This window comes from Falsiroseomonas algicola, from assembly GCF_011040385.1.
In the GTDB taxonomy this organism is placed as follows: Bacteria; Pseudomonadota; Alphaproteobacteria; order Acetobacterales; family Acetobacteraceae; genus Falsiroseomonas; species Falsiroseomonas algicola.
The window spans coordinates 1-109,283 of record NZ_JAAIKB010000008.1 but is presented as its reverse complement, the minus strand read 5'-3'; the positions used below and the strand labels follow the sequence as shown (position 1 = coordinate 109,283).

Below are 109,283 nucleotides of genomic sequence, written 5' to 3'. Positions count from 1 at the left end.
ATCGATCCCGCGACCATGCCGACCCAGGGATCATCCGGATCGGTGCGGGAGGCGCCGAACATGTCGCGCTCCATCACCTGGATGATCTCGACCTCCGGAAAGCCCTTGGCGTCGAGATGCCGGCGCAGCGCGGGCACGATGCTGTCGCCCGGCACATCGGCGCAATGCCGCACCTGAAGCCGCGCGCGGGCCTCCCCCTGCACGGCATTGGTCGGCGCATCGGGATGGCCCGTGATCTGCGCCAGCACGATGACGCTGGTCCAGCCGAAGATCTTCTCGGCCTTGGTCAGCCCGGGCTCGCCCCAGTTCGGGTCGCCCTCGGGCAGGCCAGGGATGTCCTCGAACACCAATTCGCCGATGGCGCGCTTCACCGCGGGCGGGATGGCGGCGGGGGTCCAACCCTCCACCAGGATGCGGCCGTGCCGGTCCGTGATGCTGGCCAGCGCATGCGCCAGCACGAAGCCGGGGTCGGTCAGCACGCCGCCCCAATGGCCGGAATGATGCGCATGGTCACGCAGCCGCACCACCAGGTCGAACGCCACGCCGCCGCGGGCGCCGAGCTTCATCTCCGGCATGAAGGTCGTCTGCCGGGGCCCGTCGAGGCCGATGAAGACATCCGCCGCCAGCCTGTCGCGCTCCGCCTGCAACAACCCGCGCAGGCCGGGCGATCCCTGTTCCTCGCCGGTCTCGACCAGCACCTTGGCGTTGAAGCCGAGACGACCGCCGCGCTCCGCCATCACGGCGCGCAGCGCCTCGATCGCGATCAGGTGCTGGCCCTTGTTGTCGACCGTGCCGCGGCCATACCACTTGTCGCCGCGCACCGTGACGTCCCAGGGGTCCATGCCGTCGGACCACTTGCCCTTCAAACCGCGCACGACGTCGCCATGGCCATAGACCAGCACGGTCGGCAGCGACGGATCCTCGATCCGCGTGGCGACGAAGACGGGGCCACGGCCCTTCTTGGGATTGTCCAGGACCGTTTGCTCGAAGGCCATGTCGCGCATCAGCGCGGGCATGGTCTCCTCGCAGTAGCGGCGCAGCGCCGGCTCGCTGTCCGGCAGCTGGCTCTCGGTCGGCACGGCGACGAGCGCGCGCAGGCGCTCCAGATATGTCCCCTCGTCAAAGCAGCGTTCCGCCCGCGCGATCGCACCCGCCCGCGTCCCTGCCATGGAGACATTCCCCTTCCTTGCCGTGGGGATGCTGGCACGCATCGCCCCGTGACGGGAAGCCACGACCCCCTTGCCGTCTTCGCAAAGCAGGCGCCACCCTGGCGCATCGCGGAGGCTTCCCATGGACGAGACCGGCACCACGCAGCGCATCGCCGAGTGGATCGCGACCGTGCCGCGCCCCCGCATCGCCCGCGCCGCGCCGCTGGCGATCGAGGGCATCCGCGATGCCATCGGCGTGATCCTGGCCGGAGCCGCGGAGCCCGTACCGCGCAAGGTCCTCGCCGCTGTCACGCGCTGGGGCAGCGGCCCCGCCCGCGTCATCGGCCATGGGCAGGGATTGCCTGCCCCCTGGGCGGCGCTGGTGAACGGCGCGGCGGCGCATGTGCTGGACTACGACGACACCTTCGCGCCGCTGAACGGCCATGCGACGGCCGTGCTGGTGCCGGCCATCCTGGCCCTGGGCGAGGAGCGCGCCAGCACCGGACCGGACCTGCTGGACGCGCTGGTGGTGGGGCTGGAGGTGATGGCCTGCGTCGGCCGCGGCGTGAACCCGAAGCACTATGCGCTGGGCTGGCACGCCACCTCCACCATCGGCGCCATCGGCGCAGCGGGTGCCTGTGCGCGGCTGCTGAAGCTGAGTGCCAGCGAAGCGCGCGATTCACTCAGCCTCGGCGTCAGCATGGCCGCCGGCACGCGGATGCAACTGGGTGCGGAGGCGAAGTCGATGCATGCCGGCTTCGCGGCCAAGGCCGGCATCCTCGCCGCCACGCTGGCGGAGGCCGGTGCCGGTGGCGCGGTGGAAGCGCTGGATGGACGCTGGCGCTTCGCCGAGCTCTATGCCGGCCGTCCGGCGCCGGAGGGTGCGATGCTGCCGCCAAGCGAGAACGAGGCGCTGGCGATCGAGAGCATCGGCATCAGCTACAAGGCCTATCCCACCTGCGCTGCCACGCATCTCTCGCTGGATGCGCTGCTCGCGCTGCGGGATCGGGAAGGCATCGACCCGAGCCGCATCACAGCGATCGAGACCGATCTGCCATTGGTGCTTTCCCGCAACCTCATGCATCCGCGCCCGACCACGGGGATGGAGGCGCGGTTCAGCATGGAATACTGCCTGGCCGCCGCTGCCGCGCAGGGGAGGCTGACGCTCGCCGATTTCGAGGGTGATGCGATCCATCGCGACACGATCCGCGCGCTGATGCCCCGCATCACCATGCGCGGCGTGCCGGAGCGCGAGGATGCGCCGTCGCCGCCGACGCGCGTGGCCGTGCGGCTCGATGACGGCACGGTCCTGACGGAGACACGCACCGACCGACTGGGATCGCGCGGCAACCCGATGAGCGAGGCTGACCACGACGCGAAGTTCCGCGACTGCGCCGGCCGGGTGATGGATGCCGCCGGCGTGGCGCGGGCGCTGGCGGCGATCAACGGCCTCGCCACCGGCGGTGACGCCGCATCGCTGGTGGATGCGCTGATCCCGTAGCGCTATTCCGCCGCCAGCCGCGCGGGGTCGATCTCCACCTGCTTCACGTCATAGGCGCGGAGCGCGGCGTAGAAGGCGGGCAGGTCGGTCTCGAACAGCCCGCGCGTGACGCCGGCGGCCAGCCGCGGCACCGCCATCCCCATGGCGTTGATGGAGGCGCCGGCGGGGCCGAAGGACATGGTCGTGCTGATGCCGAAGAGGTGGATGTCCCGGATCCAGGGCGCCTGGCCGGGCACGCGTTCCACGAAGCTGTAGTCGGGCGCGAGGTAGGGGAACTCGCTAAGCCGCGCATTCGCCTCCTCCGCCGGCGGCGTGTACCGGTCCTGCCAGCGCGCGATGGCATCGGCGAAGCCGGCGAGGGTGGGCACGCGGGCCGGATCCATCTTCACGCCCGTGCCGCAGATGAGGAAATCCGCGGCCATCTCGCCGCGCGTTGTCGCGACCACGGCACGCCCATCCTCGCCGACCCGCGCATCCGTCCAGGGGCGGCCGACATGCATGGTGAAATGTGGGAAGCGTGTGACGCGGGCATAGGTATCGGGCGGGAAGCCTTCTCGCAGCCCGAGCACATGGCTCATGAAGCGCCAGCGCCATTCGTCGGGCATCTCGTGCAGATGGCGCATGAAGCCCGCGAAGGTCAGCCAGCGATAGGGCTGCACCACCATCGGCTCCGCGCGCCGGCAGAAGAGATGCACGGCGGAGGCGCCGGCCTCCAGCGCCATCGCCGCATTGTCGAAGGCAGAGGCACCGGCGCCGAGCACCGCGACGGTCTTGCCGCGCAGCGCGTCGAAATCGATCGGGTCCGCGGCATGCGCGCGCAGATGCGGCGGCAGCGCCGCGACGAAATCCGGCATCCACCAGAAGCCCGCATCCTCCTGCCCCGTCGCCAGCACGACCTTGCGTGCCAGCATCGGCCCGGCGCTGGTCTCGATGCGCAGGCAGGGCAGGCCGTCATCCGTCCGCGCCGGCGTGATGCGCCTGGCCTCCACGCCGTTGCGGACCGGCACGCCGGTAACGCGGCGCAGCCAGAGCAGGTAGTCGTTCCAGTATTCCTTGGGGATGTAGCGAAGCGTGTCCCAGGAGGCGCGGCCGTAGCGCGCCTCGTGCCAGGCCTGGTAGGTGAGGGAGGGCACGCCGAGATCGGGGCCGCTCTGATCCTTCCAGGACCGCAGATTGTGCATACGCGCATAGGTCAGCCACGGGCCCTCGCGCCCTTCCTCCGCGCGATCGATGACCAGCAGGTTGCGCACCTTGTCGCGCATCAGGGCGAAGGCCGTCACCACGCCGCACTGCCCGCCACCCACGATCAGCACGTCCAGCACCGGGGCGCCACTGCAGGTCTTCGGCTGCAGCCACGGCATGCGGGGATGCGCGATCAGGTCCAGGTCGCGCTGCACATCGGCTTCAAGCTCGGCCAGCGTGCGGGGTGCGGGCAAGGCGGTGTCTCCGTCGGACGTCGTGATGAGGTGGGAGGATTCCACGCCGATGCCAGTCCGCGCCAGCCATCAGGTCACGGGGGAAATCGTATATGCCCGCGCCGGATCGCGAGTGCGGCGTATACGCGCAGCGCCTGCCGCGCTCGCTTGCAAACCTCGACCGATGGGCTGCGTGGCGCCCTCTTCCGCGCTTGCCAGACGCCCGACGTTCTTGCCACGCTCGCGCCTGGAAGCATGGCGGGGAGCTGGCAGATGAAGCGTCGTGATCTGATGGGGGCGGGTCTCGCGCTCGGCTTGGCCGCACCGGCGACCCTGCGGGCGCAGGCCGCGCAATTCACCTTCCGCCTGCACTCCTTCTCCTCGCCGACGGCGCTGGACCACACCATGCATCTCGACCCCTGGGCCGAGAAGGTGGCGCGCGAATCCAATGGCCGCATCAAGATCGACGTCTTCCCCGCCATGCAGCTGGGCGGCCAGCCGCGCGATCTGGTGCAGCAGCTGGAAGACGGCGTGGTGGACATCATCTGGACGGTGCCGGGCTTCACGCCGGGCCGCTTCATGGGGACGGAAGGGCTGGAGCTGCCCTTCCTCAACACGGGCCTCAGTGCCACCGAAAGCCCCGCGGCGATGGAGTTCATCGCCAAGCATCTCGCGGACACGGAATACCGCGGCATCAAGATCATTGCCGTGCACTCCACGGATCGCGCCCTGATCCACACCTCCCGCAAGCCGATCCGGACGCTCGAGGATTTCCGCGGCCTGAAGCTGCGCGTCGCCGGCCGCTTCATCGGGGAAGCCGTGACGGCGCTCGGCGCCACGCCCGTCGGCATCCCGCTCGGCGGCGTCTATGAGGCGACGGCGCGCAACCAGGTGGATGGCTTCCTGATCAACTGGGCGATCACGCACCCCTTCCGCTTGTATGAAGTGGCGAAGTTCCACAGCGAACCGCCGGGTGTCGGCCTGTTCCAGGGCATGATCCTGACGCTGATGAACGGTCGCAGCTACAACCGCCTGCCGGCAGACCTGAAGGCCGTGATCGACGCGAATTCCGGGCCGGCGCTGGCCGCCAATCGCGGCGCGATCTGGGACAGCCAGACCAAGCCCGCCGTCGATGCCACCATCGCCGCGGGGAACGAGATCATCGCCATCGGGCCGCAGGAGAAGGCGCGCTGGCAGGCCGCGGTCGCACCGGCCTATGACGCCTGGATCGCGGAGATGAACCGGCGCGGCCGCAACGGGCGCGCCATGTTCGACGACATCCTGGCCATCACCGCCCGCCACGGCCGCGCGTGAGCCTGGCGGCCATGCGGGGGGCGCTGACGCGCCTCTCGACCTTCTTCGCCCTCGTAGCCGGTGCGCTGCTCATGCTGGCCGTCGGCGTCACCACCGCTTCCGTCCTGCGCGGCGCCGTGCTCGGCCGCCCGATCCTGGGTGACAGCGAGATCGTGGAGCTGGCGCTCGGCGTCGCCGTCGTCTTCTGCATGCCGATCTGCGAGATGAAGGGCGCCCATGTGCTGGTGGACTTCTTCACGCAGAAGCTGCCGAAGCGGGGCATTGCGGGGCTCGATGCCATGATGCGCGCCGTGGCCGCGCTCGTCGTGGCCGTGCTGGCCTGGCGGCTGGCCATCGGCGGCTACAACCAGTGGGACCGCGAACGCGAATCCATGTTCCTCCAGCTTCCCTTCTGGTGGGGCTATGCCGCGGCCGCCATCGGCATGGCGGTGTGGAGCCTCTGCGCGGCCTTCATTGCCCTGGAGAGCTTCGCCAGGATGCGCCGGCCCGCATGAGCAATGTCACCATTGGGCTGCTGATGTTCGGCGGTGCCCTTGTCCTGATCGGGCTCCGCATGCCCGTCGGCGTCGCGATGCTGCTGGTCGGCGGCCTCGGCTATGCCGAGATCTCCGGCTGGGACCGGCTCTTCGCGACGCTGAACACCATGACCTTCAGCCGCTTCTCCTCATACACCCTGTCGGTCATTCCGCTCTTCCTGCTGATGGGCGATTTCGCGACCAAGGGCGGCATGAACCGGGCGCTGTTCCGTTGCGCGCGCGCCTGGATGGGGCATTGGCGCGGCGGGTTGGCGGTGGCCAGCATCGGCGGCTGCGCGGCCTTCGGCGCCATCTGCGGATCGTCGCTCGCCACCGCCGCGACCATGTCCCAGGTGGCGCTGCCGGAGATGCGCCGGCACGGCTATTCGCCGGCGCTGGCCACCGGCACGCTGGCCGCGGGCGGCACGCTCGGCATCCTGATCCCGCCGAGTGTCATTCTCGTGATCTATGCGATCTACACGGAGATGAGCATCGGGCTTCTCTTCGTGGCCGCGGTCATCCCGGGCCTGATCGCGACGGCGGGCTACATGCTGGTCGTCAACCTGTACACGCGCCGCCACCCGGAAGCGGCACCGCCGGCGCCACGCCTGCCGTATCGCGAAAGGCTGCGCGCCACCGCCGATGTCTGGCCGGTGATGACCGTCTTCGTCATCGTCGTCACGGGCATCTATGGCGGCTGGTTCAGCGCGACGGAGGGAGCCGCGATCGGCGCGGCCGCCACCGGCATCCTGGCCGTCGCGCTCGGTGGGATGCGCTGGCAGGGGCTGAAGGAAAGCCTGCTCTCCACCGCGGAGACGACGGGCCTCATCTTCATCGTGCTGCTGGGCGCGGAACTCTTCAGCGCGGCGCTCGCACTCTCCCACCTGCCATCGCAACTCTCCGCCTTCGTCGCGGGCCTGCCCGTGCCGCCGACCGTCATCCTCCTCGCCATCCTGATCGTCTACTTCATCCTCGGCTGCTTCATGGAAAGCATGGCCATGGTGCTGCTGACGCTGCCGATCTTCGTGCCGCTGATGCTCGGCCTGGATTTCGGGCTGGACAGGACGCAGACGCTGGTCTGGTTCGGCATCCTGGTGCTGATGAGCGTCGAGGTCGGCATGATCTCCCCGCCCTTCGGCCTCAACCTCTTTGTCATCAACGCCATGGCGAAGGACGTGCCGATGGGGGAGACCTATCGCGGCGTCATGGGCTTCGTGATCTCGGACGGCATCCGCATCGCCATCCTGGCGCTGCTGCCGGCCCTGTCGCTCTGGCTGCCCGGGCTGTGGTAGCCTTTCACGAATAATCCGGAAGGAAATCGTCGATGCGTCGTGCCTTCGTCAGTGGCCTGCTGGCCGCCGCGCTGCTGCTGCCCGTGGCGGCGATGGCGCAGCCCTATCCGAACCGGCCCGTCCGCATCGTCGTGCCCTTCCCGCCGGGCGGCGGGACGGATAGCCAGAGCCGTGCCTTCGCGGAGGCGCTGGCCACGCAGCTGGGCCAGCGCGTGATCGTGGACAACCGCCCCGGCGCGGGCGGCAATCTCGGCACCGATGTCGTCGCCAAGGCGCCGGCGGATGGCTACACGCTGCTGACGGGCGGCCCGAACATCATCAATACGCGCTACCTAATCCGCGACACGCCCTATCAGTGGGAGCGGGATCTGGAACCGCTCGGCATGATGTTCTCCAGCGTCAATGTGCTGGTGGTCCACCCTTCGCTGCCCGTTCGCACGGTGCCGGAATTCATCGCCCATGCGCGCGCCAATCCGGGGCGGCTGAACTTCGCCTCCGCCGGCGCGGGCGGCTCCATCCACCTCTCCGGTGAGATGTTCATGAAGATGACGGGGACCGAGATGGTGCACGTCCCCTATCGCGGCGATGCGCTGGCGCGGGCGGACCTCACGAATGGCGCGGTGCAGGTGATGTTCAACACCATCGCGACCTCCATCGAGCCGATCCGCGCCGGCCATTGGCGCGGCATCGCCACCACGGGCAGCACGCGCGCCGCCGCGCTGCCGGAACTGCCGACCATCGCGGAAGCGGGATTGCCGGACTATCTGGTGCTGAGCTGGATGGGCCTTTTCGCGCCGAAGGGCGTGCCGGATCCCGTCGTCGCGCGGCTGCGCCAGGCCTTCGACGCCGTCTTCGCCGATGCGTCGAATCGCGCCAGCTTCGAACGGCTCGGCGTCGATGTCACGCCGTCCTCGGCCGCCGACCACCTCGCCTTCATGCGCGCGCAGGAAGCGACCTGGGCGCCGATCCTGCGCACCATCGAACCGCAATGACGCTGCTCCGCATCGCGGCGGAGAAGTGCCGCTTCACGCCGCCGCGGCAGGTGACGGATGACACGAGCGTTCTCACGCTGAAGAACCTGGTGCTGGAGCCGCTGATCCGCTGGGATGATGGCGCGCTGCGCCCGGCGCTGTTCGGCGCCTGGTCGCATGACGGCACCGCACGCCGCTGGCGCTTCACCATCCGGCCCGGCGCCCGCTTCCATGACGGCAAGCCCTGCGTCGCGGAGGATATGGTCCATTTCATCGAGCAGATCTGCAACTCGCTCGACATGTTCGGCATGAAATGGGCGTATTCCCGCTACCTCGCCCATGCCCGCATCACGGCGGAGGCGAGCGACGTGGTGGCGGTGGAGAACCCGACCCCCTTCGCCGACATCCTCGACGTCTTCACGGAGTTCTACATCTGCCGGCTGACGCCGGATGGCCGCCCGCTGCTCGGCACCGGGCCCTGGCGCGTGCTGGACCACACGCCGGAACGGGATGCGGTCCTGGAACGCGTCGCCGATCCGCGCGATCGCATCGCCTTCACCGCCATCGCGGATGCCGATGACCGGCTTCGCGCGCTGCGCGAGGGCCACGCCGATGCGGCGATGAACCTGGAGCGGATGCACGTGGCGCCCGATTTCGGGCAGGACCTGGCCTGGGGCCGCGCGCTCAACACGCTCTCCGTCATGTACTACCTGAACTGTGCGCAGGGCTTCTTCACCAGCGAAGCCGCGCGGCGCGCCGTCAACATGGCGGTCGATTCGCAGGCGATCATCGATGGGTTGTTCCACGGCCTCGGCCAGCGCTCCGCTACCATCGTGAGCCCGCTGCACCGTGGCATGCAGGCCGCGGCGCTGTCGCCGATCCCGTTCGATCCAGACGGCGCGCGCCGCCTGCTGGATGGCGCCGCCCCCGAGGCGCCACTGCTGATCCGCACGCCGGAGCACATGCCGGAGCGCGCGCGGGAGATCAGCGAGCGCGTGGCCGCGGACCTCACCGCCATCGGTCTGGGAACGCGGATCGAGGTGCAGAAGGACCGCCCGGAATTCGCGCGGGAGGTCGGGCGGAAGGAGATGGGCGACATGGCCATCTTCGATTCGACGCCCCACAGCACCTACCGCGTGCTGAACGACAAGGTTTCCTCGGTCGTGAAGGGCATCTGGTGGCAGGGCCATGACGACGCGGCGCTGGAGGCGATGATCACGGAGGCCAACCATGCCGTGGCCGATGAGGCTCGAGAGATGGCCTATGGACGCTGCCTCACGCGCCTCCAGGCGAACCCTCCCTGGCTCTACCTCTTCCACCCCATCGAGGTCTTCGCCCATCGCCCCGGCCTCACCGGCATCACGCTGGATGGCAAGGGCGTGCTGGGTATCGCCTAGACGGTCAGCAGTTTCCGCACCGCGGCCTCGTCCAGCGTGCCGGCGGGGCCGGACAGCGCCACCTCGCCGCGGACCATGACGGCGATGTTGTCAGCGAGTTCGCGCGCGAAGTCGTAGTACTGCTCCACGAGGATCACGGCCATGCCGCGATCCCGCGCGAGGTGGTGGATGACGCGCGCGATGTCCTTGATGACGGAGGGCTGGATGCCCTCCGTCGGCTCATCGAGGATCAGCAGGCGCGGGCGCGCGCAGAGCGCGCGGCCGATCGCCAATTGCTGCTGCTGCCCACCGGAAAGGTCGCCGCCGCGCCGGCGGAGGAACTGCCGCAGGATCGGAAAGAGGTCGAAGATCTCCGAACTCACGCCCGATCCGCGGGGCGCCGCGGCCAGCGCCGTCTCCAGATTCTCCTGCACCGTCAGGAAGGGGAAGATCTCCCGCCCCTGGGGCACGTAGCCGATGCCGGCGCGCGCACGCTCCGCGGGGCCGAGGCGCGTGACGTCGCGCCCCTCCCAGGTGATGGTGCCGGCGCGCACCTTCTCCAGCCCCATGATGGCGCGAAGCAGGGAGGATTTGCCGACGCCGTTGCGGCCCAGCACCGCCGTCACCTTGCCCGGTTCGGCGACGAGCGAGACGCCGCGCAGGCAGAGGCTGGCGCCGTAGGACAGGTCGATGGAGGCGACGTTCAGCATCCCTCAGCGCCCCAGATAGACTTCGATGACGCGCTGGTCGTTCTGCACATGGTCGATGGAGCCTTCCGACAGCACGCTGCCCTCATGCAGCACCGTCACGCGGCGGCCGAGGGCGCGGACGAATTCCAGGTCATGCTCCACGACCACCACGCTCCGCTTGCCGGCGATGCGGACCAGCAGCGCGGCGGTGTGCTCCGTCTCCGCATCCGTCATGCCGGCCACGGGTTCGTCCACCAGAAGCAGTTCCGGGTCCTGCATGAGCAGCATCCCGATCTCCAGCCATTGCCGCTGTCCATGGCTCAGGATGCCGGCGAGGTCCTCCGCCCGCTCCTGCAGCCCCGTCTCCTCCAGCGCCTGCTCGATCCGCGATTTCGCCTCACCGGTCAAAGCCCAGCGCAGGCAGGCCAGCGGGCCGCGTGGGGCCTTCAGCGCGAGTTCCATGTTCTCGAACACCGTCAGCGCATCGAAGACGGTGGGCTTCTGGAACTTGCGGCCGATGCCGAGATTGGCGATGGCGGCCTCGTCCATCCTCGTCAGGTCGATGTCGCCGAAATTGACGGTGCCGGCGGTGGGTCGCGTCTTGCCGGTGATGACATCCATCATCGTCGTCTTGCCCGCGCCATTGGGGCCGATGACGGAGCGTAGCTCGCCGGGCTCGACGATCAGGGACAGGTTGTTCAGCGCCCGGAAGCCGTCGAAGACGACGGAGACGCCATCGAGGTAGAGCCTGCGTCCGCTGCTCATGCGCCGCGTCCCTTCAGCAGGCCGATCAGCCCCTTGGGCAGGAAGAGCGTCACCAGCACGAAGAGCCCGCCCAGCACGAACAGCCAGAGGTCCGGCGCCGCGCTGGTCAGCCAGGTCTTCAGGCCGTTCACCGTGAAGGCGCCGAGGATGGCGCCGACCAGCGTGCCGCGCCCGCCGACCGCGACCCAGATCACGGCCTCGATCGAATTGGCCGGGCTGAACTCGCCCGGATTGATGATGCCGACCTGCGGCACGTAGAGCGCGCCCGCGACGCCGGCCAGCATGGCGGACAGCACGAAGGCGAAGAGCTTGTGGTGCGTGGTGTTGTAGCCGAGGAAGCGCACCCGGTTCTCGCCATCCCTGATCGCCGTCAGCACGCGGCCATACTTGCTGGCCGTGATGCGGGAGCAGAGCAGGAAGGCGCCGGCCAGCGCGATGAGGGAGGCGTAGAACAGCCCCGACCGTGCCGCGCTGGTGTTGAGCGGCTGGCCCAGCAGTTCCTTGAAGTCGGTGAAGCCGTTATTGCCGCCGAAGCCCATGTCATTGCGGAAGAAGGCCAGCATCAGCGCGTAGGTCATGGCCTGGGTGATGATGGAGAGGTAGACGCCCGTGATGCGGCTGCGGAAGGCGAGCCAGCCCAGCACCAGCGCCAGGACGCCTGGCACCAGCACCACCATCAGCATGGCGAAGGCGAAATGGTCGAAGCCGAGCCAGTACCAGGGCAGTTCGCGATAGCCGAGGAACACCATGAAGTCCGGCAGCACCGGATGCCCATAGACGCCGCGCGGCCCGATCAGGCGCATCAGGTGCATGCCCATCGCATAGCCGCCGAGCGCGAAGAAGGCGCCATGGCCGAGCGAGAGGATGCCCGCATAGCCCCAGGCCAGGTCGAGCGACAGCGCGAGGATGGCGTAGCAGATCCACTTGCCGGTGACGCTGACGAGGAAGTCCGAGACATGCAGCGGATGCGTCGTCGGCAGCTGGTTCAGCACCGGCATGGCGGCCAGCAGCAGCAGCGCGACCAGCAGCCCGGTGCGCAGGCCAAGCCGCGCGCGGCTGGCGGGGAGGGGAGAGACCGTCGCGCTCATGCTTCCGCGGCCCGTCCCTTCTGCGCGAACAGACCGCGCGGCCGCCGCTGGATGAAGATCATGGCGGCGATCAGCACGAAGACCTTCGCCAGAACCGCGCCAGCCCAGGGTTCCAGGATCTTGTTGACCAGGCCGAGACCGAAGGCGCCGACCAGCGTGCCCGCCAGCGACCCCACGCCACCGAAGACCACGACCAGGAAGCTGTCGATGATGTAGCCCGTACCGAGGTTGGGAGAGACGTTGTCGATCTGGCTGAGCGCCACGCCGGCGATGCCGGCGATCCCGGAGCCGAAGGCGAAGGTCAGCGCATCCACGCGGCCTGTGCGGATACCCATGGAGGAAGCGATGGCGCGCTTCTGCGTCACGGCCCGCATCTCCAGCCCGAAGCGGGTGAAGCGGATGGCGGCGACGGTCAGGCCCAGCACCACCAGCGAGAAGGCGAGGATCCAGAGGCGGTTCTGCGTGACCGGGATGTCGAAGGGCAGCAGCAGCGTGCCCTGCATCCAGGGCGGGCTCAGCACCTCCCGGTTCTGGGCGCCGAAGACGAGCCGCACGGATTGCTGGATCATCATGCCGACGCCGAAGGTCATCAGCAGCGTCTCCAGCGGACGCCCATAGAGGTGCCGGATCAGGCCGCGCTCCATCGCCGCGCCGCATAGCGCCGCGACCAGGAAGGCGGCGGGGACGGAGAGCGGCAGCGACCAGGGCAGCAGCCAGGGAATGCCGCGGCAGGCCTCCTGCACGATGAAGGTCGTGTAGGCGCCGAGCATGACGAATTCGCCATGCGCCATGTTGATCACGCCCATGACGCCGAAGGTCACGGCAAGACCGAGGGCCGCCAGCAGCAGCACGGAGCCGAGGGAGAGGCCCTGGAAGAAGGTCTCCGCCGCGCGTCGCACGGCCAGGCGACGATCGATCGCGGCGACGGCCGCCTCGATCTGCGGCAGGATGTCGGGGTTTGCGGCACGCGCTTCCAGCAGCACGGCGCGTGCCTCCGGTGAGGCGGAGGCGCCCAGCGCCTCCACGCCCAGCAGCTTGGCCGCCGGGTCGCTGGCCATCAGGCGCGAGGCGGCGAGGGCGATCGCCATGCGGTCGCGGATGCGGGGCACCGTTTCCCGCGCCAGCGCCGCGTCCAGCAGCGGCACGTTGTCGGCGCTGCGGGTGCGGAACACAGCCTCGGCCGCGGCCAGGCGCTCGGCGGGATCAGGCGAGACCAGTTGCAGGCGGCCGAGCGCACCACGCAGCGCCACGCGCACGCGGTTGTTGATGCGCAGCGCCTCGGTGCCCGCCGCATCGGTCGCGGCGCCGGTCAGGACATCGGTGGTCGTGGTGCCCTCCCGGATCACGAGGGTATTGTCGGGGCGCTTCAGCAGCCGCCCATCGGTCAGCGCGCGCAGCACGGGGATGGCGCGGGGATCGGCCAGCGCACCCAGGCGCTCCACCGCCTCCGCCTGCGCATTGAAATTGCCGGCGAGCCCAGGCAGGGCCGCCACGAAGGCATCCTGCGCCCGTGCCGGCAGCGCGGCGGCGAGCAGCAGCAGGAAGGCGAGGAGCGTGTTCTTCATGTCAATGGAGTGGGGGCGGCCCGAAGGCCACCCCCTGTTCCTGCTCAGCCGCGGCGGCGGTTCGCGTTCTCGGGGATGAAGGGGCTCCAGTTCTCGGCCACGATCGGGCCGGGCGTCTTCCAGACGATGTTGAACTGGCCGTCCGCCTGCACCTCGCCGATCATGACGGGCTTGGAGAGGTGGTGGTTGCGGTGCATCTCCAGCGTGTAGCCGCAGGGGGCATCCACCTTCTGGCCGTACATCGCGGTGCGGACGGCATCGACATTCGTCGTGCCCGCCTGCGCCACGGCCTGCGCCCACATCTGGAAGCCGACCAGCGTGGCCTCCATCGGGTCGTTGGTCACGCGGCGCGGGTTCTTGATGTAGGCCTGCCACATCGTCTTGAACGCCGTGTTGGCCGGGCTGTCCACGGACATGAAGTAGTTCCACGCCGCCAGGTGGCCGACCAGCGGGCGCGTGTCGATGCCGGCCAGTTCCTCCTCACCGACGCTGAAGGCGACGGAGGGAATGTCTTCCGCCTTGATGCCCTGGTTGCCGAGCTCGCGGTAGAAGGGGACGTTCGCGTCGCCATTGATGGTGGAGACGATGGCAGTCTTCTTGCCCTCGCCGGCGAAGCGCTTCACGCGGCTGACGATGCCCTGCCAGTCGCTGTGCCCGAAGGGCGTGTATTCCTCCATGATGTCGCTCTCGGGAATGCCCTTCGAGATCAGGAAGGCGCGCAGGATGCGGTTGGTCGTGCGCGGATAGACGTAGTCCGTGCCGAGCAGCGCGATTCGCTTGGCGGAGCCGCCATCGGCGGACATCAGGTATTCGACGGCCGGGATCGCCTGCTGGTTCGGCGCGGCGCCGGTGTAGAAGATGTTCCTGCTCTCTTCCTCGCCCTCATACTGCACGGGGTAGAAGAGCAGGCCATTCAGTTCCTCGAAGACCGGCAGCACCGACTTGCGGGACACCGAGGTCCAGCAGCCGAAGGTGACGTCGACGCGAGAGACGGCGAGCAGTTCGCGCGCCTTCTCCGCGAAGAGCGGCCAGTTGGAGGCGGGGTCCACCACCACCGCCTCGAGCCGCCGGCCGAGGATGCCGCCCTTGGCGTTCTGCGCCTCCACCATCATCAGCACGGTGTCGCGCAGCGCGGTCTCGCTGATCGCCATGGTGCCGGACAGGGAGTGCAGCACGCCCACCTTGATCGGTGCACCCTGCGCGAAGGACGGGCGGATGGCGGGCGCGGCCAGGGCGACGCCGAAGGTGGCGAGCGCGGCGCGCCGGGTGATCGGCATGCGATGGTTCATTGTGGTGGAGCCTCCTGGGCTTTTGGGTCGCGGCGGACCCTGATGACCGTCCCTTGGCCATCCGCTTCCGCCCGGCCTGCGCAGTTGCGAGATGCGTGCCACGGCGCCTGCATACGATCGGGCGGCGGCAATCCTCGTTTTCCCGTTTTCGGCGGCCCTCCTCCCGCCCAAGAAACGGGCGATCATTGCCCCGCGGCCGGTTTGCGCGCTGTCGATCTGTGCAAGCTGTCAGTTCGGTCACGTTCCGACCCCTCGGCGCGTCTAGGGGCGGTTTTCAGCCCTGCCGCCGCATGCCACGTTGCCCGCGATGCCCAGAGACGCGCCGCCGGCGCCTTCCCACCAGCGCTCCCGCGGGCGCGCCGAACTCGGCCTGGTCGCCGCGCCGGGCGGCGCGCGCATCGCGCATCTCTTCCAGTCCTCGCCGTTGCGGATCCTGTTCCCGGACAGCGACCCGGCGGAGCCGAAGCAGGCGGCGCTGGTCAATGTCGCGGGCGGGCTCGCCGGCGGCGATTCGCTGGAGGTCACGATCGACCTCGGCGCGCGGGCGCGCTTCACGGCGACCACGCCGGCGGCGGAGAAGATCTACCGGACGCTCGGCCCGGAGACGGAGATTGCTTCCAGCCTGCGTCTTGGTGCCAACAGCGTCTGCGAATGGCTGCCGCAGGAGACGATCCTCTTCGACGGCGCGCGCCTCACGCGGCGCATGGCGGTTGACATGGCCCCCGACGCCACGCTGCTGGCGGCCGAGATGCTGGTGCTGGGTCGCGCCGCGCGGGGGGAGCGCTTCACCCATGGCGCGCTGCATGACCGCTGGCGAATCCGGCGGGGCGGGCGGCTGCTTTGGGCCGATGCCTTCCGCCTGGCCGATCCGGGTGCCGCCGCCTCCCGCTTCGTGCTGGATGGCGCGGGCGCCGTCGCCACGCTGCTGCTGGCCGCGCCTGACGCCGCGGCGCACCGCGAGAGGCTGCGCGAGCTGACCGATGGCCGCGCCGGAATCGTCGCCCCCGGCCTGCTGCTGGCTCGCTGGATGGGCGAGGCGGGCGCCGTCCGCGCCGGCGTGGCGCGGGCGCTGGTGGCGCTGCGCGAGGCCGCGCTGGGCCTGCCCCCCCGCCTGCCAAGACTCTGGCGCACATGAACCGGCATGCGCCATGCTTGGGCCTGATGAGAGGTGACGCATGAACCTGACGCCGCGTGAGAAGGACAAGCTGCTGGTGGCCATGGCGGCCCAGGTGGCACGGCGGCGCCTGGAGCGCGGCGTGAAGCTCAACCACCCGGAGGCGGTGGCGCTGATCACCGACTACGTCGTCGAAGGCGCGCGGGACGGTCGCAGCGTGGCGGACCTCATGCGCGACGGCGCCACGGTGATCACGCGCGACCAGGTGATGGAGGGCATTGCCGAGATGATCCACGAGATCCAGGTGGAGGCGACCTTCCCGGACGGGACGAAACTCGTCACCGTTCATGAGCCCATCCGATGATCCCCGGAGAACTCTTCCCCGCCGAGGGCGAGATCGAGCTGAATGTCGGCCGGCCCACCACGGAGATCGAGGTCGCCAATACCGGCGACCGGCCGATCCAGGTCGGAAGCCACTACCATTTCGCGGAAACCAACCCCGCCTTGCGCTTCGACCGTGCGGCCGCGCGCGGCCAGCGGCTCGACATTCCCGCCGGCACGGCGGTGCGGTTCGAGCCGGGGCAGTCGCGCCGCGTGACGCTGGTGCCCTATGACGGCGCCCGGATCGTGCACGGCTTCCGCGGCGAGACGGAGGGGAAGCTCTGATGGCCGCACGCCTGTCCCGCCGCGCCTATGCCGGCATGTATGGCCCGACCACGGGCGACCGCCTGCGCCTGGCGGATACGGACCTGATCATCGAGGTCGAGCGAGACCTCACCACCTATGGTGAGGAGGTGAAGTTCGGCGGCGGCAAGGTGATCCGCGACGGCATGGGGCAGTCCCAGGTCACGCGCGCATCCGGCGCCGTCGATACCGTCATCACCAATGCGCTGATCGTGGACCACACCGGCATCTACAAGGCCGATGTGGGGCTCAAGGACGGGCTGATCCACAGCATCGGCAAGGCGGGCAACCCGGATACGCAGCCCGGCGTCACCATCATCATCGGCCCGGGCACGGAGGTGTTGGCCGGCGAGGGGCGCATCCTGACGGCGGGCGGCATCGACCCCCACATCCACTTCATCTGCCCGCAGCAGATCGAGGAGGCGCTGACCTCCGGCGTCACGACCATGTTCGGCGGCGGCACCGGCCCCGCCCATGGCACGCTTGCCACCACCGTCACGCCCGGCCCCTGGCACATGCAGCGCATGCTGCAGGCGGCCGAGGCCTTCCCGATGAATCTCGGCTTTCTCGGCAAGGGCAACGTCTCACTCCCCGCGGGGCTGGAGGAGCAGGCGCTGGCGGGTGCTGCGGGCTTCAAGCTGCATGAGGATTGGGGCACGACGCCGAAGGCGATCGATACCTGCCTCTCCATCGCGGACAAGTACGATATCCAGGTCGCGATCCACACGGATACGCTGAACGAAAGCGGCTTCGTGGAGGACACGATCGCCGCCATCGCGGGGCGCACCATCCAGGCCTTCCACACCGAGGGCGCGGGCGGCGGGCATGCGCCGGATATCCTGAAGGTGGTGGGGCATCCCAACTTCCTGCCCTCCTCCACCAACCCGACGATGCCCTACACGCGGAACACGGTGGATGAGCATCTCGACATGCTCATGGTCTGCCATCACCTCGACCCGCGGATCCCGGAGGACGTGGCCTTCGCGGAGTCCCGCATCCGCAAGGAGACGATCGCGGCCGAGGACATCCTGCACGACCTCGGCGCCATCTCCATGATGTCCTCCGACAGCCAGGCGATGGGCCGCGTCGGCGAGGTGATCATCCGCACCTGGCAGACCGCGCACAAGATGAAGGCGCAGCGCGGCCGCCTGGCTGGCGAGAGCGGGGACAACGACAACCTCCGCGTCCGCCGCTACATCGCCAAGTACACGATCAACCCGGCCATCGCGCAGGGCATCGCCACGCATGTAGGCAGCATCGAGGTCGGCAAGCTCGCGGACCTCGTGCTGTGGTCGCCGGCCTTTTTCGGCGTGAAACCTGACTACGTGCTGAAATGCGGCACCATCGCCATGGCGCCGATGGGCGATCCCAATGCCTCCATCCCCACGCCGCAGCCCATCCACTACCGGCCGATGTTCGGCGCCTATGGCCGCGCCAACACGCTGTCCTCCGTCACCTTCGTCTCCGGCGCCTCGATCGAGGCGGGGATCGCGGAGCGCTACGGTCTGTCCCGCAAGCTGCTGCCCGTCGCGAATACCCGTGGCGGCATCAGCAAGAAGGACATGGTGCTGAACGGCCACCTGCCGCGGATCGAGGTGGATGCCGAGACCTACGAGGTCCGAGCCGATGGCGAATTGCTGGTCTGCGAGCCTGCCACCGTGCTGCCCATGGCGCAGCGCTACTTCCTGTTCTGAGAGAGACTGATGCCCAATACCACGCCACCCCGCGCGCTGGCCGTCCATGCCGCCGGCACCTGGCCGGAAGCCGAGCAGCGCGATGCCGTGCATGTCGACTTCGACGACCGCTATCGCCGCCGCAAGATGTACCTGACGGAAGGCGGCGGCTCCTTCCTGCTCGACCTGGCCGAGGCCACCGTCATGCGCGATGGCGACGGGCTCGAGCTGGAGCATGGCGGCTTCATCCGCGTGAAGGCGGCGGCGGAGGACCTCGTCGAGGTGACGGCGCCGAATCCGGCGCTTCTGCTGCGCCTGGCCTGGCATCTCGGCAACCGGCATCTGCCGACGCAGCTGGCGGGCGACACCATCCTGATCCGGCACGACCACGTCATCATCCGCATGCTGGAGGGCCTGGGCGCCACGCTGCGCAAGGTGCGCGCACCCTTCAATCCGGAGGGCGGCGCCTATGGCGAGCACAACCGCCTGCCGGCGCATCCGCATGGGCATAGTCACGCGCATGACCACGACCATGATCATCACCACGACCATGAACACGGGCCCGACTGCCATCACCACGGGCACTGATCCCGCCGCCCTCGCGCGGCTCCTCGCCTGGCTGTCGCCGGCCTATCCGATCGGCGCCTTCTCCTACAGCCATGGGCTGGAGATGGCGGTGGAGGATGGCGCGGTGACGAAGCGCGATCACCTCGTCGCCTATGTCGAGGCCGCGCTGCTGCACGGCGCGGGCGCCGTGGATGGCGGGCTGCTCGCGTTGGCCTGGCGGGCCGCCGAGGCCGGTGACGACGCGGCGCTGGACGAGCTGACCGAGCTTGCCGCCTGCTGGCGCGGGACGGCGGAGCTGGCGCTGGAGGCGACGCAGCCCGGCCAGGCCTTCGCGCTGGCCACCAATGCCGCCTGGCCGGAGCCGCGCTTCGCGGCCTATGCCGCGCGCAATCCGGGGCGCCTGACCCATGCCGTGGCCTTCGGCGCGGCGGCCGCCTTCCACGGCATCACGCTGCGCGATGCCGTCTTCGGCTGGCTCACGGGGTTCTCCACCAACATCGTCTCGGCCGGCGTGCGCGTCGTGCCGCTCGGCCAGACGGATGGGCAGGTGGCGACGGCGGCGCTGCTGCCGATCGTGCTGCGCGCGACGGAGGCCGCGCTTTCCGTCACCGATCCTGATGACCTCGGCGCCGCGGCCATCGCGATCGACCTCTTCTCGTTCCGACACGAAACTCAGTACACGAGGCTATTCCGCTCATGAGCAACGGACCCTTCCGCGTCGGCATCGGCGGCCCCGTCGGTTCCGGCAAGACGGCGCTGGTCGATCGCCTGTGCAAATACATGCGCGACCACAACGACATCGCCGCCATCACCAACGACATCTACACCAAGGAGGATAGCGAGTTCCTGACGCGGAGCGGTGCGCTCGACCCCGACCGCATCATGGGCGTCGAGACCGGCGGCTGCCCCCACACTGCGATCCGGGAGGATGCCTCCATCAACCTGGCCGCGGTGGCGGAGATGTCGGCGCGGCATCCGACGCTGGAAGTGCTCTTCATCGAAAGCGGCGGTGACAATCTGGCCGCGACCTTCAGCCCGGAACTGGCGGATTTGACGATTTACGTCATCGATGTCTCCGCCGGCGACAAGATCCCCCGCAAGGGCGGGCCCGGCATCACCCGCAGCGACCTGCTGGTGATCAACAAGATCGACCTGGCGCCGCTGGTCGGCGCCGACCTCGGCGTGATGGACCGCGACGCGAAGAAGATGCGCGGCGCGCGGCCTTTCATGTTCACCAACCTCAAGGAGAACAAGGGCGTGGCAGAGATCGCAGCCTTCATCCTGGCCGCTGGCGGCCTGACCCGGCGCGGGGAGGCCGCGTGATGCGCCGCTTCCTGATGCTCGCGGCGCTGCTGGCGCCGGGCCCGGCCTTCGCCCATGGCGCCGGCGATCATGTCCATGGCGTCGTGGCGGGGCTGATGCACCCGATCGGCGGGCTGGACCATGTGCTGGCCATGGTGGCGGTCGGCCTCTGGGCCGGGCTGATGGGGGGCCGCGCGCTGCTGGCGCTGCCGGCGGCCTTCCTGGGCGGCATGGCGATCGGCGGCGCGCTCGGCATGGCCGGCACGGGGCTGCCGATGGTGGAGGGCGGGATCCTCGCCTCCGTCATCATCCTGGGCGCGCTGGTCGCCGCCTCCGCGCGCCTGTCGCTCGGCCTGGCCCTGCCGGTCGTCGCCGCCTTCGGGCTGCTGCATGGCAATGCGCATGGGCTGGAACTGGCCGAGGGCAGCGGCGCCCTGGGCTATGCGGTGGGCTTCCTGGTGGCGACGGCCGCGCTGCATGGCCTGGGCGCGCTGGGCGCGCTGCGGCTTTCCGCCCTGCCGGTCCGCATCGCGGGTGGCGCGATGGCGGCGGCGATGGTGCTGGCCATCCTGGTGTGACCTTCACCTACGCTAAGCTCGTCCCGGAACTGCTGGTCTCCGATCTCGAGGCCAGCCTCCGCTTCTGGGGCGGGCTTTGCGGCTTCGAGACCGCCTATGACCGGCCTGAGGATGGCTTCGCCTACCTCCACCGGGACGGCGTGCAGGTGATGCTGGAGGAAGCCTTCCGGCCTGGCCGCCGCTGGATCACCGGGCCGCTGGAACGCCCCTTCGGCCGGGGCATCAACCTGCAGATCGAACTGCCCGCCATCGCGCCCGTGCTGGCGGCGCTGGAGGCGGCGTCCTGGCCGCTCTACCTGGCGCCGGAGGAGAAGTGGTACCGCGCCGGGGACCGGGAGGCAGGCGTGCGCCAGTTCATCGTGCAGGACCCCGATGGCTACCTGCTGCGCTTCCAGCAATCGCTCGGGATGCGGCCCGCTTAGGCCACTACTATGGTTTTAGCCGATTATGCCGATTAGGTGCATTTAGCACCGATTTTCGCGCCCCTCTCCGTGCCGGCCCCGGCGGGGCACAAGACGCAGTAAGGGCGCTTGATGGCGGGAACGTAACAGAAACATCCGCCCGATGCCAGTGTTTCCTGCCGCCGCTCAGTAGCGGCAGACCACGTTGACCAGCGCCTGGCGCTTCTCCTGCGTCACCACGGCGATGGCGCGTCGCAGCGCCGCAGGCAGCGCCGCCGGGTCCGTCACCCGCTCCCCATGCCCGCCGCTGGCCTCGGCCAGCTTCTCGAAGGCCGGGGAGGGGGAGAGGTCCGCCAGCAGTTCGCCCCCCGTCTTCGCCGCGGCGCCGTCCCGGTACATGGCCAGCGTCGAATTCCGGACCGCGCCATACATCGCGTTGTTGAAGACGATGACGAGCACGGGCAACTGATGCGCCTCCGCCACCCAGTGGCAGGCGGTCGGGTTGTTGAAGACATAGGCACCATCGCCGAGCGTCGCGACGATGAGCTTCTCCGGCGCCGCCAGCTTGGCGCCGAGCGCCGCGCCGAAGCCCCAGCCGAGGCCGCCCGCCGTGCTCTGGCCGTAGAAGGTGCCGTGCCGGGTGCGGGGGCAATGCGTCTGGCGCAGCGGGTATTCGTTCACCACCACCGCCTCGGCCGGCAGGGCCTCCGCCAGGCAGTGGCTGATCCATTCCGGCGTGATGGGGCCCTCGGGCGGGGTGGCCACCGCCTGCGCCCAGGCGGCGCGCTGGCGGGCGCTGCGCTCGGCCAGGGCGGCGGCGCGGGGCGCCACGGCGGCTTCCGGCAGTAGCGGATCGAGCGCCGCCGCGAGGCCGCGCAGCGCCGTCGCGACATCGCCGGTGATGGCCAGGTCCGTCGGGAAGCTGCGCATGGGGTAGCGGGCGAAAAGCGGATCCTCGCCGAGATGGATGACGCGGCTGCCCTCCGGCGGGCCCTGGAGGTGGGGAATCCAGGGCACGTCGGTGTCGATCACCAGCACGCAATCGGCGTCATCGAGCAACGGGCTGGGTTCGTAGCCCTGGTGCATCGGGTGGTCGGCGGGGAAGTTCACGAAGCGGGGCGTGAAGCTGATGACGGGCAGGGCGAAGCGCGTGGCGAGATCGACCAGCGCGTCGAAGCCCGCCCTGGTGCGCCCGGCGGCGGAGGTGATGATCAGGGGGCGCTGCGCGGCGGCCAGCATCCGCGCGGCCTCCGCCAGCGCCGCGGGGTCGGGCAAAGGCGGCGCGGCGGGGGGCGGGGGTTCGGCCACGCGCGCCTTGCCGGCGGGGGCCGCCAGCGTGTCCCGCGGCAGGGTCGCGTAGACGGGGCCACGGGGGGAGGCCATGGCGATGCCCAGCGCACGGCGCACGAGGTCCGCCGCCTGGTCGGGCTGGCGCAGCTCGCCATCCCATTTCACGGCCTCCCGCACCATGCCGGCCTGGTCGAACATCTCCTGCGCCCAATGGATGTTGCGGGTGCGGGCGCCGTGGCGGCCATGTTCCGAATAGGGCGTGCGGCCGGCGAGCACGAAGACGGGCGTGTGGTCGCGATTGGCGTTGAGGATGCCGTTCACCGTATTCGCGGTGCCGACATTCACATGAACCATCACCGCCTGCGGGCGGCCGGTCATCATGTAGGCGCCATGGGCCATGGCGACGGCGGCATTCTCATGCGGCACGGTCATCGGCCGCGGCAGGCGATGGTTGGTGCCGTCGTGGCGGGCATAGGCCTCCACGATCGGCGGGAAGTCGGTGCCGCCATTGGCGAAGAGGTAGTCGACGCCGGAGGCGCCGAGCTGGCGGAGGAAGATCTCGGCCGCGCTTTCCATGATTCAGTTCACCTTGGTTCATACGACGCTTCAGAGGTCGCCGTGCGGCCGACGCAGTCGGCCGAGGCCGCGAATGCGGCCCGCCGCCTATGCGGCGAGCCAAGCCGGCCGAGCCGGCGCCCGGCGATTGAGGGCTTGATGCAATCAGTTCACGGTAGCGCCGGAGAGGGCGATCGCCTCCCGCATGATGGGGGTCAGGCGCTGCATGGAGGCGGCCATCTCCGCCGGCGTGCTGCAGAGCGGATCGGCGCCGATGCGCAGGAGGGAGCGGCGCACGCCGTCATCCCCGCAGGCCTGGCGCATGGCGCCCGCGATGCGGTCCCGGATCGCGGGGGGCAGGCCGGCGGGGCCGGCCAGGCCGTTCCAGGTCGTGACCTCGAAGCCCGGCCAGCCCTGTTCGGCCACGGTCGGGACATCCGGCAGGATGGCGCTGCGGCTGGTGCCGGTGACGGCGAGGAGGCGGATCATCCCGGCATCGCGCGCGGCCGTCATGTCCAGCGCATTGCCGAGATGCACCTGGATGCGCCCGCCCATCATGTCCTGCATCGCCAGCGGCCCGCTGCGATAGGGCACGTGCTCCATCTGCAGGCCGAGGCGCTGCAGCAGCACCTCCATCCCCAGATGGCTGAGCCCGCCGGTACCGCCGGAGGCGTATTGCAGCTGGCCGGGCCTGGCGGCGACGAAGTCGCGGAAGGCGGGCAGGGTGGCGGGGCCCATGCCGGTGGCGACGGCCAGCACCAGAGGATTGCCGGCCGTCATCGAGATGGGCGTGAAGTCGCGCTGCGGATCGAAGGTCAGGCGCTGCATCAGCGGCAGCACGACCAGGTGGGAGGCGCTGGCGCCGAGCAGCGTGTAGCCATCGGCCGGGCTGCGCAGCACCGCCTCCATCCCGATCGCGCCATTGCCGCCGGGGCGGTTATCCGCGACCACGGGCACGCCGAGCTGCTTCGACAGCCATTCCGCCCCGATCCGCCCGACGCTGTCGCTGATGCCGCCGGCGCCGAAGGGGATGATCAGCCGGATCGGCCTTTCGGGCCAGGACTGCGCCCGGGCGGCGAGGGGCAACAGCAGCAGCAGGGCCAGCAGGGGGAGGAGGCGGCGTGGCATGCGGGCGCGGTCTCCGGCTTGGGTGCTGGTATCCTAGGATGCCATTTCCGCTCGGGGGAAGGGGGTAGGGCCTGTGGATACTTGGCTGCGGGCGCACTCGGCGGCGTCTTTCCGCGCCTGGAGCGTTGGAGTCAGGACGACGATGGAACCCCATCGCCGCCCTGACCCCGCCTTCCAGGCACGAAAAGCCACTCGCCGATTGCATCCCGGGCCAAGTATCCACAGGCCCTACGGCACCTTCAGGTCCCGTGCGCCGGAGGCGCGCGCATCGAAGGCTTCCGGCACGGCGCTGCCATGGTCGGTGAAAGCCTTGCGCAGCGCCTCCACATTCGGGCTGAAGATGGTCTTGCGGTTGGCGACGGCCCATTCGTAGGAGCCGCGCACCGTCTCCAGCGATTGCTGGAAGCGCGGCATCACCCAGCGCGCGAAGAGTTCGTAGCTGCGCCAGGTCTGTTCCCGGTTCGCCCAGTCATTGGCGCGGAAGAGGAAGCCGCCAAAGCCGCCATCGCTGGCTTCGACCAGCTTCTCGATGCCGCGCGCGACGGTTTCGGGGGAGCCGACGAGAGTGGTGCCGGCCTTCACGCCATCGGTCAGCGGGTCCTGGGAACGGCCCGGCGGGCGGCCCAGGGCATCCTCGAAATAGGTGGCGGTTTCCAGGCGCTCGCCGATCTTCACATCGGCCATGGCCTGTTCGTCGGTCTCCGCGACATGGACATTCATCACCAGGCGCCAGTCGCGCCGGCTGATGGTCTTGCCGGCGGCGGCGGCGGCTTCCTCCGCGATCTTCCACTGGCCGGGCAGGGCGGCGGGGCCGCCGGGCATGCCGGCGCCGAGCGAGAGGATGCCGACGCCATGCTTGCCCGCGGTGGCGGGGCCGGCGGGGGTCAGGGTGCTGGCGACCGCGATCGGGAAATGCGGGTCGCTGTAGGGGCGGAGGTGGAGGCGCGCCTCCCGCATCTCGAACCAGTCGGTCTTACGCGTCACGGGGCCGTCGCAGGCCAGCAGCGCCATGATGGCTTCCAGCGCCTCATCCATCCGGCGGCGCTGCGTCGTCGCATCGATGCCGAGCATGTAGGCGTCCGACACCAGCGCGCCGGGCCCGCAGCCGAGCATGGCGCGGCCCCTCGTCATGTGGTCCAGCTGCACGAAGCGCTGCGCGACCAGGAAGGGGTGGTGGTAGGGGAGCGAGGTGACGCCGGAGCCGAGCCGGATGTGCTTCGTGCGCTCCGCCGCGGCGGCGATGATAAGCTCCGGGGAGGCGATGATCTCCCACCCCGCGGAATGGTGTTCGCCGATCCAGGCCTCGTCGAAGCCGAGGCGGTCGAGCCATTCGATCATCTCGATGTCGCGGGCGATGGCGAGGGTCGGGTTGTCGCCCAGGCGATGGAAGGGGGCCAGGAAGATCCCGAACTGCATGCCGCGCTTGGCCATGGTGCCGTTCCCCGAATGTGTTGGGGGAAGCTTCGGCTGCTTCGGCGCTTATGCCAAGCGGGTCAGGCGGCCTCGCCGGCGGCCCAGCCGGAGGACCAGGCCCATTGGAAATTGTAGCCGCCGAGCCAGCCCGTCACGTCCACCGCTTCGCCCACGAAGAACAGGCCGGGGACGGATTTCGCCATCATGGTCTGGGAGGACAGCGCTTCGGTGTCCACGCCGCCAAGGGTGACCTCGGCCTTGGCATAGCCCTCCGTCCCGCTGGGCTTGAGGGTCCAGGCCTTCAGCATCGCGCCGAGCTTGCGGAGGTCGCCATCGCCGATCTCGCCGATGGTGCGGGGCGGCAGGTGGAGCGCGGCGAGCGCGGCGGCGAGGCGGGCGGGGAGGAGATCACCGAGGACGGTCTTGGCCTCCGCCTTCGGCCGCGCGCGCTTGCCGGCGAGCAGCGCGGCGGTGGCGTCGCGGTCGGGCGTGAGGTCCAGCGTGAGGGGCTGGCCTTCGCGCCAATAGGAGGAGGCCTGGAGGATGGCGGGGCCGGAGAGGCCGCGATGGGTGAAGAGCATCGCCTCCCGGAACGCGGCCTTGCCCGCCTTGGCGACGCTGTCGAGCGCCAGGCCGGAGAGGGGGCGCATCAGCTCCAGCATCGTGTCGCCGAAGGTGAGCGGGACGAGGGCGGGGCGGATTTCCGTCAGCGGCAGGCCGAACTGCATCGCCAAATCATGCGCGAAGCCGGTCGCGCCCATCTTGGGGATGGAGAGGCTGCCGGTGGCGACCACCAGGCTGTCGGCGGTGAAGGCGCCGGCGCTGGTCTCGATGCGGAAGGCGGTGTCCTTCGTGACCGAGGTGATGCGGGTGTGGCAGCGGAGATCGACGCCGGCGGCCTCGCATTCCTGCACCAGCATGGCGACGATCTGCCGCGCGGAGCCGTCGCAGAAGAGCTGCCCGAGCGTCTTCTCGTGGAAGGCGATGCGATGCTTCTGCACGAGGGCGATGAAATCGTGCTGGGTGTAGCGGGCCAGGGCGGAGCGCGCGAAGTGCCGGTTCTGCGACAGGAAACGGTCCGGCACGCAGCCGGTATTGGTGAAGTTGCAGCGCCCGCCGCCGGAGATCAGGATCTTCTTGCCCGGCTCCTCCGCGTGATCCAGCAGAGCCACGCGTCGCTCGCGCTGGCCGGCGCGCATGGCGGCGAAGAGGCCCGCGGCGCCGGCGCCGAGCACGACGACATCGAAGTGGTTCACGCTGCCGCCGCCATTCCTGCCATGTCGCGACCCACCGCCTCCGCCACGCGGATGCCGTCCACGCCGGCGGAGAAGATGCCGCCGGCATAGCCCGCGCCCTCACCAGCGGGATAGAGGCCGAGGGTGTTGATGCTGCGCATCGTGGCATCGCGGCGGATGCGGATGGGGGAGGAGGTGCGCGTCTCCACGCCCGTCATCACCGCATCTTCCATGTCGAAGCCGCGGATGGTGCGGCCGAAGGCGGGCAGGGCTTCCCGGATGGCGGCCACGACGAAATCGGGCAGGCAGAGGGAGAGGTCGGTCGGCGTGACGCCGGGCTTGTAGCTGGGGATGACAGCGCCGAGCGAGGTGGAGGGCCGGCCCGCGAGGAAATCGCCGACGCGCTGGCCCGGCGCGGCATAGGTGCCGCCGCCGGCGACGAAGGCGCGTTCCTCCCAGTGGCGCTGGAAGTCGATGCCGGCCAGGGGATGGCCGGGATAGTCCACTTCCGGCGTGATGCCGACGACGATGCCGGCATTGGCGTTCCGCTCGGCGCGGGAATACTGGCTCATGCCGTTGGTCACGACGCGTCCTGGTTCGCTGGTGGCGGCGACGACGGTGCCGCCGGGGCACATGCAGAAGGAATAGACGCTTCGGCCGTTATTGCAGTGGTGGACCAGCTTGTAGTCGGCCGCGCCCAGGATCGGGTTGCCCGCGAAATCGCCGAAGCGCGCGCGGTCGATGATGGATTGCGGATGCTCGATCCGCACGCCGATCGAGAACGGCTTCGGCTCGATGAACACGCCCCCGGCGTGGAGACTGGAGAAAGTGTCGCGGGCGGAGTGGCCGATGGCGAGGACGACGTGGTCGGTCTCGATCGTCTCGCCGGCTTCCGTCACCACGCCGCGCATGCGGCGCTGGCCGTCGCGGCCGGTCTCCACGATGAAGTCCACGACCTTGGTGCCGAAGCGGTATTCGCCGCCCAGCGCCTCGATCTTCGCACGCATGCTCTCGACCATCGTCACCAGGCGGAAGGTGCCGATATGGGGCTTGGCGACGAAGAGGATCTCTTCCGGCGCGCCGGCGGCGACGAATTCGGTCAGGACCTTGCGGCCGAGATGCTGCGGGTCTTTGATGCCGGACCAGAGCTTGCCGTCGGAGAAGGTGCCGGCGCCGCCCTCCCCGAATTGCACGTTGCTCTCGGGCGTCAGCACGCCGCGGCGCCACAAGGCCCAGGTATCCTTGGTGCGTTCGCGCACCACCTTGCCGCGGTCGAGGATGATCGGCCGGAAGCCCATCTCCGCCAGGATCAGCGCGGCGAAGAGCCCGCAGGGGCCGGTGCCGATGACGACGGGACGCTTCGGGACCTGCGCCGGCGCCCGGGCGACGGGACGGTAGCTGGTGTCGGGCGTCGGGCCGAGGGTGCGGCCGAGCACCGGGTGGCTCGCGAAGCGGCGCAGCAGCGCGGCCTCGTCCGCCACCTCGAAGTCGATGGAATAGACGAGCTCGATCGCCGACCGCTTGCGCGCATCCCAGGCCCGGCGCGCGACGGAGAAGGCGCGCAGCGCCCCCCCCTTCAGGCCGAGCTTCTCGCGCAGGGCTGCCTCGATCGCCCCTTCCGGGTGGTTCAGCGGCAGCTTCAGTTCGGTCAGGCGGAGCATGGGTGCCTCAGTACACGACCACCGAGCGGATGGACTCGCCCTTCTCCATCAGCTCGAAGCCATGGTTGATGTCATCGAGGGGCATGACATGGGTGATCAGGCTGTCGATGTCGATCTTCCCCTGCATGTACCAATCGACGATCTTCGGCACGTCGGTCCGGCCGCGGGCGCCGCCGAAGGCCGTGCCGCGCCAGGACCGGCCCGTCACCAACTGGAAGGGACGGGTGCTGATCTCCTGCCCCGCGCCGGCCACGCCGATGATGATGGATTCACCCCAGCCGCGATGGGTGCATTCCAGCGCCTGGCGCATGACCTTCACGTTGCCGATGCACTCGAAGCTGAAATCGGCGCCGCCGCCCGTGAGGTCCACGATCGCCTGCACGACCTTGTCGTGGCCGACCTCGTTCGGATTGATGAAGTCGGTCATGCCGAACTTGCGGGCCATCTCCTCCCGCGCCGGGTTCAGGTCCACGCCGATGATCCTGTCGGCGCCGACCATCCGCGCGCCCTGGATCACGTTGAGGCCGATGCCGCCGAGGCCGAAGACCGCGACATTGGCGCCGGCCCAGACCTTGGCGGTGTTGATGACGGCGCCGATGCCCGTCGTCACCCCACACCCGATGTAGCAGATCTTCTCGAAGGGCGCGTCTTCGCGAACCTTGGCCAGCGCGATCTCCGGCAGGATCGTGAAGTTGGCGAAGGTGCTGCAGCCCATGTAGTGCATCACGGGGGCGCCGTCGCAGCTGAAGCGGGACGTGCCATCGGGCATCACGCCCTTGCCCTGCGTGCCGCGGATGGCGGTGCAGAGGTTGCTGCGCTGGCTGAGGCAGGTTTTGCACTGCCGGCATTCCGGCGTGTAGAGCGGGATCACGTGGTCGCCCGGCTTCACGCTGGTGACGCCGGCGCCGACCTCCCGCACGATGCCGGCACCCTCATGCCCCAGGATGGCGGGGAAGAGGCCCTCGGGATCGGCGCCGGACAGGGTGTAGAGGTCGGTGTGGCAGAGCCCGGTGGCCTTCACCTCCACCAGCACCTCGCCCGCCTTGGGGCCGCCGATCTCCACATCCATCACCTGAAGGGGCTTGCCGGCCGCAAAGGCCACCGCCGCGCGCGTCTTCATTCCGTGCCGCTCCGTCAATCCGAGGCGCATGGCCTAGAGCGCGGGGGGCGCGGCGTCCAGCATCTTGCCGGGTCGCCCCCGCCCACTAGGATGCAGCCGGAACGGTCGGGGGACGGAGTTATGCGGCGCATCGGGGGGCTCATGCGGACAGCGGCGATGGCGCTGGGCGCCATGGTGGCGCTGGGGGTGGGCGGCGCCTGGGCGCAGACCGGCAACCCGACCAACGACGCCCTGCTGGCCCGCAACGAGGCCGGGCGGAAGGAGGCCTTCCGCAGCCTGCTGACGCAGAACCGCTACGCCTGCGCGGAGGTGACGGTGCTGTTCCAGGCGGGGCTCGACCCGCGACGCACCGCCTATTGGGACCTGTCCTGCCGGGATGGCGGGCCCTGGCGCATCAGCATCCCCGCCGAACGCTGGGCGACGCCGACGCTGAACGCCTGCGGCCAGGGCACCGGTCCGGGCGCGGGGCCGTGCTTCCGCAGCGTCTCCACCTCCGCGCCAGGGCTGGCGGCCGCCGCGGCGGCGGCGCCCTCCGCCTCCTGCCGCACGGCCTGTGGCAGCCAGCCGCAGAGCCTGCAGAACGCCTGCCTCGCCCGCTGCGCCAGCGGCAGCACCATCCAGGCCGCGGCCCCGGCGGCGACGGCGACGGCCGCCGCGGTGCGGGGACGATTCGGCTTCATCTATACGGCGGAGCCGCCCTCCACCGCCTTCGGCTTCTCCTCCGGCAAGACGGACCGGCTGGCGGCGAACATGGACGCGATCCGCGCCTGCGAGGCCGTGGCCGGGCGCAACCAGTGCCGCGTGGCACTCGATTTCCCCAATGCCTGCGGCGCGCTGGTGCAGGCGCTGACGACGCCGCCCGTGCAGGTGCGGCGGCTCGCCAGCGGCGTCGGCCAGACGCGCGAACAGGCGGAAGCGCAGGCGCTGAACACCTGCCGCCTGGCCGAGGCCGCCAGCGCCAGCATCACCTGCCGCATCGCCATCTCGGGCTGCTGACCCATGCGCCCCCTCATCTCCCGGAGCCCCGCCATGCGCCGCGCCCTTCTCGGTTTCCTCGCGATGGCCGGCCTGGCTGTCGCCTCTCCCGGCCAGGCCCAGCCGCAGGCGGCGACGCCGGTGCTGGATGGCGTGCGGCAGCGGGGCGAGGTGCGCTGCGGCGTCTTCGGCCTGCTGCCCGGCTTCTCCGCCCCCGATGCGCAGGGGGTGATGCGCGGGCTCGATGCCGATTTCTGCCGCGCCGTCGCCGCGGCGGTGCTGGGCGATGCAACGAAGGTCCGCTTCGTCACCGCGCCGAGCCTGGCCGCCAGCCTGGAATCCGTGGAGCGGGCGGAGGTCGACATCCTGTCGAGCAACCTGACCGCGACGGCGCTGCGCGATGCCGGGCGCAACCTGGTGCCGGCCGGGGTGCTGTTCTACGACGGCCAGGGCGTGATGGTGCGCGCCGATGCCGATATCGCCGCCTTCGCGCAGTTGGAGGGCAAGCGCATCTGCGTCGCCGCCCCCGCCGTCGATGGCAGCCTTGCCATCCTGCATAGCGCCGCGCGTCGCATGGGGGTGGGCCTGACCCTGGTGCCGGTGGCCCAGGGCGGCCCGGCGCTGATCACGGCCTTCCGCGCGGGCGAATGCGACGGCGTCTCCGCCGATGCCGCCGCGCTGGCGACGCTGAAGGCCACGGACCTGCCCGACCCCGCCAGCGCCGTGGTGCTGCCGGAACGGCTGAGCCGGGAGCCGCTGACGCCCTTCGTCCCCGGCCATGACAATCGCTGGCGCCAGGTGGTGGCCTGGACGCTGCATGCGCTGGTGGCGGCGGAGGAGCTGGAGATCAACAGCGGCAACCTCGACACCGCCCTGCAATCCGGCGATTCGGAGACGCGCTTCCTGCTCGGCCTCGATCCCGGGGTCGGCCAGTCGCTGAGCCTGCCCGATACCTGGGCGATGGAGGCGGTGCGCCAGGTTGGCAATTACGCCGAGATCTTCGACCGCAATCTGGGCGAAGGGTCGCCGATCGGCCTCGATCGCGGCCTGTCCGACCTCTGGCTGCGGGGCGGGCTGATGTATCCCTTCCCCTTCCGCTGACGGAACGCTGGACGCGGCGCGGGCGGCTGCGCCAGAAAGCGCCATGCCCGCCGCCTCGCCCCAGGAACCGTCCAAGCCGCGTCCCACGCGGGCGGAAGCCATCGCGGCGCAGCTGGCGGATGACATCGTGGCGGGGCGCCTGAGGCCGGGCGCGGCGCTGGACGAAACCTCGCTGGCCGCGCATTTCGCCGTCAGCCGCACCCCGGTGCGGGAGGCGCTGCGCCAGCTGGCGCCGACCGGGCTGGTGCAATCCGTGCCTCGGCGCGGCTGCGTCGTCGCCGTGCCGGATGCCAACCAGCTGGCCGAGATGTTCGTGGTGATGGCGGAGCTGGAGGCGATGGCCGCGGCGCATTGCGCCATGGCGATGACGCCGCAGGAACGCCGCGGACTGGAACGGCAGATCGCCTGCATGGCGGCGATGGTGCGGGATGGCGACGTCGCGGGCTATCGCGCCGCCAATGTCGCCTTCCACCATCTGCTCTATGCCGGTTCGCATAACCGCTACCTCGCGGAGATCGCGACGGCGACGCGGCGGCGCCTGGCGCCGTTCCGGGCGGCGCAGCTGGAAGCACCGGACCGGATGCGGAAGTCGCATGAGGAACACGTGGCGATCGTGACGGCGATCCAGCGCGGGGAGGCGGCGGCGGCGGCGGCGGCGTTGCGGGCGCATATCGACGTGACGGAACGGACCTGGGTCGCCATGGCGGAGGCGAGGACGCGGCCGGACGCCGCCTGATCGCCCGGCTGCATCGCTATGGTGCATCCATGGCCAGCCCGGTGACTGCCCGTATTTCGGGCAGATGAGGTGATTTTCCGGCGTTCTGCATACACGACGGCACGGTCCGCAAACGCCAACCCGTTGATGTCGCTGACGCATCGAGCCCGGCACGCCGTTTGCTGAGAAGGGGATGATGATGATCCCGGCCCGATCCCCCCGATGACCGCGCTGCCCCGGAGCATTGCCGCGCTGCATGCGGCCTATGCCGGCGGCCTGACGCCTTCTGCCGTCATGGCGGGGCTGGCGGCACGGCAGCGGGTGCTGGACGATCCCGGCATCTACCTGGCCCAGCCCTCGGAAGCCGAGGTCGCGGCTTCGATCGCGGCGCTGCCGCCCTTCGATCCCGCGCGCTTTCCCCTCTGGGGGGTGCCGGTGGCGGTGAAGGACAATATCGACGTGGCTGGCATGCCGACCACGGCGGCCTGCCCGGCCCATGCCTATGTGCCGGCCGAATCGGCGCCGGCGGTGGCGCGTCTGGTCGCGGCCGGCGCGATCATCACCGGCAAGACCAACCTCGACCAGTTCGCGACGGGACTGGTCGGCGTCCGCACGCCGCACCCCATTCCGCGCAATGCCCGCGCGCCGGATCGCGTGCCGGGGGGCTCTTCCAGCGGTTCCGCCGTCGCGGTGGCGCAGGGGTTGGCGTTGCTGTCGCTGGGCACCGACACCGCCGGGTCGGGCCGCGTGCCGGCGGCGCTGAACGGGCTGGTCGGGCTGAAGCCGAGCGTCGGCGCCGTTCCGTCCCGCGGCGTGGTGCCGGCCTGCCCGAGCCTCGACTGCATTTCAGTCTTCGCGAATGACGTGGCGGATGCCTGGGCCTGCTACGGGGTGATGGCGGGGGGCGATGACCGCGATCCCTGGTCGCGGCCGATCGAGTTGGGCGCGCCGGGGCCAGCCTTCACGCGGCTCGGCATTCCCCGCGTGGAGGACCTGCACCTCGATGGCGCGGAGCAGCGCGCGGCCTGGGAGGCGGCGCTGGCGCGGCTGCCCGCGGGCGTGACGCTGGTGCAGCGAGACCTCACGCCGTTCCTCGAGACCGCGCGGCTGCTCTATGAGGGCGCCTTCGTGGCCGAGCGCGACGCGGCCTTCGGCGCGCTGGTGGCCCCCGAGGCGATGCACCCCGTGACGCGCCGGATCGTGGCCGGCGCGGCGCGCTTCAGCGCGACCGACGCCTTCCGCGGCCTGCATCGGCTGGCCGAACTGCGCCTCGCGACCCGTCCGGCCTGGGAGGGGATCGAGGCGCTGCTGGTGCCGACCGCGCCCAACTTCCCGACCTTGGCGGAGCTCGAAGCCGACCCGATCGGGCCCAATGCCCGGCTTGGCACCTACACGAACTTCGTGAACCTGCTGGATCTGGCGGCCATCGCCGTGCCGGCGCCGCCCCGCCCCGATGGGCTGCCCTTCGGCGTCACGCTGATCGGGCCACGCGCCAGCGATGCCGGCCTGGCGGCGACCGGTGCCGCGCTGATGAAGGGATACGCGGCATGATCGAGATCGCCGTCGTCGGCGCGCATCTCTCCGGCATGGTGCTGAACCATGAGCTGCTGCGGGAGGGCGCGGAGCTGCGCCGCGCCGTGCCAACCGGGCCCTGGTACCGGCTGTTCGCCCTGGCGGGCGGCCCGCCGAAGCGGCCCGGCCTGCTGCGCGTGGCGGAGGGCCACGCCATCCAGACCGAGGTCTGGGCGCTGCCGGATGCCGGCTTCGGCCGCTTCGTCGCGGGCGTCCCCGCGCCGCTCTGCATCGGCACGCTGCGCCTGGCGGATGGGACCACGCCCAAGGGCTTCCTGGTGGAGCCCGAGGGCCTGACCGGCGCCACCGAGATTTCCGAATTCGGGGGATGGCGCGCCTTCATCGCCAGCCTCGCCACCACATGAACAGGGAGAGCAGAAGCATGATCCGTCGTCGCCATATCCTCGCCGGGGCCAGCGCGCTGATCGCCGCGCCGCATGTCGCGAATGCGCAGGCGCAGCGCACCGTGAAGATGGGGTCGCTCCGCCTCATCCATTCCATGACGCCGCATTTCTATGAGCGCTTCGCGCCGGCGAACCTGAAGATCGAGATCACCACCTTCGACAGCCCGACCGATGGCAAGAACGCGGTGGTGACGAATTCCGTGAACTTCGGCGGCTTTGGCATCGCGGCCGCGCTGCTGGGCGGCGCGGCCGGTGAGCCTGTCGTCGTCGTCGGTGCCTTCTGCAACAAGGGCATGGGCGTCATCGCCAAGGCCGGCAGCCCGATCCGCAGCATCGCCGATCTCCGCGGCAAGCGCGTCGGCATCTGGCCGGGATCGACGCAGGAGGTCTTCATCCTGGAGCGCCTGCGCCAGACCGGCATGACGGTGCGCGACATCACCAGCGTCCGCGTGCCCTTCGGCGAGATGCACGCCATGCTGTCGCGCGGCGACATCGACGCCTATGTCGGCGCGGAGCCGGGGCCGGGGCTTTCGATCTCGTCGGGTGTCGGGCAGCTGGTGGAATACCCCTACGGCACCGCCATGGGCGGGCTGAACATGATCTTCGCGACCAGCGAACAGCAGATCGCGCAGGACCCGGCGCTGGTGCGCACCATGCTCGGCATCCATCGCCGCGCCAGCGAGTTCATGATGGCGAACCCGCGGGAGGTCGCGGATGCGACGGTGCGCATCCTCGGCGCGCCGCGCGCGGCGGTGGAGCAGGCGCTCGGCGCCAACAACGTCGAATACATCTGGAAGCTGGACGACACGGTGCTCGGCCAGGCGCGTGCCTATGCGCAGCAGATGCTGGAGATGCGGCAGATCCGCCAGCTGCCGAACTTCAACACCTTCCTCAACCCGCGCTTCTCCAACGAAGTCGCGACCTCGTAAGGGAAGCGTGCGATGGCCGAGGCAATGATCGCGACGGCGCCCGCCGCCGCGCCCACGCGCAGCGCGGGCCAGCGCCTGGCGAAACGCCTCGGCCCCATCGCGCTGTCGCTGGTGGTGCCGCTGCTGCTGCTGCTGGGCTGGCACCTCGCGGTGAAGGCGGGGATGACGCGGCTGATCCCGTCCCCCGCCGAGGTCGCGGAATACATGGTGGATTTCGCGGTCGGCGGCATCTGGGACGATGCCTTCTCCGCCACGCTCCACCTGCACCTGTTGGCCAGCGCATCGCGCGTCTATGGCGGCTTCCTGCTGGCGGCCGTGGTGGCGGTGCCGCTCGGCCTGCTGATCGGGCGCATCGAGCTGGTGCGGCAGCTGCTGGATCCCTTCCTGCAGCTGATGCGGCCGATCCCGGTCACGGCCTGGCTGCCGCTGTCGATGATCCTGTTCGGGCTCGGGCCGAAATCGGCCTTCTTCCTGGTCTTCCTCGGCGCCTTCTACCCGATCCTGCTCAACACCATCTTCGGCGTGAAGAATGTCGAGCCGCGGCTGTTCGAGGCCGCCTCCATGCTGGGCTGCCGCGGCAATGCGCAGTTCTTCCGCGTGGTGCTGCCCGCCGCGCTGCCCTCCATCTTCACGGGGTTGCGGCTCGGCCTCGGCCTCGCCTGGTTCGTGATCGTGGTCGGCGAGATGACGGGCGTGCCGCAGGGCCTCGGCGCCGTCATCATGGATGGCCGCACGCTGAGCCGCACGGAACTCGTGATCTGCGGCATGATCGTCATCGGCATTGCCGGCTTCGTCAGCGACCGCGTCGTCGTCATGCTGATGAACCGTGCCCTGCGCTGGAGCCCCATGCACCGTGGCTGAGATCCCCATCCTCGACATCAGGCATGTCGGCAAGACCTATACGCTGGGCGATGCGCGGATCGAGGCGCTGCGCGATGCGAACCTGACCGTGAAGAAGGGCGAGTTCGTCTGCCTGATCGGTGCCTCCGGCTGCGGGAAATCGACGCTGCTGCGCATCGTGGCGGGATTCGAGCAGCCGACGAATGGCGACGCGCTGATGTGGGACAAGCCCATCGCCGGGCCGGCGCCGGATCGGGGCATGGTGTTCCAGGATTACGGCCTGTTCCCCTGGCTGACGGTGCGGGAGAATATCGGCTTCGGGCCGAAGTCACGCGGGCGCCCGAAGAGCGAGGTGGCCGAGACGGTCGAGCGTTTCGTCAACCTGATCGGGTTGACCCGATTTGCTGATGCGCATCCCCACCAGCTCTCCGGCGGCATGAAGCAGCGCGTGGCGATCGCCCGCGTGCTGGCGAATGACGCGGAGGTGGTGCTGATGGACGAGCCCTTCGGCGCGCTGGATGCGATGACGCGGGAGCGGCTGCAGGACGAGCTGCTGGAGCTGTGGCAGCGCACGGGTCTGACCGTGCTGTTCGTGACGCATTCCATCGAGGAGGCGATCTTCCTGGCCGACCGCGTCGTGGTGATGGAGCCGGGGCCGGGGCGGATCGCGAGCGAGCACCGGATCGAGCTGCCGCGGCCGCGCGACGTCTCCTCGCCGGAGTTCAACGAGGTGCGCCGCGAACTCGGCGCGCGGCTGCACAGCCACCACGCGAAGAAGGCCGCATGACCAGACTGGCATCGGTGCATCGGGTCCCGATGCGCCACCCCGCCGACATGGCGGGGATCGAGGCGCTGTTCAGCGCCGGGACGCTCGACCCCGCCAGCATCGTCGCGATCCTCGGCAAGACCGAGGGCAATGGCTGCGTCAACGATTTCACCAGAGCCTACGCCGTGAGCGCGCTGGCCACGATGCTGGCCGGGCACCTCGGCACCACGCCTGCGGTGGTGGCAGAGCGCGTGGCGATGGTGATGTCGGGGGGAACGGAGGGTGGGCTCGCGCCGCATTTCATTCTGTTTGCCGTGACGGAGACGGATGCCGCGCCGACGGGTGCGCTGGCCATCGGCACCGCCTTCACGCCGGAATTCCGGCCGGAGGAGCTTGGCCGCATGGCGCAGGTGGAAGCGACCGCCGCCGCCGTCCGCGCCGCCATGGCGGATGCGGGCATCACGGAGGTTGCCGATGTCCACTACGTGCAGGTGAAATGCCCGCTGCTGACCAGCGAGCGCATCGCGGAGGCGGAGGCGCGCGGTGCCACGGTCGCGACGCATGACACCTACCGCTCCATGGGCCTGTCGCGCGGGGCCTCCGCGCTCGGCGTCGCGCTGGCGCTGGGCGAGGTCGCGGCCCACCAGCTTTCGGACGCGGTGATCGGGGAGGATTTGTCCCTATGGTCCGGCGTGGCGAGTGCCTCGGCGGGCGTGGAGCTGACGCGGAACGAGATCGTCGTGCTGGGCAACAGCGAGGCCTGGGCGGGAAGCCTGCGCATCGCGCATGACGTGATGCAGGACGGGATCGATTTTTCGGCGATCCAGCGGGCGCTGGCGGCGGCGGGGCTGGCCGCGCCTGGGCAGCTGAACGACGCGCAGAGGGTGCGGCTCGCAGCGCTGCTGGCAAAGGCCGAGCCCTCCGCCAGCGGGCGCATCCGCGGCAATCGGCACATCATGAACGATGACAGCGACATCAACGCCACGCGCCACGCCCGCGCGCTGGTCGGCGGCGTCGCCGCGGCGGCGACGGGCCGCACCGACCTCTTCATCAGCGGCGGGGCGGAGCATCAGGGCCCCGATGGCGGCGGGCCCGTGGCCGTGATCGTGGAATCCTGAGCATGCGACCCGAACAACGCCTCCGCTACGCCGCCCCCCAGGACCGGCCGCCGGCCGCGCTGCCGGGCGGCGCGGAACTCGCGATCTGGCCGGTGGTGAATGTCGAGCATTGGCTGATCGACAACCCCATGCCGCGCCAGGTTCTGAGCCCGCCGACGGGGGCGGCGCTGCTGCCGGATGTCGCCAACTGGGCCTGGCATGAATACGGGATGCGAGTCGGCTTCTGGCGCTTCCTCGACGCCTTCGCGAAGCGGGGCATCCGGCCGACGCTCTCGATCAACGGCAATGTCTGCCACGAATATCCGCGCGTGGCGCAGGCTGCCCACGATGCCGGCTGGGAATTCATGGGCCATGGCTTCGTGCAGGTGCCGACGCATCGCGAACCCGACCAGCGCGCGATGATCGCGCGGACCGTCGAGGCCATCACGCGCTTCAGCGGCGCGCCGCCGGTCGGCTGGCTCGGCCCGGGGCTGACCGAAACCCTGGAGACGCCGGACCTGCTGGCGGAGGCCGGCATCCGCTACATCGCCGATTTCGTCGTGGACGATTTGCCGGCGCGGCTCCGCACCACGGCGGGTGAGGTGCTGACCATGCCCTACAGCGTGGAGCTCAACGACATCCCCGTCGCCATGATCCAGCACCATGACGAGCAGGAACTGCCGAGGCGCGCGCGGCTGGCGGCGGCGCGGCTGCTGGCGGAGGCGGGGCCGAAGGTGATGTCCTTCGCCATCCACCCTTACATCACCGGCGTGCCCCACCGCATCGGCGCGCTGGAGGCGATGCTGGACGACCTGATGGCCATGCCGGGCGTCTGCTTCATGCAGGGGCGGGAGATCATGGAGTGGTATCTCTCCAGCGGGGACCCGACCTAGCTTTTCGCGGCGCGATGGGGGATGGAATGCCCCCATGAAGCTGCTGCTGATCAACGCCAACACGACCCAGGCCATCACGGACCGGCTGGTTGCCATCGCGCAGGGCCTGGCACCGCCGGGCGTCACCGTGGCCGGCGCCACGGGGCGCTTCGGCGCGCGCTACATCGCGAGCCGCGCGACGGCGGCGGTCGCCGAACACGCGACGATCGACGCCTTCGCGGAGCATGGCAGGGATGCCGATGCGGTGCTGATCGCCTGCTATGGCGACCCGGCGCTGGATGCGCTGCGGGAACTGGCCTCGGTGCCGGTGCTGGGGTTGGCCGATGCCACGGCGGAGGCCGCCTGCCGGATCGCGCGGCGCTTCGGCGTCGTCAGCGGCGGCGCGGCGTGGAAGCCGATGCTGGAGGAATTTCACCAGCGCCGCGGCTATGCCGACCGGCTGTCGGGCGTGCGCAGCATCCTGCCGACGGGCGGCGACATCGCGCGGGATCCGGACAGCGCCATCGCCTCGCTCGCGCAAACCTGCCGCGACTGCGTGACGCTGGATGGGGCGGAGGCGGTGGTGCTGGGGGGCGCAGGCCTCGCGGGACTGGCCGCGCGACTCGCGCCGCTGGTGCCCGTGCCGGTGCTGTGCTCGGTGGAGACGGGCATCCGCGCCGCCTTCGCCGCGCTGGGCCACACGCCCATCGGTGTGGGCACGGTACACGCGCCGGTCGAGACCATCGGCCTCTCGGAGCCGCTGGCGAAGCGCCTCGGCTAATCCTTCGCGAAGCGGCGCTTCAGCGGGATGGCGGCCAGCGACAGCGCCGCCAGGCCGCAGAGCGCGCCGATGATCTGCGGCGTCAGGATGCTGCGGATCTCCAGCGTGCCGCCGGCATCCAGGACGGAACCGAGCCCAGCCCCGGCCAGGCTGAACACCGCTGTAGCAGGCAGGATGCCGATGAGCGTCGTCAGCACGAAGACCGGCAGCCTCACGCCCGCGAAAGCCGGCACCAGATTGACCAGGAAGAAGGGGAAGAGCGGCACCAGCCGCAGCACCAGCAGGTAGGGGCCCGCATCGCGCCGCAGCCCGGCCGCCAGCCTCTGCGCGACGGGGCCGAGGCGATCCAGCGCATCGGCGCCGAAGATGCGTCGCGCCAGCAGGAAGACCAGCGTCGCGCCGATGGTCGCCGCCACCACCGTCAGCGCCGTGCCGGCCACCGCGCCGAAGAGGAATCCGCCTGACAGCGTCAGGATCACCGCGCCGGGGACGGAGAGCGCGACGGCGGCGGCATAGGTCAGCACGAAGGCGCCGGCGGCCAGCAGCCAGTTCGCGGCGACGAAGCCGGTCAGCGCCGCGCGGTGGCGGGCCAGGGTGTCCAATGACAGCAACTCGCCAAGGCCAGTGAAGCGCAGCGCCACCAGCGCCCCGACCACGGCCAGGCCGATCCACAGCTTCCTCGATCGCATCATGGCCCCTGGTATCGCGCCATGAAGCGACGGTCGATCCAATCCTTCAGCCACCAGGCGGCGCGGCCGCCCATGACGATGCCATTGCGCGTGCCGATGGCGCGGCGGTCGCCGAGGGAGAGTAGCACCAGCCAATCCTCCTGCGGGCGATAGGGGCGAAGGGCGCGACCCTCCGCCGCCGCGCGCAGATTGCCCGCCAGCACGGGGCCCTGCCGCACCGCATAGACGCCAGCCTTGGGCAGGGGCTGCGGGTCGAAGCTCGTGCAATCGCCGGCGGCGAAGATGTCGGTGCGCCCGATGCAGCGAAGCCGTTCGTCGATGCGGAGGAACCCCGCGCGGTCGCGCTCCAGCCCCGTTTCCGCCAGCCAGGCAGGTGCCGCGGCGCCGGTGGCCCAGAGCACGGCATCGAGGGCCAGCGGCGCGCCGCGCGGGAAGACGAGGCCCTCGGCCACCACCTCCGCGACATCCTCGCCCTGGTGGATCTCGACGTGGCGCGCGGCCAGGGCGGCGGCGACGCGGGCGCGGGCCTTGTCGGGAAAGCCGGCCAGCACGCCGGCGACTCCTGCCACCAGCGTCACGCTGGAGGCGGGCAGGCGCGCGCGGAGCGCCAGCGCGACCTCGACGCCCGCGGCACCGGCGCCGACCACGCCGATCCGCGCCGGCGCGGCGTCCAGCGTCGCGCGCAGCCGCGGCAGCAGCGCGTCGATGGGTTTCAGCGGCAGCGCATGCTGGGCGGCGCCGGGTACGCGGGCGGTGTCGGGCGTCGCGCCGGTGTCCAGTGAGAGAAGGTCGAAGGGGCGCGATTCGCCGCCCGCGCGATGGACCCGCTTGGCGACAAGGTCGATGCCGGTGGCGCGGTCGATCACGGCCTCGGCACCGGCGCGGGCGGCGAGGGCCCGCACGTCGATCAGCGCCTGCTCCTCCCGGTAGAGCCCGGCGATGACGCCGGGCAGCATGCCGGAATAGGGGGACATCGCTTCCCGCGTCAGCAGCGTGAGGCGCCAGCCCGGCAGCGGTTTCGCGGCGAATTGCCGCAGCACCTCGACATGCGCATGGCCGCCGCCGACCAGCAGCAGGTGCCGTTGCATCGCGCCCCTTTCATGGTGGGGCGCGATGATAGCAGCCGGCTACTCCGCCGGCACCAGGGCGGGCGGCACCGGCAGCGGCTTCGTGACCTTGCGCCCGCCCCGGCGACGCGGCAGGGCGAGCCCGTTCATCGCCGGCACGACCAGCAGCGTCGCCAGCGTCGCCAGCGTGAGGCCGCCGATCATCGCGACCGCCATCGGCCCCCAGAAGACGGAGAGCGTCAGCGGCACGAAGGCCAGCACGGCGGCCAGCGCCGTCAGCACCACGGGCCGTGCGCGGCGGACGCTGCTTTCGATGATGGCTTCCCGCAGATCCATCCCCGCGGCGACATCCTGCTGCACCTGGTCCACCAGGATCAGCGTGTTGCGCATCACCATCCCGGCCAGCGCGATGACGCCGAGCAGCGCCACGAAGCCGAAGGGCTGGTCCATCAGGATCAGCGCCGCGGCGGCACCGGGGATGCCGAGCGGGGCCGTCGCCACCACCAGCGCCACGCGGCCGAAATGGCGCAGCTGCACCATCAGGATCAGCAGCATGGCGCCGACCATGAAGGGGAAGAGGGCGAAGAGGCTGGCATTGGCCTTGGAGGATTCCTCCGCCGCGCCGCCGGCCTCGATCCGCATGCCGACGGGGAGCGTCGCGGACAGCGCCTGCATGGCGGGCAGCGCGGCCGCCGTCACGTCCGGCGCCTGCAGGCCGGGCGCGATGTCGGCGCGCACGGTCAGGAAGCCTTCGCGGTTGCGGCGCCAGAGGATCGGCTCCTCCATCACCGGCTCCAGCCGCGCCACCTGGGACAGCGGCACGGGCCCGGCCGCGGTGACGAGGGTGAGGTCGCCGAGATGGTCGAGCGAGAGGCGCTCTTCCGCCGGCGCGCGCAGCACCACGTCCACGAGGCGCGCGCCTTCGCGGAGCTGCGTGGCGGTGACGCCCGACAGCAGGGACTGCATGGATTGTGCGACGGCCTGGGGGGAGAGGCCGAGCTGCGCCACGCGATCCTCGTCCAGCACCAGGCGGAGGGACGGCGCGCGCTCGCCCCAGGCCAGCTGCACGTCGCGCGTGCCCGGCACCTGGCGCAGCGCCTCCATCACGCGTTCCGCCTGTTCGCGCAGCTGCACGGGCGTGCCGCCCATGACGCGGAACTGCACGGGGAAGCCGACGGGCGGGCCGAAATCGAGGCGGGAGACGCGCACGCGCGCTTCCGGCACCGCGCCGCTGTCGACATAGGCGATCAGCTTGTCGCGGAGCCTTTCGCGGGCCGGCACGTCCCGCGCCTGGATCACCAGCTTGCCGAAGGCCTCGTTGGGCAGGTCGGGGTTCAGCGCCAGGAAGAAGCGCGGCGCGCCGGCGCCGACATATTCCGTGTGCATCACCGCATCCTGGTCATTCGCCACCTGGGCCGCGATACGCATCACGGCCTGGCGCGTCGCCTCATACCCCGCGCCCTGGCGGAGGTTGACGTCCACCAGCAGCTCGAGCCGCGCGGAGGTGGGGAAGAACTGCTTCTTCGTCATGCCCATGCCGACGAAGCCCGCGCCCAGCACGGCGACGGTCGCCAGCATCACGACGTAGCGGCGGTCCACGCACCAGCCGACCAGGCGGCGGAGCAGCTTGTAGAAGCGGCCCTCATACTGGTGGTCGTGGGAGACGTGGCGCTTCGGCACCGGCAGCAGCTTCACGCCGAGCCAGGGGGTGAACCAGACCGCGACCAGCCAGCTGGCCAGCAGCGCCGCACCCACCACCCAGAAGATGCCGCCGGCATATTCGCCGGAGGTGGAGGCCGCGAAGCCCACCGGGATGAAGCCGGCCATGGTGACGAGGGTGCCGGACAGCATCGGCCCCGCCGTGCTGCCCCAGGCGAAGGCGGCGGCCTTGGCGCGGTCCCAGCCTTCCTCCAGCTTCACCACCATCGCCTCGATCGCGATGATCGCGTCATCCACCAGCAGGCCGAGCGCCAGGATCAGCGCGCCGAGCGAGATGCGCTCCAGCTCCGTCCCCCAATAGGCCATCAGGATGAAGACGGCGGCGAGGGTGAGGGGCACGGAGAGCGCCACGATGATGCCCGCGCGGAAGCCCAGCGAGAGGAAGGAGACGAGCAGCACGACGCCGAGAGCCACGACGAACTTGGTCAGGAACTCCGCCACGCTTTCCTGCACGATATGCGGCTGGTCGGAGATCAGCTGCAGGTCGAGCCCGGCGGCGAGGTCGCGGCGGATGGCGGCGAGTTCCGTGCGCAGGCTGTCGCCCAGCGCCAGCACGTTGAAGCCGCGCTGCTTGGCGACCGCGATCAGCACGGCCGGCGCGCCATCATGGAACACCGCGGAGGAAGGCGGGTCCGCCAGGCCGCGCGTCACCGTCGCGATGTCGCCCAGGCGGAGCGTGCGGCCGTCCCCGGCCGGGACGGGCACGGCGCGGATCGCCTCCAGCCCATCCAGCCCGCCGCCGACGCGCAGATGCACGCGCAGCGCGCCGGTTTCGACGACGCCGGCCGGCGCCACGGGGTTCTGCCGCGCCAGCGCATCGATGATGGCGGAGGGCTGGATGCCGAGCGTCGCCATGCGGGCGTGGCTCGCCTCCACATGGATGCGCTGGTCGATCTCGCCCTGGATCGCCACCTTCTCGACGCCGGGGATGCGGAGCAGGCGGAGGCGGATCTGCTCGGCCTGGCGCACCATCTCCGCATTGTCGGCGCCGGTCAGGGCGAGGACGGCCGAATAGACGTCGGAGTATTCATCGTTGAAGAAGGGGCCGCGCACGCCGGCGGGCAGGCTGCCGGCGATGTCGCCGACCTTCTTGCGCACCTGGTACCAGAGGCCCGCGACCTCCCGCGGGGGTGTCGTGTCCCGCAGCAACACGGTGGTCACGGAAGAGCCGGGGCGGGTGAAGGTCTCCACGCGGTCGAGCCAGGGCAGGTCCTGCAGCCGGCTCTCGATCCGGTCCGCGACCTGGGCCTGCATCTCCTCCGCCGTCGCGCCGGGCCAGCTGGCGCTGACGATCATCAGCTTCAGGGTGAAGGAGGGATCCTCCGCGCGCCCAAGCCGCGTGTAGGCGCCGGCGCCGGCCAGGGCGAGCAGCAGGATGGCGAAGAGGGTGAGCGCGCCGTTGCGCACGCCCCAGGCGGAGAGGTTGAAGCGGTCCATCGCCCTTGCCCTCAGCGCAGCGTGCTGGCGAGGCGGGACTGCACGATCCGCACGCGGCTTCCGGGGTCCAGCACCTGCGGGCCCATGGCGACGACCTTGTCGCCCTGCGCCAGCGGGCCGGCGATCTCGGCGGTGGTTTCCGCCAGCGCGCGGATGGAGACGGGCACGGCCTCGATCCGCCCGCCGTCCAGCACGCGCCAGACCATGGGGCCCTGGCCGCGATCATGCAGCGCGGTCAGCGGCAGGGTTGCGACGGCATCCCGCGCGACGGCGAGTCGCACCGTGCCGGTCATGCCGAGCGCGACCCAGTCCGGCGCCTCCGGCAGGGCGAAGCGGATGGCGTAGGTGCGCAGCGTGGCATCGGCCTGGGGCGCCACTTCCCGCAGCGTGGCGGGCAGCGCCGTGTCGGGCCGGGCCCAGAAGCGGGCCTCCGCGCGGGCATCGGCCAGGCCGGGCAGGGCGGATTCGGGCACGCGGACCAGCAATTCACGCTCCGCCGGGTCCGCCAGGCGCAGCACCGCCTGGCCTTCCGGCACCACCTGGCCGGCTTCCGCCAGCAGCGAGGTCACGAAGCCCGGGCCGGGGGCGCGGAGCGTGGCGTAGGAGAGGCGGTTGCGCGCGAGGTCCAGCTGCGCGCGGGCCGAGATCACACGCTCCGCCGCCGCCCGCGCCGCCGCCTGGCGCTGGTCGTCCACGGCCTGGGAGACATGGCCGGCGGCGAGCAGCTGGCGGCCGCGCGCCGCGTCATTGGCGGCCTGGCGGGACTGTGCCGCCGCCGAGGCGAGGTCGGCCTCCGCCGCGCGCAGGCTCAGCGCCAGGTCGGCGGGGTCGAGGGTCGCCAGCACCTGACCGGCCTCGACCAGCTGGCCGACCTCCACCAGGCGGGTCGCGATCCGGCCGCCGGTGCGGAAGCCCACATCGACCTCCCGCCGCGCGCGGACGACGCCGGTATGGGCCGTGACGGCCTCCGCGCCCGAAAGCCGGACTTCGGCGACCTGGACGGCGCGGGGCTGCGGCGCGGGCGAATCGGTGGCGGAGGCCTCCCCCTTGCAGGCGGCAAGCGGCAGCAGGAGCAGCAGGGCGGCGGAGCGGCGGGGGAATGCGGGCATGGGACCTCTCCCGATCGGGACAGGTCCAGTATGGCTACGAAGTGACGAAAGTCAATAATCGTCAGTCGGCATGCGTCACGGGCGGAGCGCCCGCAGCAGCAGGTCCACCATCGCTTCCAGGTCCTGGGCGAGTTCGGTGTCCGACTTGATGTTGGCCATGCATTCCGCGATCAGCCCGGGATGGGTGAAGGGCAGGGTCGCCTGCTTGATGGATTCCGCCGTCCTCTCGGCCTCGATCCCACCGAACTCGCCGCTGGCCAGGCCATCCATCAGGACATGGCGGATGGCGGTCTGGATGCTGTGGATGAAGCGCTCGACCACGCCCCAATGCTCGCTCATCGCGGCCGTCACCATGTCGTGCAGCCGTCTTTCGCTGAAGAACAGGGCCATGTGGCGCTGGTGCAGGGTGCGGAGCAGCAGGCGCAGGCGTTCGCTGGCGGGTTCGCGGCCACGGGCGATGGTCCAGATGTCGCCCTCCACCCCCGTCAGCATGCGGGCCGCGATCGCCTCGTTGATCGCGGATTTGGAGGCGTAGAAGCGATAGATATTGGCCGGCGACATGCCGAGTTCGCGGGCGATGTCGGCCACCGCGGTCTTTTGGTAGCCCATGGAGCGGAACAGCGCCTCGGCGGTGTCCTCGATCCGGCGGCGGGTCTCTTCTGGCGTGGCGCCGCGGCGCAGGGGTTGGGCGGTCGTATTCATGACGGATAACGTATATCGTCAGTCATAAAATTACCAGCCTCCTGCTGCCGTCTTTCCAGGTCGCGCTGGTCGCGCGAGACTGCCGGCATGAGCAGCCCCTACAGCTTCGACCATCTCCATCTCCGCAGCCCGGACCCGGAGGCGGCCGCCGCCTTCTATGTCTCGGCCTTCGACGCGACCATCAAGGCCCGCATGACGCCCGGCGGCAAGCTGCGCGTGGTGCTGGACCTGCACGGCGTGCCGGTCTTCATCGAACAGGTGCCGGCGGACACCCATGCGCCGCCCAAGCCCCCCTTCCTCGGCATCGAGCATATCGGGCTGACGGTGCAGGACATGGACGTGGCGGTCGCGGCCCTGGCCGCCAAGGGCGTGCCCCTGCTGGATGGCCCGCGGGAGGCCCGGCCCGGCGTCCGCATCGCCTTCTTCGGCGCGCCGGATGGCGTGCAGGTGGAGCTGATCGAGCGCAAGGGCTGACGCCCGCCGCGCCATGACCACGCGCTGGCCGCCCATCCTGGCGATCCTGGCCGGCGGCATCCTGGGCGCCGCGCAGATCGGCAAGGTGCCGGCGGCGATGACGACCATCGGCGCCGAATTCGGGCTCGGCCTGGCGGGCGCGGCGCTGCTGGTGTCGTTGTTCGCGTTGATGGCGGCGCTGGGCGGGCTCGCGATCGGGCTGGCGGCGGCGCGGATCGGGCCGAACCGGGCGCTGGTCTCGGGCCTGGCGCTGGGCGCCGTCGCCGCGACGGGCGCCGCGCTGGCGCCGGGGCCGGTCGCGCTGCTGGCGGCGCGGGTGGCGGAGGGAGCCGGCTTCCTTCTGCTGACGGTCGCGGCGCCGGGGCTGATCGCGGGGCTCGCCACGCCGAAGGACCGGCCGACGGCCATGGCGATCTGGGGGGCCTATATGCCGCTCGGCGTCGCGATCGGACTGGCGAGCGCGCCGGTGGTGGCGGGCTTCGGTTGGCGGGCGGCCTGGGGCGGGCTGGCCGTCTTGCTGGCGATGGCCGGCATCGCGTGCTGGCGGATGGTGCCGCCCGCGCCCGTGGCACCCACCGGCGCCTTCCGGCCCATGGGTCAGCAGGTGCGGGCGCTGGTCGCAGCCAGGCGGCCGCTGCAGGTCGCGGCGGCCTTCGCCACCTACAACATCATGTATCTCGGCATCGCGGCCTTCCTGCCGGCACGGCTGGAGAGCCTCGGTGCCGGCACGGGCGTGGCGGGGGTGGCGGCGGCCGTCGCGGCGCTGGCCAATGCGGGGGGGAATATCGGCGCGGGCGCGCTGATGGCGCAGGGCGTGGCGGCGGAGCGGCTGGTCGTGGCGGGGGCGATGGCCATGTCCGTCACGGCGGCGTCCGTCTATCTGGTGCCCTCGGCGGTCGCGGCGACGGCGCTGGCGGTGCTGGCCTGCGGGGTCGGTGGGCTGGTGCCGGCTTCCTGCTTCGCGATCCTGCCGCGGGCCGTGCCGGCGCCCGCGCTGGTGGCGCCGGCGGTCGGGCTCGTCATGCAGGGGAACAACCTGGCGCAGCTGCTGGCGCCGCCGGCGATCGGCGCGCTGGCCGGTATCGCCTGGCCGCTGGCCGCGCTGCCCCTGCTGGCGGCAGGGCTGCTCGCCGCGCTGGCAGGGCGCGCGCTGGGGCGCTGAGTATACGCCGCGCGGGCCTTTTCGTCGGTGCGGGCGCGGCATAGCCTTCGCGCCAGCGCCGATCATCCGCGAAGGGATCCAGCATGAACCGCCGCCATATCTTCGGTCTTGCCGCCGGCGCCGCCGCGCTGCCCGTGCTGGGCGCCCAGGCACGGCCGCTCGACCAGATCCTGTCCACGCGGCGGCTCCGCGCCGGCATCAACCCGACGCTGCCGCCGATGGGCCTGTTCAACGAGCGCAACCAGATCGACGGCTTCGACGCCGATATCGCGCGGGAGATCGCGCGGCGGATGAATGTGGAGCTGGAGATCGTGCAGGTCGGCAGCCCCGACCGCATCCCCTTCCTGCAGTCGGACCGCATCGACATCGTGCTGGGCTCCATCACCCGCACCATCGAGCGCGCGCTGGTCATCGACTACACGGTGCCGCTGCACACGCAGTCCATGGTGGTGCTGACCAAGCAGAGCGGCACGGCGGTGCCGATCAATACGCCGGCCGACCTCAACAACCGCGCGGTGCGGCTGGTGCAGGTGCGCGGCACGGTCGGCGTGCCCTGGATCCAGGCCAATGCGGCGCAGGCGCAGGTCACGCTGCTGGACAACTATCCCGACTGCTTCCGCGCCCTGGCACAGGGGCGGGCGGATGCGATGGTGGATGTGGCGGAATCCATCGTCATCCCGATGCGGAACTTCCCGGTGCAGTGGAAGATCCTGGACCAGGTGCTGGCGAGCTTCTGGGTCGGCATCGGTATGCAGAAGGGCAATTACGGGCTGCGGGACGTGCTGAACGTGATTCTGTTCGAACTGCACCGCTCGGGCTTCGTGAACACGACCTGGGAGAAGTATTTCGGCGTGCCGATGACGACGCCGATCCCGTTCAATCCCATGTTCTGATTCTCCCCACGACAACGCTCCGCGTTGCCGCGGGGGCCCCGTGATGGTTGCTTCTTCTCGAAGGATGGTATGCCCTGCCGAGGCAAAGCCTCGGCAGGCTTGCGGGGGGCGGCGAGTGGCTGAGGCACGGCGTTCCGCATGACGTTGCAATACGGCCAGATCGTCCAATACCTGCCGGACTTCCTGCTCGGCGCGCTGACGGCGCTGTGGATCGCGGCCGTGGCCTTTGCGGGCGGGCTGCTGATCGGGCTCGTCGGCGCCGCGGTGCTGAGCTTCGGCCCGCGCGCGGCGCGCATCCCCGTCATCGCCTATGTCCGCTTCTTCACCTACACGCCGCAGTTGGTGCAGATCTTCTTCCTGTTCTTCGCGCTGCCCGAGGCCGGCATCACGCTCTCCCCCGTCGCCGCCGTGCTGATCGGCATGACGCTGAATGCCGGCGCCTACCTGACGGAGATCGAGCGCGCGGGGTTCGAGAGCGTGCCGCGCGCGGAGCTGGATGCGGCGGAGACGCTGGGCTTCAGCCGCGCGCAGACCGTCTGGTACGTCATCGCGCCGCATGTCGTCCGCGCGCTGTATCCGGCGCTGTCCAGCCACTACATCATCATGACGCTCGGCACCTCCATGGCCGCGATCTTCGGGGTGGAGGAGCTGACCGGCCGCGCGCTGAACGCGAATGCGATCAGCTTCCGATCGGTGGAAATCTTCTCCGTCGTCGCCGTGATCTATGTCGTGCTGACGATCATCGCCTCCACCCTGCTATGGCTGGTCGGGCGCTGGCTGTTCCGCGTGAAGGCGAAGGCCTTCTGATGTCGGCCTGGGACATCATCCTGATGGAGGCCCCCCGGTTCTTCACCTGGTGGAACCTGAAGTTCCTGGCGGAGGCGCTGGGCAACACGCTGCTGGCCTCCGTCGCGGGCTGCGCGATCGGCTACGCCATCGGCTTCGTCATGGCGGTGCTGCGGCTGCCGCAGGTGATGCCGGTGGCGCCGGTGCGGGCGGCGGCCATCCTCTGGGTGGAAATCTTCCGCCGCATCCCCTTCCTGGTGCTGCTGCTGCTGGTCTTCTTCCTCAGCCAGTTCGCGAAGCTGGAGGCGCCGCTCTGGGTCATCGCCGTCACGGCCGTCGCGCTGCGCATGTCGGCGCTGGCCGCGGAGAATATCCGCGCGGGGTTCGAGACGGTGAAGCGCACGCAGTGGGAGGCCGCGCTGACGATGAATATCGGCGCGCTGACGACGCTGTGGCGCGTGGTGCTGCCGCAGAGCTGGCGCGTGATCCTGCCGCCCTCCATCGTCCACATCCTGTCGATGGTGAAGGAGACGTCGCTGGTCAGCCAGATCGGCTTCATCGAGGTGACGTTTGCCGCGAAGATGCTGACGCAGCGCGGCTTCTCCGCGCTGCTGACCTATGGCACGGCGCTGGTGCTGTATTTCTGCGTGAGCTTCGTGCTGGCGAATCTCGGCCGCTATGCGGAGCGCCGCCTCACAGCCCGGAAGCCTTCATCGCTGCCCGCAGCATAGCGGCTTCCTCGCCCTCCACCGGCGGCTGGGGCGGGCGGATGGCGGGGCAGGGGATGATGCCCATCTCGACCAGGCAGAATTTCAGGCGGGCGGTGGCGCGGCCACCGGGCGGCGCGCCATAGATCGCCTCCGCCAGCGGTTCCAGCTGCTCGTGCAGCGCGCGGGCGCGGGGCAGGTCGTCGGCGCGCACGGCAGCGTCGAGCGCCACGATCTCATCCGGCATGAGGTCCGCCAGCGAGACCAGCGATCCGTCGGAGCCATGCACGTAGCAGGCGAAGAGGTGTTCGTCGCCGCTGGCGCAGACCGCGACATCGGGGCGCTTCCCGCGCAGCTGGCGGCGCAGCGCGTCATAGCCATCGACCTCCCACCCGCCTTCCTTGATGCCCACCACTTCGGGGATGTCGAGGAGTGCGTCCAGGGTTGCGGGCGTGAACCCCATGCGGCCGGCGGCGTGGTGGGCCTGGAAGAGCCAGATCGGCATGCCGGGCACGGCATCGCGGATGGTGCGGTGGTGCAGGACCGACTGCGCGGTGGAATGGGCGAGCGCGAAGCTATTGGGCAGGAAGACCATGATGGCGTCGGCGCCGGCCTCCCGGGCGTCGCGCGCCTCGGCCGCCGCTTCCAGGCTGCTCTCCGCATTCACGCCGGCGACGACGATGCGGGAGGCGCCGACGGTCGCGACCGTGACCTCCACCGCGCGCTTCTTCTCCGCGCGGGACATGACGAAGTTCTCGCCCGCATGGCCGTTCATCAGCACGCCGGCGATGCCGTCGCGCAGCGTGCAATGCGCGGTGTGCTTCGCATAGGCGTCCCAGTCCGGCGAGAAATCCGCGCGCATCGGCAGGACGGTGGAGGGATAGATGCCGTGGAAGCGCGTCGGGCCTTCGGGAATCATGCGGCCTGGTCCTTCGCCAGCAGGCGGTCGATGGGGAACAGCGGGAGTTCGGGCGCCTGGCCGCAGATGGCCTGGGCCAGGAGTTTCCCCATGTAGGGGCCGCTGGTGTAGCCGGAATGGACGCTGCCGATGATCCAGGCATCCGCCACGCCGGGGATCGGGCCGATGGCGGGCAGGGCGTCCGCCGTCTCGGCCTCCAGCCCCAGCCAGGACCGCACGACGCGGGCATCGCGCAGCGCGGGGATGGTGTGGGCGGCGAGGCGCACATTGCCGAGGAAGCTGTCCGGCTTCACGGCGAGGCCGCCGCGCTGCCGGTCCCCGATGCCCTGCCAGCCGCCGCCGATCAGCACCGTGCCGTTCGCGTATTGCTTCAGGCTCAGAAGTCCGGAGGCGACGCCGAGCACCGTGCGCATCACCGGCGGCAGGCGTTCCGTGACGACGAGCTGGTTGATCAGCACCTTGATCGGCAGTGTGATGCCGAGCCAGGCGGCCATGTCCTGCAGCCAGACGCCGCCGGCCAGCACGAGTCGCGTGGCGCGGATCTCGCCTTCTTCCGTGTCGATGGAGAAGCCGGGCTGCACGCCGCGTACGGCGCAGCGCTCCCGCAGATCGACGCCGGCATTGAGCAGCGCGGGGCGGAAGGCGCGGCCCGTGAGGTAGGCGCTGGTGAATCCATCGATGGGGCAATGGCCGGCGAGCAGCGCCTTGTCGGAGAGGCCGGGCTCGATCTCCCGCGCCCGCGCGGTGGAGACGATCTCGATGGGCGCGCCGGCCTGGCGGCGGAAATGCGCGCGCTCCTCCAGCATCGCCACCTCATGCTCGGTGAAGGCGACGGAGAGGCCGGGGCAATCCACGGCCTGCACATGGCCGCCATCGCACCATTCGCCCATGCGCATCCACATCGCATGCGCGCGCAGCGCGTAGGGGATGAGGGCGGCGCGCGTCATCTGCATGGTCAGCGTGCCGGCATTCACGCCCGACGCCTCCCGGCAGATCTCGCCGCGGTCGAGCAGCACGACTTTCATGCCGGCGCGGGCCAGGTGCAGCGCGGTGCTGCAGCCCATCACGCCGGCGCCGATCACGGCGACATCATAGGGCGCGGTCATATCGGCGCGGGCCTCGGCACGGGGATGTCGGCATAGTCGAAATCGCCGAGCAGCGCGTCCATCGCCACGGGGCGCAGCGGCACGCGGCCGGTGGCGAAGCCGGCCTTCTCGCGCCCGCCGACCTTCGCGGCGACGAGTTCCGCCGCGGCCTCCCCGCACATCCGTCCCTGGCAGGGGCCCATCCCGCAGCGCGTGAACTGCTTCACCTGGTTCATCGCCGTCGCGCCATCGGTGACAGCGGCCTCGATCTGTGCGCGTGTCACGCCCTCGCAACGGCAGATGATGGTGTCGGGAGGGATGGCGGCGACCAGCGCCGGGCGCAGCGCCATCATCCGCGCCATGGCGCCGCCGGCGCGCGCGGCGCGGGCGAAATTGGCGGCGGGGGCGCTGCGCGCCGTGGCATGCGTGGTTGAATCAATCAGGCCGAGGTCGCGCAGCGCGGCCAGCGCGGCGAGGCGGCCGGAGGCCGGCGCGGCGGCGGCACCGCGCACGCCCGATCCATCGCCGCAGGCATAGAGCCGCGCGATCGAAGTGCGGCGGTCCTCGTCCAGCACCGGCACCCAGCCGCCGGCCGTGGCCTCGTAGCGATGCGCGGCGCGGAAGGCGCGCGTGGCTTCCGTGGCCGGCACCAGGCCATGGCCGATGGTGAGCGCATCGCAATCGATGACGCGTTCCTCGCCGCCGCCGAGCGGTGCGACGCGGACGCGGCGCAGCACCTTGTCACCCTCCGCGGCGACGATGCGATGCGCGGGCAGGATGGGCACGCCCTTCAGCGTCAGGCTCGCGCGCCAGGCGGCGCCGCGCGTCAGAAGGTCCGGCCGCGCCATCAGCGCGGGCAGCGCGGCCAGCCATTCGCTGGTCGCAGCGAGGTCCACCACCGCGGCGACCGTCGCGCCCGCCTTCGCCACCTTGGCCGCGACGGCGTAGAGCAGCGGGCCCGCGCCGGCGACCACCACGCGTCGTCCCGGCAGCACGCCATTTGCCTTCAGCAGGATCGTCGCCGCGGCCAGGCCGAGCACGCCGGGCAGCGTCCAGCCGGGGAAGGGGATGATGCGTTCATGCGTGCCGGTGGCGAGCACCAGCGCACGCGCCTCCGTCACGCTGTTGCTGCCATCCGGCGCCAGCGCATCGATGCGGAACGGCGCGGCATCCTCGCCGAGCGGCACGAGAGGCCCGCCGCCGACACCCCAGACGCGATGGCCCGTCTTCACGACGGCGCCGCTCGCGGCGAGGGCGGCGCGTAGCGCATCGCCTTCCAGCCTGTCGGGATCGGCGGGCATGGCATAGCCCGCGGGTGGCGCGCGGTAGACCTGGCCGCCGGGCGCGGGGCTTTCGTCGAAGACAACGACGGAGGCGCCGCGCTGTGCGGCCTCCGTCGCCGCGGCCATGCCGGCGGGCCCTGCGCCAATGACAGCGACATCGATCATGCCGGCGTTACCACCATGCCCGCGCGCACCAGCACCAGGCAGGCCTGCGCGAGCCGCCCGTCGACGCGCAACAGGCATTGCTGGCACACGCCCATCATGCAGAGCGCGGCGCGCGGGCGCGCGGGATCGAGACCATCGCCCAATCGACGTATACCGCATGCGATCAAGGCGGCGGCGAGGCTTTCGCCTTCCGGTGCGCTGAACGTCGCGCCATCGAAGGTGAAGGCGACGGGTGCGGGGCGCGTCATGCCCGCGATGCGAAGATCATCTGCCACGCTTGTGAGCATATCGCGGCGTGCGATCACGTCCATGCCCTCTATCTCGCTTGACGCCGGTGCGATCCGCCAAGGACACTCCCCCGCAACGGAACCGGGTTGGGAGTGCGGGCTTGGCCTTCCTCGCGCTTGATGGGCTGACCGCCAGCTATGGCGGCAAGGCGGATGTGCTGAGCGACGTCTCGCTGCGCTTCGCGAAGGGCGAGGTGGTGGGGCTGATCGGGCCCTCGGGTTCGGGCAAATCCTCGCTGCTGCGCGCGCTGGTCGGGCTGCTGAAGCCGCGCGCGGGGAAGGTGACGATCGGCGACGAGGTGGTGGATTACGGCAGCCGCGCCAGCCTGCGCGCGGCGCGCGACCGCTTCGCCATCGTCTTCCAGCAATACAACCTGTTCCAGAACATGACGGCGCTGCGCAACGTCGCCATCGCGCCGACCCTGGTGAAGAAGCGCCCCTCCGCACAGGTGGAGGAGGAGGCGCGCGCGCTGCTGACCAAGGTCGGGCTCGGCGCGAAGTTCAACGCCTATCCGGATGAGTTGTCGGGCGGGCAGCAGCAGCGCGTGGCGATCGCCCGCGCGCTGGCCCTGCATCCCGACATCCTGCTGCTGGACGAGGTGACCAGCGCGCTCGACCCCGAACTGGTGAACGAGGTGCTGGATACGATCCGCGCCCTGCACGCGGATGGCATGACGATGCTGATCGTCAGCCATGAGATGGCCTTCATCCGGGAGGTCGCGACCACCGTCGTCTTCATGGACCAAGGGCGCGTCGTCGAAGTCGGTCCGCCGGCGCAGATCTTCGACGCCCCCCAGAGCCCACGCCTGAAGGAGTTCACTGCCAAGATCCTGCGGCACTGACGCCGCCAACCGGGAGAGCCTGCATGACCGATCGTCGTCGCCTCTTCGTCGGGGGCGCCGCCGCGGCTGCCGCCGGCGCCGCGCTCGTCACCCCGACAGCCGCCTCCGCGCGGCCGCTCGAGGATGTGTTGCGATCCCAGGAACTGCGCGTCGGCGTGAACCCGACGCTGCCGCCGCGGGCGCTGTTCAACGAACGCAACCAGATCGACGGCTTCGAGCCCGAGTTGGCGGCGGCCATCGCGCAGAAGCTCGGCGTGCGCCTCGCGCTGCAGGCGGTGGGATCGCCGGATCGCATCCCGATGGTGGCCTCCGGCCGCATCGACTTCGTGATGGGCGCCATGAGCCGCACCAGCGAGCGCGCCAAGATCATCGACTACACCGTGCCCGTGCATTCCGAGAATTACGGTATCCTTTCCGTCGCAGGGCGGGGGCTCACGACCCTCGAGGCGTTGAACCGGCCGGAGGTCACGCTGGCGCAGGTGCGCGGCACCACCGCCATTCCCTACATCGCCCGCGTCATCCCGCGCGCGCAGGTGCTGCTGCTCGACAACTATCCCGACCGCAACCGCGCCATCGCCCAGGGGCGCGCGCAGGCGAGCTTCGATGGCGTCGATGCCGTCCGTTTCGCGCTCCGGCCCTTCAACCAGGTGCAGTGGGACGTGACGGCAGTGCCGGAATTCGGCGTGACCTATTCGGGCCTCGGCGTCGCGAAGAACAACCACTCGCTCCGCAACTGGCTGAACATCGCGCTGTATGAGTTGCACAATGACGGCACGATCGAGCGGCTGTGGGAGAAGTGGTTCGACGGGCCGATGCTGACCAAGGTGCCGCACAGCCCGTTCTTCTGAGATGAGCTATTCGCTCATCTATTCGCAGGTCACCGGCCACATACCCTATCTGCTGGCCGGGGCCTGGCTGACGCTGCAGCTCGCGGCGATTTCCTTCGTCGTGGGCTGGGTGATCGGGTTGTTCAACGCGACCATCCTCTCCTACGGCCCACGCGGCGCGCGATGGTTCGTGCAGGGCTATGTCACCTTCTTCATCAACACGCCGCTGCTGGTGCAGGTCTTCTTCATCTTCTTCGTGCTGCCGGAGGCGGGCATCCTGCTCTCGCCCTATGCGGCCGTCGCCATCGGCATGTCGCTGAACGCCGGCGCCTACCTGACGGAAATCCAGCGCGCCGGCTTCGCTTCCCTCCGCCGGGCGGAGATCGATGCGGCGACGGCGATGGGGTTCTCGCTGCCCCAGATGGTCTGGTACGTGATCGTGCCGCACATCGCGAAGGCGCTGTATCCGCCGCTGGCGAACCAGTTCATCATCCAGGTGATGACGACCTCCATCGCCGCCATCTTCGCGGTGGAGGAACTGACCGGCCGTGCCTACAACGTCAACAGCCTGACCTTCCGCTCGCTCGAAGTCTTCTCCATCACGGCCGTCATCTACATCGCGCTGACGCTGGTCTGCAGCCTGGCGCTGGCGCTGATCGGCCGCTGGCTGTTCCGCGTCCAGGCGAAGGTGATCTGACGATGTGGGCGCAGATCACGGAGGAAGCCCCCCGCTTCTTCGGCTACTGGAACCTGATGTTCCTGGGCGAGGCGCTGGTCAACACGCTGCTCCTCTCCTGGCTTGGCGCCACCATCGGCTTCGCCTTCGGCTTCCTCTTCGCGATCTGCCGGCATCCGCGGCTGTTCGGCGTGCTGCCGCTGCGCATCCTGGCGACGACCTATGTGGAGCTGTTCCGGCGCATCCCCTTCCTTGTGAAGCTGATGTGCGTCTTCTTCGCCTTCCAGCTCAGCGGCGCGCAGGTCAGCCTGTTCACCATGGCGCTCGTCACCGTGGTGCTGTCGGCCGCGGCCTTCGCGGCGGAGATTGCGCGGGCGGGGCTCGAATCCATCCCCGCGCCGCAATGGGACGCGGCGGAGGCGATGAATTTCGGGCGCTGGCGCGTGCTCTGGACGATCGTGCTGCCGCAATCCTGGCGCGTCGTGCTGCCGCCGCTCTTCGGCTACACCGTCGGCTTCATCAAGTCGACCTCCATCGCCAGCCAGATCGGCGTGATGGAACTGACCTACGCCGCGAAGATCCTGAACACGCGGGGCTTCTCCGCGCTGCTCTGCTTCGGCACCATCCTGCTGCTGTATTTCCTGATCTGCTGGCCCACCAAGCATGTGGGAGAGCGGCTGGAACGTCGCCTCGCCACCCGCCCTGTTCGACAAGGAATGCCCTGATGCCCTACGTCCCGCCCGGCTCCCACCTGCTGAAGGGCGCCATCGATTGCCACGTGCATTGCGCGCCGCACCTGAATGGCCGCAGCGTCAATGTGTTCGAGGCCGTGCGCCAGGCTGCGGCCGCGGGCATGAAGGCCATCGGCATCATGTGCAACTTCCAGAACACCTCCGGCTTCGCCGCGCTCGCCAATGACGAACTCGGCCATCTCGGCTGCCATGCCTTCGGCGGCGTCATCATGCAGCCGACCGCGGGCGGCGTGACGCTGGAAGTCGCGAAGGCCGCCATCGGCTATGGCTACGGCCCGGGCACCGGCGCGCGCTTCGTCTCCCTGCCCACGCACCACACCCGCTACATCGCGGAACGGGAGGGCCGCAGCCCCGCCTTCCTGGAGACCACCTTCCAGGTGCCGGAGAACAACGTCGTCCCCGACGTCGTCCGCGCCATCATGGATCTCTGTGCGGAGAAGGATGTCGTCTTCGATTGCGGCCATGTCTCCGGGCGGGAAGCGGTGGCGCTGGCGGAAGAAGCGAAGAAGCGTGGCGTCACGCGCATCCGCACCCATGGGTCGCGCTACACGACGGACCAGATCAAGGCGATCGTGGCGCTGGGCGGCTATGTGGAGCTCAGCTTCTTCATCCTGACCCACGCGACGCAGGTCGGGCTGACGCATGTGGATGAGGAGAAGCACAAGATCTCCTCCGCCAGCACCATCCAGGATTTCGCGCCGCGCATCCGCGCCGCGGGGGATCGCTGCATCCTGTCTTCCGACGCCGGCGTCTTCCTTCTGCCGCCGCCGGCCGAGGCCTTCCGCGAATACCTTCTCCTCGTGCAGAGCGAGGGGTTCAGCGACGCGGAGCTGCGGCGGATGACCTCCACCAACCCCGCGGCGCTGTTCGGCATCGACTAGTGTGAGAGCAGCACGGGCAGCGTCATGCGGCCCAGGATGCCGCGCGTGACGCCGCCCAGCACCATCTCCCGCAGCCGGGAATGGCCATAGGCGCCCATCACCAGCAATTCGGCGCCGAGGTCGGCGGCGCTGTTCAGCAGCACGTCGGATTCGCGGATCTCGTTGGCCGTCGCGTGCTGGGCCGTCGCCGCCACGCCGTGCCGCGCCAGGTGCAGCGCGATGTCGGCGGCCGGCACATCGCCATGGCCACCGATGCCGAGCCGGGGGTTGACGGCCAGCACCCGCACCTGCGTCGCTGCCTGCATCATCGGCAGCGCGTCATGCACCGCGCGCGCGGCCTCCTTGCTCGCATTCCAGCCGACCAGCACCGTCTGCGGCGTCGGCGTGAACTGCCCGACATAGGGCAGCATCAGCACGGGCCGGCCGGCGGTGAACAGGACCGATTCCAGGATCATCTCGTTGATGGAGGCCAGCGCGCCGCCAGGCTCCGGCTGGCCCAGCACGGCCAGATCCGCGTAGCGCGCATGCAGGGCCACGGCTTCCGGCGGCATGTCCATCGATTCGCGCCACTCCCCACGCAGCCCGTCGCGACGGACACGGTCCTCGAAGGCCTGGCGCATGCGCTTCGCATCGGCCTCTGCCGTATCGCGCAGCTGCGCCAGCAGGATGCCGAGCGAGGCTCCGCCCATGTCGGAGGTCAATCCCGCCGGGAGGCCCCCTTCCACCGCATGCAGCCCGACCAGATGCGCGCCGTGCCGGGCCGCCAGGCCCGCGGCGTAGTCCAGCCGCGCCATCGCCCGGTCCGAGCCATCGAGATGCACCAGCACGTCCTTGAATGCCACGTCACGGCTCCTTCGCCCATCACGCAGGCAGGTTGCGCGCGGGCGTGGCTTCGGGCCTTGATCGGCATCAAGCGGCGCGCCATCACGCGTGCGGCACGTCCCTTGCCTGGAGCCGGCGCATGAGTGATGCAGAGATCGAGGCCCATGCCCGCGCCACCGCCGCGCTCATCGGCCTGCCCATCGCGCCGCACCAGATGCCTGGCGTGATCGCGGGTCTGAAGGTCGCCGCCGCGGCGGCCGCGCTGATCGAGCGTGTGCCGCTGACGGAAGCGGATGAGGCCGCGCCGGTGTTCCGGCCATGAGCATCGCCGCCACCGTCGCCGCCATCCGCGCCCGTCGCACCACCGCCTCCGCCGTGGTCGAGGCGGCGCTGGCCGACATCGCCGCGCGCGACGGCGCGCTCAACTGCTTTACCGCCGTCACCGCCGATCGTGCGCGGGCGGAGGCGGCGGCGGTGGATGCCGCCATCGCCGCGGGGCGCGATCCCGGGCCGCTCGCCGGCGTGCCGCTGGCGGTGAAGAACCTCTTCGACCTCGAAGGGCTGCGGACGCTGGCGGGGTCGAAGATCCGGCGGGACGCCCCGGCGGCCGCGCAGGATGCCTTCGCGGTGCAGCTGCTGCGCGCCGCCGGGGCGGTGGTGGTCGGCGCCACCAACATGGATGAATTCGCCTTCGGCTTCTCGACCGAGAACAGCCATGAGGGGCCGACGCGCAACCCGCATGACCCGGCGCGCATCGCGGGCGGTTCCTCCGGCGGTTCCGCGGCCGCCGTGGCGGCGGGGCTCGTGCCGATCGCCATCGGCAGCGACACCAATGGCTCCATCCGCGTGCCGGCCGGGCTCTGCGGCATCTGGGGGCTGAAGCCGACCTATGGGCGGTTGTCCCGGCGCGGCGCGCATCTCTTTGCCGGCAGCTTCGACCATGTCGGCCCCTTCGCCCGCAGCCTTGACGACCTGGCCCTGGTCTATGAGGCGATGCAGGGGGAGGACCCGGCCGATCCCGCCCAGGTGCCGCGGGAGTTCGAGCCGGTCAGCGGCCTGGCGGGACTGGGCGGCCTCCGCATCGGCATCGCGGCCGGGTATTTCGAGCGCGGCGGGCAGCCGGAGGCGCTGGCGCCGGTCGCGCTGGCGGCGCAGGCGCTCGGTGCCACCACCCGCATTGCACCCGACCTCGTGGCGGAGGGGCGGGCCGCCGCGCTGCTGGTGACGCTGGCGGAGGGGGCGAACCTGCACCTGCCGAACCTCCGCCTCCGGGCGGACGACTTCGACCCGCTGACCCGCGACCGCTTCCTGGCCGGTGCCCTGCTGCCCGCGCACTGGATCACCCAGGCCCAGCGTGTCCGCGCGGCCTGGGCACGCGCCGCGTCGCGCATCTTCGAGGCATGCGACGTGCTGGTGGCGCCGCTGCTGCCCTATGTCGCGCCGCCCATCGGCACGGCGATGATCGAGGTGGATGGCGCGACCGTGCCGGCGCGGCCGCATCTCGGCGTCTATACCCAGCCCTTCTCGGCCATCGGCCTGCCGGCCATGGCCGTGCCGCTGGCTGATCCCGCCCGCGCCGGTGCCTCCCTGCCTGTCGGGGTGCAACTCGTCGCCGCCCCCTGGCGGGAGGATCTGCTGTTCCGCGCCGCCGCCGCCCTGGTCGAGGCCGGGCTCGCCGGCTGTCCCCCCGTCGCTGCCCAGCATGTGAAGGAGAATGCCTGATGGAGATCGACATCCCGGAGGTCGTGGCCGAGGTCACCGCCGCCTTCCAGCGCTACGAGGTCGCGCTGGTGACGAATGACGTGGCGGTGCTGGACGAGCTGTTCTGGAACGACCCGCGCACCATCCGCTACGGCGCGACCGAGATCCTGCATGGCTATGAGGAGATCATGGCCTTCCGCGCATCCCGCCCCTCGGTCGGCTTGGCGCGGGATCTGGTGCGGACCGTGATCACCACCCATGGCCGGGACTTCGCCACCGCGAATACGACCTTTTCGCGCAATGGTCGGCTCGGCCGGCAGAGCCAGACCTGGGTGCGGATGCCGGAGGGGTGGCGCGTGGTTGCCGCCCACGTCTCCCTGATGCCTGCCGAAGCCTGAGGCGATTGGCGCGGAAGGCTGGATCATCGCGCGCAATGTCGATGGGGCACGGTCGTTCCGTTCAATCGAGCGTGATGCGGCGCCTCAATTCAGCCTTGGCGGGGGGCAGGGGGCGTCCTGTGCTGATATGGAGGGGGGTGGAAGAACTCCACGCCCACCCATCCTCGAGAGTCCGGCCCCTTGAGCAGTATCATGCCGAACCTCGCGCCCCCCGGCGTCTGCATGCTGCTGGAGCCTGACCTGGCCTGGCTGCATCTGCTGTCCGATATCGGGACGGGGCTTGCCTATTTCTCCATCCCGGCGGCGCTGGTCGTCTTCGCGCTGCGGCGGCGGGACCTGGCCTATCCCTGGATCTTCGGCCTTTTCGCGCTGTTCATCATCGCCTGCGGCGCCACGCATTTCGCCCATGCCTGGGCCATGTTCTACCCGAATCCGCTGTTGGAAGGGCTGATCAAGGCCTTCTGCGCCGCGGTGTCGATCGCCACCGCCATCACCCTCTGGCCCCTGCTGCCCCGCCTGCTGGCCCTGCCGAGCCCGGCGGCCCTGGCGCGGGAGGTGGAGGAGCGCCGCCTGGCGGAGCGCCGCGCGCTGGACAGCGAGGCGCGGACCGCCGCCTTCATCGCCAACCTGGCGGAGGCGCTGTTCGTCCTGCGGGTGGACCAGGGCGGTACCCGCTTCGTCACGGAAACCGTGAATCCCGCCTATGAAAGGCTGTTCGGCCTGCCGGCGTCGCAGGTCGTGGGAAAGGACGCGCAGACGGGCTTCATCCCCGGAGTCACGGAACGCGTGCTGCCCAACTGGCAGCGCGCCGTCGCGACCGGGGAGGTCCAGCGCTACGAGGTGGAGGCCGAGACGCCGCATGGCCATCGCCTGTGGCAGACCGTGCTGGTGCCGATGCGCAATGCGGCGGGCGAGGTGGACCGGCTGCTGGGCAGCGCGCGGGACGTGACGGAAACGCGGCGGCTGCAGGCCGGCATCGTCGAATCCGCGCGGCTCGCGACCATCGGCACCATGTGCGCCGGGCTGGCGCATGAGACGAGCCAGCCGCTGAACGCGGCCGCGCTCTGGCTGCGCCACGCCCGCAACGCGGCCACGGGGCTCATGACCGAACAGGGGGCGCGGCTGATGGCGGCGCTGAACGTCATCGACAGCCAGTTGCGCCGGGCAGGCGACCTGGTGAGCCGCATCCGCGGCCTGGCGACGGAAACGGGCGAGGCCGAGACCTTCGACGCTGCCCGGGTGGCGCGCGCCGCCGTGCGGATCGCGGATGGACAATATGCGCCGGATGACATCGCCCTGTCCTTCACCGCGCCATCGGGTCCGCTGCCCGTGACCGGCAGCCCCGCCAGGCTGGAAGAGGCCGTGCTGCACCTGCTCTCCAACGCACGGGACGCGGTGCTGGAAGCCCGGGCCACGGACCCGGCCGCCCCCGCGCGCATCGGCGTCGCGCTGCGCGAGCAGGGAGGGCGCGTGGTGATCGAGGTGCGGGACAGCGGACCGGGTGTGCCGGACGCCTTGCGCCAATCCATCTTCGATCCCTTCTTCACCACCAAGGATCCGGGCCATGGCAGCGGGCTCGGCCTGTCCCTGGCCGCGGCGGTGGCACGCGGGATGGGCGGTGGCATCGCCGTGTCCAACCCGCCGGAGGGGGGCGCCTGCTTCACCATGACCCTGGTCCTGTCCGAGCCCACCGCCCAGGGGCTGATGCCCCTGGCCGTCGCCTGCTGATGGCCTCCATGGCGCACCGCATACTCGTGGCGGAGGATGAAGGGCTCGCCGCCATGGCGATCGAGGATGAACTCCTCTCCCATGGCTATGAGGTGGTGCTGGCCCCGGATGGCCAGGCGGCGATGGAACTGGCGGCGCGCCAGCCGCCGGACCTGCTGCTGACGGACCTCCGGATGCCCCGGCTGGATGGCGCCGGCCTGATCCGCGCGCTGCGCGCGGCGAGGCCGGACCTGCCGGTCGTGGTCATGACGGGCTATGCGCCGGCGGGCGGGCAGGATGCCTTCCGGCGGGAGGGGGAGGCGCCGGTGAGCCTCTTCTCCAAGCCGCTCGACATGGATGCGGTCCTGGCGGAGTTGCGGCGCCTGCTGCCCGGTTGACCGCGCCGCCCGGTGGATGCGAAGCCAGCGGGGCAGGGGCGGGGAGGTAGCACATGGCGGATCACGGGCCGGGATCGCCCTTCGCGGCATTCTCCCTGGCCGGACGGGTGGCGCTGGTGACGGGCGCATCCGGTGTGCTCGGCCGGCATTTCGTTCGTGTCCTGCATGGGGCGGGGGCCTGCGTCGCGATGGGCGCGCGGAAGCCCGCCAGCCTGCGCGGCCTGGCGGAGGAGCTGGGGCAGGGCGCGCGGGCGGTCGCGCTTGACGTGACGGAGGCCGCCTCCATTGCCGATGCGCTGTCGGCCACGGAACGCGCCTTCGGACCGGTCGACATCCTGGTGAACAATGCCGGCATCGCGGCGACGCGGCCTTTCCTGGACCACACGGCGGAAGACTGGGACCAGGTGATGGCGGTGGACCTCCGCGGCGCCTTCGCGGTGGGGCAGGCGGTGGCGCAGCGGATGGTGGCCGCGCAGAAGCCCGGCAGCATCGTCAACATCGCCTCCATCCTGGCGGAGCGCGTGATCCCCGGTGTCGCCGGCTATTCCGCCGCCAAGGCCGCGCTGGTGCATCTGACGCGGCAGATGGCGGTGGAACTGGCGCGCCACCGTATCCGCGTGAACGCGATCGCGCCCGGCTACATCGCCACCGAGATCAACCGCGACTTCTTCGCCAGCGAGGCCGGCCAGGCCATGGTGAAGCGCATCCCGCAGCGGCGCCTGGGCCAGGTCGATGACCTGACCGGGCCGCTGCTGCTGCTGGCCAGCGAGGCCGGCGCCCACATGACCGGCAGCGTCGTCACCATCGATGGCGGCCATTCCGTCAACAGCCTCTGACTGGAGCACCCGCAATGGATTTCCGCCTGCCGCCCGACATTGTCGAAGTGCAGCAGCGCGTCCGCGCCTTCGTGGATGAGCGGCTGATCCCGCTGGAGGCCGACCGCGCCAACTACGACGAGCATGAGAACATCCACCCGGATGTGCTGAAGCGCATGCGGGCGGAGGCCAAGGCGCAGGGCCTCTGGGCGCTGCAGATGCCGAAGCATCGCGGCGGCGGGGGGCTCAGCAAGGTCGGCATGGCGGCGTGCTACGAGGAGATGAACCGCTCCATCTTCGGCCCCGTCGTCTTCAACAGCGCGGCGCCCGATGACGGCAACATGCAGGTGCTGGAGAAGGTGGCGACGGAGGCGCAGAAGACGCGCTGGCTGCAACCCATCGTCGATGGCGCCGTGCAATCCGCCTTTGCGATGACGGAGCCCGATGGCTGCGGCAGCGATCCCGGCCTGACCTACACGAAGGCCGAGCGCGTCGGCAACGACCGCTGGCGCATCACGGGGCGCAAGCACTACATCACCGGCGCCGGCGAGGCGAAGCACTTCCTGCTGATTGCCCGCACCAGCGATGACGACCGCAAGGGCCTGACCTGCTTCCTGTTCCATGCGGACCAGCCGGGCTGGGAGATCGTGCGCCGCATCCCGATCATGGGGCCGGAGGAGCATGGCGGGCATTGCGAACTTCGCTTCGATGGCCTGGAGATTCCCGACGAGAACCTGCTGATGGGCGTGGGCGACGGGCTGAAGGTGACGCAGATCCGCTTGGGCCCCGCGCGCCTCACGCATTGCATGCGCTGGCTCGGCATGGGGCGCCGGGCGCTGGAGATCGCGATGGCGCGCATCGCGGAACGGCAGAGCTTCGGCCAGAAGCTGATCGACCGGGAAAGCGTGCAGGGCCTGGTCGGCCAGGCGGCGATGGAGCTGGAGATCGGGCGGCTGCTGACGATGAAGGCGGCCTGGGTGCTGGACCAGGGCGGCTTCGCGCGGAAGGAGGTCTCCATGGCGAAGATCGTCGTGGCCGATGCGCTGCACAAGGCCGTGGACACGTCGCTGCAACTGCTCGGCGCGCGCGGCTATTCCAAGGACACGGTGGTGGAGTGGATGTACCGCTACGCCCGCCAGGCGCGCCTGGTGGATGGCGCGAGCGAGGTGCACCGCATGGTGCTGGCGAATTTCCTGCGGCGCGAGGGGCGCGACTTCTTCGAGTGGGGCGCGCATGGATGAGGCGGCGCTTTGCGGCTGGCTGAGGCGCGCCACCGGCGATGAGGCGCTGCGCATCACCGCGCTGACGCGGCTGTCGGGCGGTGCGATCCAGCAGAACTGGGCGCTGGATGTGGAGACGGCCGAAGGCGCGCGGCGCTGGGTGCTGCGCACGGATGCGCCGGCCGTGCTGGCCGTGTCGCTGCCCCGCGCCGCGGAATTCGCGCTGCTGCGTGCGGCGCGGGAGGCGGGGGTGACGGTGGCGGAGCCGATCTTCCTCTGCGAGGACATGGGCGTGATCGGGCGGCCCTTCTTCGTCATGGGCCGCGTGGAGGGCATTGCTGCCGCGCATCGCGTCGTGAAGCAGGCGGCGCCTCACGGCGATGAGGTGGTGGCCGCGCTGGGTCGCGAGTTGGCGCGCATCCATCGCATTCGCCCGCCGCGCGCCGACCTGACGTTCCTGGGCGATCCGCCGGCCGATGCGGCGCGGGCGATGATCGCGGCGATGCGGGCGCGGCTGGATGAGGCCGGCACGCCGCGGCCGGTGCTGGAATGGGGGCTGCGCGCGCTGGAACGCACGGCGCCGCCGCCGGTGGCACCCGTGCTCTGCCATCACGACTTCCGCACCGGCAACGTGATGATCGACGGCGCGCGCGTTGCCGCCGTGCTGGACTGGGAATTCGCGGCCTGGGGCGATCCCCATGCCGATCTCGGCTGGTTCTGCGCCAAGTGCTGGCGCTTCGGCGCGCATGCTCGCGAAGCCGGTGGCATCGGGGCGCGGGAGGCATTCTATGCGGGTTATGAGAGCGAGGCCGGCACGCGCATCGACCGCGCGCGCATGCCGTGGTGGGAGCTGATGGCGACGATCCGTTGGGCCGTCATCGCGGCCGACCAGGCGGCGCGGCACCTCTCCGGCCAGGAACGCAGCCTGGAACTGGCGCTGACGGGGCACATCGTGCCGGAGCTGGAACTGGACGTGCTGGCGATGACGGAGGCGCTGTGATGCTGGAGAAGCCGGACGGCGCCGACCTGCTGGCGACCGCACGCGACGTGGTGCTGAACGAATTGCTGCCTGCGCTGCCGCCGGAGAAGGCTATGGCGGCGCGGATGGTGGCCGCCGCGATCGCGCTGGCGCTGCGGGAGCGGGCAGCGGTGGTGCCGGCGATGCCGGACCTCGCCGCGCTGGCTGCCGAGATCCGCGCGGGCGCGCATGACCCAGGCACGCCAACGCATGCCGCCACCGCCACGCTGCTGCGGGACCATGCCCGCGCGCGGGCGGCGGTGAGCGCGCCGAAGGCGCTGGGCGCTACGGGCTGAACCGCGCGCCCTTGTGGCCGTCCAGCCGCGGCGCGCCCGCCTTCGGCTGAGGGCGTTCGCCATCGAAGGAGACGGGCAGGGCGGTGACGGAGAAATCCTCGCCGGGTGGCGTGACCAGCATGCCGATGGCCTTGGCCTGCGGCTCCTCCAGCATCTCCGGAATGGTGTTGATCGGCGCGCAGGGCACGCCGGCGGCGACCAGCCGCTCCAGCCACTCCGCGCGCGGCCGCTGGCGCATGGCATCGCGCACCAGCGCCAGGCATTCGGCCTTGTTCGCCAGGCGCAGGCGGTTGGTCGCGAAGCGCGGATCCTCCGGCCATTCGGGATGGCCAAGTTCCGCCGCGAATTTGCGGAACAGGCGGTCATTGCCGCAGCACACCAGCAGGGGGCCGTCGGCGGCGTCGAAGGATTCATAGGGCACGAAGCCGGGATGGCCGCTGGCATGGCGCTCCGGCAGCTTGCCCTGGTTCACATAGGCACCGACCTTCTGCCCGGCCCAGAGGAAGGCCGTCTCGAACAGGGATGTGTTCACCACGCAGCCGCGCCCCGTCCGCGCACGCTGTTGCAGCGCCGACAGCGCGCCGATCACGGTCCACATCCCCGTGCCCTGATCGACGACGGAGGCGCCCATGCGCACGGGCGGGCCATCCGGTTCGCCGGTGATGCTGTTGAGGCCGGCGAAGGCCTGCAGCAGCGGCTCATAGCCCGGGCGGTCCTTCAGCGGTCCCTTATGGCCGAAGGCGCCCATGTTGCAGTAGATCAGCCGCGGATGCCGCGCGGTGGTGGCGTAGGGGTCGAGGCCCAGCGCCTCCGGCACGCCGGGGCGCATGTTGTGGACGAGGATGTCGGCTTCGGCGAGCAGCGCATGCAGCGCCGCCATCCCCGCTTCCGACTTCAAATCCAGCGCGATGCTCCGCTTGCCGCGGTTGAATTCGTGAAAATTGAAGGCGTCCCCGTGGCGGAAGGCGACGCCCATCTGGCGGGCATCGTCGCCGCCCTCCGGCTTCTCCACCTTGATCACGTCCGCGCCGAGATCGGCGAGGATGGCACCGGCGAAGGGGCCGGACAGGACTTGGCCGATCTCGATGACCTTGATGCCGTGAAGGGGCGCGCTCACTCCGGCTGGATCCCCGCCTGGCGCGCGACGCGCGTCCATTTCTCGATTTCCGCGAGTGTGAAGTCGCGGAGGTGGTCGGGGCTTCCGGTCAGCGGTTCCGTGGCATCGGCGCGCAGGCGTTCGGCGACGGCGGGGAGGGCCAGGATCTCCCGCAGCTTCGCGTTCAACTGCTCCACGATCTCCCGCGGCGTGCCGGCAGTCGCGTACACCGCCGTCCAGGTGCCGAGTTCGTAGCCCGGCAAATTGCCGGCCTCCGCCACCGTCGGCAGCTCCGGCATCGCCGAGATGCGGCTGCCCGCGGTGACGGCCAGGGCGCGGACGCGGCCTTCCCGCACCTGCGGGATCGCGGTGGTGGTGTCGCAGAACATCAGCGGCAGCGTGCCGGAGATGACGTCGGTCATGGCCTGCGGATTGGCGCGGTAGGAGACGTTCTCCATCTCGATGCGCGTCATCGCCTTGAACATCTCGCCCGCCATGCGGCTGGACTGGCTGCCGCTGCCGAAGCTGAGCTTGCCCGGATTCGCGCGCCCATAGGCGATGAGGTCGGCGATGCTGCGGATGCCCGTCTCGTTGTTCACCACGACCAGCATGGTGGAGACGCCGAGCAGCGCCACCGGCTCGAAATCCTTGATCGGATCATAGGGCAGCCGGCGGAACAGCGCGGGGTTCGATCCATGCGTGGTGTTGGAGGTGAAGAGCAGCGTGTAGCCATCGCCGCGGGCGCGCGCCACGGCCTCCGCCGCGATGAAGCCATTGGCACCGCCGCGATTGTCCACCACCACGGGCTGCCCCCAATCCTGCGCCATGCGCTCCGCGAAGATGCGCGCGCGGAGGTCGGTGGCGGCGCCGGCGGCGAAGGGGACGATGAGGCGGATGGGGCGCGACGGGTAGCGTTCCTGCGCCAGGGTGGGCGCGGCGGCCAGCAGCGGCAGCGCCAGCAGCGAGCGGCGCGCGATCATCACGCGGCCTCCCGCTTCGGCGCGCGGTACTTCGCGAGGCTGCCTGCATGCATCACGCGGCCATTGAGGCGGCGGCCGATGATGCGCTCCGCCATGCGCGCGCATTCCACCAGCGCCTCCAGGTCGATGCCGGTCTCGATGCCGAGTTCGTGGCAGAGGAAGACCAGATCCTCCGTGCAGACATTGCCGGCCGCACCGGCATCGCCATGGGCCGCGAAGGGGCAGCCGCCCAGCCCCGCCACGCTGCTGTCGAAGAAATCGACACCCATGTCGAGCGCGGCCATGACGTTCGCCGTGCCGATGCCGCGCGTGTCGTGCAGGTGCAGGCCGATCCGCACATCCGGCAGCGCATCGCGCACCATGCCCACCAGGCGGCGCGTCTGGTCCGGATTGCCCCAGCCCATCGTGTCCGCCAGGAATACCGCCGGCAGCTTGTGGCCGCGTTCGGCGCAGATGCTGTGGGCAAACTTCGCCATGCCGACCACGCGGTCAGGCGGGATCTCGCCCTCGTAGTTGCAGCCGAAGGCGGCCATGATGATGGCGAAGTCGGGCTTGATGCCGGCCTCGTCATACAGCTCCAGCCAGCGCCGCTGGCGCTCCGCCATCTCCTGCGCCGTGCAGCCATTGTTCTTCTGCGCGAAGGCGTTCGACGCATAGAGCGAGATCTTGCCGGAGAGATCGACGCCGGGCGTGGCCTTGGCGCGGTGGAAACCCTGCTCGTTCAGCCAGAGGCCGGCGTAGTGGACGCCTTGCTTCTTGCGGATGGCGGCGAAGAAGGCCTCGCTGTCCGCCATCTGGGGGACGTGCTTCGGGCTGACGAAGCTCGCGACCTGGATGTGGTGCAGGCCGGTCTCGGCCAGCGCTTCCACCAGCTGGACGCGCTGTTCCAGGGGGAAGATGGTCTTCTCGATCTGGAAGCCCTCGCGTGGCCCTTCCTCGCGGAACTCCACGCGCTTCGGCCGGTCAGCCATGGCCATTTCCTCCGTGCTACTGGCCGGTATCGTCGCGCCGTTCGGCGCGGGGTTCAAGGCGCCGGCAGGATGGTTCCGCTGCAGGCCCCGAAGCCGATGCCCACGAATCCTTCGCGGCTGGCGCGGGCCAGCAGCGTCACGGTATCGCCATCCTCCAGGAAGCGGCGCGTCTCGCCCGATTCCAGCGTCAGCGGCTCCCGCCCGCCCTTGGTGATCTCCAGCAGGGATCCGTAGCCCGAGACCTCCGTGGTGGAGATGGTGCCGGTGCCGCAGAGGTCACCGGGGTTGAGGTTGCAGCCGCCGCTGGCGTGGTGCGCGACCAACTGCGCGGGCGTCCAGTAGAGCGCGCGGGCATCCGACAGGCCGAGGCGGTGCGGGGCCAGCCCCTTCGCCCCCAGGCCCGGCGTCATCAGCAGCACTTCCAGCTCCAGCGCCATGGCGCCGCCTGCCTGGTCGGCCTCGTCCCAGAGATACGGGAGCGGCGCGGGATCACCCTCCGGCCGCTTCGCCTGCGGCACGCGGAAGGGCGCCATGGCCTCCGGCGTGATGATCCAGGGGCTGATGGTCGAGCAGAAGCTCTTCGCCAGGAACGGCCCCAGCGGCTGGTATTCCCAGCCCTGGATGTCCCGCGCCGACCAGTCGTTCAGCAGGCAGAAGCCCGCGATGTGGTCGCCGGCCTGGCCGATCGGGATCGGCTCGCCCAGCCTGTTGCCCGGGCCGATCCAGATGCCGAGTTCGAGTTCGTAGTCGAGATTGCGGGAGGGGCCGACGCTCGGCACCGTCTCGCTCGCCGGCTTCCGCTGGCCGTTCGGCCGCCGCACCGGATGGCCGGAGGGCACGACGGAGGAAGCGCGGCCGTGATAGCCGATGGGGACGTATTTGTAGTTCGGCAGCAGCGGATTGTCGGGCCGGAACATGGCGCCGGCATTCATGGCGTGCTGGATGCCCGCGAAGAAATCCGTGTAGTCGCCGATGCGCGCGGGCAGGTGCATCGTGCAATCCGCCGCGGCGTGCAGCATCGGCGTCACCTGCGCCTCGAACCGCGATCCCGCTTCCAGCAGCGTCGAGAGCTGCGCCCGCAGCGCGCTGCGGGGCCCGGTGCCCAGCGCCAGCATCGCGTTCAGCGCGCCGCCCGTCGCGGCGCGGGCTGCCGCGGCCGCTTCCTCGCAGAACAGCCCCGCCGCCGCCGCCGCTTCCAGGTCCAGGATCATGTCGCCGATCGCGACGCCGGCGCGCGGCGTGCCACCGGGGGGTGAGAAGACGCCCAAGGGCAGGTTCTGGATGGGGAAATCGGCGTGGCCATTGGCGCTGTCCACGAAGGACCGCCGTGCCGGATCATGCGTGTCGTCGAGTGCCATGGTCGTTCCCCATCCAATCCCGTGAAGGGCAGCACAGCCCGGCCATCCCGTGAAGACCGCCCGTCTTGCCCGCCGCGCCATCCCTTGCCACGGTGCGCCCCAACAGCGTCCGGATCCCCGCCATGAGCCTCCGCGGCAGCGCCTGCATCGTCGGCGCCTATGAACACCCCACCCGCAAGGCGGAGGACAAATCCGTCGCGCAGCTGCATGCGGAGGTCGCCTGGGGCGCGCTGCAGGATGCGGGCCTCTCGAAGGACGATATCGACGGCTATGTCTGCGCCGGCGATGCGCCGGGGCTCGGGCCGCTGTCGATGATCGACTACATGGGCCTCGACCGGCTGCGCTATGCGGACAGCACCGATCTCGGCGGCTGCTCCTACATCGCCCATGTCGCGCATGCCGCGGCGGCCATCAAGCTCGGTCGCGCCAATGTCGTGCTGGTGACGCTGGCCGGGCGGCCGCGCAGCGAGGGCCAGGCCGTCGGCACCGGCGCGCGGGCGCAGAACCCGAACGTGCCGGACGACCAGTTCGAGGTGCCCTTCACCAAGACGACGGGCACCAGCTACGCGCTCTGCGCCATGCGGCACATGCACGACTACGGCACCACCAGCGAACAGCTGGCCTGGATCAAGGTCGCCGCCAGCCACCACGCCCAGCACAACCCCCACGCCATGCTGAAGAAGGTGGTGACGGTGGAGGATGTGGTGAATTCGCCGATGGTGTCGGACCCGCTGCATCGGCTGGATTGCTGCGTCATCAGCGATGGTGGCGGCGCGCTGATCGTGGCGCGGCCGGAGATCGCGCGCAGCCTGAAGCGACCCGTGGTCACGGTGCGCGGCACCGGGGAGACGGCGCAGGGCGAATTCGGCGGCTACCGGGACCTGACGAGCAGTGGCGCGCAGTTGACCGGCGCGCGCGCCTTCGGCGAGGCCGGCGTCACGCCCGCCGACATCCAATACGCCAGCATCTATGACAGCTTCACCATCACCGTGCTGATGCAGCTGGAGGACCTCGGCTTCTGCGCCAAGGGCGAGGGTGGAAAATTCGTCAGCGACGGCAACCTGATCAGCGGCGTCGGCAGGCTGCCCTTCAACACGGATGGCGGCGGGCTCTGCAACAACCACCCCGCCAATCGCGGCGGCATGACCAAGGTGATCGAGGCGGTGCGGCAATTGCGCGGCGAAGCGCACCCGGCGGTGCAGGTGCCGGGCTGCACCCTGGCGCTGGCGCATGGCACGGGCGGGCTGCTCGGCCACCGCCACGGCAGCGCAACCCTCATCCTGGAACGGGAGTGACCATCATGAGCGAGAAGCTCTTCGCCGCCCCCGTCGCGGACCCCACCAGCCAGGCCGTCTGGGACGCCGCCCGTCAGGGGCGGCTGCTGATCGGCCTGTGCAAGGACACCGGCAAGCACTTCTGGTATCCGCGCGGCGTCTCGCCCTTCACGCTGTCGCCGAATGTCGATCTGGTCGAGGCGAGCGGGCAGGGCACGGTGTACAGCTACACCATCCTCCGCGCCGGCGGCCCGACCTGCGCGGCCTATGTGGAACTGGCGGAGGGCCCGCGGCTCTTCACCAACATCGTGGATTGCGACCTGGCGGAGGTCCGCATCGGCGCGAAGGTGAGGCTGGTCTTCAAGGCGACCGAGGGCGAAGGCGCGCCGGTGCCCTGCTTCACGCTGGCCTGAGCGGGATCAGAACAGCGAGACGTCCAGCGCCCAGCCCATGAAGCCGATGCCCGCCGCGATCCCCGCGGCGGCGCTCGCGCGTGGCCATTGCATCGGGATCATCGCCCAGATCCAGGTGGCAGCGGCCAGCACCATGGCGAGCACCACCGGCATCCCCAGCAGCAGGGCGCCAAGCAGGCTCAGCGCCGCGACGGCCGCACGGTTGCGGATGTGATGACCATCGCTGCGATACCAGGACGCAGCCGTCATCAGCCCCACCACCACCCAATACATCACGCCACCCCCAGGCCATGGAGGTCACGCAACGCATCAGCGGCGGCGTGGTCGCATCACGCCTGTGGGGGTTACAGACCCGGGGTGCGGGTTGCTTGCAGCGCTGTGCTGTCCGTGCAGGACGCCGGATTTGCACGGCAGGCGTTCTGGGCAGTGCGCCCGATCTGCTCCGCGGTGCAGGCCCCGAGGGCGAGCAGCGCCAGCAGCATGAACCACGGCCGCATGGCGGTCCTCCTCAGTTGAACAGCGTGGAGACCGAGCTTTCCTCGCTGATGCGCTTCATCGCCTCGGCCAGCAGGGGCGCGATGGTCAGCTGCTTGATGTTGCGGCTGACGCGCACGGCCTCGGTCGCCAGGATGCTGTCCGTGACGATCATGTGCTCGATCGCCGCGGCGCCGACGCGCGCCACCGCACCGCCGGAGAAGACGCCATGCGTGACGTAGACGCTGGCCGACTTGGCGCCGTTCTTCAGCAGCGCCTCCGCCGCGTTGCAGAGCGTGCCGCCGCTATCGACGATGTCGTCCACCAGGATGCAGTGCCGGCCTTCGACCTCGCCGATCACGTTCATCACTTCGGAGACGCCGGCGCGGGGGCGGCGCTTGTCGATGATGGCGAGGTCGGTGTGGATGCGCGCGGCGATGGCGCGGGCGCGGACCACGCCGCCGACATCCGGCGAGACCACCATCAGGTCGCGGCCCGCGAAACGCTCCTGGATGTCGCGGGCAAACAGCGGCGCGGCGAAGAGGTTGTCGACGGGGATGTCGAAGAAGCCCTGGATCTGCGCGGCGTGAAGATCCATCGTCAGCACGCGGTTGGCGCCGGCCGCGGTGATCAGGTTCGCCACCAGCTTGGCGGAGATCGGCGTGCGGGGGCCCGATTTCCGGTCCTGCCGCGCATAGCCGAAATAGGGGATGACCGCCGTGATGCGCCGCGCGCTGCCGCGCTTCAGCGCGTCCAGCATGATCAGCAGCTCCATCAGGTTGTCATTGGCGGGGTAGCTCGTGGACTGCACCACGAAGACATCCTCGCCACGAACATTCTCATGGATCTCGCAGAAGATCTCCATGTCGGCGAAGCGCCGCACGGAAGCCTGGGTCAGCGGGATGCCCAGCGCCGATGCCACCGCCTCGGCGAGGGGGCGGTTGCTGTTGCAGGCGATGATCTTCATGCGACACGAACCCCGGGGGGAAGGGAGGGTGCCGCGCCGGAGAACGCCCGCCGCGACGGGCGGGTTGGTAGCAACGTGACGGTTGGGTGTCCATCGCGCGCCGATGACGGGGGCGCATGGCCGCCCTTCAGCCAGGGGCGGGGCGCGCCGGTCGGCGGGGCCTGGCCGTGGACGCGGGCGTCGCCGCCGGCGGGCCGGGTGCGGCGGCAGTCGGCGGCGGGGCGGACCTTTCGCCGATCCCGCCGGCATTGAAGACGACGTCGCGCACGCCGCCCGCCGCTTCCTCCGCCACCACGAAGGCGACATCGCCCCAGAGGCCGTTCAGCGTGCCGGCCGGCACCTCATTGAGCTGCGCGACGCGGCCGAGATCCTGGCCATCACGGCGCGACACCGTCCAGACGATCTCCACGCGCTGCAGGCCGCGCCCGACGGCGGTCATGGTGACCTCGCCGGAGACGGCGAAGTCGGCGCCCTCCGCCTGGTCCTGCACCTGGAAGCCCAGCGCGGCCAGGCTGTCCTTCATCTTCGCGGTCAGGCTGCGGTTGCCATCGCCCGGCGCGCCCCGCACCGGCAGCAGGCGCATGACCGGCGCGCCGGACCCGGCGGCGCGCTCGTCGCCGGTGCGGGCCTGGGCCTCGATGCGGGAGAGCAGGTCGGCCAGGCGGGGCGCGGCTTCGGTGGCCACGCGGGTGAAAAGCTGGGCATTGCCATCCGCCCATTCGCGGGCCGGCACCGGGCGGCCGACCAGCATGCCGAGCGCCACGCCATCGCCGTTGGTCAGGGCGAAGCGGGGCGTGACCACCGCGCCGTCGCGCTCCGCCCCCACGATCAGCTGCCAGTCCAGCGGCAGCGGGTCCGCGGCCACGGCGGGGACTTCCTGCGCCACCAGGGCTTCGGCCATGGCACGGGCGAAGGCGGCGGAATCGCCATCCGTCAGCATGGCCTGGGCGGAGGGGGGAATCGCCACGCGGTAGCCCGGCGGCCGGCGGAGCTGCCGCGCCACCTGGCCTGGCCGGCCGCGGAAGGGCTGCGGCAGGTCGCCGCAGGCGGCCAGCGCGATCGGCGCCAGCGCCGCGAGAAGGGCGCGGCGCCCGCTACGCGATGACACAGGAAACCATCAGGGTCAGCATCATCAGCACCATGAACATGACGACGTAGGGCATGGCATCACCGAGGTAGCGCGATGGCGGAGAGTTGGTGCCCGATCGGCCCGCCGCCAGCCAGCGTCCGCCGGCGATGGCTGAAGAAGCGATCCTCCGCCGCCAGCGTATCCACCATCAGCGCCCGGGACTCCCCCGCCCCGGCGGCGGCAAGCCGGGCCACGCAATACCCCGCGAGGTCGAACTGCCACCGGTCCTGACGCGCGCCGTCGGCGAAGAAGCGGGCATCGGCGGCGTCATGCGCCAGCACCTCCTCCCGCAGATCGGGGCCGACCTCGTAGCTCGCCTGGCCGATGCAGGGGCCGACCAGGGCCGCGATCCGCGCGCGGTTGGCGCCGAGCGCTTCCATGGCGTCGAGGGTCGCTTCCAGCACCCCCGCCACGGCACCGCGCCAGCCCGCATGGGCGGCGGCGACGACGCCGGCCTCGGCATCGGCGAAAAGGACGGGCGCGCAATCCGCCGTCACCACGGAAAGCACCTGGCCCGGCCGGTCCGTCACCACCGCATCGGCCCGGGGGCGGCTGCCATCGTCCCAGGGCTGGCGCCCATCCGCCACCGCCACGCCATGCACCTGGTAGAGGCCGAGCAGGTCGCCCGGCCCGCCCCCCAGCACCGCAGCCGCCGCGGCGCGGTTGCGGCGCACCGCCTCCGGATCGTCGGGGGATGAGAGGGAGCAGTTGAGCGAGGCGAAGGCGCCGGAGGAAACGCCGCCCTGGCGGGTGAAGAAGGCATGCGGCACGGAAAGGGAGCCGGTCAGGTAGCCGGGGTTCATGGCGTCTCGAATCCAGGCAGGGGGGCGAGGGCAGGGTCGCAGAGGGCCAGGGCCTTGAACAGGCGACCCATCCCCTCCGCCGCGACCAGCCGTTCCGCGCCACTCAGGATGTCGCCGGCCAGGCGCGGGCGGGACTGGGCGAGCATGGCGGCGCGGGTCATGAGGCCGAGGCGCTGGAGCAGCAGGCCCTGCGGCAGCGGGCCCTGCGCGGCGGCGCCGGCCTCCCGCGCCACGGCGGCGAGCGCGGCGAAATCGACATGGGCGGTCAGGTCCACGGAGCCGGGATCGGCGAGCGGATCGAGGCCGCCGCGCTGGCCGGAGACGGCCTGCAGGCTCTCGCCCAGGCAGGAGGAGGCCGGGCCGTAGTCGATGAACAGCGCCGCGCCGCCCTGGGTGGCCAGGCGCGTGGCAAGGGAGACGACGATGCCCTCGGCAGCATCGGAAACCTCCCGCACCGCGCCTTCCGGCGCCTCGGCGGGCCAGCGGGGGGCGTCCGAGGTAGGTTGCTCGACGAAGGCGCCGGCCTCGACATGGCGCTCCGCCCAGCCAGCCCCGCGGCGGACGAATTGCCGGATCGGCAGCGCGTCCAGGAACTCATTGGCCAGCAGCAGCATCGGGCCGGGGGGGAGGGCGGCGAGGTCGTCGTGCCAGGCCGTGACGGCATCGCCCAGCGCGCGGCGCTGCGCCTCCCGCAGGGCGGGAGAGGTTTCCACCAGATGCAGACGCAGCGCGGCGCGGAAGGCGGGGGCCACGTCGGCCGCGGCGCGCAGCGCATCGGCCATCAGCGTGCCGCGCCCCGGGCCGCATTCCACCAGCAGCACGGGATCGGGACGACCCATCTTCTCCCACACCACGGCGGCCCAGGCGCCCAAGACCTCCCCGAAGGCCTGGCTGATCTCGGGCGCGGTGGTGAAGTCGCCGCCCCGGCCGAAGGGCGTCGCGGGGCGAGCGTAGTAGGCCGCGACCGCCCGGGCCATGAAGCGGTCGAGACGCTCCATCAAACTGCGGCGGCGCGGCGCGAGCGGGCGATGAGGAACAGCCCCGCCGCGATCATCGGCAGCGACAGCAACTGCCCCATGGTGGCGCCGGCGAAGAGGAAGCCGAGATGCGCGTCGGGCTGGCGGAAGAACTCGCCGATGAAACGCGCCACGCCATAGCCCGCCAGGAAGGTGCCGGTGAGGAAGCCCGGCCGGTCCCGCAGCGCGGGCTGGCGGACCAGGATCTGCAGCAGGATGAAGAGGACGATGCCCTCCATCCCCGCCTGGTAGAGCTGGCTCGGGTGCCGCGGATCCGGCCCGCCGGTCGGGAAGACCATGGCCCAGGGCACGTCGGAGACGCGGCCCCAGAGCTCGCCATTGATGAAGTTGGCCAGCCGCCCGAAGAACAGGCCGATCGGCACCACCGGCGCGATGCGGTCCCCGAAGGCCAGCGGGTTCAGGCCCTGGCGGCGGCAGAACCACAGCGCGGCGACGATGACGCCGAGCATGCCGCCGTGGAAGGACATGCCGCCCTGCCAGACATAGAGCGCCTCATGCGGCGCGGTCAGGTAGTAGCCGGGGCGGTAGAACAGGACATAGCCGAGCCGCCCGCCCAGGATGACGCCGAGCGTCGCCCAGGTGACGAAATCATCCACCTGTTCCTGCGTCGCGACGCGCGGCGCCAGCGCCACCATGCGCCGCGCCAGCAGCCAGCCCAGCACGATGCCGGCGATATAGGCGAGCGCATACCAGCGGAGGGCGAAGGGACCGATCTCGACCAGCACGGGGTCGATCATCGGGAAGGGAAGGGCGAACAGCATCAAGCCCTCAGCGGTGCGGGTCGGATTGCATGAGGAAGTCGCGGACATAGCGGCCGACGCCGTCCTCGAGCGAGGTCGCCGGCCGGTCGAAGCCTGCCGCGCGCAGCTTCTCCATCGGAGCCTCGGTGAAATACTGGTACTTGCCGCGGAGGTCGGCGGGCATGTCGATGAACTCGATCCGCTCCTGCTCCCCCATGCCTGCGAACATGGCGCGCACCAGGTCGAGGAAGCTGCGCGCCTGGCCGGAGCCGACATTGAACAACCCGCTGACCTGCGGGTTGTCGATCAGCCAGAGCATGGCGGCGACGCAGTCATCCACATGCACGAAGTCGCGCATCTGCTCCCCATCCGCGACGCCGTCGCGGTCGGACCGGAACAGGCGCGCAGGGGCGCCGCCGCGGGCCTCATGGAACTTGTGGAAGACGACGCTTGCCATGCGGCCCTTGTGGTATTCGTTGGGGCCGTAGACGTTGAAGAAGCGCAGCCCCGCCCATTGCGGCGGCGCGGGCACGCCGCGTTCCAGCATATCCGCGACCCGGCGATCGAAGGCCAGCTTCGACCAGCCATAGAGGTTGAGCGGCCGGAGCCCGGCCAGCGCGGCCTGCGCCTCGTCATCCGCGAAGCCCTGCGCGCCGTCGCCATAGGTGGCGGCGGAGGAGGCGTAGATCAGCGGCACGCCGCGTTCCGCGCAGACGGCCCAGAGCCAGAGCGGCAGGGTGAAGTTGGTGGCCGCCACCAGGTCGCCATCGGTCGCGGTAGTGGCGCTGATGGCGCCCATGTGGAGCACCGCCTCCACATCCGGGTCCTCGGACCAGAAATCCTCCAGCTCCTCCGGCGGCAGGATGCCGGCGATCGGGTGCTTGGCGATGTTGCGCCACTTCTCCCGCCCCGGATCGCCATGGCGGAGGCGGTCCACGACCATCACCTCCTCGCCCCGGTCACAGAGCGCGGCGACGAGGTTGGAGCCGATGAAACCGGCGCCGCCCGTGACCAGATACATCGGCGGTTGTCCTCTCGCCTCGCGGCTTGATCGATGGGTCCGGGCACGGCATGGGCCGGGCGCCGGGTCGCGGTTGGGGCCGCGGTCGGGGGCGGGTATAGGCTGCGGCTTCGGGCTGCGTATAGGCCGCGATGACGCGCGCGGGACAGAAGCGGTTTCACCGGTTGGGAGTGTCGTGATGAACAGCGGAACGGGGTCGGGTGGTGGTGCCGCGGGCGGATCTGGTGGCGGCAAGCGGGGGCTGTTCGACGATCTGGCCGGCATGGCGGGTGGTGCCTTCAGCGTGCTGGCCGGCGCGCGGCAGGAAGCCGAGGCGATGGGCCGCGCGCAGCTCGACGCCATGGTCCAGCGCCTGGACCTGGTGAAGCGGGAAGACCTGGACGCGGCGTTGGAAGTGGCTCGTCGGGCACGGGAACAGGCGGAGGCGCTGGAGGCCAAGGTGGTCGCGCTGGAAGCACGGATCGAGGCGATGTCGGGGCTCGAAGCCCGCCTGGCGGAGATCGAGACGCGCACCGCCCACCCCCATCCGCCGGCAAACGACCCGACCGGCGCGGCGAACGGCGAGTGAGCGCCGGGTTCCGGGCCATGGCTTCGATGCCATGCCCGGATTCGTCCACAACTCTTTGGCCGGCTTCGCGGAACCGACGCTTGCAGCCGCGTTTTGCGGTTGCGTAGTCTACCCCTAGTGGCGATTCGGGGTGCCTGACCCCCTATACCTTGGGGGTCGGCGCTGCCGATCGGACGAAGGAGGTGCCGCGATGTCCGCCTATCTCGGTTACGAGGAACGCGACCGGGCCGCCAATCCCCTCGATGTGCTGGAGCAGATCGTCGCGGCCAATGAATGGGCCTTCGACCGCCGCTCCGACAGCGAGATGGCCGCCGAGGCGCCCGGCAAATGGTGCGACTATGGCCTCTATTTCTCCTGGTCGCATGAGATCAGCGCCATGCATTTCTCCTGCACCTTCGACATGAAGGTGCCGGCGGGAAAGCGGGAGAGGCTGTTCGAATTGCTGGCCCTGGCCAATGAGAAGCTGTGGATCGGCCATTTCGGCATCGACAGCGACGATGGCGTGCCGGTCTTCCGCCATTCCGTGCTGCTCCGCGGTGCGCCCGGTGCCTCCGCCGAGAGCCTGGAGGACATGGTCGACATCGCCATCACGGAATGCGAGCGCTTCTTCCCGGCCTTCCAGTTCGTCCTCTGGGGCGGCAAGGCGCCGGCGGATGCGCTGCAGGCGGCGATGCTGGACTGCGTGGGAGAGGCGTAGGGCCGGACTCTTGCGGGCCTGACTCTTGCGGGGCAGGGCGCGGCGGGGGACAAATCCCCCATGACCGAGACCCTTCCCCCCCTCCTCCTCATCGGCTGCGGCAAGATGGGCGGCGCCATGCTCGCGGGCTGGCGAGAGAAGGGGCTCGGCGAGACGATCATCGTCGATCCCTTCGCCACCGGCCCCTTCCCGGGCGCGACCCTGCTGCGGGACGTGGCGGAGATCCCGGCAGGCTTCGCCCCCGCCGCCGTGATCCTGGCCACCAAGCCGCAGGAAGCGGCCGCGACCCTGCCGCTGCAGGCGCGCTTCGCGGGCTCGGCCGTCTTCGTCTCCATCATGGCCGGCAAGACGGTCGCCTTCATGCAGGGGCTGCTGGGGCAGGGGGCGGCGGTGGTCCGCGCCATGCCGAACACGCCGGCCGCCGTGCGGCAGGGCTTCACCGTGGCCTTTGCGGCGCCTGCCGTCTCCGCCACGCAGCGGGCGCTCGCCGATACGCTGCTGGCCGCGACCGGGGAGATCGCCTGGGTGGAGGAGGAAGGGCTGCTCGACCCCGTCACGGCGGTGTCGGGCGGCGGCCCGGCCTATGTCTTCCTGCTGGCGGAGCTGCTGGAGCGCGCGGCGATCGAGCAGGGCATCCCGGCCGACCTCGCCCGCCGCATGGCCCGCAGCACCGTCGCGGGATCGGGCGCGCTGCTGGCGGCCAGTACGGAGGATGCGGCGCAGCTCCGCAAGAACGTCACCAGCCCCAAGGGCACGACGGAGCGCGCGCTGGCGGTGCTGATGGAGGAGGCGGCCTGGCCCGGCCACATCTCCCGCGCCATCGCGGCCGCCACGGCGCGGTCACGCGAACTCGCGGGCTAGATTCCCATTGGCGAGCGCGCCCGGCGCCCCCACCATCAGGGGCATGGACACGCCCGGCACTCCTGACTCCCGCCTTCTCGATGGCCTCTTCGCCGTGATCGCGGATCACGGCTGGCGGGGCGTCACCCTTGGCCGCCTGGCCACCGCCTCCGGCCTTCGCGCCGGGGAGTTGGCGCGACGCTTTCCCTCCCGCCTCGACCTGCTGCGGCTGCACGCCGATACCGTCGCCGACACCGTGGCGACCGGCACGGTGCCGGGGCAGGGCGGCACGCCACGGGACCGGCTGTTCGACGTGGTGATGCGGGGCATCGATGCGCTGGTCCCGCATCGCGCCGGCATGCTGCGCCTGGCCAACGACATGTGGACGGACCCGGTGCTGGCCGTCGCCATGGGGCCGGTCCTGCACGGGACCATGAAGCGCTTCCTGGATGCGGCGGAACTCGATTCGACCGGGGTGCAGGGCAACCTCCGCGCCGCCGGCCTCACCGGCGTCTGGTTCGCCACCATCCGCGCCTGGTCCAAGGACGAGACCACGGACATGGCCGCCACCATGGCGGCGCTGGACAAGGCACTGGACCGCGCGGAGCAGACCGCGCGCAGCCTGAATCTGGAGGCCGGCGACCTGGCCCCGCCATCGGCCGACGGCGCCTCACCGGACAGCTTCACCTGACCAACCCTGCCATTTTTGTGCACTGCACAAAAAACGCTGTTACACGCACGGCGTGTGGACTATAGAACCGCCCATCGAACCAACCGTGAGGAGCGCGTCCCATGTCCGATCGCTTTGGCATGAAGCCCGACGAGATGATGAAGATGCTGGCGGAGTTCCGCCTGCCCGCCATGCCGGACCTGGAGGGCCTGGCCCAGGCCCAGCGCCGTAACCTGGAGGCGCTCTCCGCCGCCAACCGCGTGGCGCTGGAAGGCGCGCAGGCCGTCGCCCGCCGCCACATGGAGATCATGCAGTCCTCCATGGCCGAGATGACGGATGCCATGCGCGCCATGGCGGGCAATGAAAGCCCGCAGGCCCGCGCCGCCAAGCAGGCCGAGATGCTGAAGGCCGCCTATGAGAAGGCCGTGGCGAACATGAAGGAGGTCGCGGACCTCATCCAGAACAGCAATGCCGAGGCGCTTGGCCTGCTGAACAAGCGCTTCGCCGAGGCGATGGATGAGGTGAAGTCGCTCGTCGCCAAGGGCGCGGGGAAGTAACTCTCGCCTGACGATGATCCGGGGCCGGCGGGCCCTGGCGGCCGGGGCGGGAGATCGCAGCATCCCCCCCCGGCCGACCAAGCCACTGCATCGAGTGAGGCGGTGGCTCGATCAGATGTCGAGAATGCTCCAACTCGTGCCGGGATTGCCGAGGGAGCCGCCGCCGATGACGGAGGTTCCGTTCATCAGCCAGAGCACGACGCTGCCATCGCTGCCGCGCCACATCAGGTCGTCACGGCCATCGCCGTTGTAGTCATCGGTGTGATCAACGGTCCATGCATTGCCGGGATTGCCGACGAAGCCACCGCCGGCGACGCTGGTGCCGTTCATGTACCAGAAGACCAGGCTGCCATCCGCGCCGCGCCACAGGATGTCATCGCGGCCATCACCGTTGAAGTCGCCAGTGCCGCGGATCTGCCAGTCGGGACCTGGATTGGTGACCAGGCCGCCGCCCGTCACGGCGCTGCCGTCCATCGTCCAGATGGCGACCGAACTGTCGATGTTGCGCCAGATGATGTCGGCGCGCCCATCCCCGTTGAAGTCGCCGGCGCCCGCGATCTGCCAAGCGGTGCCGGGATTGCCCACGAAGCCGCCGCCGGCCACGCGCCCGGCTTCGATCGTCCATATCACCACACCGCCATCGGCGTTGCGCCAGAGCAGGTCATCCTGGCCATTGCCGTTGAAGTCCGCGGTCAGACTGATCGTCCAGTCCAGCGACACGGCGCCAAGCGTCCCACCGCCGCCGAAGGCCCCGCCGGTCAGGCCGCGGATCTCGACTGATCCGTCCACCCGCCGGCCGACGATGTCATCCTGCCCGTCGCCGTTGAAATCGCCGGTCATCAGTGGCGTGAAGAAATTACCCGTCTGGATAAGCCCCGTCACCGGATTGCCCGTGCCGAGCACGGAAGCGCCATTCATGAACCACTGGATGACGGTACCGCCCGGTCCCCACCACACGACATCTTCGATGACAGGCAGGCCGGTCCGGCTGGCGAGCGACATGGGCGATCGAGTCCACTGTTGGGTAGATTGTTGCGATAGATTTATGAGTGCTGAAATGATGCTCATACGTCAATCGGCCGATGCCAACGCAAGTTTTCACGCCGGCGTGAGGTGTCAGACCGGCAGCCTGACGCGCGCGCGCAACCCGCCTAGGGGGCTGTCCTCCAGCACGATGTCGCCGCCATGCGCCCGCGCGATGTCCCGTGCGATGGCCAAGCCGAGCCCCGTGCCGCCCGCCGACAGCGTGGCAAACGGCCGGAAGGCTTCCTCCCGCTGCGCCTCCGGGATGCCCGGCCCATCGTCATCCACCGTGACCTGCGCCCAGAGCCCGGCCTCCGCCCGCGGCAGGGCGGCGACGCTGACGGCGATGCGGCGCGCATGCTTGCGCGCATTGTCCAGCAGGTTGGCGAGGCAGCGGCGCAGCGCATCCTGGCGGAGCGGCACGATGAGTTCCGACGGCGCCTCCACCGCCACCTCCGCCCCGTCCCGCCGCGCCTTCTGCGCGACGTCCCGGACGATGCCGGCGAGGTCGGTGGGCTTGGCCTGCTCCTGCCCCTCGCCACGCGCGAAGGCGAGGTAGGAGGCGACCATGCGCTCCATCTCCTCCAGATCCTCCGTCAGCGCGGCGATGTCCTCCTCCTCCTCCTCCGTCCGCGGCAGCACGGCGAGGCCGAGGCGCATGCGGGTCAGCGGCGTCCGCAGGTCGTGGCTGATGCCGGCCAGCATGTCCGTGCGCTGGGCGACGAAGCGGCGGATGCGTTCCTGCATGCGGTTGAAGGCGGCCGCGGCCTGGCGGACCTCCGCCGCGCCCTCCGGCTTCATGGGCCCGATGTCGCGGCCGAGCCCGAAAGCCTCCGCCGCGCCGGCTAGCCGACGGATGGCGCGCACCTGGTTCTTCATGAACAGCGCCGCCACGCCGAACAGCAGCAGGGAGGAGCCGACCAGCCAGATGAAGAAGAGGTAGAGCGTGCCGGTGAAGAGCCGCTTGCGCGGTGCCTCCACATGCAGGACGCCGTCGGGCAGCTGGATGCGGATGATCACGCTGCGGCGGTCCGACTGCCAGTCGGCGTCGAAGGGCCGCCGCACGCGCTCCGCCATCGCATGGGCCAGGTCCTCCTCCAGCGGCAGCAGGGGGAGGGAGGCGCCGCGGTCCGGCGTGCGGCCGAGACTGGCGCCGGCCTCGAAGGCCATGTTCAGGTCGAGCCGCCAGGCGCTTTCCCGGAACAGCCAGGCGCGCTCCTCCGGCTCCGGATGGCGCTGCATCTGCTCGATCACCATGCCGATCTCGCCGGCGACGCCGCTGGCCAGGCGGCGGGAGATGACGTCGAGGTGCCCGCCATAGAAGAGCTGCAAGGCGACGCCCTGCAGGATCAGCAGCGGCAGCAGGATGATCAGCAGCGACCGGCCGAGCAGCCCACGCGGCACCAGCGCGCGGAACAGGCGGCCGAGCGGCGCGGCCGGCCTGGCCTTCACGGTCCCGCTGCCGATCGCACCCTCGCTCACCGGCCGGGGCTCACAGGCGGGGGCTCACAGGCCGGGCCGCAGCACGTAGCCGCGGTGGCGCACCGTCTGCACGAAGCGCGGCTCCCGCGGGTCCGGTTCGATCTTGCGACGCAGTCGCGTTACCTGCACGTCGATCGCCCGCTCGCCGGCTTCGGGGGTGCCGAGCGCGGTGGCGATCTCCTCCCGGCTCAGCACCTCGTTCGGACGCTGCGCGAGGGCGAGCAGCAGGGCCTGTTCGCCGCCGGTCAGGCGGACCACGCCTTCCGGCCCCCGGAGCTCGGCGCGCTGCACATCGAACCAGCGGCTGCCGATCTGGATGGGGCCCGTGCTCGATTCGGGCGGCGGCGGCGGGGGCGCGGCGCGGCGGAGGATGGTGCGGATGCGCAGCGCCAGCTCGCGCGGGTCGAAGGGCTTCGCCAGGTAGTCGTCGACGCCGGTCTCGAAGCCCGCCACGCGGTCATCCGGCGCGCCGCGGGCGGTCAGCATCAGGATCGGCACTTCGGGGCCGTCGCGGCGCAGGCTTTCCGTGAGTTCGAGCCCGCTTTCGCCGGGCATCATCACGTCCAGCACCATCAGGTCGAAGCTGACGGCGGCGAGCGCCCGGCGGGCCGCGGCGGCATCGGCCGCGGCGGTCACGCGGAAGCCCTGTTCGGTCAGGAAGCGCTGCAGCAACGCGCGCAGCCGCGCATCGTCATCGACGACGAGGAGATGAGGGGCATCCGTCGCGGCGCTCATCGTGAAGGATCGGACTCCAGCCTCTCGAGCGCAGCCCGGGCATCGGCGCCCATCAATCCCCGCATGACGCGCCGGAAACCCTCCACCGCCTGGGGGCCGGCCTCCCGGTAGGCGCGCATGACCGTGTCCCGCTGCCGTTCGAAAAGCTGGCGTTCCAGCGCCGCGCCTTTCTCGGTCAGGGAAAGCAGGCGCTGGCGCCGGTCGCTGCGGCCGGGGCTCTGGGTGACGAAGCCATCCTCCACCAGCGGCGTCAGCACGCGGCCGAGCGACTGCTTGGTGATGCCGAGGATGCCGAGCAGGTCGCCCACCGTGATGCCGGGGCGGCGGCCCACGAAGTGCAGCACGCGGTGATGGGCGCGGCCCATGTCGAGCCCCGCCAGGATCGCATCGGCGCCCGCGGTGAAATCCCGGTAGCCGAAGAAGAGGAGATCCTGCGCCAGGCGCAACTCCTCCTCCCGCAGGAACAGCAGGTTGCGCCCGGCGGGCGGCCCGCTCCCCGGATGTCCTTCGGGTGATCCGCGTGCGGCGATCTCAGGATCCAGCGGCATGGGTGGTCAGCGTTCCCCTCAGCCCCGCTATCCGGTCGCGGATCCCGGCATGGCGGGACAGCGATTCCGTCGCGCGGCATTCCCCACGCGATATAGGGCAAGGGACGCGCGGGGAGTAGCGATGGAGGAGCTGTCAATCTTGCCCATTGCACGACCTGCCCATAATGGCACGGTCGGGGCGGCATGCCGCCACCATCAGCCACCGTCGCGATGCATAGGGCCCTTCACATCCGGACCAATCTCAGCGACATTATTAACAATTGCGTGATCATCCCGCGATTGTCGTGATATTTGCGTTACCGGCAAGCAAGGCGCCGGCGTTGCAAGGGAACTGGCCGGAATGGCGCTGAGGTTGCGGAGCGCGCGAACGAGTGATGCGGTAGCGATCGCGGAACTTCACATCGCGTCATGGCGTGACGCCTACCGGGGCGTTCTTTCCCCCGATTTCCTGGCGACGAGCATCGAGACTGAATTCAACACCCACTGGCAGGCGGCGCTCACCGGCCGCCGCCGTCCGGGCGCGGTGGTCGTGGCCATGGCGGGCCGCCACCTCGCCGGCTTCACGGCAGCCTGGCGGGAAGGCGTGAACTGCCACGTGGACAACCTGCATGTGCGCCCCGGCATGCGGAATGCCGGCATCGGCCGTGCCCTGCTGGGCTTCGCCGCGCAGCGGCTGCAGGACCAGGGGGCGGTATCCGCCGACCTCTGGGTCTTCGCGGCCAACCAGGGGGCGGCGCGATTCTACCTGTCGCTCGGTGCCGAGGTGGAGGCGCCGGTGGCGCGGGAGACCTACGGCCAGACGGTGACCGAACGCCGGATGTACTGGCCCAGCATCAGCGCGCTGATCGCCGCCTGCGCGCGGTGAGGATCCGGCCCGCTGGTCCGGAGGACGCGCCCGCGGTCGCCGCGCTGCTGGCGGCGTCCTGGCAGGATGCCTACGCCGCCCTGCTGCCGGCGGCGGTGCTGGACAGGATGGCGGAGAGAATCCTGCCGGAATGGCAGGCATTGCTCGCCGCACCGCCGGGGATCGTCCTGCTGGCGGAGAAGGACGGGGAGCCGCTCGGCGTGGCGGCCATCTGGCTTCGGGGCGAGGAAGCCTATCTCGACAGCCTGCATGTCGCGCCGGGCGGCCGCGGGGGCGGCCTCGGCCGGCATCTGCTGGCGGCCGCGATGCGGGAGGCCATCGCCGCCGGTGCAAGGCGGGCGGCGCTGCGCGTGATCGAGGGGAATGCGGGCGCGATGCGCTTCTACGAGCGCCTCGGCGCCCGACCTGTCGCAGAGGAGACAGGCGAGGTCGCGGGGCATCCCGTGCGACTGCTCCGCCTCCATGTCGACGATCTGGAGGCGTTGGCCGCGGCGGGCTGAAAGCGTGCTTGCCGGCAGACGGCAGGCCCGGCTATCGTCCGGCCCGGAACATTAAGGGAACATTCATGTCCATCCGCGACGTTGCCGAGGCCTTCGCACAGCTCTGCCGGGAGGGCCGGCATGAGGAAGCCGGGGAGCGATTCTGGGCGGAGACGGTGGTGAGCCGTGAAGCCATGGAGGGCCCCATGGCCATGCTGAGCGGCCGCGCCGCGGTGAAGGCCAAGTCCGACTGGTGGTACGCGAACCATGAGGTGCATGAGGTCACGACGGAGGGCCCCTTCATCCATGGCGACCAGTTCGCGCTGCGCTTCACCATGGACATCACGGCGCGGGACAGCGGCCAGCGCATCAAGGCGACGGAAATCGGCCTCTACACCGTGGCCGATGGCAAGGTGGTGGAGGAGCGCTTCTTCTACTGAGCCTGGCCGGCAGGCCGGCGGGGCAGCAGCGCCAGCCCCACGGCCAACGGCAACAGCCAGGCGATGCGCGCCTGGTAGCGGTGGTGCGGCTTGGAGAGCGCGCCAGTCGCCACTGCATTGGCCAGCAGCGCCACCAATGCGACGGCCAGCAGCGCCGACCCCGCGCCGCCCCGGCGCAGGCCGCGGCGCCAGATCAGCCACGGCGCCAGCAGGAACGCGGCAGCCAGCACGGGCAGATGCGGCAGCAGGAAGGGCTCGGCCAGGGCCGGCAGCGTGCTGCGCATCTGCGCGCCGGCATCGAAGGCGGCCAGTTCCTCCGGCGGGAAATAGCCGGCGATGGCGCGGCGGGCGGAGAGCACGAGGTGGTCATCCACCAGCGTGTCGCCCACCGCCGTCTTCAGAAGCTGCGCGACCGCATTCCGCATCGCGGCCAGAGCGACCTCTCCCGGGTGGGTGGCGAGGGTCTCGGCGATGATGGCCTGGGCTTCCCGGGCGCCCTGCATGGCGCCCATGGGCCTCGGCGTGCCGTCGGGCTCGGTGTTCAACGGGCTGCCGGGGTCCCAGAGGAACTCATCGCTGTCGATCGGCAGCCGGTCCGCGAAGGCGCAGAGATGCCACCCTGCCTCCGGGCAGCGATCGCGGATCACGGCGGCCGCCGGCCCATCCGCCTGCAGGCGCGCCAGCAGGAAGGCCGCGCCATGGGGTGAAGGCGTGAAGCGGTCGAAGGCGACCAGGTTCGCCAGGCACAGCAGCAGCACCGCCAGCACCGCCGGCACGGTGGCCCGGATCACCGGCCCGATCCGCCAAGCCAGGATCGCCATCACCACCAGCACCGCCGCTACGGTCGGCAGGTGTGACAGGTGGGCAGCGATCCCAAGCGTGGCGATGCCACCCACCCACAGCGATTCGCGAACCGAAAGCCCGCCGAAGCCCAGCAGGAACAGCGCCAGCGGCACCAGCGCCGTGAAGGCATCCGGCATCAGCGTCGCCAGGAACCAAGGTGCCGAGGTCAGCCCCGCAATCCCCGCGCAGACCAGCAGGTGCCAGCCCATCCCCGCCCGCCCGCGCACCGCCCGCTGCGCCAGCCAGACCAGGTGGGAGGCGATCAGCCCCTGCGCGACCATGGGGCCCCAGAGAGACCGCTCCCAGTGGAACAGGTGCAGGAAGGGGCCATAGGCCTGGGTCTTGTCCCAGGGCACCTCAGGTGCCGTGGTGTGCAGAAGGTAGGAGACGGTGTCGATGAAGACGAGCGGGTAGTGGTTCAGCGCCGCCGGCCAGACCAGTGCCGCGCCGCCCAGCAGCACGGCGATCAGCGCGATCACGCGCGCCTCGGCAGCAGCGCCAGCCCCGCGATGACCGGCATGAGCCAGAGGATCCGCGCCTCGTAGCGCAGATGCGGCTTGGACAGCGCGCCGGTCGCGAAGGCATTGGCGGAGACGCCGACGAGGACGCCGAGCACCAGGCCGAGGCGGCGCAACTCGCCCGCCCGCGCCGCCCGCCACCAGGCCAGCAGCGCCAGCGCCGCCCCCAGCAGCAGCACGGGGGCATGCGGCAGCAGGAAGGGGGCAGCGGCCGCTGGCAGCAGGCCACGCGATTGCAGCGCGCCGTCATAGGCGGCGAGTTCGCGGGCCGGGAAGGCCTCCGCGATGCGCGGCCGGACCGCAGCCGCGAGGTGGCTGTCCACCAGCGTGTCGCCGGCCAGGGCGAGCGTGAACTGGCGGAACGTGTTGCCGATCATGGCGACCGCGACCTCGAGGGGGCGGGTCCGCAGCGTCTCCCCCACGATCGCGCCGGCCTCCGCGGAAAGCAGTGCCCCGCCGAGGAAGCGGGGCGTGCCGTCCGGCGCGCGGTTCACGGGGCTGTCGACCTCCCAGAGGAAGGCGTCGCTGTCCATCGGCAGGCGGTCGGCGAAGGCGCAGAGATACCAGCCGGACTCCGGGCAGCGGTCCCGGATGACGGCGGCGGCCGGGCCATCGGCCTGCAAGCGCGCCAGCGCGAAGGTGGCACCATGCGGCGACAGCGCCGCCTTGCCATGCAGCACGGCATTGCTGGCCATGAGCACCAGAACCGCCACGGCGATGGGCGCCGCCACGCGCAGGACCGGCACGACCCGCCGCGCGACCAGCGCCACCAGCACCACGATCGCGGCGGCCAGTGGCAGATGCGACAGGTGGGCGGCGATGCCCAGCGCCGCGACCAGGCCGAGCCAGATCGCCTCCGCCCCCGAAAGCCGGTCCCGCGCGAAACCGAGCAGCAGCAGGGCCAGCAGCACGGCGGGGGCGAAGACATCCGGCATCAGCAGCGCGATGGTGAAGGGCGCCGTGGTCAACGCCGCCGCGCCCGCGCAGGCCAGCAGGTGCACGCCGCCGGATGCCGCCCCGCGCAGCGCACGCTGCGCCAGCCAGAGCAGGTGGGACAGCAGCAGCCCCTGCGCCAGCACCGGGCCCCAGAGCGAGATGCGCCAATGGAAGAGGTGGAGCAGCGGCCCGTAGACATGCGGCTTGTCCCAGATCACCAGCGGGCCGGAAGGCGGCGGCGCGGTCTGGTGCAGGAAGGCGCCGGTGTCGCTGAAGACCAGCGGATAACCATTGAGGAAGGCGGGCCAGACCAGCAGCAGGGCACCCAGCATCAGCCAGGCGAGGCCAGCCAGGCGGCCGGTCAACGCCCCAGCTGCCAGCGGGCGCTGGCCGCGTCGTCGCTGGCCTTGGCCTCCACCCAGCGGGACCCGCCGCCGGTGAATTCCTCCCGCTTCCAGAAGGGGGCGCCGGTCTTCAGCCAGTCGATCAGGAAGGCGCAGGATTCGAGCGCCGCGGCGCGGTGGGCGGAGGCCGTGAGCACCAGCACGATGCCCTCGCCTGGCAGGATTCGGCCGACGCGGTGGATCACGGTGCAGCCCGTCAGCGGCCAGCGGGCGCAGGCCTCGGCGGCGATCTTCGTGAGAGCCCGCTCCGTCATGCCGGGGTAGTGTTCCAGTACCAGGGCAGAAAGGCCGTCATCGCCCCGGCAGACGCCCACGAAGCTGGCGATGCCGCCGACATCGACGCGGCCCTCGGACAGGCGCGCGGTTTCCGCCGCCAGGTCGAAGCCCGCCTCCTGCACCCTGACCAGCGGGGTCACGGCGTCCATGCTCAGCCGCCGGTCACGGGCGGGAAGAAGGCGACCTCGTCGCCCGGCGCCACCGGCGCGTCGGGCGGCGCGAAGTCCTGGTTCACCGCCGCGCGCACCTGGCGCGGATCGGCGAAGGCCGTCGCGTGGCCGGGGCCGCGCGTCGCCAGCCAGGCGACCAGCCCGGCCACGTCGCGCACCTCGGCGGGCGGGGAGACCTCCTCCTCCGCCAGCCCGATCCGCTGCCGCACCCAGGCGAAGTAGAGGATCTTCAATCCGCCACCCTGTCCCTCAATTCGGCACGATGCGGGTGCTGGTGCGGCCATCCGGGCCGATCCAGGTCTCCACATTGCCGTCCCGCACCACGGCGCCACCGCCCTGCGGGCCGGTATAGCCCTGGACGCGCGGGGTGCCGGCCGTGCCGGTGACCGCCTGGCCGGAGGGCGTGGTCAGCGCCCGGCCCTCGACGCGGGGCGGGGGCGAGGAGAGCGCGCCAGGCGCGGCCGGCGTCGCCGGGCTGCGGGCGAAATCGCCGGGGGCGCCGAGGCTGCCGGGCGGGGTGGAGGAGCCGCGCCGAGTCGGCCGCGGCTGGTCGCCCGGCGTCGGCACCGGGGAGGTTGCCGGCGCCGCCCCGTCGATCAGGGCGGGGCGATAGGCCGGGATGTTGCGCATCGCCTCATCAGGGCCGCCGAGCAGCGTCGGGCGCGGCGCTTCCTCGGCCGGCCAGACATTGCCGGCCTCCGGCACCAGCGGCTCCACGGCCGGGTTGCCGCCGCGCACGCGCTGCACCGTCAGGCTGTCGGAGGCGACGACGTTGGTCGGCCCCATGAAGGGGGACCAGAGGCTGTCGAAGCCGGCCGAGAGGCTGGAGCCGACCGAGGAGAGGTCGCCCGAGCAGGCCGTGGCCAGCAGCGCCAGCCCCAGCATGGGGGAGGGCAGCCGCCGGCGGGGTGCGGCGGGGAGGGTGGTCGAAGGGGCGGCGGCCATGACGGCTCCCGTGATCGCGGTGTTCGGGGCGAAGATGCGCTGCACCATGCCAAGCCTCAAGGGGCAAGCCACCTGGGGGCGAGGACCATCAGTGCAACGGCGTCTGCGCGGGCTGGGCGCCAGCTTCGGCATGGATATCGCGGGGCGCCTCCCGCGGTGCGGCGCCCCCCGTGACATGACGCAGCCCGGCCTGAAGGTAGTCCCAACCCGTCAACAAGGTCAGAACGGCGGCGGTCCAGAGCATGAGTTCGCCGATGAGGGAGACCGGCAGCCAGCCCAGCCAGACCAGCGGCGCCGCCGAATCGCCGGCCAGCAGGGTGCCGAGCGCGCCCATCTGGAAGCCGGTCTTCCATTTCGCGAGCTTGGTCACCGGCAGGCCGAGCGACAGGCCCGCCAGGTATTCGCGCAGCCCGCTGACCAGGATCTCCCGCAGCATGATGACGATGGCGGGGAAGAGGCCGAAATCGGTCAGCCGCCCCATGCCGGCCAGCAGCATCAGCGCGGCGCCGACCAGCAGCTTGTCCGCGATCGGGTCCAGCATGCGGCCGAAATCGCTGATCTGCTTGCGGGACCGTGCCAGCTTGCCGTCGAAATAATCGGTGATGGCGGCCGCGGAGAAGATCACGCAGGCCGCCAGGTCCGCCCAGGGTTCGCGGATGGCGGCGAAGATCACCAGCAGCGGGATCGCCGCGATGCGCGACAGCGTCAGCAGGTTGGGCAGGTCTGTCGGCACGCGATCATCCAGCCCCTGGAGGGGTGCAGTGCAGGGGGGGAGAGACGGGGCGAGGGGTCATGCGTTCCCCATCCTACCCGTCCCGGCGCCCGGGTGGAAATGCCCATGGATGCGGCGCGCCACGGCGGGGCCGATTCCCGGGCAGTTCTCCAGATCCTCGAGCCCCGCCATGCGCACCCCGCGGGCCGAGCCGAAATGGTTGAGCAGCTTCCGCTTGATGGCCGCACCCACCCCCGGCACGTCATCCAGTTCCGACCGCACCATGGCCTTGGACCGGCCGGCACGGTGGGTGGTGATGGCGAAGCGGTGGGCCTCGTCCCGCAGGCGTTGCAGGTAATAGAGGACGGCATCGCGCGGCGGCAGCTGGAAGGGCGCCTTGCCGGTCTGGTGGAACCATTCCCGCCCGGCATCGCGGTCCGGCCCCTTGGCGATGCCGACCAGCGGGATGTCGTGCAGCCCCATCTCGTTGAGGATGTCGCGCGCCGCGGAAAGCTGCCCGGCGCCGCCATCGATCAGCACCAGGTCGGGCCAGCCCTCGCCTTCCCGCCCCGGATCCTCCTTCAGCGCACGACCGAAGCGGCGCTCGAAGACCTCCCGCATCATGGCGAAGTCGTCGCCCCCGGTGGGGGTCACGCCCGGAGTGCCCGCCGCCGGACCCTTGATGCCGTATTTCCGGTAGGCCGATTTCAGGAAACCCGAGGGTCCGGCCGCGACCATGACGCCATAGGCGTTGGTGCCCATGGTGTGGCTGTTGTCGTAGATCTCGATCCGCTCCGGCGTGTCCGGCAGGTCGAAGACCCGCGCGACGCCGGAGAGCAGGTCGGCCTGGGCCGCACCTTCCGCCATGCGGCGCTCGATCGCCTCCCGCGCATTGGTGGCGGCGTGGTCCACGGCCGATTTCTTCTCGCCGCGCTGCGGGCGGTGGATCTCCACCTTGCGGCCGGCCTTGAGGCTGAGGGCCTCCGTCAGCAGCGCCTCATCCGCGGGATCGTGGCTGACCAGCACGAGGGGCGGCGGGGGCAGGTCGTCATAGAGCTGGCCGAGGAAGGCGCCCAGCAGCTCCTCCGGTGGCTGTTCCGACTTGGCGTGGGACAGGAAGAAGGGCCGGTTGCCGTTGTTGCGGCCGCCCCGGAAGAAGAAGACCTGGACGCAGGACTGCCCCGCCATCTGGTGCAGCGCCACCACATCGGCGTCGTTCACGCCATCGAGGTTGATGCGGTCCTTGCCCTGCACATGGGTCAGGCCCCGGATGCGGTCGCGGATGCTGGCCGCGCGCTCGAACTCCAGCCGTTCCGCCGCCTCCTCCATCTCCCTGGCCAGGCGCTTCTGGATGGAGGGGATGCCGCCGGAGAGGAACTCCTTCGCCTCCCGCACCAGGGCGCCGTAATCCTCCCGGCTCACCCGCTCCACGCAGGGGGCGGAGCAGCGCTTGATCTGGTGCAGCAGGCAGGGGCGGGACCGGCTGTCGAAGACCGTGTCGCGGCAGGAGCGCAGCAGGAACACGCGCTGCAGCGCGGTCAGCGTCTGGTTCACCGCCCAGACGCTGGCGAAGGGACCCCAGTAGCTCGCGCCCTTCCGCCTCTCCCCGCGATGCTTGGCGATCTGGGGGTAGGGGTGGTCCTCCGTCATGACCAGCCAGGGGTAGGATTTGTCGTCCCGCAGCACGATGTTGAAGCGCGGCCGCAACTTCTTGATGAGGTTGGCCTCGAGCAGCAGGGCCTCGGCCTCGCTCGCGGTGGTGATGACCTCCATGCGCCGCGTCTCGAACACCATGCGGCGCAGGCGTTCGGGCAGGCGGGCCACTTGGGTATAGGCCACCACGCGCTTCTTCAGGCTGCGCGCTTTGCCGACATAGAGGGCATCGCCCTTGGCATCGAGCATTCGGTAGACGCCCGGCGCCAGCGGCAGGGTGCGCAGCGTCGCCTCGATCACCTCCACGCCCTGCATGACGGGGGTGGCGGTGGTCTCCTCGATGTCCGGTGCGGGAGGGTCTTCGGGCTCGTTCATGGCGTTCGGCTAGGGCGTTCAGATGGGGATGGGCAGGGCTTGCGACGATGGGTGAAGCACCCCTGAAGGCCGCGCCAGCTTGTCCACCGATCCTGTGGAGAACTCTGTGGAAGAGTGGCGCCGAGAGGGGCGGAAATGGCCGTCATCCGCCAGTCACATAGCATTGCCTAGTTTCTGGGCGTTTTTGTTAAGTTATTGATTTACCATATTTTAAGGATTGCAGCGCTGCAGTGGACGCCGTCAAGCCCATCTTCTGCATTGACACGGAAATCGGAACTCGCGCGGTCGTGAGCGCAGTGGAAAAGTCACGCGACAAACCCTTGCGCAGGCGACAAAGATTCGATCAGGCGCCCCGCACCCGCTCCACCACGACGCCGACTGAGGCGACGTCGGGGAAGGCGTCGGGCTTCTCTACCGTCACCCGGGCGCGCTCCACCCGGGCATCGGCCAGCGCCGCCAGGGCGACCCGCTCCGCCAGGGTCTCCACCAGCAGGACATGGCCCGCCGCCACCACCTCCCGCGCCGTCTCGACCAGGCGGGCGTAGTCCACCACCCGGCGGAAATCATCCGGGCCGACCGCCGCCGGCGCGGCATCGTCCTGCACCACCAACTCCACCCCCAGCACGATGCGCTGCGGCCCGGCCTTCTCATGCGCATGGATGCCGAGCCGCGCCATCAGCTCCAGCCCCCGGACGAAGACCACGCGGCGTCCGGATTCGGCCTGGGGGGCATAGATCATTCGGCGATCTCCGCGGCGCCCGCTGTCGGCGCCCATTGCAGGTGCTGACCGCCATCGAGCGCGATCATCTGCCCGGTCATGGCGGGCAGGGCCAGGATGGCGAGCACCGCGCGCGCCACCTCCTCGGCACTCGTCCCATGCCGCAGTGGCACGGAGGCGCATTGCCGGTCGAACTGCGCCTGGCTCTGCCGGGGCGAGGGCATGGCGGGGCCGGGGCCCACGCCATTCACCCGGATGCGCGGCGCCAGCGCCAGCGCCAGCGTCTGCGTCAGGGTCCAGAGCGCGGCCTTGGAGACGGTGTAGGAGACGAAATGCGGCGTCAGGGACCAGACCCGCTGGTCCAGCAGGTTCACCACTACACCCTCCGCCCCCTTCGGCAGCCGCTTCGCGACCGCCTGCGCCAGCACGAAGGGCGCGCGCAGGTTGGGCTCCAGGTGACGGTCCCAGCTCTCCCGCGTCGCATCGTCCCATTCGTCGCGCTCGAAGGTGGAGGCGTTGTTCACCAGCACGCCGATCGGGCCGAGTGCCGCTTCCGCCGCCGGGATCAGCCCCGTCACCTCGGACTCCACCGCCAGGTCGGCCTGCAGCGCGGTGGCGCGGCGGCCCAGCGCCTGGATCCGCGCCACCGTCTCCGCCGCCTCCGCCGCGGAGGTCGCGTAGTGGATGGCGATGTCGAACCCCGCCTCGGCCAGCGCGATCGCCGTTGCCTGGCCCAGCCGCTTCGCCCCCCCGGTCACGAAGGCGGTGCGCGGGATGGACCGCGGGATGAAGTCGGAGAGGAGCATGGAGCCTCGCTGATAGCCCGCGGCGCGGGGGATGGCCAATCTTGACCCCGGCGTCGCAAGGGGCCGAAGTCCGCACGAGCTTGGGGGGAAGGCGTGATGCGCAAGGTATTGATGGTGACGATCGGCCTGCTGGCGGCGGGGCCGGCGCTGGCGCAGGGGCTGAGCCTGCCGAATCTCGGCGGCAGCCAGGGCGGCGGGCTGGGCGGTGCCCTGGGCGGCGCGCTGGGCGGGGGCCAGGGCCAGGGCGGCTCCAGCGGCCACAGCCCCGCGACCTTGTCCGCCCTGCAGGGCGTCTTCGGGCAGCAGACGCCGGAGCAGAAACGTGCCTTCTGCACCCGCGTCGCCGGCGCGGCGCGGCAATGCGGGCTGACGCTGGACATGACGGCGCTTGGCAGCTGCCTGATCCGCAGCCTGCCCGGGGAGGATTCGGCCCGCGTGGCCCGCATCGCCAATACCGCCCGCGGCAACCCCTCCGCCCTGCTGTCGGAATGCGGCCTCGGCGGGCGGTAGGGCGGCTCAGCCCATCCCGCGGATGAAGCGGTCGGTCAGCAGGGCGTCGAGGTCGATATCCGCCTGCAGCACCCCCGCATCCCGCAGGATGGTGACGGAGCGGGCGGCAAGGGGGCGCAGCGCCTCCGCCACGAAGGCGCGGTTGCGCGGCAGGTCGAGCCAGTCGAAGTGCCGCGCGCTGCGGGCGAATTCCGCGGCACTCTGGCGGGTGCGCTGGCCCATGATCTCATGCGCGCGGTCGGGCTCCCGCCGGATCATCGCCACTGCCGCGAACCAGGCGCGCACCACGCGCTGCACGGCCTCCCCGTTGCGCTCCACGAAGGCGGGCGGGAAGGCGAGGGTATCCACCACCACGGGATGGTCCTGGGTCGTGGCCAGGATGCGCGCCTTGCCAGGGCTGTGGTCCCGCAGTTGGGTCAGGTGGGGCTCGGTCGTCACCGCGGCTTCCACCTCGCCCTCCAGCAGCGCCTGAGCGGCCAGGCGGGGGTTGCGGGTTTCGAGCCGGAGTGAGTCGAGCGGGACGCCATGCTCCCGCAGCAGGGAGGCGAGCACGAAGAAGGGCGTGGTGCCAGGGCGGTCCACCGCCACGCGCTTGCCTCGAAGATCGGCCCAGCGGTCAATGCCGGGCCTGGCCGCGACGCCGTCGCTCCCGCGCGACCGGTCCAGGACCAGGACCTGCTGAAGCGGCGTGCTGGCCGCCCAGCCCAGCAGGACATCAAGGGTGGTGACCACGCCGGTCAGCGTGCCCGCGGCCAGCGCGGCGGCGCGGTCGCGCTGCGGGACGAAGCGCGTTTCCACCTCCAGCCCCTGGGCCAGGAAGAGCCCGGCCTGCTCGGCCAGCGTCAGCGGCGCGAAGCCCGGCCAGCCGGACATGCCGATGATGATGCGGGGAAAGGCCTGGGCCCGAAGCACGCCGGGCGCGCCAAGGGTCAGCCCCCCGATGGTCCCGGCCGTGGCCGCCAGGACCAGGCGGCGCTTCATCGCTGTTGTTCCCCCGAGGGCCTCCTGTCTCCAGGAAGCGTAGCCGTCCCAGGGGATGGCGCAAGCCGAACGCCGCCACGCATCGCCGTGATGCGCGGCGGCGACGCTTCAGCGCGTGATGGCGCCCAGCGCGGCGCCGCCCGCGCCGCCGATCAGCGCGCCGGTCACGGCCGAGCCACCCGTCAGGGCGCCGACCGCCGCACCGCCCGCCGCGCCGATCGCACCGCCCGACAGGGCGCGCTGCTGCGTGCGGTTCATGCCGGAGCACGCGGCCATCGGCAGGATCAGGAGCAGCGCCAGCGCGATGCGGGAGGCGGAGCGGAAGGTGAGGGACTGCATTGCGTATTCTCCCATGTGGTGATCGGGGTGACGCGCAATACAGCGCCGGGTTGCGGCGGGGATACGGCAACGCCTGCCTTTTCAGCGCCATGGACGATCACGCCTTGGCGACCGGAACGGTGCGCCTTCAGCGCCGCTTCCGGCCCTTTCCGCCCCGGCCCTTCTCCGGATCGTAGCCGCCACCACCGGGGCCGAGCGGCTTCGGCTTCCAATCCTGCTTGCTGCGGCCCTTGCCCGTGCTGGCCGATCCGTTGGCGCCGGTCGGCGCGCTGTCCTGCAGGGACCGCCCGGCCAGGTTCGGCTGCAGGCCGAGCTCCAGCGCCTCCAGCCGCTTGATCTCGTCGCGGATGCGGGCGGCTTCCTCGAATTCCAAATCGGCGGCCGCGGCGCGCATGCGCTTCTCCAACTCCTGGATCGCGGCGCCGAGGTCCTTGCCGACGAATTCCGCGGTGCTGTCGCCCTCCACCGCCTCCACGGTGACGTAGTCCTGCTCGTACACCGACTGCAGCACGTCGGAGATGTCGCGGCGGATGGTCTGCGGCGTGATCCCGTGCGCCTCGTTCCATTCCTGCTGCCGCGCGCGCCGCCGCGCCGTCTCGCCGAGTGCCTTGGTGAGGCTGTCGGTCATGACATCGGCATAGAGCACGACGCGCCCTTCCGCGTTGCGCGCGGCGCGGCCGATGGTCTGGATCAGGCTGGTGGTGGACCGCAGGAAGCCTTCCTTGTCGGCGTCCAGGATCGCGACCAGCGCGCATTCCGGAATGTCGAGGCCCTCCCGCAGCAGGTTGATGCCGATCAGCACGTCGAAGACGCCGCGGCGGAGATCGCGGATGATCTCGATCCGCTCCAGCGTATCGACGTCGCTGTGCAGGTAGCGGCAGCGGATGCCGGTCTCCGTCATGTAGTCGGTCAGATCCTCCGCCATCCGCTTGGTCAGCGTGGTGACGAGGACGCGGCCACCCTTCTTCGCCACCTCCTTGCACTCCGCCAGCAAATCGTCGACCTGGCCCTCCACGGGCCGGATCTCCGTGACGGGATCGACGAGGCCGGTCGGGCGGATCACCTGCTCGGCGAAGGCGCCGCCGGTGCGCTCCATCTCCCAGGGGCCGGGGGTGGCGCTGACGAAGACCGTGTCGGGGCGATAGGCCTCCCACTCCTCGAACTTCAGCGGGCGGTTGTCCTTGCAGCTCGGCAGGCGGAAGCCGAACTCGTCCAGGATCGACTTGCGCGCGAAGTCGCCGCGATACATGCCGCCGATCTGCGGCACGGTGACGTGGCTTTCGTCCACGATCAGCAGCGCATTCTCCGGCAGGTATTCGAACAGCGTAGGCGGCGGGTCGCCCGGCGCGCGGCCCGTGAGGTAGCGGCTGTAGTTCTCGATCCCCTTGCAGCTGCCGGTCGTCTCCAGCATCTCGATGTCGAAGGTGGTGCGCTGGTCCAGGCGCTGGGCTTCCAGCAGCCGTCCCTGCGCCGTCAGCTCCGCCAGCCGCTCCTTCAGCTCCGCCTTGATGCTGAGGATGGCCTGCTGCATCGTCGGCCGCGGCGTGACGTAGTGGCTGTTGGCGTAGATGGAGACGCGGTCCATCTCCGCGCTGATCTCGCCGGTCAGCGGGTCGAATTCCTTCAGCCCGTCGATCTCGTCGCCGAAGAGGTTCACGCGCCAGGCGCGGTCCTCGAGGTGCGAGGGCCAGATGTCCACCGTCTCGCCGCGGATGCGGAAGGTGCCGCGCTGGAAGGCGCTGTCGTTGCGGCGGTACTGCTGCTCCACCAGCCCCTTGATGAGCTGGTCGCGCTCGATCCGCCCGCCGCGCTCCAGCTTCACCACCATGCGCGAATAGGTCTCGACCGACCCGATGCCGTAGATGCAGGAGACGGAGGCGACGATCACGACGTCGGAGCGTTCGAGCAGCGACTGCGTGGCGGAATGCCGCATGCGGTCGATCTGCTCGTTGATCTGCGCATCCTTCTCGATATAGGTGTCGGTGCGCGGGACATAGGCTTCGGGCTGGTAGTAGTCGTAGTAGCTGACGAAGTATTCCACCGCATTGTCGGGGAAGAAGCTCTTCATCTCCCCGTAGAGCTGCGCCGCCAGCGTCTTGTTGGGCGCCAGGATCAGCGTCGGCCGCTGCAGATGCTCGATCACCTTGGCCATGGTGAAGGTCTTGCCGGACCCCGTGACGCCGAGCAGGACCTGGTCGCGCTCCCCCTTCCGCAGGCCATCGACCAGCGTCGCGATGGCCGTGGGCTGGTCGCCCGCGGGCTCATAGGGGGAGACGACCTTCAGCGGGATGCCCGATTCGGGCACCGGGCGCTTCTGGGGGAAGAACTGGACGGGGGACATGACGTTCATGGCCCCCCTAATGTGGGCGCTTGGCTGCCGGTCCGGTAGCCTCTTCGTCAGGCCGGGACGGTTCATGGGCATCGAGATCGAGCGGAAGTTCCTGGTGGCGGGTGATGGCTGGAGCCAGGCGGCGGAAGGCCCGCCGGTCCCGATCCGCCAGGGCTACCTGGCCAATCCCGGCGCCGCCGGCGCCACCATCCGCATCCGCCGGGCCGGCGCCGAGGCCTTCCTGACCATCAAGGGTCCGGGTGGCCTGGTGCGCGCCGAATTCGAATACCCGATCCCGCCGGAGGAGGCGGAGGCCATGCTGGCGCTCTGCACTACCCCGCCGCTCGCCAAGGCGCGCTGGTCCGTCCCCCATGCCGGCCACCTCTGGACCGTCGATGTCTTCGAGGCACCGGCGAACCTGGCCGGGCTGGTGCTGGCGGAGGTCGAACTCGATTCGGCGGAGACCGATCCCGCGCTGCCGTCCTGGCTGGGCCGCGAAGTCACCGATGACGGGCGATACGCCAATGCCGCGCTCATCCGGGACGGCGTGCCCGACTGACGGAAAATCCTTCCGCTCGCGGCGCTGTGCGGCCTCGTGCCGCTTCCGCGACGAACAATCGCGGTGCGCTGCCGTTGTTCCCCCGCAGGGCGCATTGCGCGCCAGAGGAGGAACAAGACCATGCGCAACAGGCAGACCGTCATCGCGGGCGCGATCATCGCGTCGCTGGGATTCGCCACCGCCGGGGCCCTCGCCCAGTCCGTCACCCCGGCCACGCCGGATACGCCGCAGCGCGGCAACCCGTCCTCCATGCCGCAGGGGAGCCGCGCCGGCGAAGCGCCCGGCATGAACCCGGGCAACACCGGCAGCGCCGGCCAGGGCACCACGGCCCAGCAGGTGAACCCGAGCCCGATGGTGCCCGGCAGCCGCGCCAACCAGGCCCCCGGCATGGGCGCGACCAACACCGAGGTCGACCGCGCAGTGCAGTCCCAGTCCGGCGGTGCGCTGCCCGGCAGCACCTCCCCGGCCGATCCCTCCACCCCGCGCCCCGGCACGACGGCGCAGGGCACCGGCGTGCCGGGTGGCACGGCGCCGGGCATGACGCCGGGGGCAGCGCCTGCCGTCCGCGCGCAGAACGACCCGCCGGGCAGCACGCCGGCCCGGCCGGCCGACCCCGCCTCCCCGGGCACGACCGGCACGGCCACCGGCACCACGACGCCCGGCACCGGCTCCGCCACCCAGGGCGGCGGCGCCAGCACGGCCCCGCCCGCCGCGACCACCCAGCACACGGAACCGCGCACCAATGCCGCGCCGGTCGCCGGCGCCAATTCCTTCACGGAAGGCCAGGCGCGGAGCCGGATCGGCGATGCCGGCTTCAACGATGTCCAGGAACTGCGCCTGGACGAGCAGGGCATCTGGCGCGGTCGCGCCATGCGCAACGGCCAGCAGACCGGCGTCGCCCTGGACTACCAGGGCAGCGTCGTCGCCACCCCGTAAGCGCAACCAGAACAAGGAAACCTGACCATGGCATCACGTACCGTCGCCCGCATGTTCGACACCTCCTCCACCGCGCATGCCGCGGTGCAGGACCTGGAAGCCGCGGGCTTCCCCCATGACGACGTCACCTACATGGGCAACCAGGACGCCGCCGTCGCGAATGACAGCATCGCCGGCGGCCGCGCCGACAGTGTCACCGGCGCCGATTCGACCAGCGGCGCCGGCACCGGCGCCACGCTCGGCACCGTCGTCGGTGGCGGCGCTGGCCTGCTCGCCGGCCTCGGCGCCATCGCGATCCCCGGCATCGGCCCCGTGGTGGCGGCGGGCTGGCTGATCGCGGCGCTGACCGGCGCCGGCGTCGGCGCGGCGGCAGGCGGACTGCTCGGGGCGCTGACGACCTCCGGCCTGTCCGAGGAAAGCGCCACCACCTACAGCGAGGGCGTCCGGCGCGGCGGCCACCTCGTCGTGGTCCGCACGGATGACGTGCGCGCGGCGGAGGCCGAGCGGATCCTCGAGAGCCACAACCCCGTCGACATGGAGCGCCGCGAGGCCGAGTGGCGCGAGGGTGGCTGGACCGGCGGCGTGCCCGCCGATCCGATGCTGGGCGCCGCGACCACCGGCACGACCGCCGGCGTGGTGCACCCGACCGGGGTGCGGATGGCGGATACCGTCCCGGGCGCGAACGACCCGGCGCGCACACGCCGCGGCGACGTCGCCTGATCCATTGGCGGCCCGTGACGCGGGTCGCCGCCGTGGGTTGAACTGGCCCCGGGTCCTGCAAGGCCCGGGGCCACGCATTTGTGACGCAACAGAACCGGTTCCCTGTGGGAAGGTCAGGGCATCAGGGCGTGCCGGATTCGCGCCCAGGGGGAGTGCCGGCGCCGCATGCGCCTTTCGACGCGCATCATCGCGCTTTGTGCCGCTGCCGTCCTGCCTGCCTTGGCCATCCAGGCCTGGCATGAGGTGGCGTTGCGCGAAGCGCGAATCGCCGCCGTCGAGCAGGAAGCCCGCCGCTTCGCCCTGCAATCAGCCTCCGAGGTGAACCGCCTGCTGGAGGGCGCGCGCAGCCTGCTGGCCGCAGTGGGGGAGGCGCATCTCCGCAGTGGCTCCTTCCCCGGCTGCTCCGATGGCCTGGCGGCCCTGCGGGGCCGGATGGAACGGTACCTCTCCATCGGCATCGCCGACGCGCAGGGAAACATCCTCTGCAGTTCGAACGGCGAGGGCCCGCCGCACAGCATCGCGGACCGCGACTTCTTCCGGGCCGCGATCGAGAGCGGGAAGTTCGAGGTCGGTCGCCTCAGCCAGATGCAGGGCCGCGCGCCCTTCCTTCCGATCGCGCTCCCCATCCTGGAAGGTGGGAGGCCGGTGCTCGTGGCGATCGCCGCCTTCGACAGTGCCTGGCTTTCCGCCAATCTGGTCGCCGATGGCGCCCTGCCGCCGGACGGGTCTGTCACCGTCGCGGACCGGGATGGCGTGATCGTGGCGCGCCATCCCCAACCCGAACGCTTCATTGCCACGCCGATCCCGCCGGCCTTCCGGCACCTGGTCGGTGCCCCGGCACCCGGCGTGATGCAGGTGACCAGCCAGGACGGGACGCATCGCATCCTGGCCTATATGCCCGCCGAACAGCCGCCGCTGCAGGGCCTCTATATCAGCGCGGGCTATGGCACGGCGGCCGCCTTCGCGGAGATCGACCTCGCCACCCGGCGCGCCGTGCTGATGATCCTGGCGGGGCTCGCCTCCGCCCTGGCCGCCGCCTGGGTCTTCGGCCGCCTGGCGCTGCGGGACCCGGTGGACCGGCTGCTCGACACGATGCGGCGCTGGACGGCGGGCGACCGTGGCGCGCGGACGGAGGCGACGCAGGGCTGGGAGGTCGGGCGCCTCGCCGCCGGCTTCAACGCCATGGCGGAGGCGGTGCAACTGCGCGAGGAACGGCTCCGGCAGGAGGAGACACGGCTCCGCGCCGTGCTGGACCAGATGCCGGTCGCCGTGGTCCTGGCGGAGATCCCCTCGGGCCGCGAAACCTACCGCAATGCCCGCGCCGGGGCCCTGCTGCCGCCGCAGGGCGCCTGCGCCATGACCGACCCGCTGGCCGAGCCACTGCGGCGCGCCATCACGGAGGGTGTGGCGACCGAGGGATTGGAACTGCCACTGCGACGCGCCGATGGCACGGAGACCTTCCTCTCCGTCAGCGCGGCCGCCGTCGCGGCGGCGGGCGGGGAGAGGATGGCGGTTGCCGCCTTCCTCGACATCGGCGCGCGCCGCCATGCCGAACGCCAGCAGGCGCTGCTGACGGCGGAGCTCCGCCACCGCGTGAAGAACGCGCTGGCGGTGGTGCAGGCCGTGGCCGCGCAGACCCTGGCGCAGAGCGAGACGCTGGCGGAGTTCAAGCAGAACTTCTCCGGCCGGCTGACCCACCTGGCGCGGGCGCAGGATGCGCTGTTCGAATCCGCCGACGGCACGGTGGAGCTTTCGGCCCTCGTGTCCTCCACCCTCGCGCCCTTCGGGGAGATCGTGCGCTGGGAGGGGCCCGCCCTGCCGCTGCCGGCCAAGCAGACCCTGGCCATGGCGCTGGTGCTGCATGAGATGGCGACCAACGCCGCCAAGCACGGCGCGCTGCGTCCCGGCGCCGGTGGCGGCGTGACGATCGCCTGGCGCCTGTCGGAGGACGGGCAGGTGCTGCTGGACTGGACGGAAACGGCGGCGGCCCCCGTCGCGGAGCCCACCCGCCGCGGCTTCGGTGGCCGCCTGATCGAGCGTTGCGTGGCGCATGACCTGCGCGGCCAGGCGACGCGGGAGATGCGACCCGAGGGCCTGCGCTGGCACCTGCGCTTCCCCCGCCCGGGGCCCGCCGCCGCCATCGATGCGATGCCCATCGCGATGCTGGGATGAGGCTGGTGCCGGGTGAGGGGATCGAACCCCCGACCTTCGGTTTACAAAACCGCTGCACTACCGCTGTGCTAACCCGGCCGCCGCCGCAGAACTAGCGCGGCGGCGGCGCCCACTCAACCGCTACCGCACGGACGCGCCACCCCCGAATCGGGTGCATGGTCACGGCATCTTGTCCGCCCGCGCCGCATCGGCGCCGCCGCTGCCGCGTCTTGCGCGACGGTATTGCGGGGATTTCGCCACATGGTTCCGGCCTTTCTGCGCCCGGGCGGCACGCGCGCCGGCCTGGCCATCGTCCTGCTCGTCGCCCTGCTGGCGGTGGGCGCGGGCGCGCTGCTGCGGTCGGCCGAATATGACGAGGGCTATACGAGCCTCGTCACCTCGCCCGAGCCGCGCCCCGCCTGGCCGGAGGGGCCCTTCACGCCGCGGGAGGTCGCGCCGGTGCTCGAGGCCGTGGTGCCGCCCCCCGACATCTCCCGCCAGTTGCGGGAGACGGATGTGCATCCGCCGCTCTACTTCTGGGCGGCCGGGCTGCTGCGGGAGGCCGGATTCACGAGCCTCGGCGCGCTGCGCACCTTCTCCGTGCTCTGCGCCATTGGTGCGGTTGCGGCCTTCATGGGCGCGGCGCATCTGGCGGGGATCCCGCCCTTGGCGGCCGGGCTGCTGACGGCGCTGTCCTACGGCTTCGCCTATACCGGCGGCGTGGCGCGCGGCTTCGCGGTTTCGCATCTGCTGCTGGGGCTCGCTGCGCTGGCGGTGGTGCTGGCGTGGCGGCGCGGCCGCGCCCCTTCGGGGCTGGTGGCGGCCTTCGCCGCAGGGCTCGCGGCGGGCCTTGCCTCCTTCACCAACTACCTCGCGGCCTTCCCGGCGGCGGCGCTGCTGGGGTGGCTGCTGATCGCGCCGGGGCTCGGCTGGGCGCGTCTGCGGCTGCTGGCGGCGGCCGCGGTGCCGTTCCTGGCGATGCAAGCCGCCAATCTCTCCTACTTCCTGCCGCAGCGTGGCAGCCGGCCGGAGCAGTTCGAGGCCTTCGCCATCCTCCCGGCGCTGAAGCTGCTCGGCCAATTCAACGCCGCGAACATCTTTGGTGGTCTGCCTCTCTATGCCGAGGGGCTGGGAAGGCTGGCGCTGGGTGCGGCGCTGGCGGGGCTGCTGCTGGCGGGTGCGGCGGTGGTGGCCTGGCGCTGGCGCGGCCTGGGGCCGACGCGCTGGCTGTGGCTCGGCGGCTTCGCCGCCCCCTCCGCGGGGCTGCTGCTGCTGGGCGCCATGGCTGGGAACACGCCGGTCGAACTCCGCTACCTCGCCTTCGCCGCGCCCTTCGCGGCGCTGCTGCTGGCGGGCGCGGCGGGCGCCGTCGCGCTGCGCCATCCGCGCGCGGCGCTGGCGGGCCTCGCGCTGCTGCTCGCCGTGCAGGGTGCCGGCATCGCCGGCATGGCGCTGCACTCCGCGACGCGCCAGGCCTACCGGGATGCGATCGCCACGCTGTCGCCCGCGCTGGGGCCGGAGACGCTACTGCTGGTGCCGCGCGGCAATGACGGCGTCGGCATCGTCGTCGCCACGCTGCGGGAGGCGCCGTCCGACCAGCCCATGCTGCTGCTGCGGGACGGCGTTGCGCTGCCGCCCTCCCTCACCGCCTATCGCCGCCTGGTGGTGCTGGGCATCACGGATCGCGACGGCGCCCGCCAGGCGGAGGCCGCGCTGGCGGCGCTGCGGGCCGACCCCGCCTGGCGGGATGCGGGCACCCCGTGGCGTGACGCGCGGCGTGGCTTCGCGGCGCATCTCTTCGAGGCTGCGCCGGGCACCACCTCAGGCGTGGCCGACCTGCCCGAAGGCATCGTCATTGGTCGCGCGCACCACCGCGGCGAAGAGCCGTAGCGCGTCCGGGCCGCCGCGGTCGGAGAGCGTGCCGCTCTCCATCTCCTCGGCCAGCATTTCCGCATGCTCGGCGAGGGTTTCCGCCGCGCGCCGCAGCGCCTCCCGCGACAGCACCAGCTGCAGGTCCTCGGGCAGGTTGTTCCAGTTGGCGATTCGCATGGCTTTCCCGTGAGAGGATGCCTTTCTGGCGAGTCGCCGCCCGGATTGCTGCGGCAGGGGCAGAATGCCCGATTCGGGTTGCGCGATGATGAATGCGCGGAAGCCCGCGCGGTCACGTGAAGTCGAGCGTGACCGTCCCCAACGTGTCGAACTCCACCACCACGCTGGTCGGCCCCTCGATCCAGGCCGGCGGGGTGACGGAGCCGAGGAACACGACCTGCCCCGCCTTCAGCCCGCCAAAGGCCTGCGCGGCCCCGGACCCGGCCAGCCAGGCCAGCGCCTCCAGCGGATGGCCGAGCAGGTCGGCGCCCACCCCCTCGCCATAGAGGCTCCCGCCCACCGTCATCCGCCCGCGCGTGGCGCCGAGGTCGATGTCCCGCCAATCCGCGCGGGCCTCGCCCAGCACGCCGCCGGCGTGGAAGACCTGGTCCGCGATCAGCGTCGGCGTGCCGAGCGTGCCGAGGTCGCCATAGCGCTTCTCGACGATCTCGATGGCGGGGAAGACCTCCGCCACCGCCGCCGCCGCCTGTTCGCGCGTGCAGGGGCCGAAGGGCAGGTCGGCGCCGAGCCGCAGACCGACCTCGCATTCCACGCCGGGGGCAACGAAATCGGCGAAGCGCAGCCGCGCCGGCGTGGCATGGACCCCGGCTGCGGGCACGAAGCCGGCGGCGGGGCCGGTCAGGCCGAGATAGGCCTGCATCTGCTTCGTCGTCGCGCCGATCTTGAAGCCCGCGGGCGGCACGGCGCCGAGTGCGGCCGCAACCTCCCGCTGCGCGGCATAGCCGGCCGCCGCATCCGCCGGCGCGGCATCGCCAAGCGGCACGAGCAGGCGCCGGCCCCGGCGGGCTTCCAGGATGGCGGTGGCGGCTCTGCTGGTCATTCCTCGCTCTCCTCCTTATCCCCGGCATCCGACGGCCCGCCTTCCACGACGGCAGCCGCCGGTTCCGGTGCGCCGCGCGCGATCTCGTAGAGTGCCACGGCCGCGGCGGCGGCGACGTTCAGGCTTTCGACACCGGGCGCCATCGGCAGGCGCACCAGCTCGTCGCAGGTCTCCCGCTGCAGGCGGCGCAGGCCGGCATCCTCCGCCCCCAGCACCAGCACCATGCGCCGGTCCCTCGCGACGCCCTCCGCCAGCGTCCGCTTGCCCTCGCCAGCCAGGCCCAGCACCCAGAACCCCGCCTTCTGCAGCGCGACGATGGCGCGGGAGAGGTTCACCTCCCGCGCGATGGGCACGAGTTCCAGCGCGCCGGAAGCCGCGCGGGCGAGCGCACCCGTCTCCGGCGGCGCATGGCGATCCTGCATGACGACGCAGGCGGCGCCGAAGGCGGCGGCGGAGCGCAGGATGGCGCCGACATTGCGGGGATCCGTCACCTGGTCCAGCACCAGCACCGGGCCGGGGCGCGTCGTGATGCAATCCTCCAGCGGCAGGGGCGGCAGGGGCTCCGTCAGCAGGGCGGCGCCCTGGTGGACGGAATCCTCCGGGAGGAAGGTCTGGAAGCGGTTCTTCTCCACCCGCTCGGCAGTGATGCGCCAGGGCTTCGGGAGTGTGTCGGCCAGCGCGGCCTCGGCCTCCACCGTCAGCAGCAGGCGGCGCGGGCGGCGGCGGGGATTGGCCAGCGCGGCGGCGACGGCATGCAGCCCATGCAGCCAGATGGTGCCCCCCGGTGCCGCATCCCTTGCGATGGCGGCCTGGGAGGGGCGGGGCGCCTTCACGGGCGTGGCAGGTTCCAGGGCGCGGGGCTTGGCATCGCCCATGCCGCGGCGGTCGCGGCCGCGCGGGGCAGGGGCCGGCGCCTCGGGCTCCTCCCGCGCCGGGCGGGGCGGGAAGGGACGGCCAGCGCCCTCCCGCGACGGGCGGCCGGCGTCGGGCCTCGCCGGCCGGGGAGCCTCGCCGCGGGACGATTCGTCCCGCGGGGGCCGCGGGCGCTCCGCACCGGCTTCGCCGCCGCCCTTCTGGCGATGCGGCTTGCCGACCAGCGGGCGAGGCCCGAAGCGGGTGGGGCGATCCCCGGTCGGCGCGCCTTCCATGCGGGGCGGGCGGCTGCCCGTGCCAGGCTTGGCGCCCCCCTTGGGGGCCGGTCGGCGCGGCGGGCGGGGCGGGGCAGGGGGGGTGCGGGGCATGGCCCCATGTCGCGCGCCAGCCCACCCCTGTCCAGCATTCGCGCGCTTCTTCGCGCAGCCTGCCGTTGACAGCGGGGCCGCGACCGGGCAAAGCCCCGCCCGCTCAAGCTGGCAGGTCCGGGACGGACTGCGGAGGGGTGCCCGAGTGGCTAAAGGGGGCGGACTGTAAATCCGCTGGCTCAGCCTACGTTGGTTCGAATCCAACCCCCTCCATATCTCCCCAGGCCCGCCGCGCATGAGGCGCAACCCGGAACCACCGGGCGGCGCAGCGCCGCATACCGGCGTCGCGGCGCGGGTGTAGCTCAATGGTAGAGCACCAGCCTTCCAAGCTGGCTACGGGGGTTCGATTCCCCTCACCCGCTCCACGCGCGCGGGCGAGCGGGCACAGGTCTGCGCGCGGGACGGCAACTTATCCCGGGGAAACCCCGGTCGAGAGCGGGAACAGGGCAGATGGCCAAGGCGAAATTCGAGCGGACGAAGCCGCACTGCAACATCGGCACGATCGGGCACGTGGACCATGGGAAGAC

Annotated in this window: 114 protein-coding genes and 3 tRNA genes (1 of these 117 running past the window's edge); 63 read left to right on the top strand and 54 right to left on the bottom strand. The window is 70.9% G+C overall.

Annotation, left to right across the window (positions count from 1 at the left end; all coding sequences use genetic code 11):
* Nucleotides 1–1,169, bottom strand: the 5' portion of a protein-coding gene (locus G3576_RS19385) for a M20/M25/M40 family metallo-hydrolase (protein WP_164696088.1). Its footprint begins 238 nt before the window's first position; the window shows 1,169 of its 1,407 coding nt (coding positions 1–1,169); its start codon is at nt 1,167–1,169; its stop codon lies beyond the left edge, outside the window.
* Between the two features lie 121 nt (nt 1,170–1,290).
* Between G3576_RS19385 and G3576_RS19380 the strand changes: the two genes are divergently transcribed.
* Entirely contained in the window at nt 1,291–2,649 is a 1,359-nt protein-coding gene (locus tag G3576_RS19380; protein ID WP_164696087.1) for an MmgE/PrpD family protein, read from the top strand.
* A 2-nt stretch (nt 2,650–2,651) separates the two neighbouring features.
* Here G3576_RS19380 and G3576_RS19375 read toward each other — a convergent pair whose 3' ends face one another.
* On the bottom strand, nt 2,652–4,085 hold the full coding sequence (locus tag G3576_RS19375) for an NAD(P)-binding domain-containing protein (RefSeq protein WP_207622914.1): 1,434 nt from the start codon (nt 4,083–4,085) through the stop codon (nt 2,652–2,654).
* A gap of 252 nt (nt 4,086–4,337) precedes the next feature.
* Between G3576_RS19375 and G3576_RS19370 the strand changes: the two genes are divergently transcribed.
* Genes G3576_RS19370 through G3576_RS19350 form a run of 5 tightly spaced genes read left to right on the top strand, consistent with a single transcriptional unit; the run spans nt 4,338 to nt 9,553 of the window.
* Nucleotides 4,338–5,378: a TRAP transporter substrate-binding protein gene (locus G3576_RS19370; RefSeq protein WP_164696086.1), complete on the top strand. Its 1,041-nt coding sequence runs from the start codon at nt 4,338–4,340 to the stop codon at nt 5,376–5,378.
* Between the two features lie 11 nt (nt 5,379–5,389).
* Nucleotides 5,390–5,872 carry a TRAP transporter small permease gene (locus G3576_RS19365; protein WP_164696085.1) on the top strand — a complete coding sequence of 161 codons (483 nt, stop codon included), beginning with the start codon at nt 5,390–5,392 and terminating at the stop codon, nt 5,870–5,872.
* A complete protein-coding gene (locus G3576_RS19360; protein ID WP_164696084.1) occupies nt 5,869–7,185 on the top strand; it encodes a TRAP transporter large permease in 1,317 nt (438 codons plus the stop codon). Before G3576_RS19365 ends, G3576_RS19360 begins: the two co-directional genes overlap by 4 nt.
* A 32-nt stretch (nt 7,186–7,217) precedes the next feature.
* Nucleotides 7,218–8,177 (top strand): Bug family tripartite tricarboxylate transporter substrate binding protein, encoded by a 960-nt coding sequence (locus G3576_RS19355; RefSeq protein WP_164696083.1) that lies wholly within the window; start codon nt 7,218–7,220, stop codon nt 8,175–8,177.
* Nucleotides 8,174–9,553: an ABC transporter substrate-binding protein gene (locus G3576_RS19350; protein WP_164696082.1), complete on the top strand. Its 1,380-nt coding sequence runs from the start codon at nt 8,174–8,176 to the stop codon at nt 9,551–9,553. The genes G3576_RS19355 and G3576_RS19350 overlap by 4 nt, the downstream gene beginning before the upstream one ends.
* Here the strand turns inward: G3576_RS19350 and urtE are convergent.
* From urtE to urtA, 5 genes are read right to left on the bottom strand one after another with little or no spacing between them, the layout of a single operon-like run.
* Nucleotides 9,550–10,242 (bottom strand): urea ABC transporter ATP-binding subunit UrtE, encoded by a 693-nt coding sequence (urtE, locus tag G3576_RS19345; RefSeq protein WP_164696081.1) that lies wholly within the window; start codon nt 10,240–10,242, stop codon nt 9,550–9,552. The genes G3576_RS19350 and urtE overlap by 4 nt on opposite strands.
* Before the next feature lie 3 nt (nt 10,243–10,245).
* Nucleotides 10,246–10,986: an urea ABC transporter ATP-binding protein UrtD gene (gene urtD / locus G3576_RS19340; RefSeq protein WP_164696080.1), complete on the bottom strand. Its 741-nt coding sequence runs from the start codon at nt 10,984–10,986 to the stop codon at nt 10,246–10,248.
* Nucleotides 10,983–12,074, bottom strand: a complete 1,092-nt coding sequence (gene urtC / locus G3576_RS19335) for an urea ABC transporter permease subunit UrtC (protein WP_164696079.1) — start codon at nt 12,072–12,074, stop codon at nt 10,983–10,985. The genes urtD and urtC overlap by 4 nt, the downstream gene beginning before the upstream one ends.
* Nucleotides 12,071–13,639 (bottom strand): urea ABC transporter permease subunit UrtB, encoded by a 1,569-nt coding sequence (gene urtB, locus G3576_RS19330; RefSeq protein WP_164696078.1) that lies wholly within the window; start codon nt 13,637–13,639, stop codon nt 12,071–12,073. The genes urtC and urtB overlap by 4 nt, the downstream gene beginning before the upstream one ends.
* Before the next feature lie 44 nt (nt 13,640–13,683).
* Complete coding sequence (urtA, locus tag G3576_RS19325; protein WP_166250567.1) at nt 13,684–14,916, bottom strand: urea ABC transporter substrate-binding protein; 1,233 nt, start codon at nt 14,914–14,916, stop codon at nt 13,684–13,686.
* Between the two features lie 319 nt (nt 14,917–15,235).
* Between urtA and G3576_RS19320 the strand changes: the two genes are divergently transcribed.
* The 9 genes from G3576_RS19320 to G3576_RS19280 are packed head-to-tail and all read left to right on the top strand — an operon-like array spanning nt 15,236 to nt 21,268.
* Entirely contained in the window at nt 15,236–16,063 is an 828-nt protein-coding gene (locus G3576_RS19320; RefSeq protein ID WP_164696076.1) for an urease accessory protein UreD, read from the top strand.
* 40 nt (nt 16,064–16,103) lie between these two features.
* Nucleotides 16,104–16,406: an urease subunit gamma gene (locus G3576_RS19315; RefSeq protein ID WP_164696075.1), complete on the top strand. Its 303-nt coding sequence runs from the start codon at nt 16,104–16,106 to the stop codon at nt 16,404–16,406.
* A complete protein-coding gene (locus tag G3576_RS19310; protein WP_164696074.1) occupies nt 16,403–16,708 on the top strand; it encodes an urease subunit beta in 306 nt (101 codons plus the stop codon). Before G3576_RS19315 ends, G3576_RS19310 begins: the two co-directional genes overlap by 4 nt.
* Entirely contained in the window at nt 16,708–18,420 is a 1,713-nt protein-coding gene (ureC, locus tag G3576_RS19305; RefSeq protein ID WP_164696073.1) for an urease subunit alpha, read from the top strand. The genes G3576_RS19310 and ureC overlap by 1 nt, the downstream gene beginning before the upstream one ends.
* A gap of 9 nt (nt 18,421–18,429) precedes the next feature.
* Nucleotides 18,430–18,987 (top strand): urease accessory protein UreE, encoded by a 558-nt coding sequence (locus G3576_RS19300; protein WP_164696072.1) that lies wholly within the window; start codon nt 18,430–18,432, stop codon nt 18,985–18,987.
* Nucleotides 18,920–19,666: an urease accessory protein UreF gene (locus G3576_RS19295; RefSeq protein WP_235952226.1), complete on the top strand. Its 747-nt coding sequence runs from the start codon at nt 18,920–18,922 to the stop codon at nt 19,664–19,666. The genes G3576_RS19300 and G3576_RS19295 overlap by 68 nt, the downstream gene beginning before the upstream one ends.
* Complete coding sequence (gene ureG, locus G3576_RS19290; protein ID WP_164696071.1) at nt 19,663–20,289, top strand: urease accessory protein UreG; 627 nt, start codon at nt 19,663–19,665, stop codon at nt 20,287–20,289. Before G3576_RS19295 ends, ureG begins: the two co-directional genes overlap by 4 nt.
* The gene (locus tag G3576_RS19285; RefSeq protein WP_164696070.1) at nt 20,289–20,846 is read left to right on the top strand and encodes a HupE/UreJ family protein; all 558 of its coding nucleotides are present in this window, start codon (nt 20,289–20,291) and stop codon (nt 20,844–20,846) included. Before ureG ends, G3576_RS19285 begins: the two co-directional genes overlap by 1 nt.
* Entirely contained in the window at nt 20,843–21,268 is a 426-nt protein-coding gene (locus G3576_RS19280) for a bleomycin resistance protein (RefSeq protein ID WP_164696069.1), read from the top strand. The genes G3576_RS19285 and G3576_RS19280 overlap by 4 nt, the downstream gene beginning before the upstream one ends.
* A 165-nt stretch (nt 21,269–21,433) precedes the next feature.
* Here G3576_RS19280 and G3576_RS19275 read toward each other — a convergent pair whose 3' ends face one another.
* The 6 genes from G3576_RS19275 to G3576_RS19250 form a co-directional block, all read right to left on the bottom strand.
* The gene (locus G3576_RS19275) at nt 21,434–23,113 is read right to left on the bottom strand and encodes a thiamine pyrophosphate-requiring protein (RefSeq protein ID WP_164696068.1); all 1,680 of its coding nucleotides are present in this window, start codon (nt 23,111–23,113) and stop codon (nt 21,434–21,436) included.
* 144 nt (nt 23,114–23,257) lie between these two features.
* Complete coding sequence (locus G3576_RS19270) at nt 23,258–24,220, bottom strand: tripartite tricarboxylate transporter substrate binding protein (RefSeq protein ID WP_164696067.1); 963 nt, start codon at nt 24,218–24,220, stop codon at nt 23,258–23,260.
* A 228-nt stretch (nt 24,221–24,448) separates the two neighbouring features.
* A complete protein-coding gene (locus G3576_RS19265; RefSeq protein WP_207622913.1) occupies nt 24,449–25,651 on the bottom strand; it encodes an LLM class flavin-dependent oxidoreductase in 1,203 nt (400 codons plus the stop codon).
* A gap of 62 nt (nt 25,652–25,713) precedes the next feature.
* Nucleotides 25,714–26,889 (bottom strand): BaiN/RdsA family NAD(P)/FAD-dependent oxidoreductase, encoded by a 1,176-nt coding sequence (locus tag G3576_RS19260; protein WP_164696066.1) that lies wholly within the window; start codon nt 26,887–26,889, stop codon nt 25,714–25,716.
* Nucleotides 26,886–28,529: an NAD(P)/FAD-dependent oxidoreductase gene (locus G3576_RS19255; RefSeq protein WP_164696065.1), complete on the bottom strand. Its 1,644-nt coding sequence runs from the start codon at nt 28,527–28,529 to the stop codon at nt 26,886–26,888. Before G3576_RS19255 ends, G3576_RS19260 begins: the two co-directional genes overlap by 4 nt.
* Nucleotides 28,530–28,536: 7 nt before the next feature.
* Nucleotides 28,537–29,649, bottom strand: a complete 1,113-nt coding sequence (locus tag G3576_RS19250) for an S-(hydroxymethyl)glutathione dehydrogenase/class III alcohol dehydrogenase (protein ID WP_164696064.1) — start codon at nt 29,647–29,649, stop codon at nt 28,537–28,539.
* A 141-nt stretch (nt 29,650–29,790) separates the two neighbouring features.
* Between G3576_RS19250 and G3576_RS19245 the strand changes: the two genes are divergently transcribed.
* The 11 genes from G3576_RS19245 (at nt 29,791) to G3576_RS19200 (ending at nt 39,701) form a co-directional block, all read left to right on the top strand.
* Nucleotides 29,791–30,645: a DUF4189 domain-containing protein gene (locus tag G3576_RS19245; protein ID WP_164696063.1), complete on the top strand. Its 855-nt coding sequence runs from the start codon at nt 29,791–29,793 to the stop codon at nt 30,643–30,645.
* Between the two features lie 33 nt (nt 30,646–30,678).
* Entirely contained in the window at nt 30,679–31,725 is a 1,047-nt protein-coding gene (locus G3576_RS19240) for a transporter substrate-binding domain-containing protein (RefSeq protein ID WP_164696062.1), read from the top strand.
* Nucleotides 31,726–31,768: 43 nt separating this feature from the next.
* Entirely contained in the window at nt 31,769–32,461 is a 693-nt protein-coding gene (locus tag G3576_RS19235; protein ID WP_164696061.1) for a GntR family transcriptional regulator, read from the top strand.
* 201 nt (nt 32,462–32,662) lie between these two features.
* Complete coding sequence (gene atzF / locus G3576_RS19230; protein ID WP_235952224.1) at nt 32,663–33,991, top strand: allophanate hydrolase; 1,329 nt, start codon at nt 32,663–32,665, stop codon at nt 33,989–33,991.
* Entirely contained in the window at nt 33,988–34,377 is a 390-nt protein-coding gene (locus tag G3576_RS31860) for an allophanate hydrolase-related protein (RefSeq protein WP_235952222.1), read from the top strand. Before atzF ends, G3576_RS31860 begins: the two co-directional genes overlap by 4 nt.
* Nucleotides 34,378–34,394: 17 nt before the next feature.
* Complete coding sequence (locus G3576_RS19225) at nt 34,395–35,345, top strand: ABC transporter substrate-binding protein (protein ID WP_164696060.1); 951 nt, start codon at nt 34,395–34,397, stop codon at nt 35,343–35,345.
* Between the two features lie 12 nt (nt 35,346–35,357).
* Entirely contained in the window at nt 35,358–36,206 is an 849-nt protein-coding gene (locus G3576_RS19220) for an ABC transporter permease (protein ID WP_164696059.1), read from the top strand.
* Nucleotides 36,199–36,972 carry an ABC transporter ATP-binding protein gene (locus G3576_RS19215; protein WP_164696058.1) on the top strand — a complete coding sequence of 258 codons (774 nt, stop codon included), beginning with the start codon at nt 36,199–36,201 and terminating at the stop codon, nt 36,970–36,972. Before G3576_RS19220 ends, G3576_RS19215 begins: the two co-directional genes overlap by 8 nt.
* Nucleotides 36,969–38,069, top strand: coding sequence for a cyanuric acid amidohydrolase (gene atzD / locus G3576_RS19210; RefSeq protein ID WP_164696057.1), 1,101 nt, complete (start codon nt 36,969–36,971; stop codon nt 38,067–38,069). Before G3576_RS19215 ends, atzD begins: the two co-directional genes overlap by 4 nt.
* A gap of 2 nt (nt 38,070–38,071) precedes the next feature.
* Nucleotides 38,072–38,941 (top strand): polysaccharide deacetylase family protein, encoded by an 870-nt coding sequence (locus G3576_RS19205; protein WP_164696056.1) that lies wholly within the window; start codon nt 38,072–38,074, stop codon nt 38,939–38,941.
* Nucleotides 38,942–38,975: 34 nt separating this feature from the next.
* Nucleotides 38,976–39,701, top strand: a complete 726-nt coding sequence (locus G3576_RS19200) for an aspartate/glutamate racemase family protein (protein ID WP_164696055.1) — start codon at nt 38,976–38,978, stop codon at nt 39,699–39,701.
* On the opposite strand, the gene G3576_RS19195 is transcribed toward G3576_RS19200, so the two are convergent.
* The 5 genes from G3576_RS19195 to G3576_RS19175 all read right to left on the bottom strand — a co-directional run bounded on the left by G3576_RS19195 (nt 39,698) and on the right by G3576_RS19175 (nt 46,424).
* Nucleotides 39,698–40,393: a TVP38/TMEM64 family protein gene (locus tag G3576_RS19195; protein WP_164696054.1), complete on the bottom strand. Its 696-nt coding sequence runs from the start codon at nt 40,391–40,393 to the stop codon at nt 39,698–39,700. The two genes, G3576_RS19200 and G3576_RS19195, sit on opposite strands and share 4 nt — an antisense overlap.
* Nucleotides 40,390–41,478, bottom strand: a complete 1,089-nt coding sequence (locus G3576_RS19190; RefSeq protein ID WP_164696053.1) for an FAD-dependent oxidoreductase — start codon at nt 41,476–41,478, stop codon at nt 40,390–40,392. Before G3576_RS19190 ends, G3576_RS19195 begins: the two co-directional genes overlap by 4 nt.
* Before the next feature lie 39 nt (nt 41,479–41,517).
* On the bottom strand, nt 41,518–44,613 hold the full coding sequence (locus G3576_RS19185; RefSeq protein WP_164696052.1) for an efflux RND transporter permease subunit: 3,096 nt from the start codon (nt 44,611–44,613) through the stop codon (nt 41,518–41,520).
* An 11-nt stretch (nt 44,614–44,624) separates the two neighbouring features.
* Nucleotides 44,625–45,722, bottom strand: coding sequence for an efflux RND transporter periplasmic adaptor subunit (locus G3576_RS19180; protein ID WP_164696051.1), 1,098 nt, complete (start codon nt 45,720–45,722; stop codon nt 44,625–44,627).
* Nucleotides 45,723–45,797: 75 nt separating this feature from the next.
* On the bottom strand, nt 45,798–46,424 hold the full coding sequence (locus G3576_RS19175) for a TetR/AcrR family transcriptional regulator (RefSeq protein WP_164696050.1): 627 nt from the start codon (nt 46,422–46,424) through the stop codon (nt 45,798–45,800).
* Between the two features lie 87 nt (nt 46,425–46,511).
* Here G3576_RS19175 and G3576_RS19170 point away from each other — a divergent pair, with 87 nt between their 5' ends.
* The 5 genes from G3576_RS19170 (at nt 46,512) to G3576_RS19150 (ending at nt 50,470) form a co-directional block, all read left to right on the top strand.
* A complete protein-coding gene (locus tag G3576_RS19170; protein ID WP_164696049.1) occupies nt 46,512–46,898 on the top strand; it encodes a VOC family protein in 387 nt (128 codons plus the stop codon).
* Nucleotides 46,899–46,911: 13 nt separating this feature from the next.
* Nucleotides 46,912–48,060 (top strand): MFS transporter, encoded by a 1,149-nt coding sequence (locus tag G3576_RS19165; RefSeq protein WP_164696048.1) that lies wholly within the window; start codon nt 46,912–46,914, stop codon nt 48,058–48,060.
* Nucleotides 48,061–48,143: 83 nt separating this feature from the next.
* The gene (locus G3576_RS19160) at nt 48,144–48,953 is read left to right on the top strand and encodes a transporter substrate-binding domain-containing protein (protein ID WP_164696047.1); all 810 of its coding nucleotides are present in this window, start codon (nt 48,144–48,146) and stop codon (nt 48,951–48,953) included.
* Nucleotides 48,954–49,091: 138 nt separating this feature from the next.
* Nucleotides 49,092–49,760 (top strand): amino acid ABC transporter permease, encoded by a 669-nt coding sequence (locus G3576_RS19155; RefSeq protein ID WP_164696046.1) that lies wholly within the window; start codon nt 49,092–49,094, stop codon nt 49,758–49,760.
* On the top strand, nt 49,760–50,470 hold the full coding sequence (locus G3576_RS19150) for an amino acid ABC transporter permease (protein WP_164696045.1): 711 nt from the start codon (nt 49,760–49,762) through the stop codon (nt 50,468–50,470). The genes G3576_RS19155 and G3576_RS19150 overlap by 1 nt, the downstream gene beginning before the upstream one ends.
* Here G3576_RS19150 and G3576_RS19145 read toward each other — a convergent pair.
* The 4 genes from G3576_RS19145 to G3576_RS19130 are packed head-to-tail and all read right to left on the bottom strand — an operon-like array spanning nt 50,433 to nt 54,209.
* Complete coding sequence (locus G3576_RS19145) at nt 50,433–51,365, bottom strand: dihydrodipicolinate synthase family protein (protein ID WP_164696044.1); 933 nt, start codon at nt 51,363–51,365, stop codon at nt 50,433–50,435. The two genes, G3576_RS19150 and G3576_RS19145, sit on opposite strands and share 38 nt — an antisense overlap.
* The gene (locus tag G3576_RS19140; RefSeq protein ID WP_164696043.1) at nt 51,362–52,471 is read right to left on the bottom strand and encodes an NAD(P)/FAD-dependent oxidoreductase; all 1,110 of its coding nucleotides are present in this window, start codon (nt 52,469–52,471) and stop codon (nt 51,362–51,364) included. Before G3576_RS19140 ends, G3576_RS19145 begins: the two co-directional genes overlap by 4 nt.
* Nucleotides 52,468–53,898 carry an FAD/NAD(P)-dependent oxidoreductase gene (locus G3576_RS19135; RefSeq protein WP_164696042.1) on the bottom strand — a complete coding sequence of 477 codons (1,431 nt, stop codon included), beginning with the start codon at nt 53,896–53,898 and terminating at the stop codon, nt 52,468–52,470. Before G3576_RS19135 ends, G3576_RS19140 begins: the two co-directional genes overlap by 4 nt.
* Nucleotides 53,895–54,209, bottom strand: a complete 315-nt coding sequence (locus G3576_RS19130; RefSeq protein WP_207622912.1) for a (2Fe-2S)-binding protein — start codon at nt 54,207–54,209, stop codon at nt 53,895–53,897. Before G3576_RS19130 ends, G3576_RS19135 begins: the two co-directional genes overlap by 4 nt.
* A 77-nt stretch (nt 54,210–54,286) precedes the next feature.
* On the opposite strand from G3576_RS19130, the gene G3576_RS19125 reads away from it, so the two are divergent.
* Genes G3576_RS19125 through G3576_RS19105 form a run of 5 tightly spaced genes read left to right on the top strand, consistent with a single transcriptional unit; the run spans nt 54,287 to nt 58,163 of the window.
* On the top strand, nt 54,287–55,027 hold the full coding sequence (locus G3576_RS19125) for an amino acid ABC transporter ATP-binding protein (protein ID WP_164696041.1): 741 nt from the start codon (nt 54,287–54,289) through the stop codon (nt 55,025–55,027).
* 23 nt (nt 55,028–55,050) lie between these two features.
* Nucleotides 55,051–55,875, top strand: coding sequence for a transporter substrate-binding domain-containing protein (locus tag G3576_RS19120; protein ID WP_164696040.1), 825 nt, complete (start codon nt 55,051–55,053; stop codon nt 55,873–55,875).
* A gap of 1 nt (nt 55,876) precedes the next feature.
* Complete coding sequence (locus tag G3576_RS19115; RefSeq protein ID WP_164696039.1) at nt 55,877–56,551, top strand: amino acid ABC transporter permease; 675 nt, start codon at nt 55,877–55,879, stop codon at nt 56,549–56,551.
* Between the two features lie 2 nt (nt 56,552–56,553).
* Nucleotides 56,554–57,255: an amino acid ABC transporter permease gene (locus tag G3576_RS19110; protein WP_164696038.1), complete on the top strand. Its 702-nt coding sequence runs from the start codon at nt 56,554–56,556 to the stop codon at nt 57,253–57,255.
* Nucleotides 57,255–58,163 (top strand): DUF6282 family protein, encoded by a 909-nt coding sequence (locus G3576_RS19105; RefSeq protein WP_164696037.1) that lies wholly within the window; start codon nt 57,255–57,257, stop codon nt 58,161–58,163. Before G3576_RS19110 ends, G3576_RS19105 begins: the two co-directional genes overlap by 1 nt.
* Here the strand turns inward: G3576_RS19105 and G3576_RS19100 are convergent.
* The gene (locus tag G3576_RS19100) at nt 58,160–59,005 is read right to left on the bottom strand and encodes a universal stress protein (protein ID WP_164696036.1); all 846 of its coding nucleotides are present in this window, start codon (nt 59,003–59,005) and stop codon (nt 58,160–58,162) included. The two genes, G3576_RS19105 and G3576_RS19100, sit on opposite strands and share 4 nt — an antisense overlap.
* Before the next feature lie 119 nt (nt 59,006–59,124).
* Between G3576_RS19100 and G3576_RS19095 the strand changes: the two genes are divergently transcribed.
* The 9 genes from G3576_RS19095 to G3576_RS19055 all read left to right on the top strand — a co-directional run bounded on the left by G3576_RS19095 (nt 59,125) and on the right by G3576_RS19055 (nt 66,538).
* On the top strand, nt 59,125–59,307 hold the full coding sequence (locus G3576_RS19095; protein WP_164696035.1) for a DUF4089 domain-containing protein: 183 nt from the start codon (nt 59,125–59,127) through the stop codon (nt 59,305–59,307).
* The gene (locus tag G3576_RS19090) at nt 59,304–60,707 is read left to right on the top strand and encodes an AtzE family amidohydrolase (protein WP_164696034.1); all 1,404 of its coding nucleotides are present in this window, start codon (nt 59,304–59,306) and stop codon (nt 60,705–60,707) included. Before G3576_RS19095 ends, G3576_RS19090 begins: the two co-directional genes overlap by 4 nt.
* Complete coding sequence (gene hpxZ, locus G3576_RS19085) at nt 60,707–61,084, top strand: oxalurate catabolism protein HpxZ (RefSeq protein WP_164696033.1); 378 nt, start codon at nt 60,707–60,709, stop codon at nt 61,082–61,084. The genes G3576_RS19090 and hpxZ overlap by 1 nt, the downstream gene beginning before the upstream one ends.
* A gap of 192 nt (nt 61,085–61,276) precedes the next feature.
* Entirely contained in the window at nt 61,277–62,812 is a 1,536-nt protein-coding gene (locus G3576_RS19080; protein ID WP_164696032.1) for a sensor histidine kinase, read from the top strand.
* An 8-nt stretch (nt 62,813–62,820) separates the two neighbouring features.
* Complete coding sequence (locus G3576_RS19075; protein WP_164696031.1) at nt 62,821–63,189, top strand: response regulator; 369 nt, start codon at nt 62,821–62,823, stop codon at nt 63,187–63,189.
* A 53-nt stretch (nt 63,190–63,242) separates the two neighbouring features.
* Nucleotides 63,243–64,025, top strand: coding sequence for an SDR family NAD(P)-dependent oxidoreductase (locus tag G3576_RS19070; protein WP_164696030.1), 783 nt, complete (start codon nt 63,243–63,245; stop codon nt 64,023–64,025).
* Nucleotides 64,026–64,039: 14 nt separating this feature from the next.
* Complete coding sequence (locus tag G3576_RS19065) at nt 64,040–65,245, top strand: acyl-CoA dehydrogenase family protein (RefSeq protein WP_164696029.1); 1,206 nt, start codon at nt 64,040–64,042, stop codon at nt 65,243–65,245.
* Entirely contained in the window at nt 65,238–66,224 is a 987-nt protein-coding gene (locus G3576_RS19060) for a phosphotransferase family protein (RefSeq protein ID WP_164696028.1), read from the top strand. The genes G3576_RS19065 and G3576_RS19060 overlap by 8 nt, the downstream gene beginning before the upstream one ends.
* Entirely contained in the window at nt 66,224–66,538 is a 315-nt protein-coding gene (locus G3576_RS19055) for a hypothetical protein (RefSeq protein ID WP_164695989.1), read from the top strand. The genes G3576_RS19060 and G3576_RS19055 overlap by 1 nt, the downstream gene beginning before the upstream one ends.
* Here G3576_RS19055 and G3576_RS19050 read toward each other — a convergent pair.
* The 4 genes from G3576_RS19050 to fahA are packed head-to-tail and all read right to left on the bottom strand — an operon-like array spanning nt 66,528 to nt 70,943.
* Nucleotides 66,528–67,655: a CaiB/BaiF CoA transferase family protein gene (locus tag G3576_RS19050; protein ID WP_164696027.1), complete on the bottom strand. Its 1,128-nt coding sequence runs from the start codon at nt 67,653–67,655 to the stop codon at nt 66,528–66,530. The two genes, G3576_RS19055 and G3576_RS19050, sit on opposite strands and share 11 nt — an antisense overlap.
* Complete coding sequence (locus G3576_RS19045) at nt 67,652–68,614, bottom strand: Bug family tripartite tricarboxylate transporter substrate binding protein (protein ID WP_164696026.1); 963 nt, start codon at nt 68,612–68,614, stop codon at nt 67,652–67,654. The genes G3576_RS19050 and G3576_RS19045 overlap by 4 nt, the downstream gene beginning before the upstream one ends.
* Complete coding sequence (locus G3576_RS19040; protein ID WP_164696025.1) at nt 68,614–69,585, bottom strand: hydroxymethylglutaryl-CoA lyase; 972 nt, start codon at nt 69,583–69,585, stop codon at nt 68,614–68,616. Before G3576_RS19040 ends, G3576_RS19045 begins: the two co-directional genes overlap by 1 nt.
* 53 nt (nt 69,586–69,638) lie before the next feature.
* Nucleotides 69,639–70,943 (bottom strand): fumarylacetoacetase, encoded by a 1,305-nt coding sequence (fahA, locus tag G3576_RS19035; protein ID WP_164696024.1) that lies wholly within the window; start codon nt 70,941–70,943, stop codon nt 69,639–69,641.
* Between the two features lie 122 nt (nt 70,944–71,065).
* Here fahA and G3576_RS19030 point away from each other — a divergent pair, with 122 nt between their 5' ends.
* Together G3576_RS19030 and G3576_RS19025 are read left to right on the top strand one after the other, a co-directional pair.
* Nucleotides 71,066–72,238: a thiolase domain-containing protein gene (locus G3576_RS19030; RefSeq protein WP_164696023.1), complete on the top strand. Its 1,173-nt coding sequence runs from the start codon at nt 71,066–71,068 to the stop codon at nt 72,236–72,238.
* Between the two features lie 5 nt (nt 72,239–72,243).
* The gene (locus G3576_RS19025) at nt 72,244–72,630 is read left to right on the top strand and encodes a Zn-ribbon domain-containing OB-fold protein (protein ID WP_164696022.1); all 387 of its coding nucleotides are present in this window, start codon (nt 72,244–72,246) and stop codon (nt 72,628–72,630) included.
* A 6-nt stretch (nt 72,631–72,636) separates the two neighbouring features.
* Here G3576_RS19025 and G3576_RS19020 read toward each other — a convergent pair whose 3' ends face one another.
* The 7 genes from G3576_RS19020 to rfaD all read right to left on the bottom strand — a co-directional run bounded on the left by G3576_RS19020 (nt 72,637) and on the right by rfaD (nt 78,801).
* A complete protein-coding gene (locus tag G3576_RS19020) occupies nt 72,637–72,903 on the bottom strand; it encodes a hypothetical protein (protein ID WP_164696021.1) in 267 nt (88 codons plus the stop codon).
* A gap of 235 nt (nt 72,904–73,138) precedes the next feature.
* The gene (locus G3576_RS19015) at nt 73,139–74,071 is read right to left on the bottom strand and encodes a ribose-phosphate pyrophosphokinase (RefSeq protein ID WP_092961128.1); all 933 of its coding nucleotides are present in this window, start codon (nt 74,069–74,071) and stop codon (nt 73,139–73,141) included.
* 127 nt (nt 74,072–74,198) lie between these two features.
* The gene (locus G3576_RS19010; protein WP_164696020.1) at nt 74,199–75,179 is read right to left on the bottom strand and encodes a hypothetical protein; all 981 of its coding nucleotides are present in this window, start codon (nt 75,177–75,179) and stop codon (nt 74,199–74,201) included.
* 59 nt (nt 75,180–75,238) lie between these two features.
* Nucleotides 75,239–76,003 carry a peptidoglycan editing factor PgeF gene (gene pgeF / locus G3576_RS19005; RefSeq protein WP_164696019.1) on the bottom strand — a complete coding sequence of 255 codons (765 nt, stop codon included), beginning with the start codon at nt 76,001–76,003 and terminating at the stop codon, nt 75,239–75,241.
* A complete protein-coding gene (locus G3576_RS19000; RefSeq protein WP_164696018.1) occupies nt 76,000–77,001 on the bottom strand; it encodes a class I SAM-dependent methyltransferase in 1,002 nt (333 codons plus the stop codon). The genes pgeF and G3576_RS19000 overlap by 4 nt, the downstream gene beginning before the upstream one ends.
* Entirely contained in the window at nt 77,001–77,801 is an 801-nt protein-coding gene (lgt, locus tag G3576_RS18995; protein WP_164696017.1) for a prolipoprotein diacylglyceryl transferase, read from the bottom strand. The genes G3576_RS19000 and lgt overlap by 1 nt, the downstream gene beginning before the upstream one ends.
* Nucleotides 77,802–77,808: 7 nt before the next feature.
* Nucleotides 77,809–78,801: an ADP-glyceromanno-heptose 6-epimerase gene (rfaD, locus tag G3576_RS18990; RefSeq protein ID WP_164696016.1), complete on the bottom strand. Its 993-nt coding sequence runs from the start codon at nt 78,799–78,801 to the stop codon at nt 77,809–77,811.
* A gap of 178 nt (nt 78,802–78,979) precedes the next feature.
* On the opposite strand from rfaD, the gene G3576_RS18985 reads away from it, so the two are divergent.
* From G3576_RS18985 to G3576_RS18965, 5 genes are all read left to right on the top strand, one after another.
* A complete protein-coding gene (locus tag G3576_RS18985) occupies nt 78,980–79,369 on the top strand; it encodes an accessory factor UbiK family protein (protein WP_164696015.1) in 390 nt (129 codons plus the stop codon).
* A 190-nt stretch (nt 79,370–79,559) separates the two neighbouring features.
* Nucleotides 79,560–80,066, top strand: coding sequence for a type III secretion system chaperone family protein (locus tag G3576_RS18980; protein WP_164696014.1), 507 nt, complete (start codon nt 79,560–79,562; stop codon nt 80,064–80,066).
* A gap of 60 nt (nt 80,067–80,126) precedes the next feature.
* The gene (proC, locus tag G3576_RS18975; RefSeq protein ID WP_164696013.1) at nt 80,127–80,927 is read left to right on the top strand and encodes a pyrroline-5-carboxylate reductase; all 801 of its coding nucleotides are present in this window, start codon (nt 80,127–80,129) and stop codon (nt 80,925–80,927) included.
* A 43-nt stretch (nt 80,928–80,970) separates the two neighbouring features.
* Entirely contained in the window at nt 80,971–81,597 is a 627-nt protein-coding gene (locus tag G3576_RS18970) for a TetR family transcriptional regulator (RefSeq protein ID WP_164696012.1), read from the top strand.
* Nucleotides 81,598–81,698: 101 nt separating this feature from the next.
* Entirely contained in the window at nt 81,699–82,133 is a 435-nt protein-coding gene (locus G3576_RS18965; RefSeq protein ID WP_235952216.1) for a phasin family protein, read from the top strand.
* A 111-nt stretch (nt 82,134–82,244) separates the two neighbouring features.
* Here G3576_RS18965 and G3576_RS18960 read toward each other — a convergent pair whose 3' ends face one another.
* Genes G3576_RS18960 through G3576_RS18945 form a run of 4 tightly spaced genes read right to left on the bottom strand, consistent with a single transcriptional unit; the run spans nt 82,245 to nt 85,921 of the window.
* Nucleotides 82,245–83,201 (bottom strand): FG-GAP repeat domain-containing protein, encoded by a 957-nt coding sequence (locus G3576_RS18960; RefSeq protein WP_164696011.1) that lies wholly within the window; start codon nt 83,199–83,201, stop codon nt 82,245–82,247.
* Between the two features lie 48 nt (nt 83,202–83,249).
* Nucleotides 83,250–84,638, bottom strand: a complete 1,389-nt coding sequence (locus tag G3576_RS18955; RefSeq protein WP_328729357.1) for a sensor histidine kinase — start codon at nt 84,636–84,638, stop codon at nt 83,250–83,252.
* A gap of 24 nt (nt 84,639–84,662) precedes the next feature.
* Nucleotides 84,663–85,373 (bottom strand): response regulator, encoded by a 711-nt coding sequence (locus G3576_RS18950; RefSeq protein WP_164696010.1) that lies wholly within the window; start codon nt 85,371–85,373, stop codon nt 84,663–84,665.
* Nucleotides 85,370–85,921 (bottom strand): MarR family winged helix-turn-helix transcriptional regulator, encoded by a 552-nt coding sequence (locus G3576_RS18945; RefSeq protein WP_164696009.1) that lies wholly within the window; start codon nt 85,919–85,921, stop codon nt 85,370–85,372. The genes G3576_RS18950 and G3576_RS18945 overlap by 4 nt, the downstream gene beginning before the upstream one ends.
* A gap of 340 nt (nt 85,922–86,261) precedes the next feature.
* Between G3576_RS18945 and G3576_RS18940 the strand changes: the two genes are divergently transcribed.
* The 3 genes from G3576_RS18940 to G3576_RS18930 all read left to right on the top strand — a co-directional run bounded on the left by G3576_RS18940 (nt 86,262) and on the right by G3576_RS18930 (nt 87,705).
* Nucleotides 86,262–86,786: a GNAT family N-acetyltransferase gene (locus tag G3576_RS18940; protein ID WP_164696008.1), complete on the top strand. Its 525-nt coding sequence runs from the start codon at nt 86,262–86,264 to the stop codon at nt 86,784–86,786.
* Nucleotides 86,783–87,286 (top strand): GNAT family N-acetyltransferase, encoded by a 504-nt coding sequence (locus G3576_RS18935; protein WP_164696007.1) that lies wholly within the window; start codon nt 86,783–86,785, stop codon nt 87,284–87,286. The genes G3576_RS18940 and G3576_RS18935 overlap by 4 nt, the downstream gene beginning before the upstream one ends.
* Nucleotides 87,287–87,351: 65 nt before the next feature.
* Nucleotides 87,352–87,705 carry a nuclear transport factor 2 family protein gene (locus G3576_RS18930; RefSeq protein ID WP_164696006.1) on the top strand — a complete coding sequence of 118 codons (354 nt, stop codon included), beginning with the start codon at nt 87,352–87,354 and terminating at the stop codon, nt 87,703–87,705.
* Here G3576_RS18930 and G3576_RS18925 read toward each other — a convergent pair.
* The 9 genes from G3576_RS18925 to G3576_RS18885 all read right to left on the bottom strand — a co-directional run bounded on the left by G3576_RS18925 (nt 87,699) and on the right by G3576_RS18885 (nt 96,061).
* Nucleotides 87,699–89,027 (bottom strand): hypothetical protein, encoded by a 1,329-nt coding sequence (locus tag G3576_RS18925; RefSeq protein WP_207622911.1) that lies wholly within the window; start codon nt 89,025–89,027, stop codon nt 87,699–87,701. The two genes, G3576_RS18930 and G3576_RS18925, sit on opposite strands and share 7 nt — an antisense overlap.
* Nucleotides 89,024–90,367 carry a hypothetical protein gene (locus tag G3576_RS18920; RefSeq protein ID WP_164696005.1) on the bottom strand — a complete coding sequence of 448 codons (1,344 nt, stop codon included), beginning with the start codon at nt 90,365–90,367 and terminating at the stop codon, nt 89,024–89,026. The genes G3576_RS18925 and G3576_RS18920 overlap by 4 nt, the downstream gene beginning before the upstream one ends.
* Complete coding sequence (locus G3576_RS18915; protein ID WP_164696004.1) at nt 90,364–90,831, bottom strand: molybdenum cofactor biosynthesis protein MoaE; 468 nt, start codon at nt 90,829–90,831, stop codon at nt 90,364–90,366. Before G3576_RS18915 ends, G3576_RS18920 begins: the two co-directional genes overlap by 4 nt.
* Before the next feature lie 2 nt (nt 90,832–90,833).
* A complete protein-coding gene (gene moaD, locus G3576_RS18910) occupies nt 90,834–91,085 on the bottom strand; it encodes a molybdopterin converting factor subunit 1 (protein ID WP_164696003.1) in 252 nt (83 codons plus the stop codon).
* 16 nt (nt 91,086–91,101) lie between these two features.
* A complete protein-coding gene (locus tag G3576_RS18905) occupies nt 91,102–91,845 on the bottom strand; it encodes a hypothetical protein (protein WP_164696002.1) in 744 nt (247 codons plus the stop codon).
* Nucleotides 91,846–91,885: 40 nt separating this feature from the next.
* Nucleotides 91,886–92,530: a CDP-diacylglycerol--glycerol-3-phosphate 3-phosphatidyltransferase gene (gene pgsA, locus G3576_RS18900; RefSeq protein ID WP_164696001.1), complete on the bottom strand. Its 645-nt coding sequence runs from the start codon at nt 92,528–92,530 to the stop codon at nt 91,886–91,888.
* Nucleotides 92,531–92,587: 57 nt separating this feature from the next.
* On the bottom strand, nt 92,588–94,537 hold the full coding sequence (gene uvrC, locus G3576_RS18895) for an excinuclease ABC subunit UvrC (protein WP_164696000.1): 1,950 nt from the start codon (nt 94,535–94,537) through the stop codon (nt 92,588–92,590).
* A 343-nt stretch (nt 94,538–94,880) separates the two neighbouring features.
* Entirely contained in the window at nt 94,881–95,276 is a 396-nt protein-coding gene (gene folB, locus G3576_RS18890) for a dihydroneopterin aldolase (protein ID WP_164695999.1), read from the bottom strand.
* Nucleotides 95,273–96,061 carry an SDR family oxidoreductase gene (locus G3576_RS18885; RefSeq protein ID WP_164695998.1) on the bottom strand — a complete coding sequence of 263 codons (789 nt, stop codon included), beginning with the start codon at nt 96,059–96,061 and terminating at the stop codon, nt 95,273–95,275. Before G3576_RS18885 ends, folB begins: the two co-directional genes overlap by 4 nt.
* Before the next feature lie 96 nt (nt 96,062–96,157).
* On the opposite strand from G3576_RS18885, the gene G3576_RS31300 reads away from it, so the two are divergent.
* Nucleotides 96,158–96,571, top strand: coding sequence for a hypothetical protein (locus tag G3576_RS31300; RefSeq protein WP_207622910.1), 414 nt, complete (start codon nt 96,158–96,160; stop codon nt 96,569–96,571).
* 6 nt (nt 96,572–96,577) lie between these two features.
* On the opposite strand, the gene G3576_RS18875 is transcribed toward G3576_RS31300, so the two are convergent.
* From G3576_RS18875 to uvrB, 3 genes are all read right to left on the bottom strand, one after another.
* Nucleotides 96,578–97,552, bottom strand: a complete 975-nt coding sequence (locus G3576_RS18875; RefSeq protein ID WP_164695997.1) for an ABC transporter substrate-binding protein — start codon at nt 97,550–97,552, stop codon at nt 96,578–96,580.
* Nucleotides 97,553–97,660: 108 nt separating this feature from the next.
* Nucleotides 97,661–97,891, bottom strand: coding sequence for a hypothetical protein (locus G3576_RS18870; protein ID WP_164695996.1), 231 nt, complete (start codon nt 97,889–97,891; stop codon nt 97,661–97,663).
* A 127-nt stretch (nt 97,892–98,018) separates the two neighbouring features.
* The gene (gene uvrB, locus G3576_RS18865) at nt 98,019–100,241 is read right to left on the bottom strand and encodes an excinuclease ABC subunit UvrB (RefSeq protein WP_164695995.1); all 2,223 of its coding nucleotides are present in this window, start codon (nt 100,239–100,241) and stop codon (nt 98,019–98,021) included.
* A 64-nt stretch (nt 100,242–100,305) separates the two neighbouring features.
* Here uvrB and G3576_RS18860 point away from each other — a divergent pair, with 64 nt between their 5' ends.
* The 4 genes from G3576_RS18860 to G3576_RS18845 all read left to right on the top strand — a co-directional run bounded on the left by G3576_RS18860 (nt 100,306) and on the right by G3576_RS18845 (nt 104,607).
* Entirely contained in the window at nt 100,306–100,779 is a 474-nt protein-coding gene (locus G3576_RS18860) for a CYTH domain-containing protein (RefSeq protein WP_164695994.1), read from the top strand.
* A 120-nt stretch (nt 100,780–100,899) separates the two neighbouring features.
* Nucleotides 100,900–101,715 carry a hypothetical protein gene (locus G3576_RS18855; protein ID WP_164695993.1) on the top strand — a complete coding sequence of 272 codons (816 nt, stop codon included), beginning with the start codon at nt 100,900–100,902 and terminating at the stop codon, nt 101,713–101,715.
* A 27-nt stretch (nt 101,716–101,742) separates the two neighbouring features.
* Nucleotides 101,743–102,435: a hypothetical protein gene (locus G3576_RS18850; RefSeq protein WP_207622909.1), complete on the top strand. Its 693-nt coding sequence runs from the start codon at nt 101,743–101,745 to the stop codon at nt 102,433–102,435.
* Nucleotides 102,436–102,600: 165 nt separating this feature from the next.
* Nucleotides 102,601–104,607, top strand: a complete 2,007-nt coding sequence (locus G3576_RS18845) for a sensor histidine kinase (protein ID WP_164695992.1) — start codon at nt 102,601–102,603, stop codon at nt 104,605–104,607.
* 3 nt (nt 104,608–104,610) lie between these two features.
* Here G3576_RS18845 and G3576_RS18840 read toward each other — a convergent pair.
* Nucleotides 104,611–104,685 (bottom strand) — tRNA-Thr (locus tag G3576_RS18840).
* 162 nt (nt 104,686–104,847) lie between these two features.
* Between G3576_RS18840 and G3576_RS18835 the strand changes: the two genes are divergently transcribed.
* The gene (locus tag G3576_RS18835; RefSeq protein WP_164695991.1) at nt 104,848–106,476 is read left to right on the top strand and encodes a hypothetical protein; all 1,629 of its coding nucleotides are present in this window, start codon (nt 104,848–104,850) and stop codon (nt 106,474–106,476) included.
* Here G3576_RS18835 and G3576_RS18830 read toward each other — a convergent pair.
* From G3576_RS18830 to rlmB, 3 genes are all read right to left on the bottom strand, one after another.
* On the bottom strand, nt 106,408–106,635 hold the full coding sequence (locus G3576_RS18830; RefSeq protein ID WP_092961097.1) for a hypothetical protein: 228 nt from the start codon (nt 106,633–106,635) through the stop codon (nt 106,408–106,410). The two genes, G3576_RS18835 and G3576_RS18830, sit on opposite strands and share 69 nt — an antisense overlap.
* 112 nt (nt 106,636–106,747) lie before the next feature.
* The gene (locus tag G3576_RS18825) at nt 106,748–107,515 is read right to left on the bottom strand and encodes a 2-keto-4-pentenoate hydratase (protein ID WP_164695990.1); all 768 of its coding nucleotides are present in this window, start codon (nt 107,513–107,515) and stop codon (nt 106,748–106,750) included.
* The gene (rlmB, locus tag G3576_RS18820; RefSeq protein WP_235952214.1) at nt 107,512–108,756 is read right to left on the bottom strand and encodes a 23S rRNA (guanosine(2251)-2'-O)-methyltransferase RlmB; all 1,245 of its coding nucleotides are present in this window, start codon (nt 108,754–108,756) and stop codon (nt 107,512–107,514) included. The genes G3576_RS18825 and rlmB overlap by 4 nt, the downstream gene beginning before the upstream one ends.
* A 131-nt stretch (nt 108,757–108,887) precedes the next feature.
* Here rlmB and G3576_RS18815 point away from each other — a divergent pair.
* Both G3576_RS18815 and G3576_RS18810 read left to right on the top strand, forming a co-directional pair.
* Nucleotides 108,888–108,969, top strand: a tRNA-Tyr gene (locus G3576_RS18815).
* Between the two features lie 78 nt (nt 108,970–109,047).
* Nucleotides 109,048–109,121: transfer RNA gene (locus G3576_RS18810), tRNA-Gly, on the top strand.
* The last annotated feature ends 162 nt before the right edge of the window (nt 109,122–109,283 follow it).

Bases quoted from the DNA above. Each gene is read 5' to 3' on its own strand.
- urtE (WP_164696081.1), bottom strand. From the start codon at position 10,242: ATGCTGAACGTCGCCTCCATCGACCTGTCCTACGGCGCCAGCCTCTGC.
- G3576_RS19250 (WP_164696064.1), bottom strand. From the start codon at position 29,649: ATGAAGACGCGCGCGGCGGTGGCCTTTGCGGCCGGCAAGCCCCTTCAG.
- rlmB (WP_235952214.1), bottom strand. From the start codon at position 108,756: ATGCCCCGCACCCCCCCTGCCCCGCCCCGCCCGCCGCGCCGACCGGCC.
- G3576_RS19160 (WP_164696047.1), top strand. From the start codon at position 48,144: ATGAACCGCCGCCATATCTTCGGTCTTGCCGCCGGCGCCGCCGCGCTG.
- G3576_RS19310 (WP_164696074.1), top strand. From the start codon at position 16,403: ATGATCCCCGGAGAACTCTTCCCCGCCGAGGGCGAGATCGAGCTGAAT.
- hpxZ (WP_164696033.1), top strand. From the start codon at position 60,707: ATGGAGATCGACATCCCGGAGGTCGTGGCCGAGGTCACCGCCGCCTTC.
- G3576_RS19170 (WP_164696049.1), top strand. From the start codon at position 46,512: ATGAGCAGCCCCTACAGCTTCGACCATCTCCATCTCCGCAGCCCGGAC.
- G3576_RS19155 (WP_164696046.1), top strand. From the start codon at position 49,092: ATGACGTTGCAATACGGCCAGATCGTCCAATACCTGCCGGACTTCCTG.
- G3576_RS19265 (WP_207622913.1), bottom strand. From the start codon at position 25,651: ATGGCCAAGCGCGGCATGCAGTTCGGGATCTTCCTGGCCCCCTTCCAT.
- G3576_RS18965 (WP_235952216.1), top strand. From the start codon at position 81,699: ATGTCCGATCGCTTTGGCATGAAGCCCGACGAGATGATGAAGATGCTG.
- G3576_RS19300 (WP_164696072.1), top strand. From the start codon at position 18,430: ATGCCCAATACCACGCCACCCCGCGCGCTGGCCGTCCATGCCGCCGGC.
- uvrC (WP_164696000.1), bottom strand. From the start codon at position 94,537: ATGAACGAGCCCGAAGACCCTCCCGCACCGGACATCGAGGAGACCACC.
- G3576_RS19175 (WP_164696050.1), bottom strand. From the start codon at position 46,424: ATGAATACGACCGCCCAACCCCTGCGCCGCGGCGCCACGCCAGAAGAG.
- G3576_RS18950 (WP_164696010.1), bottom strand. From the start codon at position 85,373: ATGAGCGCCGCGACGGATGCCCCTCATCTCCTCGTCGTCGATGACGAT.
- G3576_RS19060 (WP_164696028.1), top strand. From the start codon at position 65,238: ATGGATGAGGCGGCGCTTTGCGGCTGGCTGAGGCGCGCCACCGGCGAT.
- atzD (WP_164696057.1), top strand. From the start codon at position 36,969: ATGACCAGACTGGCATCGGTGCATCGGGTCCCGATGCGCCACCCCGCC.
- proC (WP_164696013.1), top strand. From the start codon at position 80,127: ATGACCGAGACCCTTCCCCCCCTCCTCCTCATCGGCTGCGGCAAGATG.
- ureC (WP_164696073.1), top strand. From the start codon at position 16,708: ATGGCCGCACGCCTGTCCCGCCGCGCCTATGCCGGCATGTATGGCCCG.
- G3576_RS18905 (WP_164696002.1), bottom strand. From the start codon at position 91,845: ATGGTGCAGCGCATCTTCGCCCCGAACACCGCGATCACGGGAGCCGTC.
- G3576_RS19255 (WP_164696065.1), bottom strand. From the start codon at position 28,529: ATGCTCCGCCTGACCGAACTGAAGCTGCCGCTGAACCACCCGGAAGGG.
- G3576_RS18970 (WP_164696012.1), top strand. From the start codon at position 80,971: ATGGACACGCCCGGCACTCCTGACTCCCGCCTTCTCGATGGCCTCTTC.
- G3576_RS19080 (WP_164696032.1), top strand. From the start codon at position 61,277: ATGCCGAACCTCGCGCCCCCCGGCGTCTGCATGCTGCTGGAGCCTGAC.
- G3576_RS19115 (WP_164696039.1), top strand. From the start codon at position 55,877: ATGAGCTATTCGCTCATCTATTCGCAGGTCACCGGCCACATACCCTAT.
- G3576_RS19105 (WP_164696037.1), top strand. From the start codon at position 57,255: ATGCCCTACGTCCCGCCCGGCTCCCACCTGCTGAAGGGCGCCATCGAT.
- G3576_RS19075 (WP_164696031.1), top strand. From the start codon at position 62,821: ATGGCGCACCGCATACTCGTGGCGGAGGATGAAGGGCTCGCCGCCATG.
- urtA (WP_166250567.1), bottom strand. From the start codon at position 14,916: ATGCCGATCACCCGGCGCGCCGCGCTCGCCACCTTCGGCGTCGCCCTG.
- G3576_RS19225 (WP_164696060.1), top strand. From the start codon at position 34,395: ATGATCCGTCGTCGCCATATCCTCGCCGGGGCCAGCGCGCTGATCGCC.
- G3576_RS19200 (WP_164696055.1), top strand. From the start codon at position 38,976: ATGAAGCTGCTGCTGATCAACGCCAACACGACCCAGGCCATCACGGAC.
- G3576_RS31860 (WP_235952222.1), top strand. From the start codon at position 33,988: ATGATCGAGATCGCCGTCGTCGGCGCGCATCTCTCCGGCATGGTGCTG.
- G3576_RS18870 (WP_164695996.1), bottom strand. From the start codon at position 97,891: ATGCAGTCCCTCACCTTCCGCTCCGCCTCCCGCATCGCGCTGGCGCTG.
- G3576_RS19350 (WP_164696082.1), top strand. From the start codon at position 8,174: ATGACGCTGCTCCGCATCGCGGCGGAGAAGTGCCGCTTCACGCCGCCG.
- G3576_RS19270 (WP_164696067.1), bottom strand. From the start codon at position 24,220: ATGCCACGCCGCCTCCTCCCCCTGCTGGCCCTGCTGCTGCTGTTGCCC.
- fahA (WP_164696024.1), bottom strand. From the start codon at position 70,943: ATGGCACTCGACGACACGCATGATCCGGCACGGCGGTCCTTCGTGGAC.
- folB (WP_164695999.1), bottom strand. From the start codon at position 95,276: ATGATCTATGCCCCCCAGGCCGAATCCGGACGCCGCGTGGTCTTCGTC.
- G3576_RS18985 (WP_164696015.1), top strand. From the start codon at position 78,980: ATGAACAGCGGAACGGGGTCGGGTGGTGGTGCCGCGGGCGGATCTGGT.
- G3576_RS31300 (WP_207622910.1), top strand. From the start codon at position 96,158: ATGCGCAAGGTATTGATGGTGACGATCGGCCTGCTGGCGGCGGGGCCG.
- G3576_RS19145 (WP_164696044.1), bottom strand. From the start codon at position 51,365: ATGATTCCCGAAGGCCCGACGCGCTTCCACGGCATCTATCCCTCCACC.
- lgt (WP_164696017.1), bottom strand. From the start codon at position 77,801: ATGCTGTTCGCCCTTCCCTTCCCGATGATCGACCCCGTGCTGGTCGAG.
- G3576_RS18940 (WP_164696008.1), top strand. From the start codon at position 86,262: ATGGCGCTGAGGTTGCGGAGCGCGCGAACGAGTGATGCGGTAGCGATC.
- G3576_RS19295 (WP_235952226.1), top strand. From the start codon at position 18,920: ATGACCACGACCATGATCATCACCACGACCATGAACACGGGCCCGACT.
- G3576_RS18835 (WP_164695991.1), top strand. From the start codon at position 104,848: ATGGTTCCGGCCTTTCTGCGCCCGGGCGGCACGCGCGCCGGCCTGGCC.
- G3576_RS18885 (WP_164695998.1), bottom strand. From the start codon at position 96,061: ATGCTCCTCTCCGACTTCATCCCGCGGTCCATCCCGCGCACCGCCTTC.
- G3576_RS19095 (WP_164696035.1), top strand. From the start codon at position 59,125: ATGAGTGATGCAGAGATCGAGGCCCATGCCCGCGCCACCGCCGCGCTC.
- G3576_RS19180 (WP_164696051.1), bottom strand. From the start codon at position 45,722: ATGCCCGCATTCCCCCGCCGCTCCGCCGCCCTGCTGCTCCTGCTGCCG.
- G3576_RS19365 (WP_164696085.1), top strand. From the start codon at position 5,390: ATGCGGGGGGCGCTGACGCGCCTCTCGACCTTCTTCGCCCTCGTAGCC.
- G3576_RS18825 (WP_164695990.1), bottom strand. From the start codon at position 107,515: ATGACCAGCAGAGCCGCCACCGCCATCCTGGAAGCCCGCCGGGGCCGG.
- G3576_RS19070 (WP_164696030.1), top strand. From the start codon at position 63,243: ATGGCGGATCACGGGCCGGGATCGCCCTTCGCGGCATTCTCCCTGGCC.
- G3576_RS19245 (WP_164696063.1), top strand. From the start codon at position 29,791: ATGCGGACAGCGGCGATGGCGCTGGGCGCCATGGTGGCGCTGGGGGTG.
- rfaD (WP_164696016.1), bottom strand. From the start codon at position 78,801: ATGTATCTGGTCACGGGCGGCGCCGGTTTCATCGGCTCCAACCTCGTC.
- G3576_RS19000 (WP_164696018.1), bottom strand. From the start codon at position 77,001: ATGGAGCGTCTCGACCGCTTCATGGCCCGGGCGGTCGCGGCCTACTAC.
- G3576_RS18980 (WP_164696014.1), top strand. From the start codon at position 79,560: ATGTCCGCCTATCTCGGTTACGAGGAACGCGACCGGGCCGCCAATCCC.
- G3576_RS18845 (WP_164695992.1), top strand. From the start codon at position 102,601: ATGCGCCTTTCGACGCGCATCATCGCGCTTTGTGCCGCTGCCGTCCTG.
- G3576_RS19205 (WP_164696056.1), top strand. From the start codon at position 38,072: ATGCGACCCGAACAACGCCTCCGCTACGCCGCCCCCCAGGACCGGCCG.
- G3576_RS19320 (WP_164696076.1), top strand. From the start codon at position 15,236: ATGCCCAGAGACGCGCCGCCGGCGCCTTCCCACCAGCGCTCCCGCGGG.
- G3576_RS19315 (WP_164696075.1), top strand. From the start codon at position 16,104: ATGAACCTGACGCCGCGTGAGAAGGACAAGCTGCTGGTGGCCATGGCG.
- G3576_RS19195 (WP_164696054.1), bottom strand. From the start codon at position 40,393: ATGATGCGATCGAGGAAGCTGTGGATCGGCCTGGCCGTGGTCGGGGCG.
- G3576_RS19015 (WP_092961128.1), bottom strand. From the start codon at position 74,071: ATGAAGATCATCGCCTGCAACAGCAACCGCCCCCTCGCCGAGGCGGTG.
- G3576_RS19110 (WP_164696038.1), top strand. From the start codon at position 56,554: ATGTGGGCGCAGATCACGGAGGAAGCCCCCCGCTTCTTCGGCTACTGG.
- G3576_RS19355 (WP_164696083.1), top strand. From the start codon at position 7,218: ATGCGTCGTGCCTTCGTCAGTGGCCTGCTGGCCGCCGCGCTGCTGCTG.
- G3576_RS18875 (WP_164695997.1), bottom strand. From the start codon at position 97,552: ATGAAGCGCCGCCTGGTCCTGGCGGCCACGGCCGGGACCATCGGGGGG.
- urtB (WP_164696078.1), bottom strand. From the start codon at position 13,639: ATGAAGAACACGCTCCTCGCCTTCCTGCTGCTGCTCGCCGCCGCGCTG.
- G3576_RS19150 (WP_164696045.1), top strand. From the start codon at position 49,760: ATGTCGGCCTGGGACATCATCCTGATGGAGGCCCCCCGGTTCTTCACC.
- G3576_RS19040 (WP_164696025.1), bottom strand. From the start codon at position 69,585: ATGGCTGACCGGCCGAAGCGCGTGGAGTTCCGCGAGGAAGGGCCACGC.
- G3576_RS19235 (WP_164696061.1), top strand. From the start codon at position 31,769: ATGCCCGCCGCCTCGCCCCAGGAACCGTCCAAGCCGCGTCCCACGCGG.
- G3576_RS19165 (WP_164696048.1), top strand. From the start codon at position 46,912: ATGACCACGCGCTGGCCGCCCATCCTGGCGATCCTGGCCGGCGGCATC.
- ureG (WP_164696071.1), top strand. From the start codon at position 19,663: ATGAGCAACGGACCCTTCCGCGTCGGCATCGGCGGCCCCGTCGGTTCC.
- G3576_RS19275 (WP_164696068.1), bottom strand. From the start codon at position 23,113: ATGGAAAGCGCGGCCGAGATCTTCCTCCGCCAGCTCGGCGCCTCCGGC.
- pgeF (WP_164696019.1), bottom strand. From the start codon at position 76,003: ATGAACCCCGGCTACCTGACCGGCTCCCTTTCCGTGCCGCATGCCTTC.
- urtD (WP_164696080.1), bottom strand. From the start codon at position 10,986: ATGAGCAGCGGACGCAGGCTCTACCTCGATGGCGTCTCCGTCGTCTTC.
- G3576_RS19370 (WP_164696086.1), top strand. From the start codon at position 4,338: ATGAAGCGTCGTGATCTGATGGGGGCGGGTCTCGCGCTCGGCTTGGCC.
- G3576_RS19055 (WP_164695989.1), top strand. From the start codon at position 66,224: ATGCTGGAGAAGCCGGACGGCGCCGACCTGCTGGCGACCGCACGCGAC.
- G3576_RS19030 (WP_164696023.1), top strand. From the start codon at position 71,066: ATGAGCCTCCGCGGCAGCGCCTGCATCGTCGGCGCCTATGAACACCCC.
- G3576_RS18930 (WP_164696006.1), top strand. From the start codon at position 87,352: ATGTCCATCCGCGACGTTGCCGAGGCCTTCGCACAGCTCTGCCGGGAG.
- G3576_RS19020 (WP_164696021.1), bottom strand. From the start codon at position 72,903: ATGTATTGGGTGGTGGTGGGGCTGATGACGGCTGCGTCCTGGTATCGC.
- G3576_RS19090 (WP_164696034.1), top strand. From the start codon at position 59,304: ATGAGCATCGCCGCCACCGTCGCCGCCATCCGCGCCCGTCGCACCACC.
- G3576_RS19190 (WP_164696053.1), bottom strand. From the start codon at position 41,478: ATGCAACGGCACCTGCTGCTGGTCGGCGGCGGCCATGCGCATGTCGAG.
- uvrB (WP_164695995.1), bottom strand. From the start codon at position 100,241: ATGAACGTCATGTCCCCCGTCCAGTTCTTCCCCCAGAAGCGCCCGGTG.
- G3576_RS18850 (WP_207622909.1), top strand. From the start codon at position 101,743: ATGGCATCACGTACCGTCGCCCGCATGTTCGACACCTCCTCCACCGCG.
- G3576_RS19120 (WP_164696040.1), top strand. From the start codon at position 55,051: ATGACCGATCGTCGTCGCCTCTTCGTCGGGGGCGCCGCCGCGGCTGCC.
- G3576_RS19135 (WP_164696042.1), bottom strand. From the start codon at position 53,898: ATGATCGATGTCGCTGTCATTGGCGCAGGGCCCGCCGGCATGGCCGCG.
- G3576_RS19220 (WP_164696059.1), top strand. From the start codon at position 35,358: ATGGCCGAGGCAATGATCGCGACGGCGCCCGCCGCCGCGCCCACGCGC.
- G3576_RS19140 (WP_164696043.1), bottom strand. From the start codon at position 52,471: ATGACCGCGCCCTATGATGTCGCCGTGATCGGCGCCGGCGTGATGGGC.
- urtC (WP_164696079.1), bottom strand. From the start codon at position 12,074: ATGAGCGCGACGGTCTCTCCCCTCCCCGCCAGCCGCGCGCGGCTTGGC.
- G3576_RS18860 (WP_164695994.1), top strand. From the start codon at position 100,306: ATGGGCATCGAGATCGAGCGGAAGTTCCTGGTGGCGGGTGATGGCTGG.
- G3576_RS19045 (WP_164696026.1), bottom strand. From the start codon at position 68,614: ATGATCGCGCGCCGCTCGCTGCTGGCGCTGCCGCTGCTGGCCGCCGCG.
- G3576_RS19380 (WP_164696087.1), top strand. From the start codon at position 1,291: ATGGACGAGACCGGCACCACGCAGCGCATCGCCGAGTGGATCGCGACC.
- G3576_RS18960 (WP_164696011.1), bottom strand. From the start codon at position 83,201: ATGAGCATCATTTCAGCACTCATAAATCTATCGCAACAATCTACCCAA.
- G3576_RS19025 (WP_164696022.1), top strand. From the start codon at position 72,244: ATGAGCGAGAAGCTCTTCGCCGCCCCCGTCGCGGACCCCACCAGCCAG.
- G3576_RS18855 (WP_164695993.1), top strand. From the start codon at position 100,900: ATGCGCAACAGGCAGACCGTCATCGCGGGCGCGATCATCGCGTCGCTG.
- G3576_RS18830 (WP_092961097.1), bottom strand. From the start codon at position 106,635: ATGCGAATCGCCAACTGGAACAACCTGCCCGAGGACCTGCAGCTGGTG.
- G3576_RS19130 (WP_207622912.1), bottom strand. From the start codon at position 54,209: ATGGACGTGATCGCACGCCGCGATATGCTCACAAGCGTGGCAGATGAT.
- G3576_RS19065 (WP_164696029.1), top strand. From the start codon at position 64,040: ATGGATTTCCGCCTGCCGCCCGACATTGTCGAAGTGCAGCAGCGCGTC.
- G3576_RS18945 (WP_164696009.1), bottom strand. From the start codon at position 85,921: ATGCCGCTGGATCCTGAGATCGCCGCACGCGGATCACCCGAAGGACAT.
- G3576_RS19240 (WP_164696062.1), top strand. From the start codon at position 30,679: ATGCGCCGCGCCCTTCTCGGTTTCCTCGCGATGGCCGGCCTGGCTGTC.
- atzF (WP_235952224.1), top strand. From the start codon at position 32,663: ATGACCGCGCTGCCCCGGAGCATTGCCGCGCTGCATGCGGCCTATGCC.
- G3576_RS19285 (WP_164696070.1), top strand. From the start codon at position 20,289: ATGCGCCGCTTCCTGATGCTCGCGGCGCTGCTGGCGCCGGGCCCGGCC.
- G3576_RS19360 (WP_164696084.1), top strand. From the start codon at position 5,869: ATGAGCAATGTCACCATTGGGCTGCTGATGTTCGGCGGTGCCCTTGTC.
- G3576_RS19185 (WP_164696052.1), bottom strand. From the start codon at position 44,613: ATGGACCGCTTCAACCTCTCCGCCTGGGGCGTGCGCAACGGCGCGCTC.
- G3576_RS18915 (WP_164696004.1), bottom strand. From the start codon at position 90,831: ATGGACGCCGTGACCCCGCTGGTCAGGGTGCAGGAGGCGGGCTTCGAC.